This is a genomic window from Bacteroides sp. PHL 2737 (genome assembly GCF_004115325.2).
Taxonomy (GTDB): domain Bacteria; phylum Bacteroidota; class Bacteroidia; order Bacteroidales; family Bacteroidaceae; genus Bacteroides; species Bacteroides hominis.
The window spans coordinates 1,845,488-1,960,830 of the sequence record NZ_CP040630.1 but is presented as its reverse complement, the minus strand read 5'-3'; the positions used below and the strand labels follow the sequence as shown (position 1 = coordinate 1,960,830).

The following is a 115,343-nucleotide window of genomic DNA, read 5'->3' as shown; positions in this document are numbered from 1 at the left end:
CCTACAGTAGTAAGTATGTATAACTATGTGCAACCCATTGTTGCTTCCATAGCGGCGATCTTAATGGGAATCGGAAGCTTCGGCTGGGAAAAAGGAGTTGCGATTGCATTGGTATTTCTTGGAGTCTACTTTGTGACTCAAAGTAAATCGAAGGCAGATTTGGAAGGTGTGTCATAACTCACCACAGATTACACAGATTTACACAAAATGATTTTAATCTACTGACAACCAATAATAATTATCTGTGTAATCTGTGGTGAATACGAATTTTGACACCTCTTCATCGTTATTTCAGATCTTCGAAATAAGTATCGAGTAAGCTCTTGGCAGCAACAAAAGAGGTGAGATTTCCCTTGAGCACCTGTTGCTCCTTTTCTTGCAACATCGATTCAATCTTGGCATTGTGATAAAAGCTGTCACGTAACTGTTCATTGATGCTCTCATACATCCAGTATTTGCTTTGTTCGTTACGACGATATTCAAAATAGCCATTACCTTTCACAAAATCGATGTACTCGTACACCATATCCCATATTTCCTTTACTCCAAGATTATAGAATCCCGAATAAGTAAGTACACGCGGTGTCCATCCGGAATCCGGAGCCGGGAAAAGATGTAAAGCATTACGGAATTGCGCAGCCGCCAACTTGGCTTTGTCAATGTTATTGCCATCAGCTTTATTTATCACAATACCGTCAGCCATCTCCATAATCCCTCTTTTAATGCCCTGTAGTTCATCTCCCGTACCGGCCAACTGAATCAACAGGAAAAAATCGACCATTGAATGAACTGCCGTCTCACTTTGTCCCACTCCTACAGTCTCCACAAAGATCTTATCGAACCCTGCAGCTTCACATAGAATAATCGTTTCACGAGTCTTACGGGCCACTCCTCCCAACGAACCGGCAGAGGGACTGGGGCGTATAAATGATTTAGGATGTACAGAAAGCTGCTCCATACGGGTTTTATCACCCAAAATACTTCCTTTGCTGCGTTCACTACTCGGATCAATAGCTAAAACAGCTAACTTACCTCCTTTTTCAAGAACGTGTAATCCAAAGACATCAATCGAAGTACTTTTACCGGCTCCCGGCACACCACTGATACCTACACGAATCGAATTACCGGAATAAGGCAGACATCTTTCAATGACCTCCTGTGCGGTAGCCTGATGTTCGGGACGCACACTTTCCACTAAAGTTACAGCCTGGCTCAGAATCGTCACATCCCCTTTGACAATGCCCTCCACAAACTCATTAACCGACAACTGGCGTTTTTTTACTTTTCGCTTCAGATAGGGATTTACAGATGACGGTTGTTCAATGCCTGCATTCACAACCAAACCTTTATATGCTTCGTTATTTTCAGGATGTTCCATGGCAGATATTAATTATGTGATTCGTTACTCGTAGCTTTTACATCGATCTCCACTTTCGGCTGTACCGGATCATTGGTGATCATCAGAATTCGCAAGTGTCTCTTCTTCTTTCCAAGGTTCTTTTTCAAGACAGTCACTCTCAGGCGGGTACTTTCGCCCGGCTGCAGTATAGTTTTCTTCAAAGCAACACCTACCGCAGGATTGAATACTTGCAGTTTACTGATCTGCAAAGGAGACTTACCTGTGTTAGTGATAACAATGTCATGTCGGGCTTTGTTTTTCTTAACCAAAACCCGGCTTAAATCAATCTTGGATTCGGACAGACGAATAGCAGGAGCTAAAGCTTTATCTTGCTCGGTCATTCCTGAAAAGTCAGGAAGAAGTATTGCTGACACGGGGATTTCATTTTCCTCACTCACTTTATCACCGGCAAAGCGAGCCAGATAAACAGAAGACTGAGTCAAACCTAAATCCATCAGTTGTTTGGTATCAAGTATCAGGGTAATGGTTCCTTTCTTACCTTTCAAAAGGACGGTAGGATTAGTTTCCATTTTCAGATAAGGCGGAAGGTGCATCAATACAGGTTCGTATGGACGATCGGAAAGATTGACTACCCCCAACGTAATGACCGGTTTTTCTCCGCTGTGTACATCAGGAAAATCTATATCTGTACGGTCAATCCGGATTTGTCCGATTGCATAGGGATGGGTTTTAGTAAAATCCTTGATCTCCTGAACCACCTCTCCATCGAAGTTCAGATAAACCAAACCAGGCTGCGCATTGCTGTAAATGCCGATCGATTTATTGAAATGCCCCAACGCTTTTGCATCAAACGTAGCACTAACCGTTCCTTTTTCTCCGGGAGCAATCGGAGTTTTCGTCCAGTTAGCAACCGAACAGGCACAAGAGGTAGTAACATTAGTCAGTACCAAAGGTTTATCACCAGTATTGGTAATAGTATACTCTACAGAAACCGGACGCTTCCATTCAATCTGTCCGAAATGATGGGTCTCCTTATTAGAAGAGATACGAGGTTGAGCTACAGCCGATAAAGTAATAGTAAGTAAAGTAAATATGAAGAGTAAACTACGTTTCATTCGTTCCTATTTTATTATTGTTAGTTGTTTAAAGTACAAAAATAGGAGTTTTCGTCGAGAATCTGCCACTGATTACATATTTTTAAGCACAGGACATAGTGGCTTTACTCAAAAAAACAGGGGCTGCATCAAAACTCACCACAGAGGACACAGAGTAACACAGAGACGATTTTAGGTTGTTGATTATCAATAAAAAGACTCTATGATACTCTGTGTTACTCCGTGGTGAAAAAAATTGCGACACACCCTCCTGAAAATATTTAATTTTATTTATTGAAATATGTTACAGCGAAACGAAGCTGAGTGGGCTGCATATTCGGGTGCATATGCACTCTGAATAGTAGCAATTCCTGTTTCGTAACTTCCTGCACGATCGACACGGTAACTATACTCTAAAACATAAGTTCCTTTATTTAAGGTATCGAAAAAGAAATCAGTTGAAGCATCTTTTACTGCTACATAACAACCGACATCACCAACATTGCGATATCCCGACAGGACTTTAATTGGTTCGAGACAGGCAGCCCGCTGGTCTTTCAACTGTATAAAATCCATCGTACGATCAAGACGGACAGTCAGACGGACTACCACTTTATCACCAACCTTTAACTGAGTTTTACCAATAATCGGTTGCAACTGACGATTGTTATGAGCAATCGTTTCCACATATAATTTCTTATCTACATCCAGACCGCTCCCTTGGCGAACTACTTTATCAAGACTCTCTTCGAACTGTGCATATACTCCTCCCCAGGCAATACCCGGATCTCGTTTTTCAACAATAATCTCAGCGGCATCTACGGTCTTTCTGTCCGTAAAAGTCTTTTTGATATAACCTAACCCCGGAACAGTCGTCTTAGCAGGACTTATCGTTTCCAACACTTCATTGCCAAGAACAATACGGACATCTCCTTGATTATCCAGTAAATTAGTTCCATTGTAAAGCAGAGCATAAACAGCATCTGCAGTAGCCACCGGAGAATCCCATTGCTGGGTCTGTTTCTGCTTTAAAAGCCACATTTTCATTTCTTCAACAACCTGTGCATCCTCTCCCACTCGTTCAAAAGCTTCCATTACATCCACATGGGCAGGTACTTTCAGGTTATTCCAAGTATATGGACTGTCGGCTGTATCAAAAAACATTCCCTGGTCATCTGTCCGAGTGAGATATTCTTTAAGGGATGCCATAAACTCCTGAGCCTCTTTCACCTTGCCTACTTTCTGCAAGATAATGGCCGACCAAGCTTTTTCGGTTACAGACTGCTGAGACAATGACGGAGCTACTCTCGAAAGGAAATAGGTATATGCTTCTTTCATGGATGCCGGCACTTTTTCGTCAGAAATAGCAATCAGATAGAGATACTTTAATGCACTTCGTGAAATTCCTTGTGATTTACTGCCGTTTTTTTCGGCTTCACGAATAGAACGATATTCCTGTAAGGCCTCTTTATGAAGATAGTTGAAAGCCGACCGTTGCATATTCAAGGCTGCGCCTTCCAATGGTTTTCCTGTAAGCAGGGCTATACGTGCATTCTGCTCCACAATAAAATCGGTAACAAAAAGACTACCGTTCATTCCTTTATACCAACTCCACGAACCATCAGGTAATTGGAGTTCCTGTAGTTTCAGTAAGGCTGCTGCATTATTATTACGGATATTATTCAAATCGAATAGAGTGGCAATGCGTTCTTTTTGTTCGCTTTCCGAGGTAGCTTCCATCACCCAGGGAGATTCGGAAAGAAGGATATTCTTCACTTCCTGATTCTTTTGCAAATTACTCAGGAAAGTTTCTTTGGTGCCTCCCCCGAGTTTCCAACTGTCAAAAATAGCTCGAATACGTGGTTGGGCATTCATTATGTAAGAGGCCATTGTGTTGGCATACCAGGAAGTAGCCCATGAAATGGCATCATCATTTCTGGGTTGCGACAACGCTGGCAATGCTTGTACGGCATACCAAGCCGGATTGGCAGTAAACTCAACGGTTAAACGCCGGTTGGTTGCAGTCTTGCTATGATGATTGAAAAGGTCTGCTAAAGAGAAAGTACGCGTTTGTTCACCACGGACAGGCATAGGCAAGGTCTCTGTCAGATTCTCTTTATTGCTGAGAACCGGAAGCAGGTGTTGTTCACCATCGCTGAAATTGCCTCCTTCGGCTATCATCCGGCACCCCAGAACTTCATATTTATCAGTAACCGTAAACAGGAAATCCACCCCGACAGTCTGTCCGGGCCCGGCATTAAATTTCTTTTGCTGGGTAGATATCACCTGATCCGTCATAGGATTGAAAAGCACAAGTTTCACTGTACCCGACATGCTTTTACCTGTCAGATTGCTAACAGAAGCAGCGATGGAAGTATGGTCTCCCACCCGGACAAACCGCGGCAGATTTGGGGTAAGCATAAACTCTTTACTGGTAACAGCAGTAGCATTTATCTGACCCGTCATCATATTCTGTGTGTGGGCATAACCACGGAAATTCCAGGTCGTAAGGCTTTGCGGCATACGGAAAGAGAAGCTGACCTCACCCTGAGCATTGGTATGAAGTTGCGGATAGAAAAAAGCTGTTTCAGCAAAGTTGGTACGTAACTCTATATCTGCAGCCTCATTCACAGCCGGATGGTCTGCCTGATTTACAGCCCCCGCATCTTGTGAAACAGAAATCAACTCGGATTCAAAAAGGACATCGTCTGCGGCCTCGCTTTTCATTTGTTGTTTCATAGCTCCCATTCCACGCATACGAGCATAGCGGGTAACCGGAGCGGCGTCATTGGTTATCGACAACACTTCGGCAACAGCATATCCGACAGGAGGTAATACAAAATGATCGTAACTGAACGAAGGTACTTTCAAACTACGCTGACGGAAACCAAAATAAAAATAGTTCGAATCTGCATAGTCCCTCCTCCAATGGGAAACAGGAACGGAAAGATGATAATATAGCTGCAGAGACTGGTCAGCTTTCCAGATTTTATCCAGTGAAGCATCGTACATGGTAGCCAACATCTCGGCCAAAACCGGTGATCCTTGTGGATTCCGGATCGTCAGCTTCCATTCCTCTTCCTGTCCGGGACGTAATTTATCACGGAATACATCCCAGCGTATATTCAAAGTATAATCGGGCAAACGCTTTGTCAGACTTACTTCCTGTTCGTAAACTATTCCTTTACGAACAAATGCAAAAGTAATGCCCAAACCATTTCCATAAGCCTCCCGATAAGGGTACTCAAAACGGACAAGCGAATCGGACAAATGAAGAAGTTTGCTCTCCAGATGCTTGTTACCACTGAATACATCCATAAGTACATAAGCATCCTTTTCGGAAGTTCCAAAGTAGAATAGTGCAGGATGTTCTGCATCAAACCGGGTATTTACCTCATAATACCATAAAGGCATGGACACCGGTGGACGTTTATCATTCAAAGCGAAAAGGATCACAACCTTTTCCGTTTCTGATTTACGTCCCTGGGCATCCGTCACAGAAGCTACAAGTTTATAAGCACCGGAAGGTAGTGTTTTCCAGTCGGACAATAACGTCTCTTCATTGGATCTGAACGAACCTGAAAGGATTGCCTGAGCAGAAACCTTCTGATCTTTCACAGCTTTGGATTCCTCATAACCTGAAATAGAGAACAATTGGTAACTGCCTTCGACGGCAACCGGTTTACGTTCCAGATTATTTACCTGAAAAGTAGCTTTTATGGAATCGTCTTTACAGATAAGTCCGTTTATATCGGCAAATAGCAGCAAGGAAGTCTTTCCGGCCCGCAGGCTGATTTCCGAAGTCTGCGTTTCGCCCGCAACATTCGTGACCGAAACCTGTACTTTATAGTCATAATAGGAAGAAGTACCATCACCACCGTCAAGGTCGGAGCCTGAAGTATCGGGTTTCAGGTCAACAGGAAGCTCAAAATTTCCATCTGCCCCCAGACGCAAGGTATCAGAAGCCAGTATGACAGGATTCACTCCCCACATCCGCCAGGAACAAAGGGAGCGGGTTATGGTATAAGTAACCGGAATATCCTGTAAAGGCACACCGCTGAAAGTCTTGACATTCCCTTTCAATTCGACACGGTCCCCTAAACGATAACTTTCAGTCACCGGCTCAAATGTAATGTCAAATGTAGGACGTTTATAATCTTCCACCCTAATGGTACGGAAACCGTTTTGAGTATTCAGGCTGAAAATGCCGTTCAAACAAACGGATGGTAATACGAATTCAGCAGTAAAAGAACCGAAATCACCGGTACGCAGCTTCTTTGTACCCACTTCCTGCCCATTGGCATCTGTAAGTGTCAGTGTATATTCTCGCCCGGCAAGCACATGGGCAGAATCCGGGTATTGTTCATAGGCAATTCCTTTCACATAGACAGTCTGTCCCGGACGGTAAAGAGAACGATCGGTAAGCAAAGTTACGGCAGAAACCGGCTTTGTATCATCTGTAAAGTTATAATTCCCACCCCATAAATAGATTTGCGGCATAGCCGTATCGGCTCCTTTGGCAGCCGTCAGGTATCTGTACTCTCCTGATGAAGCAAACTGTGCTTTCCCTTCAGCATTAGTGGTAGCGGTCAGAAGCTGTTTGTTCTGTCGGTCGAAGACTGAAAGCAGAACCCCCTCTATAGGCTTCCCACTCATCTCATCGAGTACAGCTACCTCACTTAGCTTGGAAGGCAAAGAGCGGGTCAGCACTTTGAAGCGGGTGGAAGACAGAAACTTCGCAGAATTAGAACGAACATCAGCATCCGGAACAATACGGAGGGCATAGAGACCTGTTTCAGGAGCTTTCATATGAAATATAGAGTCTTGCATTTTATAGTCACCAGACGGGAAAAGGACATAATGCACCGACGAAAGCAAGCGCCCATGTTTCTTTAAGAATGTTTCATCAGGTACTTCCACTGCATTGGGGCGAACCGGCAAATTGATCGCATACAACTGAACTGCGAAACTCTTCAGATTCTTAAAACTGACTTTCAAGTCGAATTCCTCACCGGGATAAACCGCTGACGGCGTCTGCACTGTAAAATCCGGGCTCAGGATATCCTGCTTCAGCTCTCTCAAGGCATTAATACGGTGATAAGCCGGATAGCGGGAAATGGCCTCATCACACAATTGCAATCCGGAAGCAGGTACGCCGGCATTCACCGCCTCCTGGGCCTTAAGTAAATAAACCTCGGCACAAATGTCACGTGACTGGTTCTCAGCAATCAGTTTATTCAATGCTCCCAGATAAGGATCTTGCGTCAGCCCGATTCTACCCTCAGGAGCATGATAAGGACGAAAACCGGGATCGGTGCGCCTTTTCCACTGCAGATAATCCAAGTTAGTAAGCAACAGAGCGTCCGGATTATCGGTCCGGCGATATGAATCCATCATGTGTCGATAAATCCCTTCGATACGTGCATTTATCAGAGAATCACTGCCCAACCCGGATAAACTCTCTAATGAAGCAATGGCACGGGAAGCTAAGAGATGATACATATCATGATGATAATAATCACTTGTTACCCCCAGCTCGACAAAAGGAATGTAACTTCGGGATGAAGTATCGAGCAGTAACAAGGAATCCTGAAACGTTACGGCTGCCTCTGACATCACTTTCGTTACAAACTGATTTTTACTCCACTCCCGGATATCATTTGAGGGAGTCACTTCCTCCAAATCTGTACGGCGGTTTAGTTTCCAACGATTTTGAGAAGCATAATCGGCATACATACTGCCGATAAGCGAATGCAGAACCGCACGGTCCAGTGGCTTATCTGTAGTTTTCACCCACTGCTCTAATCCGTTCAACGACACATAGAAACTATCCGGAGTGATCTCTTCCCTGAATCTCATCTGCCAGACATAGGCTTTCAGCATTTGAGGAGAGTTCTTCTCAATTTCAGCTTTCTTATAAATTTCACCGGTCAACCGGACGATAGTATCGGGCAGGCTTTTCTGTTGGGCCTGCTCCACTTGCTTCCATAACTTATCGTATGATTGGGCATGTGTCCATGACATCATTCCCATAGAAAGTAACACGATAATACAAATTAGTCTAATCTTCATATCTTAAAAGTTTAAGTATCAATACATAATTAACAAAGTAACAAAATAAAGTTTAAAGATTTGTTCTTTTTCTTATAAAAAAAGAGAACAGATCGGGCATATTTCCATAACCAGCATGAGCAAAATTAAGGTCTTTTAACGCAAAACTGAAAACGACAAGACTTTTTCAGTTAACTTTGTAATCGCAACCATTAATCTAATCACAAACCAACACACAACATCTTATGAAAAACAGACATTACTTGAAGTATATGCTGGCGATTACCGCATTATTATTCAATGGAGAAGCAATCTACTCACAAACCCATCCGATAGAAAGTTATCTGAAAGCGGCAGGAGACCATGCAACCATTTATAATGGTGAAATAGAATTTACGTACAGTCTTGCTCAATACGAAAATCTCCCTTATTTTCAAAGTGACGAATTTACTTCCGGAGAGATCATCTTCAGAGGTAACCGGTATCCGGGTCTGGCCCTTCACCTGGATTTATACAAAGACCAACTTTCGGCTCTGAATCCCGGTAGCCGTCATAGCATTATTATTAATAACGAAGGAATCGAACAGGTAAAACTACACAATGCTACATTCATCTACTTCCGTCCAACGCCAAATACAAATCTGGACAAAGGATTTTACGAATTACTGCACAATGGAAAAGAATTGAGACTATTGGCACGCAAAAAATATTATATTGCTCATATCAGTGCGGAAAAAATAATAAAAACCGGCAAACACCAGACTGAATATTTCACGTACAAAGCAAAATATTATCTGGAGTACAACGGAGTATATTATTCCGTCAGTAACAAAAAGACGTTTGCCAGGATCTTTCCGGAACAGCGTAAACTGATAAACCGCTATGTACGAAAACAGAAGCTAAACTTCCGTCATGATACTGACGCCTCCCTGACAGCCCTTACAAACTATTGTGAAGAATTGATAGCCCCCAAACAGACACGATGAAAAAGAATACATACCTATGGATGCTGCCCCTGTTATTCTGGTGGCCGCAACAAGCAGTGGCACAACAGCCGCTCTCACTTCCGGCCGACAGTATAACCATTGATACCCTACTGGAGTCAATGGAGAAAAATACATCCTACAGAATTTATACTACCATTGACACCTCCTTCAAGGTATTGGTAAGAGGAAAGACTACGCCTTTACAGCAGTTGAAAGAAGCACTGGCACCGACACCCTATAAACTATCGGTATATGGGAACATTTTATTCGTGCTGAAAGAACAGGAGCTTATCACACTATTGCCTCCCACACTGACAGGCGAACCGGAAAAAGATGAAGGTTACTATGGGGATGTATATACTTATCTGAGAGACGAACCGGAAAAAGCATCTTCAGAAAACAAAGTATATAATGTAGGAGATGTACGGATCAAACAACGCCCCCGGAAAGCGACACTCAAAGGGCAAGTGACTAACTTTAAAACCGGTGAGCCCATGATCGGTATCAATCTGATTTTAAAGGACCCATGGATAGCGACAACAACAGACGCAAAGGGTAACTTTACCCTTGAGCTTCCTACCGGACATAAGCAATTGGACATAAAAGGACTGAATGTAAAAGATACGCGACGTCAAATCATGCTTTTCAGTGACGGAACACTCAATATAGAACTGGAAGAGAGTGCACATATGCTGGACGAAGTAACCATTACTTCCGGACGCATACAGAATGTAAAGAGCACACAGCTGGGAGCTGAGACTTTGCGCCCTACACAGCTGAAAAATATCCCAATGGCTTTGGGGGAAGTGGACATTCTGAAGATGGTACAAGCCTTGCCGGGAGTAAAAACAGTAGGTGAAGCTTCAAGCGGATTCAACGTACGTGGCGGAGCTACCGACCAAAACCTGATTTTACTTAATGACGGAACCATTTATAACCCCAACCACTTATTTGGCTTCTTCGCCGCTTTCAATTCGGACATGGTGAAAGAGGCCGAAATATATAAAAGCAGCATCCCCGCACAATATGGCGGACGTATCTCGTCTATTCTGGATATCACCGGCAAAGAGGCCAATAAAGAAAAGTTCACAGGTTCGGCGGGTATCGGACTGGTGACAAGCAAACTGAATCTGGAGATTCCGGTCATCAAAGACAGGACATCTGTCTTACTAAGCGGACGTACTACATATTCCGACTGGATTATGAAACAGCTTCCGGAAAAAAGCGGTTACAAAGACGGCACCGCCGGTTTTTATGACCTGGGCGCCATTGTGGCACATAAGTTCAACGATAAACACAGCCTTAATATTTACGGATATTATAGCCATGACCGCTTTGCTTTCAACTCAAACGAAAAATACGGTTACAACAACCTTAATGCCTCAGCACGATGGAGGGCTGTATTTAATGAGAGACTGGTGGGATATTTCTCGGCCGGATACGATCACTACGACTACAATAACCGGGAAACAGTCAATGCCTCAAGCGCATATAAGCTATCGTTTGACATTAATCAATATTTCGTTAAGGCAGACTTTACAAACAAGCTGACCGGCAATAATACATTAAACTTTGGTTTTAAATCAATGCTGTACAATATCAATTCGGGAACTTACGAACCTGAAGGAAGTGAATCACTGGTGAAAAAGGATGCTTTGCAAAAAGATAAAGCTCTGGAAACGGCGTTCTATTTGGGTGATGAATGGGAAATCACTCCAAAACTGTCTGTCAACGCAGGAATCCGCTATTCGCTATTCAATGCGTTAGGCCCACGTTCGTATTATAAATATGAACCGGGTACGCTCCCGCACGAATCGACTATAACAGATACTATCACTGCCGGAGCAGGAAAAGTGATGAAAACCTATCACGGACCCGAATTCCGGCTATCCGCACGATACTCCTTCACGGATGATTTTTCAATTAAAGCAGGATTTAACTCGATGCGGCAATATATACATAAACTGTCGAATACTGTCATCATGTCGCCAACCGACACATGGAAACTGAGTGATGTCAACATTAAACCCCAAAAAGGTTGGCAAGCCGCGGCAGGACTTTACCTGAATTCTCCGAACGGTATCTGGGAATACTCAGTGGAAGGTTATTATAAGCGGATGTCCGATTATCTGGACTATCGCGGAGGAGCCAAACTGCTAATGAACCACCATATTGAAACTGATGTTATCAACACGCAAGGACACGCCTACGGTGTGGAACTGCAGGTAAAAAAACAGGTTGGAAAACTGAACGGTTGGATGAGTTATACCTATTCGCGTACTTTCTTGAGACAGAATGACAAACGGATCGAAAAACCGGTAAACAACGGTGACTGGTATCCTACGGAATATGATAAGCCTCATGATTTCAAGTTTGTAGGTAACTATAAATTTACGCACCGCTACAGTATGTCGATCAATGTGGACTACAGCACAGGACGTCCGACAACCATTCCTGCCGGACAATATTATGATGAGTCGACACAATCGATGCGGGCTTATTACACGGAACGAAACTCATACCGTATACCGGACTACTTTCGTACAGACATCTCTTTCAATATAGAGCCCAGCCATCACCTGACGCTACTAACGCATAGTTCTATTTCTATCGGCATATACAACGTTACCGGAAGAAAAAATGTTTATTCCATTTATTATGTGTCGGAAGAAGGTCAGATAAAGGGGTACCAGATGTCTATCTTCGGAGTGCCGATTCCTTTCATTACATATAACATAAAATTCTAACACCATGTTGAAATCAAAATATATTATCTATCTATTGCTACTCTGCCTGACAGGTTGTGTCTCCGAATTTAACGCACAACTTCCCACTTCCGACGAAGAACTGTTGGTAGTGACCGGCGACATCATTGCCAATACGGAAGTCGTATTTTCATTAAGTAAAAGTGTCCCACTGTCCGAAGAATCCCCGGAAAACTATCGAGACATTGAGGCCAAAATCATTGTAACCGGCAGTGACGGCTATCGGAGTAATCCCGGTAAGGCTATCGGAGAAGGCAAATATCAAATCAGCATCGGGGAATTACAGAACAACGTATCTTATGGAGTAGAAATAGAATATAATGGAGAGATTTATATCTCTTCTCCCTCCGAACCGATGGAAACTCCTGAAATAGACAGTGTTTCATGGATACAGCCCGTAAAAGAACAGCCACTGACCATCCGGGTATCTACACATGGTGATCCCGGAAAAACCCAATATTACATGTGGAATTACAAAGAAGACTGGGAGATTAGAGCTAATTACATGACAACTTGTTACTTCGATCCGGAAACAAACCGCATTTACGAGGACAGCAGTTACCCTACCTTCTATTGCTGGAAAAAAGAATTATCCAGAAATATATTGATCAGTTCAACCCAATCACTGAAAGAAAACCGGATCATAAACAATAAGCTGTTTGAAGCACCGGTAAAAGGAGATAGATTTACAGTGTTATACAGTGTACTGGTACAACAACGGACACTGAGTAAAGCAGGGTATGAATATTATCTGAATGTACAACAGCAAAATGAAGACATGGGAGGAATCTTTACTCCACAACCTTCCGAAGTTCAGGGAAATCTCAGTTGTACCACTCAGCCTGAGCGAAGAGCCATCGGCTATGTCGGGGTTTACAAAAACATAGTCGAAAAGAGAATCTATATTCGCCCCAATGACATAGAACATCCTCCCCGATACACAGATTGCGAGGAACTGACGGACGATGATCTGAACGAAATGGGCTACAACACCTATCTGACAAGATATCTGGCTGGCTATCGTCCTGTTGGAACAGGTACACACATCGATAACTGGACGCTGCAAAGATGCACAGAATGTGAATATAACGGAGGAAATAAAAACAAACCTTCGTTCTGGCCCAACGATCACCAATAACTTAAAAAGAAAGGAGACAATCATGAAACGAATCTTCACACTATATTTCTTTGCATTGTTTTGTCTGATTTCACAGGCACAGGAAGAACTATACGAACGAGTGTATGTACATACGGACAAAACGTGTTATCTGGCCGGCGAAGAAGTTTGGATCAAGTTTTATACCACTGACACCCACTTCCAACCATCTTTTTTCAGCAAAGTGGGATATGTAGAAATATCAAATGCCGAACGCCCACAGGCCCAGTTAAAATTAGCACTTGACAATGGCAGCGGTTCGGGAAAAATAAAGATTCCGGCTGATGCTCCCTCAGGTATTTACGAGTTAAGCGGATATACCCAATATATGAGAGATGAAGGGGAAAAAATCTTTTTTCGAAAGCAGATTGCCATAATCAACACTTTCCGGATTGCGGAATCTGACCCGATAACATTAGCCGATTCTACGGAAACATACCCGAAAGAAGTACCGGCTATGAACGGAAACATTCGTATAAACACTTCCCGGCCGTCGTATAGTATGCGCCAACCTGTAGAATTGACCATCAATGGCCTGCCCGAAGAAGTATCCGACCTTATCGTTTCGGTAAGCCGCAATGATTCACTGGTCATACTTCCACATCATGAAGAATCTGTCTGGAGACAGCAAGTTACCAGTACGCCCGGCACATTCTCCGGTCAATGGGTACCGGAATATGAAGGACATATCATCCGCGGACAAATACAAACTCCCGAAGGAGAAACACTGAAACAGATGCAGAATAAACATGTGTCAGCAGACATCGCTTTTGTAGGTAAAGATATCCGGTATGTACAAGGACAAGTAGACGTTGAAGGGAATGCACGATTCTACACTAGCAATATATTTGGAATCAATGACATAGTGGCTGCCGCATGGGGAGCTAATGGAGAATCTTACCAAATGAATATTTTATCGCCTTTCTGTGAGAATCTGCCGAAAAATCTCCCCCAACTTAAACTCTATCGAAATAAAAAACGATTATTGGAAAGAAGCATAGGCATACAGCTACAACAAGTTGTCATGCTCGATTCTCTTGACCATGGTATCCCTCTGCAATCTTGTTACGGGCTCCAACCTTATCTGAACTACAATCTGGATGAATACACAAGATTCAGCACGATGACAGAAACCTTTGTAGAATTTGTACGTAGCGTGATAATACGCAAAGTGAATGGTAAACGCAGGCTAAAAGTACTCAAAGAGGGAGAAAAAAGATTCAATGTCGGAAATACATTAGTGTTATTGGATGGTGTTCCTATTCACGATCACGAAGATATTCTGAAGTATAACCCCAAATTGGTGAAAAAAATCGATATCTATAACAGCCGCTATGCTTTTAGCGGTGAAACATTCGAATGTATGATTTCCCTGACCACGCAAAAAGGAAACCTGCCTTCCATACAGTTAAGTGACGACTCGCAACTGACAGTATATGAATGTCCTCAATTGCCCGTTGCATTCAGCATGCCCGAGTACAAAAACGAGGTTGACAGAAAATCACGCAAACCGGATTTCCGGCATACATTATACTGGAACCCCTCCGTAAAAACAGAAAAGGGAAAAGCTACCACACTCCTTTTTTACACATCCGACCTTGAAGGAGAATTTAAAGTAGTGGTGGAAGGCTTTACGCACCAAGGAGAAGCAATCCGAGGTGAAACGAGTTTTCGTGTAGAAGAATGACCCTCGCAGTCCAATGGGTGAAGTAACTCCCCAATAAAAAAAGTGGGGAACACTTTTATTTAGTGTATCCCCACTTCATCATTTCATTTCTGCCGGCTTCTCTTAAACATCTTTCCAGCAGATGCATTACTACTTTTTTCATTGCTTCAAATACTAATAATAATTACCTTAATTAATAAACACACATCGAAAACCTAAAGGGGAGAATGCTTAAAGCGTTACATATCCCCAGATGTTAGGATTGGCATTTGCCAAATTCTTTAATAAACTTCTTACAATCTTCATAATCTTTTTACCTAAAAAAACTGTTACCTAAAAACTATGTTATCCTAATTCTTATGTTTTACAGCACAAAAATAAAGCCTAAATAGATACGTTGTACTCAAAAAGGGAAGAAAAATATGTTTTAAAACATATTTCTTGATATATATCAAGAAAATCGGTTTCTATTGGCAATCATATGACAAAACCGGACATAAATAAAGTCAGAAAGGCAGGTTGCCATTGACAATTCTGCATTTGGATGACAAGTCGGCATGAAACAGGAAAACAAAAAGAGATCCTTAAAAAAGAAGAGAGGCAAACGCTTGTAACGCTTGCCCCTCATTCGTATATTCGCTGATGAACCTTTATTTAATCGGTGTCTGTTCTAATGTAGCAACCAGAAAATCATAGAATTTCTGCACAGTCGGAATCAAGGCTCTTTCATCAGGAGAGTGCGGTGAACGCAGTGTAGGGCCAAATGAAATCATATCCAGTCCAGGAATAATAGCCCCAATGATACCGCATTCCAACCCGGCATGAATAACTTTCACTTCCGGCTCTGTACCAAACTGCTTTTTATAAGATTCTTTCATTGCATGCAGAATCGGAGAATCGATGTCGGGTTGCCATCCGGAATATCCTCCCGTCATCTCCACTTTCATACCCGCCATAGAAAAGCAACATTCAAGGCTGGTAGTCAGACATTCTTTCATGCTGTCGCTGGAACTACGTGCCAGAATCTTGAAAGAAGCTTTTCCACCACCAATATTAATGATTGCCAGATTTGAAGAGGTTTCTACTGTATCGGGAATTGTAGGAATCATTCGCATCACACCATTCTGACAAGCAAAAATAGCATCGATCAGATTATCCTGAATCTCTTCAGGTACTTCTCCTGCAGGCAGTTCTACCCGCTCGGCAGTGAAGCTGATAGGAGTTTCGATTGCTTTATACTCTTCATTGAAAATATCTTCGCAATACTTCACTAAACCCAATAGTTCTTCTTCATTTTCAGCGGGGATAGTTACTACTGCATGGGCTTCACGGGGAATGGCATTCCGCATATTTCCACCTTCCCAAGTTGCCAGGCGAGCTTCATAACTTGCTACAGCTTCACGCACAAAACGTACCAGTAATTTGTTGGCATTGGCACGTCCCTGATTGATTTCCAGTCCGGAATGACCGCCACGAAGACCTTTCAAACTTACCTTAATGGCAATATCACCACCTTCCGGAGCCACTTCCTTATACTCAAGAAATGCGGTAACGTCCATACCACCGGCACAGCCGATGTAAAGTTCACCTTCGTCTTCAGAATCGAGATTAAGCAGTATTTCTCCATTCACAGTACCCGGTTTCAGACCAAAAGCACCAAACATACCTGTTTCTTCATCCTTTGTAATCAAAGCTTCCAACGGTCCGTGTTTCAGATTCTGATCTTCAAGAACAGCCATGATAGCAGCTACTCCCAAACCATTATCGGCTCCAAGTGTAGTACCTTTAGCTTTCACCCATTCACCATCTATATAAGTTTCAATCGGATCTTTCTCAAAATCGTGAACAGTATCATTGTTTTTCTGTGGTACCATATCCATATGTGCCTGAAGGATTACTCCTTTTCTATTTTCCATCCCCGGAGTGGCAGGTTTACGGATAATCACATTGCCGGCTTCATCTACAAAGGTTTCCAAGCCGAGACCTTTACCGAAATTTACCAGAAACCCGGTAATTTTTTCCATATGTCCCGACGGACGCGGAATCTGCGTCAAAGAATAGAAGTGCTTCCATACATTTTGTGGAGCTAAATCAAGAATTGTGCTCATAAATGAATTATTTATAGGTTTTAAATCAATTTCTAAAGGTCAAAGCTACTAAAAAGAATGGAAAAGAAAGAATTACCGGAAGAAATTCAAATAAAAAAAGTTCAAAAACCGGATTTACAGATTAAATATGTATAGCAATAACACACATATTGTTTTAAGTTAGCAAAGCGCATTTCCTGAAACACAATTGTTATCAGCAAATATTATTTTCGTCGGAGGAAGGAAATAGCCGCCAACCCGTAAATGCCTAATAAAACGACCAATAAGGTTTGAATGCCATGAACGATCAATGCAAATATTCCGGCATCTGTCGCATTTACCCCATAAAGCATCATCATGGTGATCACTGCAAAATGCCACGGACCGGCCCCATTCGGAGTAGGAACAATTACGGCAAATGTTCCTCCGACAAACATGACCAATGCAGCAAGAAGTCCCAGATGTGCCGTAAAAGCAAAACAATAGAAAGTGAAATAAAAATGGAGAAAATAGCTGAGCCAAATCAAAAAGCTATAAAGCAGGAAAAGCGGAAGATTTTTCACATTCCGCAGTGACATAATGCCTTCACAAACATTCAGTACAACTCCTTTCACTTTCTCGAAAAAAGAAAGGGTACGAATCAAATAATAAAATAGCACAACAACTCCTATTCCACAAAACAGAATGATATAGAACCAAACAGACGTAAGTAAATGCATCAATGAAGGAATCTTCGTACCGGTTTGTTCAAGAAAGGTGACAAATACAGGCATTTGCAACAAAACCGTGACACCGGTAATCAAAAGAATAGTCAGTGTATCTACCAAACGTTCGGTTACCACAGTACCTAAAGATTTAGCAAAGGAAACATCATCGTATTTTGCAAGTATCCCACACCGGCTCACTTCTCCTACCCGCGGCACCACCAAACTGGCTGCATACGAAATGAAAATGGCATTGACGCAATCACTTCTTCGGGGAAACGCTCCCAAAGGTTCCAGCGTCTGACGCCAACGCCAACCACGAAACACTTGTGCCGATATGCCGAAAAGAAGTGAAAAAGCCATCCACCACCAGTTTGTGCCGTGTTGCAAAACCTCCGCGGCTTTTACAAAATCGAAGTCACGATAGACCCAATATAAGATAAAGCCTCCCAAAACCAATGGTAAGATAAGTTTCAGTGTCTTTTTTATTAGTTTCTTCATCCCTAATTCTTTATTCTTCATTTAAAAGAATTACCTTTGTCTGCTGCAAAAGTAGTTATTTAGTTGATAAATGAAATTAGTAAAGCCTAAAAAGTTTCTCGGACAACACTTCCTGAAAGACCTGAAAGTGGCACAGGACATTGCCAATACAGTAGATACATTCCCCGAACTGCCGATTCTGGAAGTTGGGCCGGGAATGGGTGTGCTCACTCAGTTCCTTGTCAAAAAAGAACGGTTGGTAAAAGTGGTGGAGGTCGATTATGAATCGGTAGCCTATCTGCGAGAAGCCTATCCGTCACTGGAAGACAACATCATCGAGGATGACTTCCTGAAAATGAACCTGCAACGTTTATTTGGCGGACATCCGTTCGCATTAACCGGAAACTATCCTTATAATATATCCAGCCAGATATTTTTCAAAATGTTGGATAACAAAGACCTGATTCCTTGCTGTACAGGAATGATCCAAAAGGAAGTAGCCGAACGCATTGCGGCCGGGCCGGGCAGTAAAACATATGGCATTCTCAGCGTTCTGATACAAGCCTGGTATCGGGTAGAGTATCTTTTCACTGTAAGCGAACATGTGTTCAACCCACCTCCAAAAGTGAAGAGTGCAGTCATACGAATGACACGTAACGAGGTACAAGACCTTGGTTGTGATCCGAAGCTATTCAAACAGGTAGTGAAAACTACTTTCAACCAGCGTCGAAAGACATTACGAAACTCCATCAAACCGATCTTGGGTAAAGATTGCCCGTTGACAGAAGACGCTCTATTCAACAAACGCCCTGAACAACTCTCGGTACAGGAGTTTATAGACCTGACAAACCGGGTGGAACAAGCGCTGAAGTCCCCGATAGAAGCAACTTCTCAAAAAGAAATTCCCAATGGGGAAGCCGGATTATCGGACTGAACAAACGTAGTATACTAAACGTGACTTCCTCGATTTACGGGAAGCAGGTAAGGATGTAATTATGAACGAAGAATACATTGACAACGTAAAAGAGCTTATCGGAGAAAAAGATGCCGATAAAGTAAAAGAGCTTCTTATCGATCTGCACCCTGCTGATATAGCGGAGTTGTGTAACGAATTGAATCCGGAAGAAGCCCGCTTCGTCTATCGATTACTTGATAATGAAACTGCCGCGGACGTACTTGTAGAAATGGACGAGGATGTTCGTAAAGAGTTTCTTGACATCCTGCCATCAGAAACCATTGCCAAACGTTTCGTTGACTATATGGATACGGACGATGCCGTAGATTTGATGCGCGAACTGGATGAAGACAAGCAGGAAGAGGTACTTTCGCACATTGAAGACATCGAACAGGCAGGAGACATTGTCGACCTGCTGAAATATGACGAAAATACCGCCGGTGGTTTGATGGGTACGGAAATGGTGACCGTCAACGAAAACTGGAGTATGCCCGAATGCCTGAAAGAAATGCGTCAACAGGCAGAAGAACTTGATGACATCTATTATGTATACGTGATAGACGATGACGAACGTCTTCGCGGAATATTTCCACTGAAAAAGATGATTACGTCACCCTCTGTATCCAAAGTAAAACATGTGATGCAGAAAGACCCTATCTCGGTGCACGTAGACACACCTATCGATGAAGTGGCACAAATTATCGAAAAGTATGACTTGGTTGCTATCCCGGTTCTCGACAGCATCGGCCGGTTAGTAGGACAGATTACCGTCGACGACGTCATGGACGAGGTTCGTGAACAATCGGAGCGCGACTACCAATTGGCATCCGGTCTCTCGCAGGATGTAGAAACGGACGACAATGTACTTCGTCAGACTACAGCCCGCTTGCCCTGGCTATTAATCGGTATGATTGGCGGCATAGGTAACTCTATGATATTAGGTAATTTTGATTCTACTTTCGCCGCACATCCCGAAATGGCTCTTTACATACCGTTAATTGGCGGTACAGGTGGAAATGTGGGAACCCAGTCATCGGCACTTGTCGTACAAGGCTTGGCAAACAGTTCTCTCGATGCTAAAAACACGTTCAAGCAAGTCAGCAAAGAAGCTGTAGTTGCATTGATTAATGCCACAATCATCTCTTTACTGGTATATACCTATAATTTCATTCGTTTCGGTGCAACGGCCACTGTTACTTATTCGGTATCCATCAGCCTGTTTTCAGTAGTGATGTTTGCCTCCATCTTCGGTACTCTGGTTCCAATGACACTGGAAAAGATGAAAATAGATCCTGCTATAGCTACAGGGCCGTTTATTGCCATTACAAATGACATCATTGGTATGATGATGTACATGGGAATTACGGTGTTATTATCGTAAAAAACAGCTATAATGAAAAAAAATAAAGGAAAATAGTATGAAGTAATCATTTTATTTCATTAATTTGTGACCTAATGGATTTAAGGACAAATCCTGTTTTCCTAAAAACGAATATACAATGATGGACTCTCATGACACTAACCAACCTTTGAAACAAGGGGAATTAGAAGAAGAAAAAAAAGCAGTTGAGGTTTCTGAAGAGATTACAGAAACTCCGGCTGAAGAAACGATTGCTGAAAAATCAACCGAATCAGGTTCAAGACTGAACACTAAAGAAGAAGTGCTGTCCCGATTAAAAGAAGTTGCCCAAGATGCTGAAAATGCAAGTAAACAGGAGCTGGATGGTTTAAAGCAGACTTTCTATAAAATTCATAATGCCGAACTCGAGGCTGCGAAAAAGTTATTCGTAGAAAATGGTGGTGCCGAAGATGAATTTATTGCACAGCCTAACGGTGTAGAAGAAGAATTCAAAAGTTTAATGGCAGCCATCAAAGAGAAGAGAAGTGCTTTGGCTGCTGAGATTGAAAAACAGAAAGAAGAGAATCTTCAGGTCAAGCTGTCGATTATCGAAGAATTAAAAGAACTGGTGGAATCACCCGATGACGCCAATAAATCCTACAATGAATTTAAAAAGCTACAGCAACAGTGGAATGAAGTAAAGCTGGTACCACAGGCTAAAGTAAACGAGTTGTGGAAGAATTATCAACTGTATGTTGAGAAGTTCTACGATATACTAAAACTGAATAATGAATTCAGGGAATATGATTTCAAGAAGAATCTGGAAATCAAGACACACCTTTGTGAAGCTGCAGAGAAACTGGCCGACGAACAAGATGTAGTCTCCGCTTTCCATCAATTACAGAAACTACATCAAGAGTTCCGCGATACCGGCCCGGTTGCCAAAGAATTGCGTGACGAAATATGGAACCGCTTCAAAACTGCCTCTACTGCTGTCAATCGTCGTCATCAGCAACATTTCGAAGCATTAAAAGAGAGCGAACAGCATAATCTGGATCAGAAAACAGTTATTTGCGAAATAGTAGAAGCAATCGAATTCGATCAACTGAAAACATTTGCTGCATGGGAAACCAAGACGCAAGAAGTAATCGCCCTGCAAAACAAATGGAAAACAATCGGTTTCGCTCCACAGAAAATGAACGTGAAAATCTTTGAGCGTTTCCGTAAAGCTTGCGACGAGTTCTTCAAGAAAAAAGGAGAATTCTTCAAGTCTCTGAAAGAGGGTATGAATGCCAATCTGGAAAAGAAAAAAGCATTATGTGAAAAGGCAGAAGCTCTGAAAGATAGTACCGACTGGAAAGAAACAGCCGAAGTCTTGACTAAACTACAAAAAGAATGGAAGACAATCGGCCCTGTTTCTAAAAAATATTCGGATGCAGTTTGGAAACGTTTTATCACTGCATGTGATTACTTCTTTGAACAAAAGGGCAAAGCCACCTCTTCCCAACGTTCTGTAGAACAAGAAAATCTGGAAAAGAAAAAAGCAATCATAGCCCAATTAACCTCAATTGACGAAACAACAGATGCTGATGAAGCAAGCAAAGAAGTTCGTGAATTGATGAAAGAATGGAATAATATCGGGCATGTTCCTTTCAAAGAGAAAGATAAGCTTTATAAGCAATATCACGGTTTGATTGACCAGCTTTTCGACCGATTCAATATCAGTGCATCGAACAAGAAACTGAGTAATTTCAAATCTTCTATCGGTAATATTCAAAGTGGAGGTTCGCAATCTATTTATCGTGAACGCGAAAAATTGGTTCGTACGTACGAGAACATGAAAAACGAACTCCAGACCTATGAAAACAACTTGGGCTTCCTCACTACCTCTTCCAAAAAGGGAAACAGCCTTTTGACCGAAATTAACCGTAAGGTAGAAAAGCTCAAAGCTGATCTGGAATTGGTATTGCAGAAGATAAAGGTAATTGATGAATCAATCAAAGAAGAATAAAGGAAAATAATTTTTAGTTCTATGTAAAGCGAATCAGAAGGCATAAGCCCCTTTGATTCGCTTTTTTTATATACGAAAATTATAAATAGGAAAGAATACCAACAAAGAGAGCGAAGTTTTATATAAAAACTTCGCTCTCTTTGTTGGGCTATCTGGACTCGAACCAGAAATGACAGGACCAGAATCTGTAGTGTTACCATTACACCATAGCCCAATGTCGCTTAACGATTCACATCCTTTGTTTCTCGTTTGCGGTTGCAAAGGTACAAAGTTTTTTTTAATCACAAATACTTTTCGCTCTTTTTTTGCAAAAAAATATCTAATACGCCGGATTCCAAAGAGATGCATCCCTAAAAAAAAACAAAAAATGAAATAGATTTAGCATATAACCTTCCTTGATACAATAAATCAGCGTATATTTGTAAAAAATATCACGTTTATGACAGGAAAACAAAGAATGCCCCTTCCTTGTTATAAACAGAAACTAAACATTGATTATTTAATTTCAACCTATAAATGAACGAAACGAAAGTATTAATAGAAAAGATAACCGAAGGTATACAAGAAAAAAAAGGTAAAAACATTGTCATAGCAGATCTGACAAACATTGACGACACGATATGCCAATACTTTGTAATCTGTCAGGGGAACTCCCCCAGCCAGGTCGTTGCCATCGTAGATTCCATAAAAGAATTTACCCGAAAAGGTGCCGGCACTAAACCCTCTGCCATCGATGGACAACGAAACGCAGAGTGGGTAGCTATGGACTTTTCTGACGTATTAGTACACGTATTCCTGCCGGAGGCCAGAAACTTTTATAATTTGGAGCACCTGTGGGCAGATGCCAAACTAATTACTATTCCCGACATTGATTAATCTATCAGTATGGACAATAACAGCAAGAAAACCAACAATAAAGTAAATATGCCCAAGTTCAATCTGAACTGGATGTATATGATTATCGCCCTGATGCTTTTAGGGCTGTATTTCGCTAACGGAAACAGTTCTGTTAACAAGAACATCTCTTATGATGAATTCCAACAATACGTACGTGACGGGTATGTCAGTAAAGTGATTGGCTATGATGACAACACAGTTGAAATTTATATTAAGCCACAGTACGTAGGAGCTGTATTCAAACAAGATTCTACACGTGTAGGCCGGAATCCGATGATTACCACCGAAGCTCCTTCACGCGAAAATCTGGATAACTTCCTGCAAAAGGAGAAAGAAGAAACACACTTCGACGGTTCTGTCAGCTATGATAAGAAGAAAGACTACTTCAGCGCAATACTTTGGAATGTGCTGCCTATTGTCTTTCTGATTGCCTTGTGGATATTCTTCATGCGCCGCATGGGCAGTGGTGCCAGTGGTGGAGCAGGTGGCGTATTCAATGTAGGAAAATCGAAAGCACAGCTCTTTGAGAAAGGTGGATCCATCAAAGTGACATTTAAAGATGTAGCCGGACTGGCAGAAGCCAAACAGGAAGTAGAAGAGATTGTCGAATTCCTGAAAGAACCCCAGAAATATACGGATTTGGGAGGTAAAATTCCTAAAGGCGCCTTGCTGGTAGGCCCTCCGGGAACAGGTAAAACATTGCTTGCAAAGGCTGTAGCCGGTGAAGCCAATGTACCTTTTTTCTCTTTGGCCGGTTCCGATTTCGTTGAAATGTTTGTCGGTGTAGGTGCATCCCGCGTACGCGACCTTTTCAAACAGGCTAAGGAAAAGGCTCCCTGTATTGTTTTCATCGATGAGATTGATGCCGTAGGACGTGCCCGCGGCAAGAATCCTGCGATGGGCGGCAATGACGAACGTGAGAACACGTTGAACCAGCTGCTAACTGAAATGGACGGTTTCGGCTCAAACAGCGGTGTTATTATTCTGGCAGCCACTAACCGTGTGGATGTACTCGATAAAGCATTACTCCGTGCCGGACGATTCGACCGGCAAATTCATGTAGATTTACCGGATCTCAACGAACGTAAAGAAGTATTTGGTGTGCATTTGCGCCCCATCAAGATAGACGATACAGTAGATGTAGATCTGCTTGCCCGCCAGACTCCCGGATTTTCGGGAGCTGATATTGCAAACGTATGCAACGAAGCAGCCCTGATAGCTGCACGACATGGAAAGAAATTCGTAGGCAAACAGGATTTTCTGGATGCTGTAGACCGTATCATCGGTGGACTTGAAAAGAAAACCAAAATCACCACGGAAGCCGAACGCCGCTCTATTGCTTTGCATGAAGCCGGACACGCAAGCATCTCTTGGTTATTGGAATATGCCAACCCATTGATTAAGGTAACCATCGTTCCTCGTGGACGCGCATTGGGAGCTGCATGGTATCTGCCGGAAGAAAGGCAAATTACCACCAAAGAGCAAATGCTCGATGAGATGTGTGCCACTCTGGGCGGACGCGCAGCAGAAGATCTCTTCATTGGCCGCGTATCCAGTGGAGCTGCCAATGACCTTGAACGTGTGACCAAACAGGCTTATGGCATGATCGCCTACCTGGGAATGAGTGAAAAGTTGCCGAACTTATGCTATTATAATAATGATGAGTATTCGTTCCAACGTCCGTATAGCGAAAAGACTGCCGAACTGATTGACGAAGAGGTGAAAAGAATGGTTAACGAACAATATGAACGTGCCAAACAAATCCTCTCGGAACACAAAGAGCAGCACAACGAATTGGCGCAGCTACTGATCGATAAAGAAGTGATCTTTGCCGAAGACGTAGAACGTATCTTCGGTAAACGTCCTTGGGCTTCCCGTTCGGAAGAGATCATGGCAGCCAATAGCAAACAAGAAAATACCGCCCACTCTACGGATGGAGAAGATACCGATACTCCACAAGCAACAGAGTCGCAAAAAGATAATACGCAACAAGAACCGGCGGCATCACAAAACTAAAAACGTAACAGCACCTTGAAGAACAACTTTTTACAACGCGCCATAACAGGAATATTATTTGTAGCCATCATAGTGGGTTGTATACTGTACGATCCACTGGCTTTCGGGACACTTTTCGTTATTGTCAGTGCTTTGACCATACGTGAGTTCGGCCATCTTGTCAATCAATCGGGGGAAGTAGCCATCAACCGGACCATCACCATGCTGGGAGGGGCTTATCTATTTCTTGCTCTCATGGGATTCTGTATCGATGCTGCCGATTCCAAAATATTCATTCCTTATCTGGTATTGCTCATTTACCTGATGGTAAGCGAATTATACCTTAAGAAAAAGAATCCGGTACTCAACTGGGCTTATTCCATGTTGAGCCAGATGTATATCGCTCTCCCTTTTGCTTTACTGAATGTACTCGCTTTCCAGAATGATCCGGAAACAACCAGCGTCTCTTATAATCCGATATTACCGCTTTCTATATTTGTATTTTTATGGCTGAATGATACGGGCGCCTACTGCTTCGGCTCTCTGTTTGGCAAGCATCGTTTATTCGAACGTATTTCTCCGAAGAAGTCATGGGAAGGTTCTATCGGCGGCGGTATCGTAGCCATTGCCGCTTCGTTTGCATTTGCCTATTTCTTTCCGGTCATGACTTGGGCTGAGTGGGCCGGGTTGGCACTGGTCGTTGTTATTTTCGGAACTTGGGGAGACTTAACGGAGTCACTTCTGAAACGTCAATTGCAAATTAAAGATTCTGGAAGCATTTTGCCGGGACACGGTGGTATGCTCGATCGCTTCGACAGTTCGCTTATGGCCATACCGGCAGGAGTTGTCTACTTATATGCACTGACCCTGTTCTAAAATCGATAAAAGAATAATAGCCGCAAATAAAAACGGGCTACAAACGTAAAGCATCCCGCAGAATATAGCGAAACTTCCGTTTGTAGCCCGTTATTTACAACTCACCCTTTTTACATTACCTGAACTTCGTTTGAAAGCTCTATATTCTTTGCACCCTCGGGTATCGGCTGTTCTTTTACATCAAAGACTACCTCAACTTCTCCGTTTTCAACAGAATTCAGTTTCACTTTAATGCCTTTCTTACCGGTCAGATCCAACGAATTCAAATTAAAAGATACCGCACCGTTTAAACAACGCTTAGTCACATCACCATACGTATTATAACGATATTCCAAATGGATATACCCGTCATCACCATCTTTAGCCATGTTTCGCGTATCGCGAACCAGACTGAAGCGATGTTTTTCTTTGGCCGGTAAGCACTGGCGAAAAATGATGTTCAGATATCCGCCTCCAATCCACATCATATCTTTATATACAAGAACAGGGTCATTGCCTATTTCCGCTTCATTGTCGGCAGTCAGGTCCTCTATTTGTTTGGTCAGGACGTCATAGTTACACTCTACTTTTACCCCATGATCGTATCCTTCATAATTATCATAAAGAGGATTGAAATAAGTAATCACACGCTGTCCGTCTATCGGCCTATAGCCCGGAATCGCGGTCGCAGCAGGCCAAAGACTTCCCCAATGGTCGGCATTCAGTGCATACGTATCACCACCGACTACCCGGACTGTAGCCCAGTCTCTTGCTATATCGCCCAATGAATAACCGTCACCGTCATCACACGACTGCAATGCCGGCAGTATCAGCGTCAACATTGCCACCCAAAGTAGTTTAACTCTTTTCATATCTATTCTTAATTTATTCCTTTTACCCTATAAATAAAAAAACCGGGCATTTACTGCACCGGTTTCTGTCCTATTATTGAATAAAAAACTATTTTTTAAGCAATTTCACCATTTCGCGGGCAGCATGCCTCGGGGCTCCTGCCGGTCCGAGCAACCGTGCCATTTCTTCATAACCATCCAACATTTTCCGTCGATAGTCTTCTTGAAACAACAAACGTTTCAGCTCGTTCCGCATATTCTCCACCGTCATCGTATCAGCCACCAATTCCCTGACTACTTCCCGTCCGGCAATCAAGTTGACCAACGAGATAAACTTCACCTTCAAGATATGTTTCCGGAGGAAAGACACCAGCTTCCCTACGGGAGTATGATAGCAAACCACTTGCGGTACGCGGAAAAGTGCCGTCTCAAGAGTGGCAGTTCCGGATGTCACCAAAGCGACATCCGCCTGTTGAAGCAAGCGGTAAGTCCGGCCAAAGATTACTTGCAGATTTGTCCCTTTTACGAATTCAGCATAGTATTCCGGAGAAATGCCGGGAGCGGCAGCCAGCACAAGCTGATAATCCGGAAAAGCCGAGGCTGCCCGGATCATATCGGGGAGATTATCCTTAATCTCCTGCTTCCGGCTTCCGGCAAGCAAAGCAATGATAGGCTTATCCGCTAACTCATTATCACTGATAAAATCGGCAAATGTTTCCGGATTTGCAGCCTTGAAAGCGGTAACTTCATCCACCGTCGGATTACCAACGTAATGAATCGGGTATTGATGCCCTTCAAAAAACTCAACCTCAAAAGGGAGAATGGAGAAAAGCTCATCTACATCTCTTCTTATATTTTTGATACGATATTCTTTCCATGCCCAAATCTTGGGAGAAATATAGTAGTAAACCGGAATCTTCGTTTTCGCATGCACAAACTTGGCAATATCGAGATTAAAGCCCGGATAATCCACCAAAATAACAACATCCGGCGCCCATGCCACGATGTCCTCCTTACATCTCTTCATGTTGGCAAAGATGGTTCGCAGATGCAGCAATACAGGAATAAAGCCCATGTAAGCCAGCTCCTTATAATGCTTCACCATCGTTCCTCCTACAGCGGCCATCATATCACCGCCAAAGAAACGGAATTCAGCCCGCGGATCCTCCTCTTTCAGTGCAGCCATCAAGTGAGAAGCGTGCAAATCGCCCGAGGCTTCGCCAACAATCAGATAGTATTTCATAATTCCCAGGATTTCAATTCGTCCATAAAATGATAAGCAGTCATATCCACTACCGTCGGTGTGATGGCTACATATCCGTTGGCCAACGCCCAATGATCGTTCTTCTCGTTCTCCGGTTCGTGATCGATAAACTCTCCGGTCAGCCAATAATAATTCGTATCGTCTCTCCGTGGACAGGCCTGCCACTCTCCGCTCCAGTGCCCTTTGGCCTGTTCGCAGATTTTCACTCCCTTCAGTTCCGGAGTATTGGGAAAATTCACATTGAGACAAGTCAGTGGCGGAAGTCCCTTCTCAAGAACCATTGCCGCTATTTTCCGCACATAAGGTCCTGCAGCATCAAAATCAGCTCCGGGGGCATGATCACAAATAGAAAACCCGATAGAAGGAATTCCGTTAAGGCAACCTTCGATTACAACCCCCATCGTGCCGGAGTAGTGTACATTGGTAGCAGAATTGTCACCATGATTAATCCCACCGACAACCAGATCGGGTTCACGGTCAAGTATCTGATTTCGTGCCAGTTTTATACAATCGGCCGGCGTACCGGAACACTTATAAACAGTCAACCCCACATCTTTTTTCAATAACTGATAATGCACCGGCTGTGTCACCGTCAGTGCACATCCACTGCCGGAACGGGGAGCGTCAGGAGCCATTACTACGATTTCGCCCAGCGGACGAAGAAATTTAATCAGTTCACTAATACCTTTTGCCATAATACCGTCGTCATTGGAAACGAGGATCAAAGGCCTTTTATTTTCCATACAATCTTACCTTATCTATTATTTTATGTTTTCGAAATGCACAAAAGTAGCAAAAAGAACTTGTATCGACAACAGAACCAAATAGGAAAGCGAAGGTCTATTAATATTGTATTCACAGCAGATAAGAAACAAGAGTATAAAACATCCGGATGTTATTGTGAAGAACATCCGGATGTTGTTAGATACAACATGGGGATCTTGTTATCAAAAACATGGGGATGTTTTATCAGCTAACTCTTAATGGAAGTCTTGAAACCATCTGATGGTTAGCCATGCAGACTACCCGTTTACAAATCTTAATCTTCTGCAAGTGAGTAAAAAAAGGAATTGATATTCAATTTTAATACGTATATTTGCGAGCTAAAAAGAGAAAAAATGCCCGTATCTCGCCTGGCAGTTATTAACAAAACAGGTGACTTATCAACAGATTAAGCAAAGTTTCTATTTTTTAGTAGGCGCTCTGAGGATTTATCACTTATTTCGCTGCCAATAAATTTAGATAATATGGGAAAAATAATTGCTTTGGCCAATCAAAAAGGTGGTGTAGGAAAAACAACGACTACGATTAACCTCGCAGCTTCGCTGGCTACGCTTGAAAAGAAAGTACTGGTTGTTGATGCAGACCCACAGGCAAATGCCTCTTCCGGATTGGGAGTCGACATCAAGCAATCCGAATGTACTATCTACGAATGCATTATCGACAGAGCCAACGTACAGGACGCTATTCATGACACTGAAATTGATTCGCTGAAAGTCATTTCATCGCACATCAATCTGGTAGGCGCCGAAATTGAAATGCTAAATCTCAAAAACCGCGAAAAGATACTGAAAGAAGTGCTGACTCCGTTAAAGGAAGAGTATGATTATATTTTGATAGACTGTTCTCCTTCGCTGGGATTGATCACAATCAACGCCCTGACGGCAGCAGACTCGGTGATTATCCCCGTACAGGCAGAATACTTTGCCCTCGAGGGAATCAGCAAACTGCTGAATACCATCAAGATTATCAAATCAAAACTGAACCCGGCACTCGAAATAGAAGGCTTCCTGCTGACGATGTACGACTCACGCCTGCGCCAAGCCAACCAGATCTATGACGAAGTGAAACGCCACTTTCAGGAACTGGTGTTCAAAACCGTCATCCAGCGCAACGTGAAGCTCAGTGAAGCACCCAGTTACGGACTGCCCACCATCTTATATGATGCAGAATCTACCGGAGCAAAAAATCACCTGGCACTGGCTAAGGAACTAATAAGCAGAAATAGTAAATAAACGAAGATATGGCAACACAAAGAAGAAATGCATTAGGCCGCGGGCTCGACGCCCTGCTCTCCATGGAGGAGGTGAAAACCGAAGGTTCTTCGTCTATTAACGAAATAGAACTGTCGAAAATCTCCGTCAACCCCAACCAGCCGCGTCGCGAATTTGATGAAACGGCACTGGAAGAGTTGGCCGATTCGATCAGGGAAATAGGAATTATCCAACCCATCACCCTGCGCAAAGTCTCGGACGACGAGTACCAGATCATTGCCGGGGAACGTCGCTACCGCGCTTCACAGAAAGCCGGACTGGACACGATTCCTGCATACATCCGCACAGCCGATGATGAAAACGTGATGGAGATGGCGCTGATAGAAAATATACAGCGCGAGGATCTTAATTCGGTAGAAATCGCACTGGCTTACCAACACTTGATAGAGCAATATGACCTGACACAGGAGCGGTTAAGTGAACGTGTCGGCAAGAAACGCACAACCATTGCCAACTATCTGCGTCTGCTCAAATTGCCTGCACCGATACAAATGGCACTGCAGAACAAACAGATAGACATGGGACATGCCCGGGCATTGATCACACTGGGCGACCCGAAACTACAAGTTAAAATTTTCGAAGAAATTCTGGAACACGGATACTCTGTCCGCAAAGTAGAAGAAATAGTAAAATCACTGAGCGAAGGAGAAGCCGTGAAGAGCGGAACCAAAAAGATTACCCCGAAGCGGGCCAAACTGCCCGAGGAGTTCAACATGCTGAAACAACATCTATCGGGATTTTTTAACACCAAGGTACAACTGACTTGCTCTGAAAAGGGCAAAGGGAAGATCAGTATTCCTTTTAGTAATGAAGAGGAACTGGAACGTATCATGGAAATCTTCGACTCACTGAAGAAATAAATGACGAAAAAAAGTAAAACATATCAGCTATACATTGCCCTGCTTCTCTGTTTCTTTCAGGTAGCAGGGATTGATGTGTATGCACAGGAGCCTGTAAAAACAGTCCAGGATTCCATCTCTCCGGTCCGCGAGGCCCCTAAAGCACGGGCACGCCGCCATCGTGAACCGGTAGTTTCTTCGCCGGTCGCCGACAGTGTAAAAGTGGATAAAGCGGTTATCCTCCCGCCGATAGACAGTTTGGAAAACCGGAAACCCGCCATTGTTACGGCAGACAGCCTCGAGGAAGTCAACCGGCAGAACCTGGAAAAGATAGAAACACCTGTCATTCCGTCAGTCGTAAAGACAGATAGCCTGCCGCCTCCCATCATGCCTAAAAAAATGTTCGTACCTAACCCGACGAAAGCAACCTGGTATGCCATCGTATTTCCGGGTGGCGGACAGATATATAACCGCAAATACTGGAAACTACCTATTATATATGGTGGATTCGCCGGATGCGCCTATGCATTAAGCTGGAACGGGAAAATGTATAAGGACTATGCTCAGGCTTATATGGATATTATGGACAATAATCCAAATACGAACAGCTATCAGGATTTACTTCCGCCGAATCACAATTACACCGATACCCAGCTGAAAGATATACTCCGCAAACGGAAAGATACGTATCGCCGCTATCGTGACCTCAGTATATTCGCTGTCATCGGCGTATATCTGATTTCCGTTATCGACGCCTATGTAGACGCGGAGTTATCCAATTTCGACATATCACCCGACCTAAGCATGAGGGTGGAACCTACTATTATAAATAATAACCCGTTACAACCCGGCAGTAAGTCGGTAGGCGTGCAATGCAGCCTCAGATTTTAACCCATGAAGATTGAACAAATAAGAATGAAGAAATTAGCAAACTATTGCCCCCTGATTTTATTGTTTTTGTTTGCCACCCCAAAGGTAAACGCACAGAGTGTAGACGTAGTGATTCGCGACAACGGCAAAGAACGCCAGGAAAGCATCGAGCTTCCGAAAAGTATGACTTATCCCCTCGATAGTCTGCTCAACGACTGGAAAGCCAAAAACTACATTGACTTAGGAAAAGATTGCAGTACGGCGGAAATCAATCCGTTGTTCAGTGACTCCGTATATATCGACCGCTTATCGCGCATGCCGACCGTAATGGAGATGCCATACAACGAAATCGTACGTAAGTTCATCGATATGTATGCCGGCCGCCTGCGAAATCAGGTATCTTTTATGCTGAGTGCCTGCAACTTCTACATGCCTATCTTCGAAGAAGCTCTCGATGCGTATAATCTGCCATTGGAGCTGAAGTATTTACCTATCATCGAATCGGCTCTGAACCCGTCGGCAGTATCACGCGCAGGTGCAGGAGGTTTGTGGCAGTTCATGATAGGAACCGGCAAAATGTACGGGCTGGAATCGAACAGCCTGGTGGACGACCGTCGTGACCCGATAAAGGCAACTTGGGCAGCAGCACGCTACCTGAAAGATCTATATGATATTTATCATGACTGGAATCTTGTGATCGCAGCATACAATTGCGGACCGGGCACCATCAACAAAGCCATCCGCCGTGCAGGAGGAGAAACCGATTATTGGAGCATCTATAACTACTTGCCCAAAGAAACAAGAGGATATGTACCGGCATTTATAGCAGCCAACTATGTAATGACCTATTACTGCGATCATAATATCTGTCCGATGGAAACCGATATTCCGGAAAGTACCGATACGATTCAGGTAAACAAAAACCTTCACTTCCAACAGATTGCCGACTTGTGCAATGTTCCGATGGATCAAATCAGAAGTCTCAATCCACAATACAAAAAAGAGATAATTCCGGGTGAAAGCAAATCTTATACTTTGCGCCTTCCACAAAACGCCGTAAGTTCGTTCATCGATCGCCAGGACACTATTTACGCCCACCGTGCCGACGAATTATTCAAAAACCGGCGTACAGTAGCCATTAAAAATGACAGTCCTGCTTCCAGAAGGAAAGGTAACTCTGCCAAAGCAGGCAATGGTACACCCACATATTATAAAATCAAAAATGGAGACACCTTGGGAGCTATTGCAGCAAAATATGGTGTACGCGTAAAAGATCTTCAAAGTTGGAACGGACTGCGGGGAACTAACATTTCCGCAGGAAAACGTTTGAAAATATACAAATAAATCCCCTTTCGCTTGCCTGATGTTTAAATTTGATTATTTTTGCAGAAAAGGAACGAAAGGACTAAATTATGGACACTGAGAACCAGAAAGAAATAGCTGAAGAGCAAATGATTGAACAAGCTTTTCAAGAATTGCTGAACGATTATCTTGCTACCAAGCACCGTAAACGTATTGAGATTATAACCAAGGCCTTTAATTTTGCCAATCAGGCACATAAAGGCATCAAACGACGCTCCGGGGAGCCTTATATCATGCACCCCATTGCCGTCGCAAAAATCGTATGCAACGAAATCGGGCTTGGTTCGACTTCCATTTGTGCTGCCCTTTTACACGATGTCGTAGAAGATACCGACTATACGGTAGAAGATATCGAAAACATTTTCGGAGCTAAAATCGCACAAATTGTCGACGGGCTAACTAAAATTTCCGGAGGTATCTTTGGTGACCGCGCTTCGGCACAGGCAGAGAACTTTAAAAAGCTCCTGCTCACGATGTCCGATGACATCCGGGTGATCTTAATCAAAATAGCCGACCGTCTGCACAACATGCGTACCCTCGGCTCTATGTTACCCAACAAACAGTATAAGATCGCAGGCGAAACATTGTATATTTATGCACCTCTTGCCAACCGCCTGGGACTGTATAAGATCAAAACAGAGCTGGAAAACCTCAGTTTCAAATATGAACATCCTGAAGAATATCAGGAAATTGAAGAAAAGCTGAACGCAACAGCGGCCGAACGTGACAAGGTATTTAATGAATTCACCGCCCCGATACGAGAGCAACTGGATAAGATGGGGCTAAAATACCGTATCCTGGCACGCGTGAAATCAATCTACTCCATCTGGAACAAAATGCAAACCAAGCATGTTCCCTTTGAAGAAATTTATGACCTGCTGGCTGTACGAATTATCTTCGAACCACGCAATATGGAGGAGGAACTGAATGATTGTTTTGACATCTATGTCTCAATCTCTAAAATCTATAAACCCCACCCCGACCGCCTGCGCGACTGGGTGAGCCACCCGAAAGCCAATGGATACCAGGCACTGCATGTCACCTTGATGGGAAACAACGGACAATGGATCGAGGTCCAGATACGTAGCGAACGGATGAACGATGTGGCCGAACAAGGATTTGCCGCCCACTGGAAATATAAAGAAGGAGGAGGCAGCGAAGATGAAGGTGAATTGGAAAAGTGGCTGCGTACCATTAAAGAAATACTCGACGATCCGCAACCGGACGCCATCGACTTCCTCGATACAATCAAATTGAATTTATTTGCTTCGGAGATTTTTGTCTTCACTCCGAAAGGAGAGCTTAAAACCATGCCACAGAACTCTACTGCGCTGGATTTTGCATTCTCCCTGCACACAGATATAGGAAGCCATTGCATCGGCGCCAAAGTCAATCATAAACTGGTGCCCCTAAGCCATAAATTACAAAGTGGAGATCAGGTGGAGATACTGACATCCAAGTCGCAACGTGTACAGCCACAATGGGAAGTATTTGCCACTACTGCAAGGGCAAGGGCAAAGATTGCAGCTATTCTGCGTAAAGAACGAAAAACCTTCCAGAAAGAAGGAGAAGAATTGTTGAACGAATTCTTTAAGAAAGAGGAGATCCGTCCGGAAGCAGCTGTCATCGAGAAGTTATGCAAACTGCATAACATGAAGAATGAAGAAGAATTACATGTAGCCATCGGCAACAAAACCATCGTATTGGGAGACGCCGACAAGAATGAACTGAAGGAGAAGCAAAGCAGTAACTGGATGAAGTATCTGACTTTCTCTTTTGGCAACAACAATAAAGACAAACAGCAGGAAGAAAAAGAACCGCAAGAAAAAGAGAAGATTAATACCAAACAGATTCTTAAACTGACGGAAGATGCGCTGCAAAAGAAATATATCATGGCCGAATGTTGTCATCCCATCCCCGGTGACGACGTACTGGGATATATGGATGAAAACGACCGCATCATCATCCATAAACGCCAATGTCCGGTAGCGGCTAAGTTAAAAAGCAGTTATGGCAACCGTATCATTGCCACAGAATGGGATACACACAAGAAACTTTCTTTCCTGGTATATATTTATGTAAAAGGCATAGATAATGTAGGATTACTGAACGAAATCACGCAGGTCATTTCACGCCAACTGAACGTTAATATCCGAAAGCTGGACATGGAGACCAATGACGGCATTTTTGAAGGAAAAGTACAGTTATACGTGCACGATGTGGAAGACGTAAAAGCCATTTGCAACAATTTGCGCAAGATTCCAAATATAAAGTCAGTGACACGCGTAGAAAACTAATGAACCATCAACGATGAACGATAACAGGAGTACCAACCTGCGTTCATCGTTCCTCTCCGTGCGTCGTTGAAAATCTATCAAGGGCATTCCTCATTCCAAGCAGTTCTTCTCTAATCTGCTTAAGACGATTGATAATCTCAAAGTTCCGGATTGTTGCCTCTCTATTATCTTTCAATTTTTGGCGGGCTCCGGGCAAAGTCATCCCCCGTTCCTTCACCAAGTGATAAATCAGACGGATGGTTTCTACATCCTCTTTCCGGTATTGGCGTACCCCACGGCTACCCTTTTTAGGGGCAATTTGCGGAAACTCCTTCTCCCAAAAACGAAGCAACGACTCATTGACATCGAACATCTGGGCAACTTCACTGATAGAGTAATATAATTTCAGATCCCTTTCTGTATTTTGCATAATTCTCTTTTTGTTTAGTCAAACACTTTACCGTGGTTGGCAGCTATCTGAATCATACGTTCATAATCTTCCGCACTTAAATCCATGAAGTAATAATTAACCGGATTCACCACTTGCCCCTTGACATGCACTTCGTAATGCAAATGCGGTCCGGTGCTCTTTCCGGTGCTTCCCACTCCGGCAATCACCTCACCGCGTACCACTTTTTTACCCAGTTTAGTACGAAACTCCTGCAAATGAGCATAACGGGTACGATACCCGAAGCCATGATCAATCTCAACAGTATTGCCATAACCGGTCTCCCACCCCATTTTCACCACTGTCCCGTCACCAGTGGCATACACATCCGTCCCGGGATGAGCAGAAAAGTCCATACCGGCATGAAACTTCGTCGTTCCGTAAATAGGGTCGATACGTGTACCATAACCGGAAGCTGTCTTCCGAAGATCTTTATTAGATATCGGCTGGATGGCAGGAATACACTTTAACATCTGGTCATGATTTTTACACATCGCCACCACGTCGTCAAACGACTTGGATTGTATATAAAGTTGCTTACTCAGCACGTCCATCTTCTGAGTCGTATTAACCACCAGTTTTGAGTTGGCCATGTCCATCAGTTCTTCATAACGGTTCGTACCGCCATAGCCCGCCTGACGAATGGCCGGTGAAACGGGATCGGCCATAAAAATGACCCTGTAAAGGTTATCATCACGTTGCTGAATGTCCTGAAGCACTCCCATTGCTTCGTCAAGACGACGAGAAAGAACATTATATTGCGCCAAAAGTTGGCTATTCTCTTTCCGCAACTCCTTCTCTGAAGGAGAGCCGAAAATCAGTAACAATATAATGAAACTGCCGGCCCCCAGCCCCATCCCGATAAAAAGACGGCGGAGAATGCTCAATGCCCGTTGTCGGACAGTCGGATAAATCCGGTCATAAGTCTGCGTTTGCGGATTATAGATATAGTAAACTTTGCGCATCTTATAAATATTTCGCTTGTTAATACGGCAAAAATAATAAAAACAAGCTATCTTTGCACTGCTTTTTTCAGAATATTAACCTCAACAATAGATATATAGAAGTATGTTGACTGCAAAAGAAACCAGAGATTCGTTTAAGAATTTCTTCGAGTCAAAAGGACATCAGATTGTTCCTTCGGCTCCGATGGTGATTAAAGATGACCCTACCCTGATGTTTACCAATGCAGGGATGAACCAGTTTAAAGATATTATTTTGGGTAACCACCCGGCGAAATACCACAGAGTCGCGGACTCGCAAAAATGTCTTCGCGTAAGCGGAAAGCACAATGACCTTGAAGAAGTGGGACACGATACGTATCATCACACCATGTTCGAAATGCTGGGTAACTGGTCATTCGGCGATTATTTCAAGAAAGAAGCCATCAGTTGGGCATGGGAATATCTAATAGATGTATTGAAGCTGAACCCGGAACACCTGTATGCCACGGTGTTCGAAGGAAGCCCCGAAGAAGGGCTGGAACGTGATAACGAAGCAGCTTCCATCTGGGAACAATTCCTTCCCAAAGACCATATCATCAACGGCAACAAGCATGATAACTTTTGGGAAATGGGTGATACAGGCCCCTGCGGTCCTTGCTCGGAGATCCACATCGACCTCCGCCCGGCTGAAGAACGTGCTAAGATTTCAGGACGCGATTTGGTGAACCATGATCATCCCCAGGTAATAGAAATCTGGAACCTCGTATTCATGCAATACAACCGCAAGGCCGACAGCAGCCTCGAACCGCTACCGGCAAAAGTTATCGATACCGGTATGGGATTCGAACGTCTTTGCATGGCTTTGCAAGGTAAAACATCCAATTACGACACTGACGTATTCCAGCCACTGATCAAATCAATCGCTCAAATGGCGGGAACAGAATATGGCAAGAATGAACAGAACGACATCGCTATGCGTGTGATTGCCGACCATATCCGTACTATCGCTTTCTCAATCACCGACGGACAATTGCCGTCGAATGCCAAAGCCGGTTATGTGATTCGTCGTATCCTCCGCCGTGCCGTTCGCTACGGATATACATTCCTTGGACAGAAACAAGCGTTTATGTACAAATTGCTTCCGGTTCTGATTGACAGCATGGGTGATGCTTATCCGGAACTGATTGCTCAAAAAGAGTTGATCGAAAAGGTTATCAAAGAAGAAGAAGAATCATTCCTACGCACTTTGGAAACCGGTATCCGCTTGCTCGACAAAACCATGGCGGACACAAAAGCCACCGGAAAAACAGAAATCAGTGGCAAAGACGCCTTTACGCTGTATGATACGTTTGGTTTCCCGCTCGATCTGACAGAACTGATTCTGCGTGAAAACGGCATGACAGTGAACACAGTGGAATTCGACGCCGAAATGCAACAGCAAAAACAACGTGCACGCAACGCCGCTGCCATTGAAACAGGCGACTGGATTATTTTGAAAGAAGGCACAACAGAATTCGTAGGGTATGACTATACAGAATATGAAACCTCTATTCTGCGTTATCGCCAGGTGAAACAGAAAAATCAGACTCTGTACCAAATCGTATTAGATTATACCCCGTTCTATGCAGAAAGCGGTGGTCAGGTAGGTGACATCGGTGTATTGGTAAGTGAGTTCGAAACTATTGAAGTGATCGACACTAAAAAAGAAAACAATCTTCCGATACACATAACAAAAAAACTTCCCGAACATCCGGAGGCTCCGATGATGGCTTGTGTAAACACCGACAAACGTGCAGCTTGTGCAGCCAATCACTCTGCCACTCACTTACTGGACGAAGCACTCCGTGAAGTATTGGGAGAGCATGTTGAACAGAAAGGCTCCTTGGTAACTCCGGATTCTCTGCGCTTCGACTTCTCTCACTTCCAGAAAGTAACGGATGAAGAAATCCGCAAAGTGGAGCATTTGGTAAATGCAAAGATACGTGCCAATGTTCCATTGCAGGAACATCGCAACATCCCTATCGAAGAAGCTAAAGAACTGGGGGCAATCGCCCTGTTCGGTGAGAAGTATGGTGACCACGTACGTGTTATCCAGTTCGGCTCATCCATTGAATTCTGTGGAGGTACTCACGTTGCTGCTACCGGAAACATCGGTATGGTAAAAATTATCTCTGAGAGTTCAGTAGCTGCCGGTGTACGCCGTATCGAAGCATATACCGGAGCCCGCGTAGAAGAAATGCTGGATACGATCCAGGATACTTTGAACGATTTGAAAGCTCTTTTCAACAATGCTCCCGACCTTGGCGTAGCCATTCGTAAGTATATCGATGAAAACGCAGGGCTGAAAAAACAGGTGGAAGACTTTATGAAAGAGAAAGAAGCCGCCGTCAAAGAACGCCTGCTGAAGAATGTACAAGAAATTAACGGCATAAAAGTCATTAAGTTCTGCCTGCCGATGCCCGCGGAAGTAGTGAAGAACATCGCTTTCCAACTCCGTGGCGAAATTACAGAGAACCTGTTCTTTGTGGCCGGAACAGTTGATGCCAACAAGCCAATGCTGACGGTCATGATCAGCGATAATCTGGTTGTAGGCGGATTGAAAGCAGGTAATCTGGTAAAAGAAGCTGCCAAACTGATTCAAGGTGGCGGTGGCGGTCAACCTCACTTTGCGACAGCCGGCGGTAAAAATCCGGACGGACTGAACGCTGCTGTTGAAAAGGTACTGGAACTGGCAGGTATCTAAAAGTCCCGACTCTCCACGAGAAGGGAACCACGCTGTCCGAAAGTTTCCATATAAAGCTGGAAGTCAGATCAAACATCATAGACTCTCCGAGTAAAGAGTCCGGTACTGCACCGGACTCTTTCTATTCATTCCCCTTCATCGAATGTCCATATCACAAACTCACTTTATCCCCCGGGAAAAGCAAGAATTATCTTTTTTATTCTACTCCCACTATTACAATAACGGAGAAGAGTGGGCAGACTCAGCCTCATCCGAGATTCTTTATCGCCCGAAATTCTTTTGGAGAGATACCTGTATTCTTCTTAAAGAAATGTGTCAAATAGGATTGATCCGGAAAATGCAGTTGCTCAGCTATCTCTGTTACAGATAGACGGGGTTCATTCAACAGTACCTTTATTTCAGCCACCAACTGTTCATCAATAAGCTGCTTGGGTTTCTTTCCATCTAAATGCCGAACTGTAATTTTATGCAGGTAACGAGACGATATACAAAGTTTTCCGGCATAAAAAGCGACCTGATGTTCATGCATACTATATTCGCGGATCAATTGCATAAACCGGTGGCAGAGTAATTGAGTACGGCTATATTGCTTGCTGACAGCCAACTTTTCCGGAATCGTATTAAACAGCCACATGAGCAAACTTTGCAAAAAATTGTGCTCTTGTTGTCCTCTGAACTGCGGCATCGGTTCGGTAAACAACATTTGTGCCATATCCATCCACAAATTGATCTGGCGCCAAGTCTTCTGACTTCGTTCGTCAGCAGTATGGCGGTAACAGGGATGTTCGTGAGTATAATTAAAGTAGGGTGTATCAATAGGTAACATGGCATTTAGAAATGCTTCTTTAGGAAACATCAACATTTTCACCTGCAAATCCTCGGAAGCTTCAAGCACTTGCAGCAGGCTACCGGTCAGGAAGATCAGTTCTGTCTGTTCATTAAATATATATTTCTGCACACCGGTAGAGACAATGGCTTCCCCCCGCGTACAAATCAGATAGATACCACACCGGAAATGATATGGAGTCGATATCAAAGAAGTCAGATCTGTCTCTTCATATCGGATCGTTTTCGTATCGGCAAGCAATTGGTCTGTTTTCATGAAAGTCTGTTTTAGGCAACAAATGTAGGTTTATTTTTTGTATTCGGACTATTTTGTTCTGAAAACAACATATTTTGTACAGATTAGCCTACGTCCGGTTCCTAACAAATGAAGTAATTTTGCGACTGTATTGATCAAAGAGAATAGCAATGACTGACAGACAGAATTCCAGACGGTTCTTATTATTATTTTTAGGTGTATTAAGTGCCTTCGGTCCTTTTATAATGGATATGTATTTGCCTACCCTGCCGGCTATGGCAGATTTTTTCCAGACTTCATCTTCCATGGTACAATTAGGACTCACAACCAGTATGATTGGTTTGGCTGCCGGACAATTAATCTTCGGTCCCCTGAGTGACAAGTACGGACGGCGTTCTCCATTACTTCTGGCTATGATTCTGTTCCTGCTCGCTACGCTGGGATGTATCTTTTCACACACCATTTCACTATTTGTGGTATCCCGATTCTTACAAGGCATTGCCGGAGCAGGTGGTGTCGTGATTTCCCGCTCCATAGCTACCGACGAGTATTCGGGACACCAACTGGCCGGTATGCTCGCCATTATCGGGGGAATAAACGGAATTGCTACAGTCGTTGCCCCCATCGGAGGAGGTATTCTGGCCCAGATAACAGGCTGGCAAGGCATCTTTATCTGCTTATTCCTTATGGGAGTGGCTCTCCTATCCGGAAGTCTGCACCTGAATGAGTCGCTTCCGACAGAACACAGACAGGTTGTGAGTTGGCAAGCCCTATACCATCGTTTTGGGGAAGTCCTACGCAACCGCCGTTATGTAGGCTACGTCCTGCAATATGGCTTTACCATGGGAATATTGTTTGCCAATATCTCTTCTGCACCATTCATCATGCAGCAACACTACGGACTCTCTCCCCTATCGTTCAGCCTCTGCTTTGGAATCAATGCGATAGCAATGGTTATCTCTTCAGCAATATCGATAAAATTGCCTACTATGGAACGGGCTTTATATATAGGAAGCCGGGGCATGTTGTTAGTATCTGCGCTGTCAATGGTGCTCTTGCCTCTGGGTTGTGATTTTTGGATCTACGAGTTATTGATCTTCGCTCTACTCTCCATGATTGGCATGACTTTTACGGCATCCAACACGTTAGCCATGGAGTGTGAGCGACGGAATGCAGGCATTGCTTCGGCACTTTTGGGAGCCACCGGGTTTGCATTCGGAGGTATCGTATCGCCCCTGGTAAGCTTAGGAGATATGATGACCTCTACCGGAATATTGTTTTTAGCAGGTTCTGTTTGTACCTATGCGTGCACGCGATATGTATTGTCACGATCCGCTCAGCCCTCCGGACTGCTATATCATTGAAAGCTTTCACATTCAAATATCTTTTCCTGACAAACGTCAAAAGGAAGTTCCAAATCCAATACGACTTACAGAAGATAAAGTCGAAGCGTAGCATAAATTACAATTCACCTATAAACAGACCTTTAACTGCCCAAACATTAGTTTAAAAGCAAAAGGTCCTTCCTTTAAAACCAATGCCCCTTCGGTTTTAAACCAATGATTCCCTTCCTTTAAACCACCTATAGGAACTCTGCACAAATCACACTTATACATTCGATCGCCCAGGGGGAAGAAGTACTTTATCTATACATATCTATTTTCAAAACACAAAGAAGAGATAACCGAAACGGAAAATGTATTGTCTACACTCAGCAGTTTAGAATAGCAGTCCTCCTACCCCGTAATAACGAGCCGAAAAACAAAAAGACGAATCAATCCACACACAAGTTCTTTCGTTTTACATTTATATTCTCTACCTTTGTACACTGAATCAATCAATTACTAAAATTCTAACCCAAGCCGCATGAAAGCATTTTTTCATTTATCATTTATTCTTTTATTCGTATTTACAGCCTGTACGTCTGCCCCCAAGCAGACAACCACTGATTACACACAATATGTAAACCCATTTATCGGAACAGACTTCACCGGTAACACATATCCCGGAGCGCAAGCACCTTTCGGCATGGTTCAGCTTAGTCCGGACAACGGACTGCCCGGCTGGGACCGCATTTCAGGATATTTCTATCCCGACAGCACAATTGCCGGGTTCAGCCATACTCACCTTTCGGGTACGGGAGCCGGAGACTTATATGACATTTCGTTTATGCCTGTCACCTTGCCCTACAAAGAAGCAGAAGCTCCGTTGGGCGTCTACTCCAAATTTTCCCATCAGGACGAAAGCGCCACGGCAGGATATTATCAGGTACTGCTGAAAGATTATGGAATCAATGTAGAATTGACAGCCACCGAACGGTGTGGCATTCAGCGTTACACTTTTCCCGAAGCGAAAGCCGCTATCTTCCTCAACCTGAAAAAGGCTATGAACTGGGACTTCACCAACGACTCTCACATAGAAGTAATAGATTCGGTGACTATTCAGGGATATCGCTTTTCCGACGGATGGGCACGAAATCAACACGTATACTTCCGCACCCGCTTCTCCAAGCCTTTTGCTGCCGTACAGATGGATACTACCGCCATTATGAAAGACGGTAAACGAATAGGTACCGCTACTGTAGCCCGTTTCGACTTTGACACGGAAGACGGTGAACAGATTCTTGTCAATACAGCACTGTCAGGCGTAAGCATGGAAGGTGCCGCCAAGAACCTGACAGCTGAAGTGCCTGAAAATGATTTTGAAAAATACCGTGAGGCTGCCCGTGACAACTGGAACAGGCAGCTCTCTAAAATAGAAATCAAAGGTGACAACAAAGACGACCGGGTAAACTTCTACACTGCGATGTACCACAGTATGCTTGCCCCCACCATCTACAGCGATGTGGACGGTGCTTACTACGGACCGGATAAAAAGATACATCAAGCAAACGGATGGGTGAACTACAGCACTTTCTCACTGTGGGATACATATCGTGCCGCACATCCTCTGTTCACATATACCGAACCGGAACGAGTGAACGACATGGTGAAATCATTTCTTGCATTCTACGAACAGAACGGGCGTTTACCGGTCTGGAACTTTTATGGAAGTGAAACCGACATGATGATCGGTTATCATGCCGTTCCCGTAATTGTGGATGCTTATTTAAAAGGTATAGGCAATTTCGATCCCGAAAAAGCATTGGAAGCCTGTGTAGTTACCGCCAATCTGGACAACTATCGCGGAATAGGCGCTTACAAAAAACTGGGCTATGTCCCCTTCAATGAAAAAGACAGTTATAATGCCGAAAACTGGTCATTGTCTAAAACACTGGAATATGCCTACGATGATCACTGCATAGCCCGTATGGCAGAAAAACTGGGAAAGAAAGAGATTGCGGACGAATTTTATAAGCGGTCGCAGAATTATCGTAATGTGTATAACCCTGCCACCTCGTTTATGCAGCCACGTGATGACAAAGGAGAATTCCAGAAAGGCTTTGAAGCAGACGCTTATACTCCTCACATCTGTGAAAGCAACGGCTGGCAATACTTCTGGTCAGTACAACACGATGTAGACGGACTGATCAGCCTGGTCGGAGGAAAAGAACGCTTTACCCAAAAGCTGGACAGCATGTTCACCTTCCATCCCTCGGCTGATGACGAACTTCCTCTGTTCAGCACCGGAATGATCGGACAATACGCACACGGCAATGAACCCAGCCACCACGTCATCTACTTATACAATGCAGTAGGTCAGCCTTGGAAGACTCAGGAGTATGTAGCCAAAGTGATGAACGAACTTTACCAGAACACTCCTGCCGGACTTTGTGGTAATGAAGACTGCGGACAAATGTCTGCCTGGTATGTATTCAGCGCTATGGGATTCTATCCCGTCGATCCGATAAGCGGTAAATATGAGATAGGCACTCCCCTTTTCCCGGAAATACAAATGCACCTCGGCAACGGAAAAACATTCACTGTCAAAGCTCCCGCAGTCAACAAGGAAAACATTTATATCCTGTCAACCAAGTTGAATGGGAAGCCCTATGATAAGAGTTATATTACACATGAACAGATCATGAGTGGTGCAATCCTTGAATTTGAGATGGGAAAAAAGAGGTAATATGTAGCTAAAAAGATGGACGATACATTTGACATAACCTACAAAGCACTGTTTCGCAAATACTATCCGAACCTGATATTCTACGCCACCCGCCTGGTGGGTGACGAAGAAGCAGAAGACGTGGTTCAAGACGTATTTGTGGAACTGTGGAGACGAAAAGACTCCATGGTGATAGGTGACCAAATCCAGGCCTTCCTTTACCGGGCGGTATATACCCGGGCGCTGAATGTGCTGAAACATCGCAGTATAGAGGATGGATACTGCGCCGCTGTGGAAGAAATCAACCAGAAACGGGCTGAATTCTACCAACCGGACAACAACGAAGTTATCCGGCGAATAGAAGACCGTGAATTGCGGAACGAAATCTACGAAGCCATCAATGAACTGCCGGACAAATGTAAGGAGGTATTCAAACTGAGCTACCTGCACGAAATGAAAAATAAAGAGATAGCTGACGTAATGGGAGTATCTTTACGCACGGTAGAAGCCCACATGTACAAGGCGCTGAAGTTCTTACGCAGCCGTCTTAGCCATTTATGGCTTTTATTCCTATTATTTTTTATCAAATAGATAAGTGTTTTTAAAGAATTAGTTGTTTCTATTATATAATGAAAAAGAAAAGATGAATAATCTGAGCGAAGAAATATTGATGAGATATCTGACGGGCGAATGTTCTGACGAAGATTTTGCCAGAGTAAACGCTTGGATCAAGGAATCAGATGACAATGCCCGCCGACTTTTCCGGATGGAGGAGATATATCATTTGGGCAGACACGACAGCTTCCCGGATCAGAAAAGAACAGCCCGGGCAGAAGCACGACTATGCAAAAAGCTGGCTCAGGAGGAGGCACATAGCCGCAAGGTTATCAGAATGCACCAATGGATGCGATATGCAGCCATCATCGTACTGGCTTTGATGGTCGGTGCCGGAGGCGGATATTTATATTACCAGGCTGACCCCACCCGGGATATGATAACAGCTTCATCTACGGACGGAAAAGTGAAGGAAATAGTACTGCCCGATGGCAGTAAGGTATGGCTGAATCAGTCGGCAACACTGAGGTATCCACGAGAGTTCTCCAATACCGAAAGAGATGTATTCCTTGACGGAGAAGCCTACTTTGAGGTCACTAAAAACCGCCAATGTCCTTTCATCGTAAAAAGTGAAGCGATGCGCATCAAAGTATTGGGCACGACTTTCAACTTCAAGTGTGACAAAAGCCACAAACTGGCGGAAGCGACATTAATCGAAGGAGAAATAGAGGTTAAAGGCAACAATGAGGAAGGAATGATCATCCTTTCGCCGGGACAAAAAGCCGAACTGAATAAAACAACCCGCCGACTGGTAGTGAAGCAGGTAGATGCCAAACTGGATGCCGTATGGCACAATGACCTGATTCCGTTTGAACAAGCCGACATCTTTGCCATCACCCGGACACTGGAACGTTTTTATGATGTGAAGATCATTCTCTCACCCGACATAAAGTCAGACAAAACTTATTCGGGTGTACTGAAAAAGAAAGATAATATAGAGTCTGTACTCCAATCACTGGACAACTCTATACCAATCAGTTATAAGATCGTGGGAGATAATATTTTTATTTCTTCACGTAACAAGTAAACAACTAATTAAAATAAACATATAGTACCATGAGATTTAGAACATTCCTGGCGGGATGTTTAGGAGGCTTATTGTCTCTGAACTCCTGCACAAACTCGCCGGACATAACTGATTATGCAGCCTATGTCAACCCATTTATCGGTACCGGCGGACACGGCCACACTTTTCCGGGCGCTATCCTGCCCCATGGCATGATTTCACCCAGCCCGGACACCCGTATAGATGGGTGGGACGCTTGTTCGGGCTATTACTATGCAGACTCTACCATCAACGGATTTTCACACACCCACCTGAGCGGAACCGGTTGTTGTGACTATGGGGATGTGCTACTGATGCCTACGGTAGGCGAACAGAAATATCTCCCAACAGGTTCACAGAGCCAGAAGATGGCTTATGCTTCCAGCTTTTCACACCAGAACGAGACTGCCGAACCGGGCTATTACTCCGTTTTCCTGGACACCTATCAGGTAAAGGCCGAACTAACTGCAACCAAACGGGCAGCCATCCACAGATACACTTTCCCGGAAAGTAGAGAAGCCGGATTCATCCTCGATTTTGACTATAGCCTGCAACGACAGACCAATAAAGAGATGGAGATAGAAGTCATCAGCCCTACCGAAATTTGTGGACGAAAGAAAACAATGTACTGGGCCTTCGACCAATACATCAACTTTTATGCAAAATTCTCAAAACCTTTCACTTACACACTGGTAACCGACTCGATGGCGCTTGACGAAGGAGGTAAATTACTGCCGACCTGCAAAGTACTGCTACACTTTAACACGGCAAAAGACGAACAAGTATTTGTAAAAGTCGGAATATCCGCCGTAGATATAGAAGGCGCACGCAAAAATGTGGAAGCAGAAATACCCGATTGGGACTTTGACGGAGTACGTAAGGAAGCACGCAAAGCATGGAACAAAACTTTGTCGAAGATAGATATCACCACGAATGACAAGGATGATAAGACCATTTTCTACACCGCACTTTATCACACTGCCGTCAGCCCAAACCTGTTTACAGATGTAGACGGACGCTATCTGGGCATGGACCTACAAGTACATCAAGGTGACACGCTTAATCCGATGTATACCATCTTCTCACTGTGGGACACTTTCCGTGCACTTCATCCGTTGATGACCATTATCGATCCGGACCTGAACAATGACTTTATACGTTCTCTGATCAAAAAGCAACAGGAAGGTGGGATTTTCCCGATGTGGGATATGGCTTCCAATTATACCGGTACAATGATTGGCTACCATGCTGTTCCTGTTATTGTAGATGCGTATATGAAAGGTGACCGCAACTTCGATATTCAGGAGGCTTATCGTGCGTGTGTGCGTGCGGCTGAATATGATACGACAGGAATCAAATGTCCTGCCCTGGTGCTGCCTCACTTGATGCCGAAAGCAAAATATTATAAAAACTCGATCGGTTACGTGCCATGCGACCGCGAAAATGAATCGGTTGCCAAAGCATTGGAATATGCTTATGATGACTGGTGCATTTCAATCTTTGCCGATGCACTGAATGACTATGACACCCGGGATAAATATGCCCGCTTTGCGAAAGCTTATGAATTCTACTTCGACCCGGAAACCCGTTTTATGCGGGGACTGGACAGTAAGGGGGAATGGCGCACTCCGTTCAACCCACGTTCATCTACTCACCGCAACGACGACTATTGCGAAGGAACTGCCTGGCAGTGGACCTGGTTTGTCCCCCACGATATCGAAGGTTTGGTGAAACTGATGGGAGGTGAAGATGCCTTTGTCGGCAAACTGGATTCTCTGTTTACCGCCGACTCCTCACTGGAGGGCGAAACGATCTCTTCGGATATCAGCGGACTGATCGGCCAATATGCACATGGAAATGAACCAAGCCATCACGTGATTCACATGTACAACTACGTGAACCGCCCATGGCGAACTCAGGAATTGGTAGACAGTGTATACCGCAGTCAATATGCCAATACCGTAGACGGACTATCGGGTAATGAAGATTGCGGCCAAATGTCCGCTTGGTATGTACTGAACTCCATGGGATTCTATCAGGTATGTCCCGGTAAACCGGTTTATTCCATAGGACGCCCTGCATTTGACAAAGCTGTGGTCAATCTGCCTGATGGAAAGAAATTTATAGTAATAGCCAAGAATAACTCTAAAAAGAATAAGTATATCAAAAGCATGAAGCTGAACGGGGAACCGCTGGAAAAGCCTTTCTTCACACATGATGACATTGTGGCGGGAAGTACACTGGAAATTGAGATGACAGATCGGCGACCGCAACCCTAATCTCTCTCAGGAAGAGGGAACAGAGAGGGTGTGTCAAAACTCACCACAGAGGACACAGAGTAGCACAGAGGTGATTTAAGTTACTGATTATTAGCAAAAAGCTCTGCGATACTCTGTGTTACTCCGTGGTAAAAAGAGTTTTAACATAGCCCCATGTAATCATAGTAGATAGAAATTACATAATATTCATTTAATAAAAAAGGTCCGGAGCTATATCAAAAGCCTTTTCACCACAGGGTCGCACGGAGTGTTCATATGAATCATCCATGACTTTGCTTTTGCTCTGTGTCTTCTGTGGCAAGATTTGACACGTCTCCGAGACCTCTTATTCACACCATGAAAAAAATTCTTTTGACCGCTTGCCTTGTAGCTTGCTCATTGATGGCTAAGGCCAAAGACTGGACCCAATATGTTAACCCCTTGATGGGAACACAGTCCTCTTTCGAGTTATCAACCGGGAACACCTATCCCGCCATTGCCCGCCCGTGGGGAATGAATTTCTGGACACCACAAACCGGTAAGATGGGAGACGGATGGCAATATACGTACACAGCCAACAAAATCAAGGGATTCAAACAAACCCATCAACCCAGTCCTTGGATCAACGATTACGGACAGTTCTCCATCATGCCCATAACAGGCAAACCGGAGTTTGACGAAGAAAAACGTGCCAGTTGGTTCAGTCACAAAGGCGAGGTTGCCACTCCGGCCTATTATAAAGTATACTTGGCCGAACATGATGTCGTGACCGAAATGACCCCGACGGAGCGTGCAGTCCTGTTCCGCTTCACTTTTCCCGAAAACGAGCATTCGTACGTTGTTGTAGATGCTTTCGACAAGGGTTCTTACGTAAAAGTAATTCCGGAAGAAAATAAAATCATCGGCTATACCACCCGTAACAGTGGCGGAGTACCCGAGAACTTCAAAAATTACTTTGTCATCGAGTTCGATAAGCCTTTCTCTTACAAAGGCACTTTCGCTGATAAAAAACTGGAAGAAGGCAGTCTGGAACAGAAAGCCGATCATACCGGAGCTGTCATCGGTTTCCGCACCCGGAAAGGCGAAATCGTACATGCCCGCATAGCCTCTTCGTTCATCAGTTTCGAACAAGCGACTCAGAATCTGCAAGAGTTAGGCAACGACTCCTTTGAACAACTGGTACAGAAAGGGAATGATGCCTGGAATCATGTATTGGGCAAAATAGAAGTAGAAGGCGGCAATCTGGATCAGTACCGTACATTCTACTCCTGTCTTTACCGTTCTCTCCTGTTTCCCCGTAAATTCTATGAACTGACAGCGGACGGTCAACCGATTCATTATAGTCCCTACAACGGTCAGGTGCTTCCCGGATATATGTACACCGATACCGGATTTTGGGATACATTCCGTTGCTTGTTCCCATTCCTGAACCTGATGTATCCTTCGGTAAACAAAGAGATACAGGAGGGACTCATCAACACGTACAAAGAAAGCGGCTTCTTCCCGGAATGGGCAAGTCCCGGACATAGAGGCTGCATGGTTGGCAATAATTCGGCATCAGTACTGGCAGATGCTTATCTGAAAGGAGTGAAGGTAGATGATGTGAAGACCCTGTATGAGGGATTGATTCACGGTACGAAAAACGTGCATCCGGAGGTTTCTTCTACCGGACGTCTGGGCTATCAATATTACAACAAACTGGGGTATGTCCCTTATGATGTGAAAATCAATGAGAACACCGCCCGTACATTGGAGTATGCCTATGATGACTGGTGTATCTATCAATTGGGTAAAGCACTGAACCGCCCCCAAAAAGAAATCGAACAGTTTGCCAAACGTGCCATGAATTACCGGAATGTATTTGACAAAGAAAGCAAACTGATGCGTGGCCGCAATGAAAACGGACAGTTCCAGTCACCGTTCTCTCCGCTGAAATGGGGTGATGCTTTTACAGAAGGCAACAGTTGGCATTATTCCTGGTCGGTATTTCATGACCCGCAAGGCCTGATCGATCTGATGGGAGGTAAAAAGATGTTTATCACAATGCTCGATTCCGTATTTGCCGTTCCGCCGGTGTTCGATGACAGTTATTACGGACAGGTGATTCATGAGATTCGTGAAATGACAGTAATGAATATGGGCAACTATGCGCATGGCAACCAACCGATACAACACATGATTTACCTGTATAACTATGCCGGACAACCTTGGAAAGCACAATACTGGCTTCGTCAGGTGATGGACCGCATGTATACTCCGGGACCTGACGGCTATTGTGGTGACGAGGACAACGGACAGACGTCTGCCTGGTACGTATTCTCCGCACTCGGATTTTATCCCGTATGTCCGGGTACAGACGAGTATGTCTTAGGAGCTCCCCTTTTTAAAAAGGCAACTCTGCATTTTGAGAACGGCAATAACCTCGTGATAGATGCACCGGATAACAGTAAAGAAAACCTGTACATTGAATCGCTCCGTATGAATGGAAAGGAATCATCACGGAACTATTTGAAGCACGACGATTTGCTGAAAGGTGGAATCCTCAAGTTCAAGATGGGATCACAGCCTAATCTCAACAGAGGTATTAGCGAAGAAGACGCTCCGTATTCATTCTCAAAAGAGAAATAAGCAACTCCACTTGTCTTAGAGGCAGTCGATCCACCTCCATTTAAATGGTGGATCGACTCAACCCAATGGGAATGCCCCTACTCATTAGGCTGAATATCCTCCTACTCATTAAACTGAGTCGCCCCATCCCATAATAAAGGAGAGAAAAGCACCCTTCGAAAGTCCCTCCTAAATAAATCTCAAAAAAGTCAGCAACTGAAGTAAGTGTTTCTTTCGGGATACTTGTTTTATTAACATCAAGGGCACAAAAGCCACTTGATTTATATTATAAATACCATGCTTAAACCTTGTATGTTTTTAAAGTTAACTAATTAATTTAATTATAGTCAATGAAAAACAAAACTCTGTTTCAAAGACCCAAGCTGCTCAAAGCATCGCTGGTTATTCTTTTGGCTGCTGCTCCTATTCAGTGGTCATTCGCACAATTCACATTTTCGACTCCCCGCACTACATTGGGGCAAGTGATCAAGACAGTGCAATCCCAATCTAAGTATCAATTCTTTTATGACGATCAATCGTCGAACATGCCGATTGAGAATCTGGAAGTAAAGAATGTAAGTCTGGAACAACTGCTGAACACTGCACTTAAAGGCAAAAACCTGACATACAAAATCGAAGATAACATTGTTTATCTGTCTCAGGCTGCCAAACAGCAGGATCCGGCACAAACCCCGATCAAACGGCAGGTCAGCGGTACGGTTGTAGATGCCAACGGCGAAGCACTGATCGGTGTAAACGTATCCGTAAAAGGTACCAGCACAGGAGCCATTACCGATTTGGAAGGTAAATACACCCTGACGGTCAACGATCCGAAAGCTGAAATCGTATTCTCCTATATCGGATACAAACAACAAGTACTGCCTGCAAAGGAAAGCATCCTGAACGTAACCATGAGTGAAGATACCCAGATGATCAGTGAAGTGGTTGTGACAGCTTTAGGTATCAAACGTGAAAAGAAAATGTTGGGATACGCCGTACAGGAAATCAAAGGTGACCAACTGAACCAGACCGGAGACCCTTCGGTTACCAGTGCATTGCAAGGTAAAGTAGCCGGTCTGCAAATGAACACGGCCGGTACAGGTCTTGGCGGTTCTACCAAGATCACGATTCGTGGTAACTCTTCTCTGGCTGACAACAACCAACCACTCTGGATTGTAGACGGTGTGCCGTTTAGCGATAACAATAACTCGGATGCTACTTACTACGGCGGTGTTGACCGCGGTGGTTCTTCCGTCGATATCAACCCCGAAGACATCGAATCGATTTCTGTACTGAAAGGTCCGAATGCCGCCGCTCTTTACGGTTCACGTGCCGGTAACGGTGTTATCTTAGTTACTACTAAGAAAGGCAGCAAGAAAGACGGTTTCGGAGTGCGCTATAGCGGTAACTTCACTTGGAGTCAAGTAGCCGAAACCCTCGAGATGCAGGATCGCTATGGACAGGGACACATTGTGACCCAGGATGAGAACAAGAATCCGCTGTCTCAATATTACGCGAAATATGATCCGACAGACTCCTCAAGCTGGGGACCGGTATTGGACGGAAGCATGCAGAAAGCCTGGAACGGCGACACATATGCTTTCTCCAAATACGGAAACAAACTGAAAGATTATTTCGATACCGGCTTCGCACAGAACCACAATGTATCTGTAAGTAACGTTACAGACAAATCACATTTCCGCGCTTCTTTTGGTAGTTCAAACAACAAAGGCGTATTCCCGAACGAAAAACTGAACCGAATCAACCTTGACCTGAATGCCGGAATGGAAATGAACAAGTATCTTTCTATGGATGGAAAGATTTCACTTTCACGCACCAAAGCAGAAGACCGCCCCTATTTCGGTACATACGGAGCCATCGCTCAATTGATGGGTATTCCTAACAATATCCGTCTGGACGATCTGAAACAATACTCCACAGCCGACAATGCACACGTGAACTGGACAGGTCCTACTGCCGGTATCCGCAATCCTTATTACGTTCTGAACCAACGCCACAACTCTGACGAACGTTGGAGAGCCTTCGGTTACTATGGAATGAAAATCAACTTTACCGACTGGTTGCACCTATCCGCCAAGTATGCATTCGACTATTATCGTACCCGAATCGAAGAAACTAATGCGGGTGACGGTATCAACGGCGAAAGCAGTATCAAAGATATCACAGACGATGAAATGAACCGTGAAGAACAGAACTTCTTCGAATCGAACGCGGAAATTGTATTGATGGGTGACAAACAATTGACGGACAATTTCCGTCTGGGCTTCACTGTAGGCGGTAACTTCATGTACCAGAACTACGAGTCACTGAATGCCGGTGTACGCAATATGCTTGATAAAGGACAGTGGATTTTCAATGCAGCCAATATGCTGAACACAGCGGGAGAAACGGGCCATGAACGTGCTACTAACTCTGTTTTCGGATCTCTGCAACTCTCCTGGAAAGAGTATCTGTCACTGGACCTGACTGCCCGCAACGACTGGTCGTCCACACTGCCAAAGAAGAACAACTCTTTCTTCTATCCGTCTGCCAATTTGAGTTTCGTCGTGTCTGATTTTGTTCGTTCACTGGACAAGACATTACCAAACTGGTTAACTTTTGCCAAAGTACGTCTGTCCGCAGCACAAGTAGGTAAGGATACAGATCCGTATCAACTGTATAACACCTACGGATTCAAGTTCGAAAAGGGTGAACTGATCCCAAGCAAATCGAACGTGAAGATGAACGACCAACTGAAACCGGAAATCTCTTCATCCTACGAAGCAGGTCTGGATATGAAGTTCCTCAACAACCGTCTGGGATTTGACTTTACCTATTATTACAGCCGTACGAAAAACCAGATCATGAAAGTGCCTGCCGCAGCTCCTTGGAGTGGCGGGAAATGGGTAAATGCAGGTTTAATTACCAACAAAGGTTTCGAAATGATGATTTACTCGACACCGGTACAACTGAAAGACTTCTCTTTCGACTTAAATGTCAATCTGGCCAAAAACGTATCGAACGTAGAGAAACTGGCTGAAGGTGTAGATTACATCTACTTCAACGGTGACTCAAACTTCCCGATCAACGTAGGTGCACGTCCGGGTCATAAACTGGGTGAAATTTATGCTAAGACCCTTTACAAACGTGACGAACAGGGCAACATCATCATCAACAAAGAAAACGGTCTGCCTATGACTACTACTGACGCTGACGAACGCCTGGCAAAACCCATCGGAAATATCCAACCCAACTTGCTGATGTCCGTATCTCCGTCATTCACCTACAAAGGCTTTACACTATCGGCCATGTTCGATATGAAGTTCGGCGGTGATATCATCTCTATTTCTGAAATGAACGCTACAGGCTCAGGTATGGCCAAACGTACCATGAATCGTGGTGAAAGCGACAACTTCATGATGATATTCCCCGGAGTATATGAAGACGGAACGCCGAATACCCAAAAGATTTCAGCTTCCAACTATTACGGTGCTTTGAACGCGGAAGACTTTATCTATGACGCTTCTTTCATCAAACTGAAAGAATTGGCTATCGGCTATACATTCCCTAAAAGCATGTTGAAAAAGACACCGATCAACTCGCTGAATGTATCATTCGTGGCACGCAACCTGGCTTATCTGTTGAAACACACTCCGGGAACAAGTCCTGAAGGTGGTTACGATACGACCATGTTCTCACAGGCCATCGACTTCATGGCCGTACCTTATACCCGTACATTCGGATTCTCAGTTAACCTTGGTTTCTAATTTTATAAATAAAGATATAGTATGAAATTCAAAATATATAAATCACTTGCCATGTGCACCCTCCTCTTAGGACTGGCTGCATGTAATGATTTCGAAGAAATGAATACCGACCCCTATGCGCCGGTATACGATCCGGAAATAATCGGTGCCACCCCCGACGGAATCGATATTGACTACGAACTGACACCAAGCGCGCTGAAGAGCCTTCAAGGGACGGAAAGTGCCATCGGTTCAGTATTTGCCAACCTGACTTACGAAGGAGTATATAACGACTATCAGATTACTACCAATCTAACCCATGACATCTACGCCGCTTACTTTGCAAACAATGTCAGCGGATTCGTAACCAACTCACCTACCTACGGATATAACGACGGATGGTCCAAAAAACGTTGGGAACACTTCTACGATAATCGTACAGTAGAAGAGTACAGCCAGTTGATCAAAACATTCTGGTTCTGTGGAAAGGAACGCTATCATAACGCATTCTATATCACTCGCATCTACTACGCATTCCTGATCTCTATGCAGACAGACACTTATGGAGCTATTCCATTGGAATACTACGTAAAGGGTGCAATGCCTACAGACGAAAAAGTGAAGTATATGGATCAGAAAGATGTATATGACGTCATCTTTAAGATACTCGACCAAGCCATCACTGCACTCCATAACACCCCATCTGCCGCACAATACAGCTTGGGTGAAAACGATAAGTGCTTTGGAGGTGACAAAGACAAATGGCTTCGTTTTGCCAATACCCTTCGCTTACGATTGGCACTGCGTGTATCGAATGTAGATCCTCAACTGGCTAAAGAACAGGGTGAGAAAGCAATGACTGATCCTGCCGGATTGATGCAAAACGATGACGACAACATGAAGCAGACTCCCAAGTATTCATACATAACGGGTGGTAACGAAAACATCTACACACTTCTGTACAACTGGAGTGCCAACGTAGTGTTATCCAAAGAAATGGAAAGAGCTTACAAAGAACAATCCACCATTCTCGACCCGCGTTGCGAAATCTTGTGGTGGAGGCCGACTGCCCTTGAAAATCTTAATCTAACCGAACCCAAAGAGGATATGACGAAAGATTTCAATGGTTGTGAAAATGGTGAAACTTCATTGGGAGGTAGCTATACAACCACTTATTCTCCGAGTCGCGTATTCATCAAGCAAGACCAGAAGAAACTCGACCGTAAACATTGGTGGTGCTACGCACGTGAAATTGTATGGCTGGGTTACTCCGAGAGTTTATTCCTTCGGGCAGAAGCCGCTCTCCGCGGATGGGCAGGTGCAAATGGAACAGCTGAACAATTATATAAGGAAGGCATCGAAGCTTCCTTCAACTACTATCAGATTGGCGCTGACGAAGAAGGTCAGGAGAAGATCAACAAGTATATGGAAGGACTGAAAGGATTACAAGCTTTCAAGAGTGGTGACAGAGAAGCACAACTGGAGCAGATCATCACCCAGAAATGGATTGCCGTATATCCGAATGGTAATGAAGGGTGGGCAGAGTTCCGCCGTACAGACTATCCCCGCTACATGAAAACACCTAAAGGAGGCAACAACTCAGGGGGTGAAGTCGCAAACGGCAAGTTCATCAAACGCCTGAGATACCCGGACAGTGAAGTGTCCAACCCGAACCGTCCGAAAGATGTAGATACACAAGGAACTCGTTTATGGTGGGACGTAGCCGACACCAATGATGATGGAGGCAATTACGTTACTCCAAACAATTTCCGCTAAACAACGAGATTAATATTCATGCACTGACAATAGATTAGGTTACACAAGAGAAACAGGGAGCCCGAGATGGGTTCCCTGTTTTTATGTATACTCCTGTCACTCTATTTGTTCTTTCGGATAATTCACCAAATAGAGTGTCTTCGATGCACGTGTGAAAGCTGTATATAGCCAGCGGAAATAATCCGGCGTCAGATATTCATCCGACATATACCCCTGATCGAGAAAAACATTCTGCCACTGCCCGCCCTGTGCCTTATGGCAAGTCACTGCATAAGCATACTTTACCTGCAAAGCATTGTAATGCGGATCTGCTTTCATCTTTTTCATTCGCTCCCGCTTGACAGTAATATCCGCATAGTCCTCAAGTACGGAATAAAAAAGCCGGTCATTTTCTGTTTTGGGCAAGGCAGGGGCATCCGAATGGAGTGTATCCAGCAACAAGTTTGCTTCAATTTCAAAATCATTATAATCCGGGAATGAAAGAACCACTTCGGCAAACCGAAAACCATACAGTTCACGAGTACGTCTCACCCGGCGAACCACGGCAATCTCTCCGTTCGCTATGAAATCCATTTCTTTATACCTCTCAGTCCAGTAATAATTATTCTTCGCTATCATTAGCAAATCACCCGTATTCAGTTCATCTTCCCGGTAAAGAATCTGGGCACGTATACCTTTATTATATATATTGGCCCGCTTATTGGAACGACATACCACAATCGTCTCGTCCATGCCATCTTTTTCGTAACATCCGGTCAGGGTCTCAATCAGCTCGTCACCGGGTACTACCTTTATATCCGGAAATCCACTCACTTTTATCTTAGGCAACGAGTAACACTCCTCTTCAGCAATTAACCGGCGTATTTGAGTCGCATTCCATAATATACCAGATGCCTGTACCTGACGCACCACTTGTGTCAGATCGACCTCTGTCACATTCAGTCCGTATCCTTTCAATGCCTCTGTAACAAGTGCAGGACTTTGCTCTTCCCCTACCGGAGGCAGCTGGGCTGTATCTCCCATCAACAGCAAACGGCATCCTGCACCGGAATAAACAAACTCGACCAGATCATCCAAAAGCCGCCCCGTACCAAACATAGATCCCGACAAACCTTCATTCGAAATCATGGAAGCTTCATCTACAATATATAATGTATGGGTGGTAAGATTATCATTGATTGAAAAATTACTTACTTCATTCGAAAATGACTGCTGCCTGTATATCTTTTTATGAATGGTAAAAGCAGGATGTCCCGCGTAAGCAGAAAATACCTTAGCTGCCCTCCCCGTAGGCGCCAGCAATACTGATTTCTGTTGTAACTTATCCATCGCTTTCACCAAGGCTCCGACAAGAGAAGTCTTTCCGGTTCCTGCATATCCACGAAGCACAAAAACCGTCTCATTAGCCGTAGAAAGTAGAAACTCTGAAAGAGATTTTACAGCTATTTCTTGCTCAAAAGTTGGCTGATAAGAAAAATTTTCCTTAATTTGCCGCTCTAAATAGTTATTTATCATTTTTGTACGAGAAAAAAGTTACAAGAACTATCGTTAATTAGATTTATTTATTTTATTTTTGCGCTACGAATATAAACTAAAAAAAACATATTTATCATGAAAACAGTATTTAATATCGTACTAGGTCTATGCGTAATTGCTTTGGTTTACATTTGCTATGCCAGCATCATGGGTCCTATCAACTTCGAAAATGCTAAAAAGCACAGAGACAAAGCAGTTGTTGCCCGCTTGATCGATATTCGTAAAGCTCAGGCAGAATATCGTAATATCTACAAGCAGTACACTGCAAGCTTTGACACACTGATCGATTTCGTTAAGACACAAAAGATTCCTTTCGTATCTAAAGAAGGCGTATTGAGCGACAAGCAGCTGGAAGACGGTATGACTGAAAAGAAAGCTATGGCTATGATCAACAAGGCTAAAAAGACTAACAACTGGAAAGAAGTTGAAGCTGCCGGCTTGATGGGCTTCAAACGTGATACAATATGGGTTGCCGTAACAGATACTATCTACGATAAGTCATTCAATGCAGACTCTTTGAGATACGTTCCGTTCGGTGGCGGTGCACAGTTTGAAATGTACACCAGAAACGATACAACTAAATCAGGAGCTCCTATCTTCCTGTTCCAGGCTAATACTCCGTATGATGTATACTTGAACGGACTTGACAAGCAAGAAATCGCAAACTTGAAAGATGTTCAAACCAAACTGGGTAAATATCCAGGCTTGATGGTAGGTTCTATTGACACTCCGAACAACGGCGCAGGTAACTGGGAATAATCCGAATATGCCCGATAGAGCAATTGCAGAAACGATTGACTTTAGTAAATCGGAACAATATACATTGTCCATCCGTCTTAGTACGGATGGATTTTCTTTTTCTATCTACAATCCGATTCACGATAGTTCGCTCTCTTTCTTTGAGAAAGAGGTCGAGCCTTCATTATCTCTTACAGCCAACCTCAAAAAGGCTTTTCGTGAATTGAACTTTCTGAATCATACTTACAAACGGGTAAACATCCTGATGGCGGACAAACGTTTCACACTAATCCCCCTTGAACTGTTTGAGGATGATCAGTCCGAAATGGTATTCTACCACAACCACACTCCCAAAGAAAATGAAACGGTAAAATACAATATTTTAAAAAAGAATAATGCCGTAGTCATCTTCGGTATGGACAAAAGCACTTATCAATTCTTGTCCGATCACTACCCTGAGGCAAGATTTTATTCACAGGCAGCCCCATTAGCAGAATATTTTTCAGCAAAAAGCAGATTAGGCAACAGTAAAAAGATATATGCCTCTATCCGCCACAATGCCATCGACTTTTTCTGTTACGAACGCGGACATCTGCTTCTTGCCAATTCATTTGAATGTCGCAAAACAGATGACCGAATCTACTATCTCCTCTATCTTTGGAAACAACTGAATTTCGACCAGGAGCGAGACGAACTTCACCTGACAGGTGTATTTGACGATAAAGAAAAACTGATGCAGGAGTTACGTAAATACATTCAACAAGTATTCATAATGAACCCTGCAAGCAATATTGACATGCAAGCCTTATTAACATGCGAGTAATCAGCGGAATATATAAAAGAAGAAGATTTGATGTGCCCAGAACATTCAAAGCACGTCCCACAACAGATTTTGCCAAAGAAAATCTGTTTAACGTTTTATCCAACTACATGGACTTCGAAGACGGCATTGTTGCCCTTGACCTCTTTGCCGGTACAGGCAGCATCAGCATTGAACTGGTGTCGCGCGGTTGCGACCGTGTCATCAGTGTAGAGAAAGATGGTGCCCATCATGCTTTTATCAGTAAAATAATGAAGGAAGTGCAGACGGATAAATGCCTGCCTATACGTGGAGATGTATTCAAATTCATTAATGGCAGTCATGAGCAATTCGACTTTATTTTTGCCGACCCTCCTTATGAACTGAAAGAACTGGGAACAATCCCGGATCTGGTTTTCGAAAACAATATGTTGAAGGAAAACGGACTTTTTGTCCTGGAGCATGGCAAAAAGAATAACTTTGAGGATAATCCCCATTTCATTGAAAGAAGAGTATACGGTAGTGTAAACTTCTCTTTTTTCAGATAAACTGCAGAAGATACACTTTACAGCAAAGGAGCGAGCAAACGGACTACGGACTCCATCGCTTTCTGCCTCCAGGAACGCTTCTCCCAGTTCTTCAAGAAGATCTGGGTACTTTCCCGTTGATCCTGTAAAAAGATCTCCCGCATCTGTAGGGCAGTCTCCATATCGTACATAAAGGCATTTACTTCGAAATTGTGTTCGAAACTGCGAAAATCGAGATTGGTAGACCCCACGGTTGAAAGCATATCATCTGAAACCATCAATTTGGAATGCAGGAATCCCTTTTTATAAAAATAGACCTTGACTCCTGCCCGCAAAGCATCTGCCAGATAAGAACAGGAACCTAAGTGCGTCACTCGGTTGTCTGCATGTTCAGGCAACATCAACCTGACATCTACCCCGGCTAATGCCGCAGTCTGCATAGCAACCAGTATCTGTTCGGTAGGCAGGAAGTAAGGAGTCTGCATATAGAAATATTTCTTGGCACCGGATATGGCAACCGTCAATCCCTGCATGATTTCTTTCCAAGGTCCAATCGGTTCACTCGTTACAATCTGTACCAAAGAGTTGCCACAGGCCTCTATCTTAGGAAAATAACGTGAAGCCGTAATCAAGGTACGATCTACAAAATACCAATCCAGCAAAAAGGCAGTCTGCAGACCATGTACGGCCTTTCCTTCAAGCATTATATGCGTATCCCGCCAAATTCCCCAAGAGAAACCGCGCATATAACGTTCGGCAAGATTCATTCCTCCTACAAATCCGATACGACCGTCTATCACTACAATCTTTCGGTGATTACGATAGTTGACCTTACTCGTAAATAGGGGAAAACGTACTTTCAGAAAACTCCGCACCTCAATTCCGGCATCACGCATCTCTTCAAAGAATCTATGAGGAACGTGCCAGCACCCTACATCATCATAAATCACACGTACCTCAACTCCCTCGCGTGCCTTCTCTATCAATACATCACGCACCAAACGCCCCACCGGATCATCTTCAAAGATATAATATTCCATATGAATATGGAATCTGGCCTTTTGCAGCTCTCGCAATAAAGCCTGAAGTTTAGAATATCCGCCGGTATAAATATCCACCCGGTTTCCTTCGAACGGAAAGGCTTGGTTCGTGTTCTGAAACAGTTGTATCAGACGGGCATATTCTTTCGGCGTTTCACAGCAGTTCTGTGCCAGATACTCTGCCATCGGCTTTTTGAGCAATCGATTGTAACTTTTCTTACCGATAATCTTCTCACGCCGCTGGCTACGCCCGAAAAAGAAATAGAAAACCAACCCTACAACCGGAAGGAACATAAGGATCAGAATCCATGCCATTGTCTTTACCGGATTACGATTGTCGAGAATCACGATGACAATCGTACCGATAATAGCCCCGAAATAAATAATATCAAAGGCAACGGTAGCTATTACGCTTGCTATGTAGTTCCAATCTATCATATTCACCCTCCGCGTATTATACAAACAACAAATGTATGGAAAATATCGGATACGGACAACAACTGTCCCGATTCAAAACGACAATCCCTCCGAACAGATGCAAAATTAAAGAGATTTTGCAATCTATCCGGAGGGAGTTATCAGGTTAGTCTTTTATTAAAAATGAGGACGTCCGCCTCCAAAACCGCCGGGACCTCTGCCGGGTCCGCCAAATCCTCTACGTCCGCCGCTATTCATCATCTTTTCACGGGCCGCTTTACTACCAAAGATATTCAGGCGATAAATGAAGTGTACCATACAGTAACTATTGATACCATTATATTCGGATACCGAACGCATATCGGCTGTCAACGAACGGCTGATGTTGCTCTGCTGCCTAAGGATATCATATACTTCAAAACTGATAGTACCTGCACCTTTCAGCAACGACTGCGCAAGTTGTGCATTCCAGATCAGTTCATTACGATTCATACTCGAATCACGATAACCACGACGGCTTTGATTAGTGATGTTAGTAGCCAAGGTCATCTTCCAGGGCATCGTTATATTGGTACTTGCCCCATAAGAATATGTATAAGGTTCCTGATTATTCTCCGGACGGAGTTTATTACGTTCTGCTGTATAATTGATTGAACCATTCAACGAAAACTCGAACCAGTCATTACGATAAGAGCCTGTAACCCTCTCGCCCAACATCAAACCGGTACTTGTATTTCTATCATTGTTTTTCGTATCCTGATTGTAGAGGAACGCTACATTATTCTGATAGTTGATGTTAGTAAAAGTATTAATCGTATACTTCTTATTCCTCAAAGCTGTATTGAAACCGAACAAACCAAAAGCATTCCAGTTACCGTTAATATTTTCCGGACGCGTAATCAAACCACCGGTTTCTTCATTATAACGAGTACTATTGCTGATACTGTTCTGTGTAGCAGTAAAGCTGAAATGGGTCATAATTCCACGCTGTTTCTCTGCATTGTATGTATTGTAGAATAAACGCATCGTATGTGCAAAAGAAGGTTTCAACCCGGGATTACCCATACGGATATTCAATGGGTTTGAGTTGTCGGTTATAGGTAACAGATTCTCCATAGTAGGTTGACTGCTACGTCCCCGGTAGGTAAAGCGCAACTGACTCACCTTTGAGAAACGGAAGCGTAAATCCATATTCGGTGCAAAGTTAAACACAGTACGTGTCGTATCGATCATATAGTCTCCCTTTTTATAGGACAAAGTGGAATTCTGCGGCTGGAAAGACATACCTACATTCAACTGATACTTCTGACGAATGAAGCGTAAACCCACTGAAGCATCATGGTTATAGTAACGATATTCGGCATTCTTACTCAAGCTGTCCACTGCATGAGCTTCGTATCCGGAAGGAAGGGTCCCCCCGATAGTCCAATCGGGATAATCCAGTAAATCGAATGTGGTCTTGTCACTTTTACTGTATTTGTACTGGAACTGGTAGCTGAATTGTAAGAAAGTAGCCTTTGCAATCGGTTCGCTATAAGTCACTTGTGCCGTATAGTTATAATTGTGTGTAGGAGTTGTAATATACTGATTACGATACAAGATGGAGTCACCCCCCAAATGATTCAACAATTGGTAATAACGTGTTTCGGATTGCGTATATTGGTCGTTATCATTATCACCATAACCGAAAACCCCACGGAAAGTCAGGTTACGTCCTTTATTATTCAATTTCCGGTTAACCTGCAAAGTGGCATTTCCCGACAGACTATTCCCCTTGGACAGCGAAGCACTGTTGGTAGCATTTACACGGATATCTTTCAGCGGATCATCGGAAAGATTGTCAAAATTCAGATAATCATTCGGATTTGCCACCAGATTGAAAGGATCTTCATTAAAGGTTCCCGACTCCGAAAGAGAAGCATTGTTGGTTCTTCCATAAGAAAAATTCGGGCGAAAAATAATATTTGTCAGCGTATCTGGTTTCCACTCCATACGGAAGTCGGCATTCACATTTGTCCCCTTATTCCGATTCTTATTATTCGAATTAGAATATGAATTACCATTCTGAAGGAAGCGTTCGGAAGAGTTGATACTCGAAATATCTCCATCCTGGAAATTATAACGTACACTACCTCCCAGTTCAATCTTGTTGGTCTGAGTGGCAAAGGTAGCTCCTAACATTTTAGTGGCATTCAAGCCATTGTTGCTCCGCCAGCGCGGCCCTCCACCTCCACCGGAGAAACCCTGATCGTTTACATTGTTTGCCGAACCAATAATCGAAAACTGAGTATTATCAATAAAGCGATTCAACATCATTCGTCCGGTATAACGGTCCTTAGTACCGGCTCCCAGATCTGCATTGCCAAACCATCCTTGATTCATTCCTTTCTTCACGGTCAGGTCAAGCACCGTTTCCTCTTCGCCATCGTCAATACCCGTCACACGTGCCAAATCTGATTTTTTATCATAAGTTTTCAGCTTATCGACCATGTCTACAGGAAGATTCTTTAAACCGGTTTTTACGTCTCCACCAAAGAATTCCTTACCGTCGACCATAATTTTTTTCAGTTCTTTCCCATTGATTTTGACATTACCATCATCATCTATTTCAGCACCCGGAAGCTTCTTAACCAACTCCTCCAACATAGCACCCTCAGGCGTACGATAAGCACTGGAATTATACATCAACGTATCTTCTACTACCGTCACTTGCGGAGCTTCGGCCACCACAACTGCTTCTTTAAGCATAACAGCATCGGTTGCCAATTCGATATTTCCCATCTTTTTGGCAGGAACATTAGCCGTCAACTGAACGGGGATAACTTTTGTGATGTATCCGATAAAAGATACTTTAAGCAGATATTTTCCCGGTTTCTGCTTGGATAAAGAGAAGTAGCCTTGTGCTGAAGTGGTCATACCCACTACCTGAGCACTGTCGGGGAGAGATAATAACTGCACGGCAGCGAGTTCGACCGGTTCTTTCGTACCGGCCTCTATTACACGTCCCGATACGGTTACAATTTTGTTTTGCGCATAAGTGGATAGGGTAACTGTCAGCAGCAACACCATCCAGATCAATAGTTTCTTCATTTGCCTGTAGGTTGAATAATAACAATCGTTTGTTTGACAACCTTTAAGGCAAAAGGTTTAATTTAAACACGATTATCTTTTAAAGATTTTATCGACTTGTGCCTTTTTCATACCAAACTCAAGACAGAGCACATTGATAATGAGGAAAATAAGAAAGGAAGAAGTATCAACTGTCATGATATCTCCCGTTGCCACCCGATAAAGCATCCCCCCAAATAAAAAAAGTACTGTCAAAAAGATGGCGTTACGAGTCGCCTTGTTCCGTATAATCTCCGTTTCACGCCCTTCATTACGCGATAAAGCAAAGAGAATCATCACTGCTCCCAACATCATCAGCAGCTTGGTGCATTCCTTATAGAATAACAAGTTACTGTCTGTCACCATTCCTTGCATCACTAACAGGAACGGAATGAATAACGATACAAAAAGAATCACATATCCTAACGGACGGCAGAATACAGGTAATAATGCTTTCATTTTATCTAAAATTAATGTCACAAAGATAGCTTTTTCTCATAAACGAAACTCTATGTTTTACATTTTTAAGTGCTAAGTTTCACTATTTATCTCCGAACCCCTATCTTTGCAGTATATAAAAAAACATCGAACCATTATGAGTAAACAAGAAGTCATTCTTTGCGAGAATCTGGAAAGCAGTATAGGACGTGCCGTCGAAAACTGCCCACACGACCGCCTGTTCATTCTCACCGACGATCATACTCACCGTCTCTGTCTGTCACAACTGATGAATCTGCCGTTCCTGAAGGATGCGGTTGAAATCACTATCGGAGCCGAAGACGTTCATAAAACACTTGAAACACTGGCCTCCGTTTGGCAAGTGTTAAGTGAAAAAGGTGCTACCCGCCACTCACTCCTTATCAATCTCGGAGGTGGAATGGTGACTGACTTAGGCGGATTTGCCGCTGCCACATTCAAACGCGGCATCGCTTACATCAATATTCCCACTACCCTGCTGGCGATGGTAGACGCTTCTGTAGGCGGAAAGACCGGAATCAATTTTAACGGGTTGAAAAACGAGATAGGTGCCTTTGCACCGGCATCCAGTGTATTAATCGAAACAGAGTTCCTCCGTACACTCGATGCACACAATTTCTTTTCCGGCTATGCCGAAATGCTGAAACACGGACTGATCAGTAACACTGCTCACTGGGCGGAACTACTCGCATTCGATACGGAAAAAATGGACTATGGATACCTGAAAGAGTTGGTGGGACGTTCCGTACAAGTAAAAGAAGATATAGTAGAGCAAGACCCGTTTGAACACGGTATCCGCAAAGCGTTGAATTTGGGACATACCGTAGGACATGCTTTTGAAAGCCTGGCTCTTGCCGAGAACCGTCCGGTCCTCCACGGGTACGCCGTAGCCTGGGGAATTGTTTGCGAACTCTATCTGTCACATTTAAAAACCGGTTTTCCGAAAGACAAGATGCGTCAGACCATCCAATTCATAAAAGATAATTATGGCGCTTTCACGTTCGACTGCAAACAGTACGAACGCCTATACGGATTCATGCAGCATGATAAGAAAAACAATGCAGGTGTCATAAACTTCACGCTTCTGAAAGAAATCGGCGATATCAGTATCAACCAGACAACGGACAAAGATACTATTTTCGAAATGTTCGACTTCTACCGGGAGTGCATGGGTATGTAAAGCAGGCATCGTGACAGAGGTATCTACTTCCGATCATGAATAAATGAAGTACCACATAAGAAGCATAAGACGAATCGGCAGGTTGCGAAAATCACAACTAATACGAATGACCACCCGCCTTTACAATCCCAAGGGGTATCAGGAAATATTAGCATAATGCATTATTAACTAATCATTTAAATGGATAGTGATCTGTTCCCCAAACCTTTGTTTTAACACAATGTTAAAACAAAGGTTTGGGGAATAAAAGACTTGTTCTCTAACGTCAAGAAACAAATCTTTTGCAAAGAAGAGTTTTATTATCTCATATTCAGATTAACAATGTTAATGGATCGTTTCACCCAAAGACTCTACTCTCTGAGCATGAAAAATGCTATAAAGGAGAAATAAATCATCCGAATATTTTGCTTATTAAAAATAAAATTCTACTTTTGCACTCGCAATTCGGGATGTAGCTCAGCCCGGTAGAGTACGCGTCTGGGGGGCGTGTGGTCGCAAGTTCGAATCTTGTCATCCCGACGAATTGAATGAAATAAGGAGTTAAGAATCAAACTTAACTCCTTTTCTTTTTATCTGATAGTTTGATTCCCATTTTCACCGTTACAACACCTACACTGCAAATAGAGAAAAAGCAGAACGTTGAATATTCAATGCAATTCCCCTGATTATTTCCACATATTACTCAGTATCTCAAGTTTTTTTCTATCTTTGCCCCAAATAAAACAGCATCCGGAAAATAAACGGGGTATGTCCACTATAAATGGATACTTCGCATAAAAACACAAAATAAAAATCGTCTTATTAACAAGAAAACTCAAACAAAAATGAAACGCATTGTTTTTTTAGATTATGTACGCGTATTCGCGTGCTTCCTCGTTATGATCGTACACGCCAGTGAAAATTTCTACGGTGCCGCCGGATCCACAGATATGGCCGGACCACAGTCTTATCTACCCAGTGAAGCAGACCGGCTATGGGTAGCTGTCTACGATGGCTTTTCACGCATGGCCGTGCCGCTGTTCATGATTGTCTCAGCCTTTCTTCTTGCGCCGATGAAAGAAGGACAGACCACATGGCAATTCTACCGCCAACGCTTCATCCGCATCGTACCACCATTTTTCATCTTCATGATACTATACAGTACCCTGCCAATGTTATGGGGGCAGCTAAATGAAGAAACCTCCTTAAAAGATCTGTCACGGATATTCCTGAACTTCCCGACACTGGCCGGACACCTGTGGTTCATATACCCTCTGATCAGCCTTTACTTATTCATACCCATAATATCGCCATGGCTGAAAAAAGCCACGGCAAAAGAAGAACGTTTCTTCATCGGATTGTTCTTATTATCAACATGTATACCCTATCTAAACCGTTGGTGCGGTGAAGTATGGGGACAATGTTTTTGGAACGAATACCACATGTTGTGGTACTTCTCAGGTTACTTGGGATATCTTGTACTGGCACATTACATACATGTCCATCTCACTTGGAACCGTTCCAAACGTCTCACTGTAGGAATTATTTCAATGTTCGCCGGAGCAATATTAACCATCTACTCTTTCTATGTCCAAGCCATACCCGGAGAAATTCTCCCTACACCCGAAATAGAAATAGGATGGGCTTTCTGCACAATCAACTGTGTGCTTCTCACAGCGGGTACATTCCTTCTTTTTACATGTATAAACAGTCAAAAAGCTCCACGGCTCATTACAGAAATATCGAAACTCAGCTATGGCATGTATCTTATGCACATATTCTGGCTCGGGTTATGGGCTACAGTGTTCAAACATACACTGGCACTTCCTACTGTCGCTGCCATACCATGTATCGCTGTCAGTACATTCATCTGCTGCTTCGTAACTGCAAAGATCATCTCATTCATCCCGGGCAGTAAATGGATAATAGGATAAATATCCGCTATGGGAACTGTTATAAAATGGAATATTGCAAATACCATAGGATACTGAATCAGACAACTAATAATCAGAGACATACGATCCTCTGAATCAGATCAGATTTTTAATATAGAAACAAATAACAGTGAGCCCCTGTCCAGTATATTCCGGACAGGGGCTCAACTCTGAATATATAAAGATAAAAAGTATAAATGCCCCTATCGTTTAACAGCCCTCAATTCGTGCTTGATATAACGACGTATCACCCGGTATCTGGGATGCAAGGCATGGAGTGGACGAACAGAATTATGACTGATCCAGAACAGCATCAGGCAAAACAGACTGATCAGCGTAAGCCATCCGTACAGCTCTTTCATGGAAACCATCAGGGCCTGTTGTTGTAAGATGCCGGATAGTTGCCCTAAAGGGATGTGGCTTGCCTGTGGATGAACTGCATCCAGTGCACTGCCCAGCAACATCGTATTCTTCTTCATCACCACACTCAAGGCTCGCTCGAGAACGGCCGCACCGAGTGCTCCACCAAAACTGGCACTGACAAACGCCTGGACAGACACCGCTTCAAAAAAGTTCTGAAACGGCACACGTGAAAGTGCTGTAATAAAACAAATGGCAATGATCACATATCCGAAACTACGCAAAAAAAGAGGAAGCATCAAAACCTCCTTGGACAAGCCGTAGTCGATAGTAAAATAAAACATCATCAAATAACCGGTGATAGCAAGAAATGCAATGACGGTCATCGTCCGATAACACCATTTACGGCGGGAAAAGGTATAAAACGTAAAAACACTGCCTACAACCGTTCCCAATAATAACATCCAATTGAGCGAAATCACATTCAAAGAATCATAACCAAGCACAGCTTCCATATAGATATGTTCAAACAAATGCGAAGGTGCCAATAAGATATCGACGACAATGTAAAGCAGAAATGTGAGATAAACCGCTTTAAACCGCCAGGTAGCCAACGCAATGAACGGGTGACGAATGAAAGAAGCCCGCCACAGGTTCAATAACAGGACTGTTATTCCTCCCACGGTTGCCACCCGAATGTAGACTGACTCATACCAATCGTAATGTTCGCCATACACACAGACAAAGATTATGCATAAAATCACAATCCCCCACATCAAAGCGCCCAGCCAGTCAATGCCGAAGAGTGGTAACTTTGGCATCGAACGGTAATTGCGGAACAGAATCATAGTCGCTATCATCACAAGCAGCAATAAAGCAATAATCAACCAATGCATATATTCCCATTTAATCCAGAAAGCAGTATAAACGGTTATCAGTCCTGACAGTTGAAGACAGCCCTGCACCAACAGATAGATATAACAGAAGAAGACAGAAAGATCTCTCTGAGGGGTAAGCCAAAGCTGGATGGTAGAGTTACATTCAAAGGTAGCCCACATCCTGAAAATTCCACCAAAGAAACAAACCGTCACCAATAGCGGCACACTGCGGGTATACATACATATCAGATTACACAAAATAATGGCAATACCACATGTCAGGAAAGTGGTTTTCGAAGGAAAACGGAACTTCAGACGGAACATAATGGCAAACGTCAGCGACATCCCTACCAGAGAAGCATAACCCGCCATCATAATATCTTCCTGCATCAATGCCGTCGAGCCGACCATCTCACTGACTGCGGCCAGATAGACACCTCCGGAGAACTGGAAGATGATAACAAAGAGGATTACAATCCACGGCCTCAGCTTCTCCGGTACAAAATCACGCATTGCCGGAATGGCAAAAGGAGTTATTTCATGCATACTTTAATAGTTTACCACACATTCCACATTCATTCCGGCACGCAGACGCTTCATGTCTTCGGGTTTGTTTCCGTCCGAAAACTCGATACGTACGGGAATACGCTGCTCTACCTTCACAAAATTGCCTGCAGAATTATCCTGCGGAAGAAGAGAGAAACTTGCTCCCGTTGCCTGCGAAACAGATTTTACCACCCCTTTAAACACTACTCCGGGAATAGCATCTACTTCAATATCGACCGGATAACCTTCACCAATATGGGTTGTTTGGGTTTCCTTATAATTAGCAACCACCCATTTATCGTTTTCGTCTACCAGATTGACCAATGTTTGTCCGGGCTGTACCAATACACCTTCCTGGATCTCTTTTCGTCCGGTAGTTCCGTCGCAAGGAGCCGTAATCACTGTATACGAAAGGTTTAACCTGGCTATTTCCAGAGCTGCTTCTGCCAGTTTTATACCGGCTTCGGTCTGTTCCAAGCGTTCCGTCTGCTCCTGCTTGACGAGTGCTGTCGACTTTTTCTGACGAAGTAACAGTTCGTAACGTGCTTTCGATGCTTCAAAATTTGTTTTCACCGCATCGTATTGCTGACGGGTAACGGCATCCCGTTCCAACAAGTTCTGATAACGTTTATATTCGCGTCCGGCATTATCCATACGTATTTTAGCCTCCTGAATGCTGGCATCGGATACGGAAATATTGTTCTGGATGGTATGGATGGACGAAGTCATCACGGTCTTACCCGATAAGGCATTCTGATAATCAGCCTCTGCCTGTGCCAGTCTGAAACGGAACTCGGCATCTTCTATCAAGGCCAGTGTATCACCTTTATGCACCGTCTGATACTCCGTAAAATAGATTTTCCTGATAAAACCCTGTACCCGGCAGTTGACGGGTACGATGTGTTGACGCACCTGCGCATTGTCCGTAAACTCCACATTTCCCCAATGGATAAAACGGGAGCAGACCCAACCGAGGGCCAGAAGCAACACGATAATAACAGAGATATTAAACGCCAGTTTTTTAGTTTTCTTATTCATAACGATTGATTTTAGATAGTTCCGGAGATATACAGAAGTTTATAATAATTAAATACAATATTGATCTGTGCATTTACCAGTTGCACCTCGGCAGCAAGTTTTGAGTTACTGGCATCCAGCATATCGGTGATCAGTGCCATATCATTTTTATAACGGTCACGGATAACGGCATAGTTCAGATTGGCGAGTTCCACACTTTTCCGCTGGGTATTCAGTTCCACATAAGTTTCCAGATATTTCACCTGTCCTGCATTGACGGCCAGTTCGGTTTGCTCTTTGGCATCTTCATACTGCTCTGTACTCCGCCGGATGGCAAACTTATCCCTGGCAACGGCCTTGTCAGCCTTAAACAGAGAAGAGAAATTATACTTCAACCCCACTCCTACATACCAATAGTTAAGGTTCTTATTGATGGGAGGAACTTCGATGGTAATAGGTCCATCCAGTTTGCTACCGGCAAACAGAGCCACCTTCGGGATCCGCTCCGATCGGGTAATCTTCTGCTGATGTCTGCTCATTTGGACTGCAAGCGACATCTGTTTCAATACGGGAGAGTTCGCGTAAGCGGCAGTAGTCCAGTTCTCTTTAGCTTCAACAGGCAGAGCTTTCGAAAGAATGGTAGTGTCCGGCTGTATACTGACATTTTCCGGCAGCCCCAGGCTGGTGGTCAAATTGTTATTCAGGATGGAGATTGTATTTTCAATCTGTGTACGGGTCAATTCCAGATTGGCCAACAACAACTCGTATCGGGTGATGTCGTTTTTCAGAACGACTCCTTCAGCCTCCTTCGCGTGGAGTTCCCCGATGACCTGTTTAGTCTGTTCAATATTCTTCTCATATACCTGTAACATGTTCTGTTGTTTGAACAGGTCGAGATAATACCCAATCAGCAGAAAGCGCACCTTATCGCGGCTTGTATCCAGATTCAGACGGGCCATCTCTTCCTGCAAACGGGCAATGGCAATACTATTCGTGATGGCTCCTCCCGCATATACCACTTGCGTGGCTTCTATTGCAAAATTATTGCCATAATGCGGCATTGACGCATTGGACCCATTCGAAAAATTACGGTCTGTCAGCAATGCATCTCCCAGATAGCTGAATGACAAAGAGGCCTCAATCTCGGGCAGACGGGCATTTTTAGCAACCCTCACGCCTTCGTGTGCTTCACTGATACCGGTTGCGCACGGACGCAACGATTTACTGTTCTGGTCGGCAAGCGAAAACATCTCTTCAATGGACATGGTTTGTCGTGCCGCTTCCTGAGCATACACGCTCAAGGGACATAATGACGCATAGAGCATCATTATGAACAAAGTGAATTTGTTCATACGTTGTTACTTATGAATTTTAAGAAATAATAAAATGTAAAGAGGAAAAATCAGGTAAAGGGACTTACCTAATCCGAATTTTCTCTTCCCCACTGATGGAAGAGTGCAAGTTTGGTTAGTATACCTTGAAAGGACTCAAAACGGGGCTTTCTGTGTTTCTGTTTCATTCGTCTCGTGGAACTTTATGCTCCATCCGGGGGACAAAGTTACAAAAAAACAAGATTCAGGTGGCAACGGAAGAGGTTATTTTTTTCATACAGCCTCTCCGAAAACCAAGAGAGGGAGCCAGGCACGCAGCCAAACTCCCTCTCTTTATTCAGATTAATGTCTTATTTCTTATAGACTTTCAGATTCGTAATCTTGCTATCAAACTTCCCGGCTTTCTCTAATGGGAAAACCAAAGTACGGACATAATTCATAGAATCCTTTCCGGCATTATAGTAAAGTTTCTGAGTATTCATTTCCTCTACCACCTGACCGTTGATAAGTAAACGGGTCGACTTATTATCACCACTGATACCGATGGTTGCTTTCTCACCTTTGTGGATACGGTGACTAAATGTATTCAAATAACCGTCGCGGGCAAAACCTAACATACCACGAATCGGATCGGAGAGATAGAATACGGCATCGGGCGAACGGAACAGTTCTGTACCCTTTGCTTCGTCGGCTCCGTCAATATCGAATGTCACCAGATAGTCGTATCCGATTTCGCGATGGGGTGTCTTGCTGCCCGGGGCAACAGAGGCCTGCTCGTATACCAACCCCGGTGCTGTACCGATACGCCCGAGTTGGTTCACACCCGGAGCCTCACTGATGGCATTACGTTGTTTGTCGAAGTCGGCATAAGGAACAGACGTATCTTTTCCTGTCCACATCTTCACAGCCAAAGTCTGCAAAGCCGGATAAACGCGGTGGTGAATATCTTTTGTCGAGATACCGTTGCCTACATGGTCGTTCCATACGGCAAACATACCACCCAGGACAGAAGGATCTTTCTCCGGGAAAACTGCTTTGCCGATGTGTACAGGAGTCCAGTTCTCATACAGATACTTCGTGTTCAGGTAGTCATAATAGTATCCGGCAGCCGGAACGATGTATACCAGCCCATCAGGAATACTGATCAACTTATATCCCTGTTCGATCATATCTTTCGGATTGGCATAGCCATTGTACCAGGCACTCATGATCACATTCTCCGATTTCACCGGTGTATCACCTTTGGCATGTGTCAGCGCTCCCCATACGCAAGCCTGCTTGCCAAAACTCTCTACATAACGGATATAGTGGTCGGTGAAAGCACGGAACTTCTCTACCACATCTTTCTTTTTATTAGAATATTCGTCAGTACCGATATGCACTTTCTTTCCACGGAATACCGGTTCGTCTCCTTCCAGATACTCCTTAAAGAGACCATCCATAAACTTATAAGTTTCAGGATTGAACAAGTCGAGGTGATCCATGCCATATTCTTTGCTGCCGATCTCCGGTTTATAATGTGTAAAGGCAAGAGTATGTGCCGGAGCATCGATCTCGGGAATGATCTCTACATAAAGATTCTCGGCCAGCTTTTGCAAGTCGATAAATTCACGTTTAGTGTAATATCCGTCTTCTGCAGTCAGTCCGGGATACGTATCCGACTCCAGACGGAACGCAGCATAAGTCTTCGACCAATCATGTTCAAAGTACTGTTTAAAGCCATTATCATTCAGGTGAATCTGCAAAGTATTCATCTTGTAATAAGCCATGATCTTCACATAGTCCTGAAGGAAAGCAAGAGGAATAAACTTACGTCCGCAGTCTATCATGAAGCCACGCACGGCGTAGTCGGGAAAATCGCGCAAAGTTCCTTTCGGGAACTGGTGGTTTTCACTTTGTTCCGCAATCTGGAGCAAAGTACGGGTTCCCCAATATACGCCTATACTTTCGGGAGCAGTCAGCAAGATACGGTCGGTTACTTTTACCGTATAACCTTCTTTACCCAACTTTTTATCTGCGCGGATAGCAAGGATCACATCGCCGGCTCCGCCTTTGCCCTGTACCACTTCGGGTTTATAGCCGAACATTGTTTCACAATCATCGGCCAGCATACGGGCTATGCGCAACAGTTCCGGCTGATTGGCGGGACAGACAATCTTTGTAGCTTCGGTAGGCACAAACGCTCCTTCGGCACCTTTCCACTCTTTCAGTTCGGGAATCACAAAAGGTTTGGGATTAACAACTGCACTGATGCCGGGACAAACCAGGCATAATGCCACAAGAATCATAAAGAATCGGTTAACAAGTTTCATATCGTGTCGTTATAAAAGGGTTAATTCAACCGGACATCCGATTGCGGAACCAAAAGTAATGTAAATCTATCGATTGTACAACATTCTGTTCAAAATAAAAGAAAGTTGGCACCCCGGCAGACAAAATTACATATCCGCTGAAGTGCCAACGCGGGGTCTTTGTTTCCGCTGAAACGGTGACCTCATCACAAACAAAACAAACATCAAGCTGATGGCAAACACCAACTTGCTACAGAAGTCCTTTTCAGGGAACCTCACGGCCTCTCATCCGTAGATCTTAAATAAGTTTACCGGACAAATCGGGGAGAGTAAACCAGAAAGTCGATCCTTCTCCTACCTTTGAATCTACCCCAATTGTTCCGTGCAATCGGTCGACAATGATTTTGCAAAGGGGCAATCCGAGTCCCAGCCCCTGCACAAAGTCGTCAAGTTTCACAAAACGTTCAAATATAAGTTCCTTTTTCTCTTCGGGAATACCACATCCGGTATCCGTCACGTAAAACCAGATCCGGCCTTCCTCTTTCTTCCGATAACCTAAACGGACCGTTCCTTTCAACGTGAACTTTATGGCGTTACACAGCAAATGCTCCAATATCTGTATCAACCGGCCCCGGTCTGTGTAAATATGCGCCCCAAGTTGCTCTCCGTCCCAAGCCAGGACGAGGCTACGTGATTCCGCCTTGGGCCTGTATATCTGTTCAATCTCCTCCATCAACGGGTCAAGGAGAACATCCGAACCGGCCATATCCATCACACCCGACTCAATGTTAGAGAGGTCGATCACATCGTTCATCAGCCGCAAAAGATGTTCCGTATTGCTTTGTATCAAGCCGATATATTCCTGCTGCTCCTTCTCATCGTCCACAATGGAAAGAAGGGATGCAAAACCGACAATCGCATTCAAGGGGGTACGTATCTCGTGGTTCATGTTGGCAATCAATGCCGACTTCAGCCGGTTTGCTTCTTCCGCCCTTTCCTTGGCGGCTGTCAGCTCTTCTTCCAAGGCCTTCCGTTTGGAAATCGACATCAGCGAACCTTCTACCGTCAACAACTTGCCATTCCCGTCGTACTTACCGGGGATGGCATGCATCTCCAACCACTCCAACACCAGTCCTTCTTTCTTTTTGGCCCAGAAACGAAGTTCGATAACTACTTTCTTGACTTTGCCATTCAGCAATTCGCGACAGGCCCTGACCACACGGAAGCGATCTTCCTTGTATATGCCCTCGTAAACACGCGTAATAGAAACCGGGAACAAGTCATTATGAATAATCTCCCACCCTTCGGGATCGTCCGACGGACGGGCATCAAACCAGACCATACGTTCCGCCAGTTCCCATTTCCATGGGAAAACCTCTGCAACCCCAAGTGTCATCAGCAGCTTGCGGTTCACTTCATTCAGCATCTGCTGAGTCCGCAACAGTTCGGTTTGTTCTTTTTGTTTCATTTATGCGTTATTTATTGATACATACGATATTCTGTGAGTGTCATCCCGGTATGCTTCCTGAAAAAACGTCCCAATGACGACTGATTCGCAAAATTTGTCTTGATGGATATCTCCTGTATATTCATGGTAGAGTTCTTCAACATGGCTTTGATCTCTAAAATGGTATACTCTACAATCCAGTCTTTCGCCGTCTTTCCGCTTGCTTCTTTTATCACCATCGACAGATATTTGGAGGTGATACACAATTTGTCGGCATAAAAGGCGACATCTTTATGTTCTCTGTAATGCTGCATTATCAAACAAAAAAAATCATGCGCCAACTTGCTCTTACCCAAGTCCGACTCTCCCTTTGCCAGATGAGATTTGCCATAATAATCATTGTAGATATCCAGATAAAAAATCCTTAATAATAGAAGCACGGACTCTCTCCTGAAAAAGTGGGTAGGATCTTTGGCCCGTTCTGAAAGCGATTCATAAAAACGCTTGAACCGTCCGGCCTCTTCTCCGGTCAGTTCGTACCAGTAATGGCTCCTCATATAAACATAGAAAAGAGGAGAAAAGCGACTGAACCCACTCAACGTATCATCAAAGAGTGCACGGGAGAGCACGACTATATCACAAAGAAAATCACTGCTCAACTCGGTTATCGAAACCAATTGCCCGGGCAGAATAACTGCCAGCTCGTTCTTCGTAAGAATGTGGATATTGTCAAAGATACAAACCTTGGCGGTCCCTCTCAAACATAAAATAATCATTCCGGCTTCAGTGTAGGAAGGAGCAGAAGTCACACGAATGTGCTTCATATTCTCACAAACCATAAGTTCATCCCCCAATAAAGTCGTGGCATAACTATCTGTTATCAATTTCTCACTATCCCTGTTTGGCATCAGAATTCTTTCATTGTTGATACAAAAGTAAAATAACTATGCTAACCCCGTTACCGCACAAGACTTTTGGTATCATAATACGGAAATATGGGGGCTCTTCTTGACATTTTTTTATAAACAAAATGTCTATAAGCCTATAAACAACCTATTCCGCATCTGTTTGTTCGCCCTGTTAATGTATATTGGATTCCGTTCATATCTTTAATATTTTAAGAAAGGGATAGGGACGGAAAAGAATAGATTTCCTATTTTTGCAACCAAATATAACTATAGCAACAAAGATCATGCGTTATCTACTCTCAGCGCCTTCGCACATAAAGGCCACCATCCAGCTTCCGGCGTCAAAAAGTATCAGCAACCGTACGCTTATCATCCATGCACTGTCGAAGGGCAATGACGTGCTTTCGAACTTGTCCGACTGTGACGACACGAAAGTCATGGTCAAGGCTCTGACAGAGGGCGGGGAAGTAATCGACATCCTTGCCGCCGGAACGGCCATGCGCTTCCTGACAGCCTATCTGAGCAGTACGCCGGGCACTCACATCATCACCGGGACGGAACGGATGCAGCAGCGTCCCATACAGATATTGGTGAACGCCTTACGGGAACTGGGAGCCAATATCGAATATACCCGCAACGAGGGTTTCCCGCCCCTGCGGATTGAAGGGGCACCGCTGGCCGGCAACGAAATTACATTGAAGGGCAACGTGAGTTCACAATACATTTCGGCCTTGCTGATGATCGGGCCGATCCTGAAAAACGGTTTGCAGCTCCGGCTGACGGGTGAGGTCATCTCGCGCCCGTATATCAACCTGACCCTGCAACTGATGAAGGACTTCGGTGCATCGGCCCGGTGGACATCGGACCAAAGCATCTCGGTCGAGCCACAGCCTTACCGCTGCGTCCCGTTTACTGTAGAGAGCGACTGGAGCGCGGCCTCTTACTGGTATCAGATGGCTGTCTTGTCTTCCGAAGCGGATATTGAACTGACCGGACTGTTCCGCCACAGCTATCAGGGGGACAGCCGGGGAGCGGAGGTATTTGCCCGGCTGGGAATAGAAACCGAATATACGGAAGAAGGCATACGGCTGAGGAAAAACGGCAGCTGTGTCAAACGGCTGGATGAAGATTTCGTCGACATCCCGGATCTGGCGCAGACGTTTGTCGTGACTTGTGCATTACTGGATGTCCCTTTCCGGTTCACCGGGCTGCAAAGCCTCAAAATCAAAGAGACAGACCGCATCGAAGCTCTTAAAGCGGAAATGAAGAAACTGGGGTATGTGTTATACGACGAGGACGACAGCATTCTGTACTGGAACGGCGAACGCATAGAGCCGCAGGTATGTCCCGTCATAAAGACGTATGAAGATCACCGCATGGCCATGGCTTTTGCCCCGGCAGCGATTCATTATCCGACAATACAGATCGATGAGCCGCAGGTCGTATCCAAGTCATATCCCGGATATTGGGACGATTTGCGCAAAGCCGGTTTTGTGATCGAGGCGCATGCCACAGAAACAATCAGCAGACAGTAAGGTTTAGATTATCTTATAAAAACAGATCATCCAATCCCGTTTCTCCTACCCTCCGGACGGCAGACACAGAAAGCTGAATACGGAGACATCTCCAGCCCCATCACAGAACACCTCCCAAGGTCGATTCCGGAAAAAAGCAAACCCTGCCTCCGCAAAGTTCCGACTTCGGGAGGCAGGGTGCAATAACTTTAAGAATAATCAACATCAGGAGCTGCAGAGCGGTTTCCTTTGCAGCCGGACCGATGTTCATCATCTCAACGGCTCCATCCGGAAGGAATAGCTGTAGACCGTATCTTTCCGTATCTCATAATGGGGACGGGGTCCGGGTCCGCAACTGGCGTTGCCCAATCCCCGCTGAATGCAGTCCAGATTGAGAACAACCTCCGCACGGCGAATGTCCGGCAAATCGTGCCCATACTTCACTTGCCACAGATCTTTGTCCGTATAGTGCTGGACACTGAAGTCAACCGTATCCGTTGCGGTGATTTTGAGTCCTTTGCCCCGGTCGTCGGTCAGTGACAACCAACGGGTATCCGTGCGTCCGCCCATTGTCTGCGCACGCGCATAATGTTCCGCCATATCCGTGACAGTCGTTTGGTAACGCCCGACATAGGCGGCATTCTTCCGGTCACGGTAATTCTCCATCGGGCCGCGGCCATACCACTCGACTTGTTCCAACGAGGGGTTGAGGAACATCTGCAAAGCCAGACGGGGAAGGTCAAAGTTACTACCTGTTGTAAAGTCGGCCGCCACATCGACTACACCGTTACTATGAACCTGATATCTGACGGTATAAGGAACGGTTACTTTCCCTACTTTCACTTCTATTTCCGAAAGGATGGATGCCGACTTTCCGTCCTCTGCCATCTTCCAGTCAAAACCACGCAGCGCGATCACCGGCTGAATCCATTCACGAGGATCATTGTTAATAGAACGATACCAGTTCAGTGACGGTCCTTGCTGCCGATGTATCAGGTTCTGCCCGTCATATCGGAGAGCAATCATCATGCCGGTCTTCGAATCAAACGACACTTCGGTTCCCGGAGCACGGAAACGGATATACTGCCGCTCTTCTATGACCTGCAAAGGCTCTGAAGGTTCCGGCATTTCGGATTTGCGTTTCCTCTCCTTCAGCAAGAACTGTTCCGTTGCCACTACATGTCCGGCTTTAGCCCATACACAGTCACTCTTCAGCTTCACTTCCAGGTTAATGTGATAATCGGCATCTTCCGTCAGATGGCGGAGGAAAGGGATATGAATCGTGCGGTGCTCGCCCGGCTTGCCGTCAGGCAACCCGAACTCCTCTTCTGCCACAGGCACCCCGTCTTTGAGGATGACATAACGCAGGTTGAAATGACGCATATTCAGGAATGAATAATGATTGCGCAACCCCACATTGTTCTCTCCCACTTCTTCAAAAGTCATATATTGGTATACCTTTTTCACTTCCCATAACTTAGGAGTAACCCTACGGTCGGGTGTCACCAGTCCGTTACAACAAAAGTCATTGTCGTTGGGACGATCACCGAAGCTGCCCCCGAAATAATAACGGTCCGGCGCTTCTCCGGGTTTGTTGATGCCCTGGTCCACCCAGTCCCAGATGCAACCTCCGATCATGCGTTTAGACTGATTGGCAATGTAGTCCCAATATTCTTCCAGGTTACCGACGGCATTTCCCATGGCATGTGCATACTCACATAGAAAGAAAGGTTTATTGCGCGGCTCGTTGTCCTGAGCTATCATACTTTCGATGGATGGATACATCCGTGAGTCCATATCGGCAACGTCATTCATTCCTTCATAATGGATGAACCGTGCGTCAATCTCTTTGGCAGCCTGATAAGCAGCCTCGAAATTGGGTCCGCCACCCGATTCATTCCCCATCGACCAGAAGATAACGGAAGGATGATTCTTATCCCGTTCCACCATACGTACCACCCGATCGACAAAGGCACCTTTCCAACTTTCCCGCTTGGTCAGCATCATGTTGCCATGACATTCCAGATCGGCTTCGTCCATCACGTAAAGTCCATAGTAGTCAAACAGAGCATACATCTTCGGATCATTCGGATAATGACTGGTACGAATGGTGTTCAGGTTGAAACGCTTAAAGAGAAGAATATCCTCTATCATGCTTTCTACAGGCACCGCTTTACCGAAACGGGGATGAATATCGTGACGATTGGCACCCTTGAACAACACCAATGCATCATTGATATACACTTTATTGTCACGTATTTCAATTTTGCGGAAACCATATTGTTGGGTAGTTGCCTCGAGCACCTTGCCGGAAGCATCCAGCAATTCCAGATTCACAGTATACAGATAAGGTGTTTCGGCGCTCCAGAGTTGGGGATCACGAATACTTGCTTTTGCAGGCAGACAGATCTCTTTTCCGGCAGCCAGATTACCGACCGCAGTTGTAAACGTACGCAAAGTTTTGCCATCGGCATCCAGCAGTCCTATGCGTACGGAGGCATTCACAGCAGACTTGCCATAGTTCTTCACGTCTGCTTTGACACATAAGTCGGCCTTGTCGAAACGGTCACTGATGACAGAAGTAAGATGCACGTCGCGCAGGCGAAGTTTCGGAGTCGCCACCAGATAGACATCCCGGTGGATACCGCTCAGGCGGAACATATCCTGGTCCTCCAAATAACTGCCGTCACTCCAACGATACACTTCGACCGCCAATATGTTTTTACCCGGCTTCACATACTGTGTGATGTTGAACTCGGCATCATTGTTGGCACCCTGGCTATACCCGACTTTCTTACCATTGATCCACAGATACATAGCACTGTACACTCCATCGAAGTGGATAAACACTTCTTTATTCTTCCAGTCGGCCGGCAGAGAGAATTCCCTCCGATAGGAACCTACCGCATTAGGCTCTTTCTCTACCGTATATCCTCTCTGTCCCTGTATAAAGGGTGGATTGTTGCGTATCGGATAGGTGATATTGGTATAGATGGGGGTGCCGTATCCCAGCATCTCCCAATTGGAAGGAACCGGAATCTCTTTCCAGGCAGACACGTCATAGCCCGGTTTATAGAAATCCACCGGACGTTCGGAAGGTTGCTTTACCCAATGAAACTTCCAGTCACCATTGAGCAACAGATAACGGGAAGAGTGATTGCGTATCCAAGGACGGGTGTACGAAGGATCGCCCTTCATCTCTTCCGTATCGGCAAAGGGGACAAACGTGGAACGCCCTTCTTCTTTGTTAACGGCAAATATCCGTTCATTCTCCCAGTCATTATCACTCCGGGTTTTAAAAGCCTCAGCCACCACTTTCAGATTCGATTTCACGATTTTCCATTGCTGGCTTATTTTCTGCGCATCTGGTTTGAGCTGGTAAACCGGCTCGGCCACAAGGCCGGCATCCGGGAAGCCCAGATTATAACCACTCGCTACACTGGTGAACAAATAATTCCCATTGGGTAAAGCCGTGATACGCCATTGCTGATTGGGATTTTCTTTATTTGGGTCCCATTGGATAACCGGACACTCCTTGCTCCCATTGCCGCTATTGTCGATTCCCAGTTCAGTGAGCGGACTGACAATGGAATAGCAGCCGTTACCGCAAGGAATCAGATTCCAGACCTGCGACTCTTTATGGGGTTCCTTTTTAGAAATAAATATCTTACCACCTAAATCCAGACTCTCCTGATTGTCCAGGACAAGCCCGTTCTGGGTATGGATCTCGTAGCTTTGCTTCGGATCGAACTCCTGGGCACGAACCATTCCTACTGTCGACCACAGAGCAACGCTTACCAGAAACAGATGTTTAAAATTTAGCATACTATTGATATTAAGAAAAGGCAGGGAAGAAAACCAAGGGCTGTATCCGCCAACAAAACGTATGTCTGCCTGTGTGATACAGCCCAAACCTATATTCAACCCAACTACCTATTGTTTTTACTGAAATAAAGCCGATTGTTTGTACACTCCGAATGTATGGATAGCAGGACAAGCAAATCCGTCGAGGATACGAAGACGTACCTGTTTGGCTTTTACCGGTTCGAAACGCACGATCCATTTATACCCCACCGTCTGCTTATCGGTTGCTTCCGGTATCGGGGTCCAGTTACGGCCATCATTGGAGTACTCCACACTCCACTTCGTCGTGCGGTGTCCCAGTTCGATCACTTCCTGAATCATCAGGCAGTCAAACTCCGTCTGCCGGGGAAGGGTGAAAACGATGTCTGAGGTCTTGGCTCCGTCCCTTCCGGCAAAATAAGTTTCCTTATTGTTGTCCGTCAGGAATTCCGGACGGAATTTACCTCCGCGTCCGTTCGTTGCTTTCACCTTGGCCTTAGCCAGCAGATTGTTCCCGAAGGTTTCGTCCAGCCCCTGCTTCAGCAATGCAGCATGAAGTGAATCGGTGGGGTGAATCAGTCCGCGACGATCAGGTGGGAAGTTGAGCAACAGCACGCTGTTATGCCCTACAGAGGTACAATAGATGTCCCAAAGCTCTTTGACACTCTTCACACGGCTGTCTTCTTCGGCATGATAAAACCAACTGGGACGAATGGATACATCAGTCTCGGCCGGGATATAAGCGTCGCCGCCTTTTACTCCCTCGTTCAGTCCTTCGTAATTTTTCCACTCATCTTTGATGCAGACAGAGTCGGTAGTCGCCCAGCAAGGATCACCGGCTTTACCCGATTCGTTCCCCATCCAGCGCACATCTGCAAAAGGATACGAGTTCTTGGTTCCGAAAATGACACAGTCCGGCTGCTTCTCACGCACAATCTTATACCAATGCGTATAGACGGGAGTGGTCAGCTCGTCTGCTCCGGCACCGTCCCACCAGGTTTCCCAGACTTTTCCATAGTCACCCATCAGTTCTTCCAACTGGTGGCCATAATACTGCTTGTACTTCTCCGTAGTATAAAGCGGAGAAAGATGCTCATGCCGGTCGTGCGGTCCCAAATAGATTCCTGCTTTGATGCCATACTCTTCGCAGGCATCTACAAATTCACGTACAACGTCTCCCTTTCCGTTTTTCCAGGCGGAGTTCTTCACACCATAGTCCGTATATTTACTGGGCCAAAGGCAGAAGCCGTCGGCATGTTTGGCGGTGATGATGGCACTGGGAATGCCCGCCGACCGGAGGGTACGCATCCACTGTCCGCAATCGAGAGCCGTAGGGTTGAAGATAGCTGCCGGAGCACGTCCGTCACCTTCGTTTACATACTCCTCGAATGTGTTGATTCCGAAATGGAAGAAAGCGATCATCTCACGGTTGTACCACTCCACCTGGCGTGCGCTGGGAGTTAGTCCGTAAGGTTCCGGAGCCTTCTGTGCCGATACGGGTACCGCCACGGCAGCGATTCCCGCTGCTAAAAATAAATTTCTTAGATTCATGTATTCGTCTGTTTTAGATGTTCGTTATCAAAATAAATTAAGTTCGCTGACCGTCACATGCGGTCCACCGTTCACGGCCGTAATGGTCACCTTCAGATAGCGTCCGTCTACGGCATTGGGCAGGAAGGACCGGAACTCACCCTGTGCCGGGATATCTTTAAACTTGGCGGCGACTGTCCAGGTAGCGTTGTCTTCGCTTACTTCCACGGTCACCTCTTTCGGACCGTCATAGCCCTCTTCGCGTGCCTGGCAGGCAAATCCCTGAATATGGGTGGTTTTCTTCAGATCAATGACAATCCAGTGAGGCGGTTGGGGGTGCTGGTTGCTCCAGTCGGTTCCCCAGAAAGTATTCAGATCGCCATCCAGACAAGCCTCTTTCAGCCCGCTGTGCCCCCAGTCTCCTTCTTTCGGCTCTTCGGACGAAGCGCTCAGGGCTTCCCATCCGGTGCGGTCGAGCAACTCCATATTGCTGGCATCCATCGATCCTCTGAAGATGAAGTAGATGGTCTGGCAACAGTCATCGGCAACAGCTCCCTCTACCGAAGTAATGCTCACGGGCAACAGATACTCTTTGAATGCCTCGATATTACCTTTCGCATGGACTGTGATTACGGCTTCTTCGGACTTCGATGTCCCGGCCTTGACCAGTACTTCTCCGGTCAGGTCATACGCAGCTTCAGGCAGCAGTTCATACTCGGTTCCGTTCTTCGTATTGTATTCGTTCACTTTGTCCGGATCGGCTTGCAGGTGCACCACAGCATCATTGGGTAACCCATACTCCGTCAGTTGCGGATAAGTTTCAGGAGTAACGGCAACATTGAAGGTCTGTACGTAAGGCTCGTCTTCAATGTAAAAATTGGCTTTCACGGCAGTTCCCGCGTCCGGAATATAAATGGTCAGGTCACTGTCATTGTCACTGCATCCCACTGTGCAGCAGAATCCGGCAGCCAGAATGGCTGCCTTCAATATATTCTGTTTCATGATTCGTTTCGTTTTAAGTAGTTATTCCCAGCCGGGATTATTGGGTAACAGGTTCGGATTCATCGTTGTCTCGTCGATAGGCAACGGATGAAGATAGAGCTTATCGTCCCATTTACGGGTCGATCTGTCCGGATAAACAATCAGCAGGTTGTCCTCGGTCAGTTCCCGGGAAAAAGAATCGTACTGCTCTTTCAGCTTGTCCGATACTTTCATTCCGAGCATACTCTTGGGTGCTTCCAGCAACTTACCCGCTTTCCAACGTACAATATCATCCCAACGGAAACCCTCACCGATCAGCTCGACCGCACGTTCGCGGCGGATCTCGTAAAGCAATGGAGAAAGTTCATAGCCATAATCCGGCCAGTTCGGGTCGGTAAAGCCGACATTCACTTTCAGGTGCGGCATCTCTACACGATCTCTGAGTTCGTTGATGGTCAGGTCCAATACATCTTGAGTACATTCGCCCAGTTCGGCCTTTGCTTCGGCATAGTTCAGCAACACTTCGGCATAACGGAAAATAAACACATCCAGTGTAGACTGTCCGATGTTCCACTGTTCCGGATCCGTCGAGTGATACTTCATTACATAATATCCGGTGGTACAATATTTGGTATCTATGACCGGAAGAGCATTAAACTGGCGGGTGCCGTCACTCAGCACCTTGAAAGGAAGCTCCGGATTATCAATAGTCTGGCGCAAACGCGGATCGCGCTGCATCAGTTCGTCCATCGGCATATCTGCCTCTTCGTATTCCGGACTGACAGCAGTGGGCAGACCGTCGGCACACAGGTATTGCTCAAACATGGCACGGCTCAAACCTGTATACGACTCTTCCATCTGGCGGGTATTGTTGTGCATCAACAGCTTGGTAATATAAACCCTCGGCATGATGCACTCACTATTGGAAGATAAATCTTCCTGTACAAACAGGTTATAATAGTCCAGAGTGGGGTTGTCGGTCTTATAAATCGCGTAGCCGCCTTCTTCAATCACTTGTTCCGCAGCCTCGGCAGCTTCACGGTATAACTCTTCATAATCGCCCAGCCCATGATATTTGCGGAAAGACGCCTCGTACAGACAAGCTCTCGATTTGAAAGCCAGCGCGGCATACTTGTGCATGTTACCGATCTTCGTTTCATTGGGTTTGGGAAGGTGTTCGATGGCAAAATCGAGATCTTCCAGGATGTGTGTAAACACGACTTTCCGCGAATCGCGCCCCTTATACAGTTGCTCGGAATCCATCTGTAATTCTGTTTCATACCAAGGTACATCGCCGAAACGCTTCACTTTGTATACATACTCCCAGGCACGGAAGAAACGAACCACAGCCACCGAACGGTTTATCTGTTCCTCGTCACCTTGCACACGTTTGTAGCGGTCCATAAAATAGTTGCAGGAACGGATATTTCCCCAGTCTCCGCTTCCCCATCCGCCACCGGAAGTAGGAATCGTTTCAAGGTTGAAAATCCAGGTCTTCGGTTTCTCGTTCACGTAACAGTCCGATTCGTCATCGGCACCGGGGCCTTGCGCTCCCGGCAGGATTCCGTAAAAGCCATTGGCATAAAGTTCGAGGTCCTGCACACTTGTCCAGAATTTAGGGTCGGAGAGAGAATCCTCAGGATACAGGTCCAGCAGGTCAGAGCAAGAGGTGAACATAAAAGTACATGCCACTGACGCCATCAGTAATATCTTATTCTTTTTCATAATTGTTATCGTATTAGAGGGTAATGTTTAATCCGAATGAAACAGACTTGGTCAGCGGATAGGTGCTGAGGCTCACTGTTTCGGGGTCGTATATGTCAAACAAGTGATCGAACGTCAGCAGGTTTTGTCCGCTTACGTAGAAACGTACATGGTCTATCTTCCATTTGCCCAGCAGTGCTTTCGGCAGCGAATATCCCAATGTAATGGACTTCAGGCGCAGATAAGCGGCATTCTGAAGGTAGCGGGTCTGCGTTTCGCGGTTACCGGTCACGTTGTCATAAGTAGAGCGGGGGAAGTAAGCATTGCGGTTATCTTCCGTCCATGAATCGAGTGCATGCTTGAAAGGTACGTGCCACTCGTTGCCGAAGCCCCAGAACTGGTTACCTCCCAACACTACATCCTTTTTACCGATACCCTGGAAGAATACATCAAAGTCAAAATCACGCCATTGCAATCCACCCTTAATACCATAGCTGTAACGCGGTTCACTGTTACCGATTATCCTTTGGTCACCCGGATCATCAAGCGTATTCTTTCCTTTATTTATCTTGCCGTCACCGTTCAGGTCTTTGTACTTCACATCGCCCGGATACCAACCGCCGCCGTAGATTTCCGACTGGTCGGCATGGGCATTTACTTCTTCTTGTGACTGGAAAATACCTTCGGTAACCAGCCCCCAGATTTCGCCCCACTTCTTGCCAACATAGTGGGTTGAAAGCAGATTCTGCGGATTGTTGAACTTCGTGATCTCTGCCTGATAATCGGACAGTACGAAGCTTACATCATAAGAGAAATCCTTGTTTACGCGGTCTCTCCATCCCATTGAAAGTTCCCACCCGGTTGTTCTCAGATCGGCCGTATTGGCTTGCGGCGCGCCTGTACCCAGCACTGCGGGAAGGGGTGTACCGTTAGTCACCATATCGAGTGTCTTACGCATGTACCAGTCGAAGGTTCCGTAAAGACGGTTGTTCAGCAATGCCCAGTCCACACCTAAGTCTATCTGGCGCACGGTTTCCCATGTCAGGTACGGACTGACGATGCCGCCGGGACTCACACTGGCTATTTTCTTTCCGTCTACCAGATATCCCATCTCGCCATTGGTACCCATTGTGGCTATATAAGGATAGTCGCCGCCAACCGACTGATTACCCAACGAACCATAAGAAGCTCTGAGCTTGAGTTCGTCCACAATCTTCTTGGCCGGTTCGAAGAAAGCTTCGTTCGAGATTCTCCAGGCTGCCGAAACGGACGGGAAGAATACGAACCGCTTGTCTTTAGGGAATTTGGAGGAACCGTCATAACGTCCGTTCAACTCCAAAAGATAACGTTCGGCATAATTGTAGTTGATGCGGGCAAAATATCCCATAGTAGCCCAGGAGTGCTGGCCGCTTCCATTGTACTTCTCTCCGTAAGCCTGTCCCAGACCGGGGAGGTCATTACTGATAAGGTTTTCACGCTCGGCATTGAACCAGCGGTAACTTTTGGTTTCATAATTATATCCCAGCAACAGTTTTATGTTGTGTTTGCCCAAGGACTTGGTGTAGTCGGTATAGGCATTAAACGTCTGATAATAGTTATCGTCGGTGGTAAACTTCACACGGCTCGGAGTGGTATGCGGAAATACGGTTACGATATCCGGATTGGCGGTATGTTCCAATATCTCCTTGCCATGCTGTTTCTTTGAGAGGATATACATGTTATAGGTATAATCCACATTGATGGTCCAGTCTTTCAGGGGAGTGATTTTCAGACCTCCGGTCAGCCAAAGGTCATTCTCTTTGTTCTTACGCTCGCCGGAGATGGACTGAGTGGCTACCATATTGGTCCAACTGCCCTGTCCGGAGAAGTTTCCGTCCGGATGGTAAACCGGCATCATCGGACGAAGGTCGGCACCGTAGAAAGCACTGTTGATCTGTGCCGTCTCGTCACTGTTATTGCTTCCGTAGGGAGCATCCCGGAAAGTATTGTTATAGACGGTTTTTAACCGAACCTGCAACCAATTGGTGATGTCCGAAGTCAGATTCAGGTTGACATTGAAACGGCGGTACTTGTCGTCGTAATGTTTCAGCGTTCCTCCCTGATCGAGGAAGCCTACCGATCCATAATAGGTGGTCTTGCCCGATCCTCCGTTGAGTGACAGCGTGTATTGCTGCATCAAAGTATGATCCTTGATGGTTTCGTCTATCCAGTCGGTGTTACCGCAATACAGATACTTGTTGGGATTGGACGGGTCGATGAATACCGGCAGATTATGCTTCGGGTCGGTATAATAAGCATAGATATGATCCATGTAGTTCTTATCATAATAGTCGCCTCCGCCGGAGTTACGATTGGTCAGATTATGGAAATTGGCAAATGTCCACGAATCCATGTACTCCGGTTTGCGTGTGGGGGAATTGACTGACCAGTTGGACGAGAACGAGATCTTCGCTTTCTCGTCTTTACCCTTCTTTGTCGTAATCAGCACTACGCCATAGGCTGCCTGTGTTCCGTAGATAGAGGCGGAAGCCGCATCTTTCAATACCGAAACACTTTCCACATCGGCCGGGTTAATCATATTGGGATCCATCTGCACACCGTCGACCAACACCAAGGGGCCCGAAGAGTTGATGGAGGTAGTACCACGGACATTGAATCCGTATCCTTTGCCCGGTGCACCGTTATCGGCAGAAATATTCAGGTTACCGATCATACCCTGCAATCCCTGGCTGAGGTTCGTGATAGGACGGCTTTCGAGTGTCTCCGCCGAAACACTGGCTACGGCTCCGGTCAGATTCGCTTTCTTTTGCGTGCCATAACCCACCACCACTACTTCGTCCAGTGTTTTGGTATCTTCTTTGAGGGTGATCTCCAGATGGGTCTTTCCGGTAACGGTTACAACCTGTGTTTCCATCCCGATAAAGGAGATTTCAAACTGTTCACCCTGATCTGCGTCAATCGAGAAGTTACCTTCGATGTCGGTAATAGTTCCCCGACCGGGAGCACCTTTGATCTGCACAGAAGCTCCGGGCAGGGGGAAACCTGTGTCATCGAGAACACGGCCGGTTATTTTCTGTTTCTGTTGTGCTGCCTGCACCACTTCGGCAGGTTCTGCATTGTAGTTTTGAGAAGCAAGGCAAGGTTGAAGTCCCATACCCGAAAGAAGGACAAACATCCCCGAGGCCCTTACGGCTCTTTCTACTAATTTTCGTTTTCTCATAATAATAACAAGTTAAAATTAACATTAGGAATCAAGCAAGGCGTTGCTGACTCTTTTTATTTAAAGACGAAAGCAAATGTATCTCTATGGTCTTAAGAGAGGGATTAAATAAGGGTTAACGAAGCAATTAACCTCGTGTATTTCTTGTTAACCCCGCGCCACAGTGCTCCAGACACAGAATCCTCTAAGTTAAAATATGCACAAAGGTAGCATAAAGAGACACCAAGCTATCAGAAAGACAGTAAAAAGCCTTTTTCACTGACTGTACCCTTTACAGAAAAGGAGCAACCGGAAGAAACATGCAGGCAAAACCGGGCAAATGGAGGTGAAAAGCCGGGCTTTTTCTCCTCGATAGCCTTGATTGGGAGTGAAAAGAGCCGGGCTTTTCCGAAAAAGAAGTAAGCATTTGGTCGAAAAGAAGTAAGCATTCCCGGAAAATGCTTACTTCTTTTTCAAATATCTCTATATGTTTTGGTCGATAACATATATTGTTACGGAGACAGAGGGTCTGCGGGAACTATTTTACTTCTGGTTGGATGACCGGGAGAAGGCTTCACGAAGTATCGAAAGGACAGGTATTCCACCATTAAGCGGACAGGAGGCACGGGAGGGCATCGCTTACGTTTCTCCACTGATTGAAAACAGGCAGAATTACTGCCGGAAAGATAAACAGATAAACGAAATGGCGGCGTTTTTTCGCCCCCGCCTTGTCCAATGGCCGAAATAACGAAAACCGGGAGGCTTTCGTTAGCATTTTGACAAACTGGCAACGGGACAATACTTAAACTTTGATGTCGGCGAAAGCAATGCTGTATTCCTCGTTCATCATCCGCTTATAATCCTTTGTAAACGCGGCATAACGCCTGATGGCCTCTTCCGGATTATTCTGTTTCCGAAGGGCGCAAACCGTGTAGGCAAGTGCCATATCCGACAAAGGATCGGCTATGAAAAGGATGTTACAAAGACGGATGACGATACTGAACCGGGCATCTTTGTAAGCAAGTTCCAGCTGTTCGGGCAGCAGAGAATGAATCAGAGATTCCACCTTCTGTTTATAATAATCGAAGAGATCGGATTCGACAGTAGATATGAACTTGCCCCGCAGAAGTATTTCCAACCATTCGGCACGGATGGCACCGGGACTCTCCTTCTTTTTCTTTTCGGGAGAAGTAAGAGCAATCAGACGGATATAATCGCAATAGAACTCTTCGCCAAACACCAGGCAGAAGTATCCGTTGCGGAATACAAGCTCGATACCGTCTACATCCTGCAATATCTTTCTCAGATGATTCATGGCTACTCCCTTCAGGTTCTTCACGTTACTATCGGGTTTGTCCGGCCAGAATATCTTATTCATATCCGATGAAAGCACCCCTCTCTTCCCCACACTGTTCAACAGAATATATAAAAAGAGAACACGCAGCTTAGGACTGAGCATATAAGTTATATCACGCCCGGCATTGTCAAGTATGGTAAACATACCAAAAAGAAAAATCGCATTCTTATCGGGCGGCAATACAGCCGGCAACTCATCCCACTCAGAAGGTTCTTTTCCAAGTTCGGATTCCTCGATCTCAGGCAGCTCCATAACCGAAAGTTTCGGGGCACTCTGCCCTCTTTCGGGAAGAACCCCGGCAGATGTTTCCTCCGGGGATGCCGCATTCCGTTTCCGCCTGTAACGTACGATTCCCCATACACAGGCCATCAAGAACAATACCCCGCCAACGATTCCCCCGGTCAGCCTGTTGTTCAGAGTGGTCCGCATCCGGCTGTAATATTCCACATCGGCCAGAGTCACCGGCGGAGCAGCCAGAGAATAGAGGCGGGTAGTCACCTGACCGTGCTTCTCGAACTCCTGAACAGAGCAGTAGAACTCGCCGAGTTCTTCATTGAAATAAAGATTGGCATTGGTGGCAATCTCTTCCGAAACAATGGGAATGCTGTCTCCCACCACTTCACACTCTCCGTCACGGACGGACAAACGGTATAGTTGCAAAGTGGAATTGGGCAGATATTCCGGATACCCCAACAGGAACAGGTATTTTTCATCGGCAGAGAGTATCATATTGCGGGGGACCACCCGGTTGACCGCCGGTGCTTTCACTTCCCAGAGTTTCCGTACCGAACGGGTGTCCATATCCACCCGGTACAGATCGTACAGATAGTTGCGTCCCACATTCTGATCACCGGCTTCATTGCCCATGCCTCCATAAAGGTAAACCCGTTTGTAATCGCGGCTGACGGCCATACCGGAAAAATAGCGGGGAGTTACCCGGTCGCCCGAGAAAGTCAGTGTATCCCAGCGGCAAGTTTTCAGGTCGTATGCAAGAAACGTATTGCTATACCTGCGGCTTCCGTAACCGCCAAACAGAAAGAATTTCTTTTCGGCCGGATGAAAGAATCCGCTATGATGATGGAGTTGCTGACAAAGATAATCGGTACTGGCTGAACGCCACTCGTTGGTGGAAAGATCGAGTGCCGCCACCATGGCATCACCGTGCGAGTCGGCTACTTCGTAGGTATACAGTTCGCGGGAAGCCTCATCCAGGAAGTTCATACCCAGACGAAGCTGAACCGGCAAAGGATTCTTATAAGGCACCTGCAACAATTCGTGGGTATAGAGGTTGAACGTAGACAGAGAGTCCTGATTAAAGAAAAGAATCTCCTGATGTGTTTTGTCAAAGTTCAGACCGGAGGGTGTGGAAGAGTAATCCGTAAAAAGCTCTTTCCAATAGTAGGACTGATTGATAAGCCACATGGGGTTGGTAACCCGTCCCACAACATGTCCCCGGCTGTCGTGTACATCTTCTCCGCTACTCTCGTTCAAAGGGAATATCATGATCTCTTCTCCGTCGGTAAGCGACAGGTTACGGATGGCATACGAAGCCACGTCCAGAATGTATTCACATTTACCGAAATAAATATGCGGAGAGAAGCCGCCTTTCTCCAATCCCAGATTAGAGATCTCTTTGCTTTGGCTGCCAACGGTTATCCGGGCCTGGTCTTTGTGTATGTCCAGCGCAATGGAGACGGGCAACCAACGATGGTCATAATCTTCTTTATTCAGTTCAAAAGTACAAAAGATACGTTTGCCGTCTTCGTTAAAAGAAAAAGAACAGCGGTCACCGGGTTTATGAAGATAGGTGAAGCTATAGGTCTTTCCGGCATCCCGGTCTTCCAGATAAAGGATATAACCGGGACTCTCCACATTCCGTACCAGATAGTCAAAAGAGATGCAGAAGGTGTTGGTAAAGGTACGCTGATGTTCCTCGCGCAGGACAGAATAAGTGGCACGCTCACTGATCCGCTTCTCATTTCCATAGAAAAGAAGTCCCTGCGGGAAACAATCGGCTATACAAAGCCATATCATTCCGATAGCAAACAAACATCTCAACCTTCTCATATACTGTTCTTCGATAAATGCGTCATCCGTTCCATAGTGCAACAAAAATACGAAAAATAATAGAAATGGCAAAAGTATATACAGAAAAGGTAATCATTAGCAATAAAACGTAAAGCGCAGATAATCATGTATGTTTGTCGCTTGTAGTCGTTAGCTGTCCACCCTTGAAAAAGAAAAAAAGAGCGTATTCAAGTAGTAGTTCCGTTGCTTATCCGTTACCCTTTTTATTGGTCGGCAACAGGCAGAAAAACAAGGAAATAGGACGGACTTCTGCAAATCTGCTCGTTTCTCTCTTTTCGCTGTCCTTATTAGACCTTTGAACGGTTTGTTTGTCAGTGGCTTGCATCATTTCAAATAACTCTGTTGAATGTAATTTTATCAACTTAAAAAAAACAGAGATATGAAAACAGAATTGAAAGTACATTTCTACCTAAGAAAGACCGATGAAAAGAAAAACGGCGAGTGTCCCGTTATAGGAAAAATCACTATTGGAAAAGACGTTGTACAATTCAGCGCAAAACTTACCGCCAAAGCATCCCTTTGGGATATTGTTTCAGGCAGGGTAACGGGTAAGAGTAAACACGCCACCGAAATAAACGCCACACTGGATAAAATCAATGTAGCGGTAAACACCAGTTACCGCAAATTACAAGAAATAAAAAATACTATCACCGCAAGCGAGGTAAAGAACGCATTTCAAGGCATCGCATCCGGGCAGGAAACACTAATCAGCTACTTTGCACGCCACAATGAAGATTTTAAGAAACGTGTAGGCGTGAACCGTGAGTTATCCACACAGGTACAGTATGAAAACTCCCTGAACCATCTTAAACGGTTTATGTCGTTGAAATGTAAGTTATCGGATATTCCATTTACACAGCTTGATTTCTCTTTCATCGAGAAATACGATTTTTATCTGCGTGTGGAATTGAAATTAAAACCCAACACGATATTAGGCATCATGCGCCATTTGCGTAAAATGATAAAACTTGCCACTGGTGAGGGGATTATAACCCGTGACCCTTTTGACAGTTATTCACCTGAAAGACCCAAAGCCGAACAGAAATATCTGACACGTGATGAATTACAGAAGATAATAACCACGCCCTTAGACCATCCATGCAGGTACTTAACCCGTGATATGTTTCTATTCTCTGTTTTCACCGGATTGGCGTACAGGGATATTTGCAACCTTACAGAAAAGAATATTGTCAGGGCTTCCGATGGCGTGCTATGGATAGAAACCACCCGGCAGAAAACCGGAACGCCTTGTGAAATTCCCCTGATGGAAATACCCTTGCAAATTCTTGACAAATACAAAGGTTTAGCCCCTGACGGGAAACTGTTGCCAATGCAGAGTTGCGGCAGGTTGAACAAGAACCTGAAAGTTATCGCCCAACTTTGCGGACTGAAAAGAAAGCTCATCTTTCATGCCGGAAGGCACACATACGCATCCGAAATTTGCTTATCTCAAGGCGTACCGATAGAAACAGTAAGCCGCATGTTAGGGCATAGAGATTTACGTTCCACGCAGATATACGCAAAAATCAGCAATAATAAAATATCAGAGGACACCGATAAACTGGAAGAACGGATAAAAGATAAATTCTGGTTGGTTGGCACAGAGCAATAAACAAATCATTCTAAATAACTATCAATATGGAAAAGAATACAAAAGCCCAAAGAAGCACCTTTGCTGTCTTGTTTTATCTCAATACGTCCAAACGTAAAAAAGACGGTACTTGTCCGATTGTCGGACGTATAACGGTAGATGCGAACTCCGTACAGTTCAGCACGAAAATAAATCTTTCTTCCTCTGATTGGGACGCAAAGAAAGGACGGGCGAAAAAAGAACTCACGGAGATAAACCGGACACTTGACCGTTTGGAGAAGCAGGTAAAAGTCCACTATTCCCGGATAGTGGAAATCGAAGGGTATGTAACAGCCGAAAGGGTGAAAAATGCCTTAAACGGTATCGGGGAAAAAGCGAGTAACCTGTTACAACTGTTTCAGGAACATAACACGGAGTATGAAAAATGTGTAGGTGTAAATCGTGTTTACGATAGTTACTATTGCTATCTATTGACGTACAGGCATCTCTCCAACTTTATCCGCATGAAATACAATTCGGAAGATGTGCCCTTAATCAGCCTGACACATAAGTTTATTAATGATTTTGATTTCTATTTGAGAGTAGATAAGCGGATGCAGGCAAGTACCGTTTTGGGACACATGATTTTATTAAAGAAAATAGTTACAAGTGCCATCAATCAGGGAACACTAAGACGTAACCCGTTTATGAATTATGTAGCGGAACAGCCTTTGAAAAAGTACAGGTACTTGACGAAAGAAGAATTTCAAAAAATACTCACCACTCCGATAGTGACTAAAAGATATTACCGTACAAGGGACTGGTTTGTTTTTTCGTCTTTTACGGGTTTGTCGTATGCGGATATGTGCGCCTTGTCGGTTGATAACCTGATAACGGAACAGGACGGCAGCACATGGATAAAGATACCACGCCAAAAGACAGGGACGGTATGCAGCATCAAACTATTAAGTATTCCTTTGATGATTATTGAAAAGTACAAGGACGAACGGAAAACAGATAAGGTTTTTAACATGATAAGCCTTTCCAATATCTGTATTAACCTGAAAGAAATAGCCAAATTATGTGGCATAGAACGAAATTTAACCTATCACATGGCACGTCATACCTATGCAACCCAAACGTGTATCTCACAGGGAGTTCCGATAGAAACGCTTAGTAAACTCATGGGACACCGTTCCATTCAGACGACACAGATATACGCCAAAATCACCAATCAGAAAGTAAACGAGGATATGAAAAAACTCTTTACCAAAGTAAGCGGTAAATACCAAGTGCTTGAAAGTGACATTACTTCGGACATAGCACACAAGAAATTCTCTCAATGGCTGAAAGTGAAACTGATATTTCCCGAAAAAGACTAACTAAATATTATGCGAACTTCACTATTCAACAGACGGAATGTTACTATACTTTCCGTCTGTTCTATTTGACAATATTTATTGCGTGTTCAATAGTTCTATCAACAAGCTCATAGGTGTTTTTTATTATGCTTTCTTGATATTCAAGGCTAAGCTCTTTTCTTTCCATTTCTTCTGTTTGATTAAGGTCTATTCCTTCTCTTATTTTTTTATCTATATAAACAACAGGTACTAACAAAGGCATTACTCCATCCTTAACTGTAAGTTTTCCCATAGGTGTGAAATTTTGATTATGCTTCAAATTATTATCATGTTCAGTAACTTTTCTTATCCATGTATCATATGATTTTATTAAATAATCCATATACAAATTAGATTTTTGCTTTTGCAATGCAATTCTTATCAATCCCTTGCCTTCAGGAACTTTGATATTGTAAAATCCAAATCCTTCTTTTTCTTTAATTTCGGAATACACTCGACTTAAAAGTATAGGTATTCTCTCTATTAGTACCCGTATTGAATGAAATGTTGTTTCAAAATTAATCTGATTAATTAACTCAAAAGGACTAAGCCGTGAATTTATAGTTAAATCACCTATATATGAATGATATATCGGTGCTAAATAAATTGGACGCATATTATTTAAGACGGCATAAAGTGCAAATTGTTGTTCACATTTATTATATGATAAATTTTGCTTTATTTGTTCCAAATATAGTTCAAATGTCTGATTAGTCTTTTCAATATTTTCTTTTGCTTCCGCTTCCGCTTTTTTTTGCATTTCTTGTATAAAGCTCTTATAGTCATCCATATGATATTATTTTTTTGAATTACGAAGATAGGAAAAATTACACAGATTTACTATCCGGCTTTCGTACTTTTTCCAAAGCTGAATAAAACATTAACAAAGGTAAGCTCCGTATTCCGTCCGTTCAAGTCCAAGCCCTACGGGTTTGAAAGAAAATCTCCACACCTCACGATGTTCGGGTAGTATTTTCTTCCAAAGACTTGCACAGACGGAATACTACACTAATAAAGTTAATGTTCTTAGTCAGTTTCGGAAAAAAATGTGTTGTTTCTGAGAAGTGGGCTATTCCTGCCGTTCCTTGTTGTAGTAGGTCTGTAAAAGCCTTTCTATATCACTTTGACGGTAGATGATTTTACCTTTTATCTGAATATAAGGGATAACGCCCGTATCTCTCCACTCTTGCAGCGTGCGGATGCTTACTTTCAAACATTTGGCTGCTTCCCTGTTGCTTAGAAACTTTTCACCGTTCAAATGTGGTTTGTTTTCCTTTGCCAGTCGGCTGATACCGTCTAACATTCTTTCCATAGACTGAAAGAAGTCTTTAATTATCTCACTATTGCCGTTTATCAGTTCCATATTATTACATCGTTATATTGATTTATAATTCGTTTGTATGATTGACAGACATACGCCTGTCAGTTACGCAGATATTCGCCATAGTAGGATATGGAAATACTATCTTTTACCACATCATAACTGATATAAAGCCGTTTAAAGGCTTCAATGATGAAGTAACGGTTATCTCCTTTCTGTATCTCGTAAACGGCTGGTTTCGCTTGTCCGTTATCCGATACATGGAGCATCGAAAGGAAATACTTTTTCTTGCTTTGGTATATCATCACCGTAGGATGAAGATTTAAACTTTCCCATATTCCGACAATAGCAGATAATTTGAATGATTTGTTTATTTCCGTATTATATTCTTCTTTATTTTCCATATGGCAATCTTTATTTATTGTTTGATGTATAATTCGTTTTCTTGTTTTCCGTACATTCTACAATCAGTCTTTCAATATCGGCAGATTTATAGTACAGTTTGTTACCTATTTGGGAGTAGCCCAGTTTACCGCAATCCCGGTAGTTCTGTAAACTTCGGATGCTGATACCGAGCAGGGCACACACTTCACGACCTGACAGCCATTTATCCGGCTGACAGGTATTCTCTTTACAAATCCTTTCCACCTGACTGGCGAAGCCGGAAAACCGACCGCACACCTGTTTAAAGGTCTGTTCCTCAATAGTTACGATGTTCATACCTTTTTCTCTTTTGACTGGTTAAATATTCCTTTCTGCATTTCTTCCCGATAGAGAGCCGAAAGAACATCATTGTGTGTGTTTAGATGCTGTTCCAGTACATTGTCTATGAAGTTACCGACACTTACCTGTTTGCCTGTAATCACGCCTACAATCTGCATGATACGTTTCTGTATCTCTCCGCTTATGTACACGCTTTGACGGTTGCAGATTGTTCGCTTTTGGAGATACGCCGCTTTGTAGCTCTCCTGCTTTTGCTGTAATGATTGTTTTACTTCTTCCATACTTTCAATTTTTAATGATTTATAAATAAGTTGATTGATTTCTGATACTGATTGAAAGAAAGTAAGCCAGTTTTATAGCTATATCGCTTTATCTTTAAATAGCTTTCAGGCATAGTTTAAAGCCATTTCTAAAGATTGTTTGGCAGTCTTATATATTGCTTTCATTCAATCAATTTTCAGCAAAGAAAAGGGTAAAAACAGATGCTTTTTAAAAAGGTATTACTTTGTCCGTCTGTGTCATTATTTGGCGTAGTAGGCTATATTTCAAAGATAAATAGCTGTCTGTAATTTTGTAACTGAAAAAACAGACATAGGAAGAAGCCGAACCGCTTGCTTTGGTAATCCGACGAAAGGAGGATTTTTGCTTTCAAACGAAAGCAGCAAGTTGTGTTTTGAGGCACGCACTTCGTTTTTTGTGCCTCAAAACCTTGCCACCTTAGCAGGTTGTTAGTTTTACTCCGAAGTCGTAAAACCAGTAAATAATTATGGAACAGAAAAAGAAGTCATTTGCCAAAGGTGGGCGCAAGCCTAAACTTGACCCACGAACACACCGTTATTCTCTCAATCTGGATGATGTGGAGAACGCTAAGTTCTTAGCTTTTTACGACCAGTCAGGCTATAGGATGAAAGCACATTTCATCAAGAACTGTATATTTGGGAAGTCGTTTAAGGTGCTTAAGATTGATAAAAGCAAGGTGGATTATTACATTCAACTCTCGCAGTTATTCGCCCAATTCAGGAATATAGGCAATAACTATAATCAGGTAGTGAAAGAACTTCATTCTAATTTTGCGGAAAAGAAAGCACTTGCTTTGCTTTACAAACTGGAACAATGTACTATTGAATTGGTGAAAACGAACCAGCAGATTATTGCACTCACCAAGCAGTTTGAAGCATCTTATCAGGAGGAGGAAATAATATCAGCGGAGAAGTAAATACCTAACTTGCCAAAAGAAAAACATCCCGAAGCTGCCACGTGTACAACTTCGGGATGAATTTCACTCTTACTTATTCGCTCCGTGTTCTTTCTCGAACTTACGGAGCGTACCCACATCAAACCGTTCCTTTATGAACTCACGCACATCGGAAGCCCGATAGTAGGCTTTTCCGCTAATCATCATAAAGGATAGCATCTTTTTACTTCGCAATCTCTGTAATGTTCGGGTACTTACTTTAAACAACAGACATAAGTCCTGATTATCCAAAAGTTTATCACCCGGCATCACTTCGGGGTTGGTCTGCAAACACTTTACGTCTTTGCCTACTTCATCCAGTTTATCAAGTAGTTTTTGCATCCAGTCTTTGAACTCGTAATTATCTACATACATATTACTTCATTTTTTTGATTATACACTAAGATTGTCAATCGATTGATGAAGCAAAGTTCGGCAAAGGCAAGCAAACAAATTACAGGGCAGCATACGCTACCCTGTATAAATTGACACTAAGTGCTTGATTATCTATATCCTTTATTTTCGTGTTCTTTCCGGATAAGGACAGCCAATTCACCAAGGAACTCCGTTAGTTTGGCTGGCTTTCTTTTAATGACATCCATGTGCTTTTGATGATAATCACCTAACTTGATGTTGAAAAGCCATTCAAAGGCTTTGCCTAAGTCCGTCAAGTGAGCGGGTTTACCATTCTGATATATTATACGTTGGGAGAGAAATAGACCGCTGACAATTTCCATAATATTGATAAAGTTTGTTTTGTCAGCTAAATGGAGAGGGGAAAGAAAGAGTTTATTTGCGTGTTGCTGAAACTGTTCAGGATATTTTATGCGCAATTTGATAATACGCATTTCATTGTTCAATAATCCTATTGCTTCATCAATTAAATGCAAATAGAGCATTTTTTTCTTGCTCAAATCGTACACGATACGATTTAAGACGATGCAAACCAAAGGAGAAATAACGAAGTAAAACGCTATAATCCTGTTCGTTGAAACTGAAATCAGCTAAATGCGTAGCCAATTCTTCAATAGCTTCTGTAAACTCTGTTACAGAAACTTCACGCTGCGAGCATTCCAATAATAATCGGAAAAATCTCTCTTGTAATATATCTTTCATATACTTATATTTAATGGCTATCAAATTGATAGCCTTATTCAGTTACTTTTATTAGCTTGATTAGAAGATATATAACTTTTTAAATGTGTCAGATTAGGAGTTGCAACAGCATATTTTGCACCACTATCTATTATATCATATATCATTTGCTTTATTTCAGCAGGAGAATGATTTATATGTCCTTCAAACATAAGTTGCAGGGCATCATTACTATAAATTTTCTTTGCTATTGGCACACTGATAAATAGAGGTAAAAGATATAATCTGTTTGCTTTTTCTGTTTTAGGATTGATACCCATTCTTTTACAAATAGCTAAGCCTTCCCGAATAGCTTTCATTGTAGTTTTAATAATAGCTGTATTCTCTATAAAATTAGAGGCACTTCCGGCACTCATTATTCCCGCTGAAAGACCGGCAGCGACAGCATAATGTGTGATTAACCATACTAATATTTGATTAGAAATAGCAGGTTTTAAGTTTGCTTTATCCAGTACTATAGAAAGTTTTTCCACTCGTGGAGTTATCTGCCCGTCTTTTTCTCCTAACGGGGTATTGGAATATTTTAGACCTGAAATGGCACAATGTATGCTTTTATCTTCTTTGCCACCTCCGACCATAAAGGGAAAGGCAAAAAAGTATTGTTCAGGTTTTAGATATTTATCTATTTCAGTAAAAACATCCCAGTTATTTTGGAAGAATACTATATTTGCTTTTCCTGCTGACTTTGAAAGAGTTGGCAATATATTTGATAATTGCAATTTATTGGTGGAGACAATAATATATTCAAAATCATTGTTTGATAAAAGTTCATCTATTACTGTAGGCTTAAAGATTATATCTGTATCTTTTTTTGTATTCTCTCTAAAATCAGAACAGATAATGTGAATACCATCTTTTTGTACAAGTTCTTTTTGCCCTTTACGCACCAATACAGTAACGTCACATCCTGCTTTGGATAATTGCCAGCCATAAGTGCAACCCACTACGCCAGCACCATATATCAATATTTTCATAAAGCGATATTATTAAGTTTTTTATTTTCGTTGATAAATACAGAATTGAATACAGATAGATTTTCGGTATAAGTATCACAAATATCAAGTAGCTGTTTGGGGGTATAGCCTGTGAACATTTTGAACTCCTTTATTAAATGTGATTTATCATAATATCCACAATCATAGGCAACTTTACTTATACTGATTTGTGGAGTTGATTGCAAAATATTGAATGTCTTTCTAAATCGTGTGATTTGGATAAAATCTTTTGGATTTAGTCCTACATATTCGGCGAATATCCGTTTGAATTGCTTATATCCTAAACAAGCCGTTTGAGATAAAACGGATATATTTCCTTCTCCTTCATTGATATTTTGAACAGTAGTCATAATCCTATTGCCGTTGCATGGAATATTTTTGCATAGTCTATTTAATAAATATTCTTCTATCAATTTGACCGTTTGATAAGTATCAGACGCTTCATTTATTTTCTCTTCCAATTCTACTAAACAGGTATTATCTAACAAATCAATACCTATGTTTTGATTAGTAAATTCTTCCATAGGATGTGGAAAGAACATCCTGCATCCGATAGGATGAAATAGGACAATGACCATATCTAAGAAAGAAAATTCTATGTCTGAATAAGTACTGATTTGCCCGCTTATATAGGATTGAGGTTGTGTTCCCTTATGAAAAGAAGAAATAATTTTGTTTCCTTTATGAAAAACAAGTGCTACACAACCTGCTGGGATAGAACGTTGAAAGCCTTGCTTTACATCATCTATCCTTAAAAACCAATATTGCTTTATATAAGGAGCGAGCAATTTGGTGGGTTGTATTACTTGAATTTTCTCCATTTTACCTTAACTATCAGGCAAAAGTAAGATTTCTTAGATTGATATTAGGTGTAAAAAAGGGACATTCTAACAGTAAAGCAAAAAAACTGATATAAAAATATGATAGAATTAAGATTTAATCTATCTTTGCCATAGAGTTATTGAAGAAATATAAAGTAAATAGAGAGAAATGACACGTTGCTAACTCGTTACCCTTTTTTAAAGCACTTTCCGTAAAAGGTTATATTACAGCATAATAAACTAAAACATAATAGTAGTTGCGAACGTATACCGGGATTAGTGCCCCCGGGAGTAAGAGTAAGGCAGATCCGTCTTCAGGGTGCCACGGCGGAGATCGGGCACACTATCCATGGATAATACCAGTTCTCCTCCGGAAATAAGTTCACGGTGAGTCAGGAAATTACGGGTAAACTCGCTGCCATTGAGCAAGGCTTTTCCGATATAGCAGTTTGCGGGACTGTTTCCCTCTGCCTTCACAATGAAATTTTTTCCATGGGGCAAGTGCAGCGTCAGTTTCGGGAAAAGCGGACTCCCCATCGCATATTCCGGCACACCGGGACAAACAGGATAGAATCCCATGGCCGAGAAGACATACCAGGCAGAAGTCTGTCCGTTATCCTCATCACCACAGTAGCCTTTGCTGCCGGAGTTATAGAGTTTCCCCATCACTTCTCGAACATGTTGCTGGGTCTTCCAGGGCCTGCCGATATAATCGTATAAATAGATGGCATGTTGCACCGGCTGGTTGCCATGTGCATATTGTCCCATATCAAGGGCTACCATCTCGGCTATCTCGTGGATAACAAAACCATAGGTGCCGTAATTGTAGGTGTTGGGAGCTGTAAACATGGAATCGAGACGGGCTGCCATCGATGCGTGCCCTCCCATCAGTTGCGACAGCCCTTCGGGATCGTGAAGAACGCTCCAGGTCCAGTGCCAGGAACTTCCTTCTGTGAAGGGACCTCCCCATTCTGTTGCATCAAAGCGGTCCCTCCACCGCCCTTGGGCATCTTTCGCCCACATAAAGCCATGTTCGGGATAATAAAGATTCCGGTAATTCAAGGACTTGCGATAATAACTGTCGGCAATCTCCTTCTTCCCGATGGAAGCGGCAAAGCGCGCTACACACCAGTCGGCATACGCATATTCAAGGGTTTTAGCGGTAGCCTCATGCACTTCGGGATAAGGAACATAGCCTAAACGATCATAATATTCAAATCCGTCACGGCCCACCGAACTGATCTCCGGATGCACGGCTCCAGTCTGATGGATCATCGCTTCAAGAGCTTTCTCCGGATTAATGGTACGAATCCCTTTTGCCCAAGCGTCTGTCAACAAAGAGATGGAGTTATTGCCAATCATACATCCACGGTGGCCGGGACTTGCCCACTCGGGCATAAAGCCACTTTCATCGTAAGCATTGAGAATGGACTGGGTAACCCTTTCGGAAACCTCCGGATATAATAAGGTGAACAAGGGATGGACTGCACGGAACGTATCCCAAAAGCCATTGTCGGTATACATGTAGCCATCGTGTATTTTTCCGTTATAAGGACTGTAATAAACCGGTTTCCCCTGAGCATCGAACTCATAGAACTCACGGGGGAAGAGCAATGTCCGGTAAAGACAGGAATAGAAGGTGCGTAGCTGCTCTTCACTGCCGCCTTCCGCTTCAATTCGTCCCAGATAGCTGTTCCACTGTTTTCGTGCTTCTTCCTTCACCTGGGCAAGGCTCTTTCCTCCCACTTCCCGGCTGAAGTTGATAAGTGCCTGTGAGGGACTTATAAAAGAAGATGCCGTACGGACGGTCAGCCTTTCCCCCGCCGGAACGTTAAACTTGAGGTAAGCACAGGTATAATCACCCTCTACCGTCTGTTGGTGATGCATCAGCGTATCCCCGTCGTATACTCCTTCTTCTGTAATGGGATGGCTGAACTCTATCCGGAAATAGTTGGCAAAATTATCGGGTACTCCGCCATTATGATTACGTGCCACACCGGTTACACACCGATTCTCCTTGTCAATCGCCAGAGCACTTCCACCATCATAAGCATCTACCACAATATATTGGTCGGACTTCTCCGGGAAAGAAACTTCAAATACCGCTCCGCGCGAAGTCGCGGAAAGTTCCGTCCGGGTACCATCCGCAAACGTGACACCATAACTATAAGGAGTCGCTTTCTCCTGAGTGTGTGAGAAAGGCACGGCCCGTTCTTTATGATTCAGCTTCAGTTCGCCGGACAACGGCATGATAGAGAAAGTTCCGTAATCGTTTATCCACGGACTGGGTTGGTGGGTCTGGCGGAATCCCCGTATCAGGCTGTCGGTGTACATATACATCCAGCCACTTCGATTCTCCCCGGTTTGCGGACTCCAGAAATTCATTCCCCAGGGAACTGCTACGGCAGGATAGGTGTTCCCATGCGAAAAGGCATAAGTAGACTCTGTCCCCATCAGGGGATTTACATAATCGACAGGGCTGAAAGGTACTTTTTGTTGTGTACACGAAGCCAGCAAAAGGGCTGCACTAACGATAAGGGTAATCGAAATATTCTTCCTCATAGCTCAGAAATTGAATTTTAAACAGGGTAAAGGCTTATTTACCCTTTGCATTTAATTTATGCTGCGAAGCTAATGAGGAAGGGTTAGAAGGAGGGTTAATTCCCGGTTAACCCTCCGGAGAAAAGTCATTAACCGGGATTATTTTCTTCTTACAACCTGCAAATTGGATTGTCGTGCATAACCGATCCGGAAATTCAGGGGCTTGGGATCGCCCAACTGATAAGCATCTCGCAACTCCGGCTGAGAATATTGCGAGAAAGCTGAAATGGGTTTATAAAAGGTACCGTACAAAGTAACCGTCCACATCTCCGGGTCGAAACAGGACAACGGGATGGAAGAGTCGTCTTGTATTACGGCAGATGATTTCCTGAGAATCGTTTCACGTATACGGGAAAAAGAAGGCTCATGCATCAGGTACGAAGCCGACTTGACGAATGTTGCGGTAGCCTCCGTATCAAAACGGTCCATAAATGCCTGTAAAGGCTTATTGGCTTGCAACCCCTCGTTACTGATATCGGTACAGAAATAATAAAGAGTCTGTAACCGGGAAGTGCCCGGACGGAAAAAACAAACTTCCATTCCCGTACAATCTCCATTCCGGATGGTATCTCCTTTCCCGACTTCAATAAGATCTCCGGCTTCTGATAACCGGACCTCCTTAATACTGACTATCTTCCTGTTTCCCCTGGCCATCAACAACGAATAGATGGGAACTACCCCGTCAATGGTATCATTGGCCAACTCTTTGTCCATATCATTAAAAAAACTCAGGTTGAGTACATCCGACACAGCGTTTTGATACAAACGGTAGGTTTCGGCAGAAGGGTGTTTCACCTTCGGCGCACTACCGGCGGGTTCCAACCCGATCAGCACATAAGTATCCATTTCAGGAAAGAATGCATTGGCAAACAGAAAGTCAGGCCCCCCAAACGGATAGAACAGTGTATGGCAACGGGCGTTGATATCTTCCAGTTCCGTCTGTGAGAAAGCTACCACGCGGGGAGCCGTCTGCTGAAAAACGTTCCATATCTGATCCATGTAACGGGCATGGTTCTTCCATTCTTTCGTCTGGGTCAGGGCATAAAGCTTCCCGCTTTCTTTATCAACCGGCAAGCCGGCAAGCACACAAGACGCGTCATTCAAGACTTTATCGGGAATCAACTTCACTGAGTCATTGGACGCAATAGCCGTTCTGGAAGTTTTTTTACCTGTATTGCCGGAAGGAGCCGTTCCTTGGCAACAAGTAAGCAAACACCCCAACATAAAAGAGAGCAATCCGATTCTTACACAATTAGTTAGTTTAGTTTTCATTTCATTCTTAATAATCCTTTTCGTTTGCCAGATTCCAGACATTAAGGAAAGAGGCTTTAGATATTTCAACCACTTTATCCCAATTCAAGCGGTCGGCATGATCGGAAGGTTGATGGTAATCGGGATGTCCATCCGTATGATACCAGATGATGGGAATACCGACTTTGGCAAACGATCCGTTGTCACTTCCTCCCACCGGTTTGTCCCAAGGACGATAATTGGGTTCCAATTGTAAACCGTACTTTTTAATGTCTTCCTTCAACCAGCGGCCGAAAGAAGGATTGGCCTCGGTATAGAAATAAACCACATGCTTAGGCTGTTGGGGATTATTGTTACGACCAATCATATCAAAATTCAGATATCCTTTTATCTGCTTGATGAACGGACACTCCTGCACAAAGTATTTCGATCCGAGGAGTCCCTTCTCCTCTCCGTCCCAAAAGGCAAAGATCACATTCCGTTCCGGCTGCTGGCCACTTGCCACAAAAGCCTTGGCTATTTGCAGTACGGCCGATACTCCGGAAGCGTTATCATCGGCACCATTGTAAATCTGGTCACCGTCCAGGGCAGGATCAATACCCAAATGGTCAAAATGCGCACCGACAATCACATACTCATCCGTCTTCTTTCCGGGAATCATACCCAATACATTATTCATTGACAGTTTCTGATGTACCACTTGTTTCAGTTTGGCTATCGAGTCCGGATGCACTTCCAGACGTCCCTTCTGCTGGCGTTCCTTGCGATAAGCATCGAACGGCTGATAGTAGCTTTCACCCAACGGGCGGACTCCCATCTCTTTCAGTAGGGAAACGATGTACCGGGCAGCCACACGCGAACCGTGGAATCCGGCTTCACGTCCCTGTAATTCATCATCGGCCAAAAAGCCGATATAAGCCTCGGCAGCCTGACGGTTAATACTTTTAAGCCCCTTTTCGACCGGGGTCTGGGCACACAAAGTAGTGGCGACACACCACATAAAGACAGTAATCAGGTGTTTTCTTTTCATGATCGGGATGTTTCTGTTTTAGTTCATTTAGCACATTGCAAGGACAAATATACGGAATAATACAAATTAATAAGTACCTTTGCGAAAATTTGATTCGTAATTATGTGGATACTTATAGTTGGTCTGGTGTTGCTCGCCATCGTGGCAATGATTGCCGGGTATATCCGCAACAAAAGGCTGCAAAAGAAAATAGATAACGGGGAACTGGACAGCTTCCCGGAAGTAAAGGAAGTCGACGTAGAGTGTTGCGGACAGCATGAAGTTTGTGAACGGGACAGTTTGCTGGCTGCCGTCAGTAAGCAAATAGAGTATTACGACGACGAAGAACTGGATACATTTATCGGCAGGGCCCCCGAAGAATATACACCGGAAGAAGCTGATAAATTCCGTGATGTCTTTTATACCATGCAAGACACCGATGTAGCCGGATGGGTACGCAGCCTGCAACTGAGAGGAATCAGCCTTCCCGATGAAATAAAAGATGAAGTCTTTCTGGTAGTAGGCGAACGGAGGATACATCCTTAACCCGCCCGTCTGCCTCACGTTCCTAACAGCTGAACCGTATGGATTTACTACAATATACCTTTTTTCAACACGCTCTCCTGGGAAGTCTTCTGGCAAGCATTGCCTGTGGCATTATCGGTACGTATATCGTCACTCGCCGCCTGGTATTTATCAGCGGAGGTATCACCCATGCCTCATTCGGCGGCATTGGACTGGGACTGTATACCGGCCTCTCTCCCATTCTTTCGGCAGCCGTCTTTTCCGTCTTATCGGCTTTCGGAGTAGAGTGGCTCAGCAAACGAAAAGACATGCGTGAAGATTCGGCCATTGCCATGTTCTGGACACTGGGTATGGCATTGGGAATCATGTTCAGTTTTCTGTCCCCGGGTTTCGCTCCCGATCTTTCGGCCTACCTGTTTGGCAATATCCTCACCATTACACAGACCGACTTGCTGATGCTGGGTATTCTTGCCATCCTGCTAATCCTGTTCTTCACCTTGTTCATCCACCCGATTATATACATCGCTTTCGACCGTGAGTTTGCCCGTTCACAAGGAATCCCGGTAGTAGTATTGGAATATATCCTGATGATGTTCATCGCCCTTACCATCGTTTCCTGTCTGCGCATGGTGGGGATTGTACTGGCTATTTCGTTGCTGACCATCCCACAGATGACGGCCAATCTGTTTACCAACAAGTTTAAACGCATCATCTGGCTGTCGATTGCCATCGGTTACCTGAGTTGCCTGGGAGGTCTGCTGATCTCTTACCGCCTGAATGTGCCTTCGGGAGCATCCATCATTTTCTTCTCTATTCTTATATACATTGCATGTAAAATAGGAAAGAGCCTTTTCAGAAAGAAACAATAAAAACAACATATAAGTATGGAAATCAAGATTCAATCACTGGAACAGATTCACGAAGCTGCCCGCGAGTTCATCTCTGCCATGGGCGATAACACAGTCTTTGCACTCTATGGAAAGATGGGGGCAGGTAAAACGACTTTCGTCAAGGCACTTTGCGAAGAGCTTGGAGTGTCGGATGTTATCACTTCCCCAACTTTTGCCATTGTTAACGAATACCGTTCGGACGAAGGCGGAGAACTGATTTATCACTTCGACTTCTATCGGATCAAAAAGTTGAGCGAAGTATATGACATGGGGTATGAAGATTACTTCTACAGTGGTGCACTTTGTTTCATCGAATGGCCGGAACTGGTAGAAGAACTGTTGCCGGGAGACGCCGTAAAGGTTACCATCGAGGAACTTGAGGATGGAACAAGAAAAATAGTGATTAACGACTAATCATCCGAGCAATGGCCCCTCAATATTTTGTTCAGGGAATATTTGCCATCGCAGGGCTTACCGCCCTGCTGGCATCTATACTCAACTGGAACTGGTTTTTCACTGCCCAAAATGCACAACTGATTGTACGGAATGTAGGCAGAAAACGCGCCCGGCTGTTTTACGGACTGCTGGGAATCATCATGATAGGTATGGCTGTCTTCTTCTTCCTCAATACGCAACCTGTATCAGAGTAACTGACGGGATTTCATTTCCAGATATTTGTTGATCACATCAATTGACAGTTTATCAGGAGTTGTAAGCAGCGAATAAATGCCATGCTGCTTCAAAGTAGACACAATCAGTCGCTTCTCAAACGCAAACTTCTCCGCGATAACATGTTGGTAATATCCTTCGGTTGTATCCGGTTTCCCGGCAATATATTCTTTCAGGTCGGCATCCTCAAAGAATACGACCAACACTCTGTGTTGTCTGGCCAGTTGTTGCAGGTAAACCAGTTGCCGGTTCAGGCTGGTCATGTTACTGAAATTGGTATAGAGCATCAGAAAGCTGCGTTTATTCACATGCTTCCCTAAATGCACACAAAGGGCGGAAAAGTCCGTTTCACCAAACGTTGTTTCCTGTTTATAGAGATTCTCAAGAAGAGTCTGCATTTGTCCGACTTGCTTGGAAGCAGGGACGAACGTATCAAAATGCTCGTTGAACGTCACCAACCCGGCTTTATCGTCTTTTCGCATGGCTACATACGAAAGCACCAAAGAGGCGTTGATGGCATAGTCCAGCAACGTCATACCACGAAAAGCCTGCTGCATCACACGCCCTTTATCAATCACGCTGTATATCTGCTGACTGCGCTCGTCCTGATAAACATTGACCATCAACTGATGGCGGCGTGCACTGGCCTTCCAGTTTATAGTACGGTAATCATCTCCTTTTACGTATTCTTTGATCTGTTCGAATTCCGTCTGATGTCCTGCCCGACGAATACGCTTGATGCCTAATTCGGTCAGATTATCACTTATCGCCAGCAATTCATATTGATGAAGCATCAGGTAAGAGGGGTATACTTTGACGGTTTCGGACTTACCACACGTAAACCTTCGGGATATTAATCCGATCCGGGTGGTTGAGAAGACACGAATAGATCCGAAACCGTATTCTCCCCTATGGGTCGGACGTAGTTGATATGTCACTGTCTTCCCTTCGTTAGGCTGAAGAGACAGTTCAAAATGAACGTCTCTCTGTTGAAAAATGACGGGCACTTCATCGATCACTACCAGATTCACGGGATAGGGATAACGGCTTTCGATACGTAAACTGACATCATTATCATCTCCGTTAGAGAAACGCCCGGCGCATTGACGGAAGGCCCGGATACCGTTGGTACGATACAACAGATACCCGTCGAAGGCCAGGGCGAGCAATAGCGCAACCAACCCTAACTGCCCGATGATGAACATAGAGCCGAACAGATATCCGCCACCTGACAACAGGATGACGACAAGGACGAATATGTAAAAACGTTTGGTCAGGAACATAATTATTTAGGTACTTCCACTTTATCAATCAAGCGCTGGGTTACCTTGACTGGCGAATATCCTTCCATTTCGGCTTCTGCCGTCAGAATCAAGCGATGCTGCAAAACGTAGGGAGCCACAAACTTAATGTCTTCCGGAGTCACAAAATCACGTCCCTGCAAAAGTGCATAAGCTTTGGCAGACTGCAACATAGCTACTGAAGCACGGGGAGAGGCTCCCAAATAAACAGCTTTACTGGTACGGGTCTGTTGGGCAATCAAAGCAATGTACTGAAGCAGAGTCTGATCCACGAATACCTTTCCCATCAGCCGGCGAAGAGAAAGCAGCTCCTCACTGGTAATCACCGGCTTTATCTCCTCTAATTTCACCAATGCAGCATTGGTATGGTGGCGTTCCAGAATGCTGACTTCTTCTTCAAGCGACGGATAATCCATGGTAATCTTCATCAGGAAACGGTCCAGCTGGGCCTCGGGTAACTTATAGGTTCCTTCCTGCTCCACAGGATTCTGTGTAGCCAGAATGGTATAAAGTTCTCCCATCCGGTAAGTCGTTCCGTCAATGCTGGCTTGACGTTCTTCCATTACTTCAAAAAGGGCAGACTGGGTTTTGGCAGGAGCACGATTGATTTCATCCACTAATATAACATTAGCAAAGACAGGTCCCCGATGAAAATCAAATTCATTGGTTTTCATATTGAAGACGGTCGTACCCAGAACATCACTCGGCATCAGGTCGGGAGTAAACTGTACACGGCTGAAATCAGCATCTATCAGGCGCGCAGTAAGACGGGCAAGTAAGGTCTTGGCTACTCCCGGCACTCCTTCTATCAAAACGTGACCGTTAGCAAGAATAGCCGTCAACACCAGGTCGACAGTACGTTCCTGCCCCACAATAACGGAAGCAATCTGACTTTTCAATTCCTGTATCTTCTCTGAAAAAAGAGTCAAATCGGTACGCAGAGCTTCTTCTCCATGCATATCATTCATATTTTCTTCCATATTCTTTTTATTTATCAAATTCATATTTCTTTTCTTTCCAGCTATTTTTCCTCCGCCAAAGGATCAAGATCGAGGCTTTTCTATCTCATTCATTCCATCAATCAGGTCTTTCATCAATGTCTCTCCGGCCTCCTGTTCCCCACGTACCACAGGACGAAGTTTACGGAAAAGATTTCGGACTTTCACTTCTTCATCTCCCGTCTTCCGCGCAATCCGACTGCACAAGACATCATCATTACTGTCATCTTCTACATCCACCTGTATGTTCCGCCGCAAGCTCTCGGCAAAATAAGTGAACTTTTTACGTACAAGATCTGCATGATTCTTTTTTTGATAATAAAGTATGCCAATCAACTCCGTAAACTCAAGGTTACGGTTGGCCGGCTCACGAATCACCGGAATGGCCCTTTGCCTCCTACGGGCAGTAAACACCATGAACAGCACCAATACCGACATTGTCAGATAGAGTGCCCACTTCAGAGGACGTTGGGAAAGAAAGTAGCGGAAAGGAGATTCTTCAATCTGCGCACCGGCACCATAAGCCTCGGTACGAATTACGGGCAACCCTTTCAGATGTGAAAGCAAACGGAAAAGATAGGCTGCATTATCGCCATCGAGCATCCCATAGTTAGTGAACAGCAAAGGCGTAGTGACCAAGACAATCTCTCCCCTCCCGAACGGACGGCTGATAGCCACAGGTGGAAAGCAATCCGGTAAACTGTCATTGAACATCTGCATGGAATCGATCTGGCTCGTAGCCAACGGCAGAGACAACGAATCATACTTCGTGAAATAAATACCGCATAAATGTGGATAAAAACGGAAAGTACGCTTATCATATACCGCCGAATCACCAATCCAGAACACACTGTCACGTTCCAACAGATCGGCTGCATATTCTTTTAACCGCCTCGGATTGAAATAAGCATACGAATTATTGAATCCCAATGTATCAGCCAGTAACGGACTAAAAGAGGAACTGGCTATCAATATCTTGTTCCCCCTACGGGCCAGATCGAGTAAAGCACTGACATCCGCCTTCACCAAATCCAGATGCTGGGTAACGACAAGAATACTTTTCCGGGGGCTGCTGTCAGCAGCAAACTGATAGAATGTCTTGCGCGAAAGTGAATATCCATCCGGAAGCGAAGACTTTAAAACATCATCAAATACAGCCCCTCCCAATGGCTGGTGATCATGTTGCCCGAAAGTCGGGTTCCAGACAAATTTCTTCGGCAGGTGATACTCAACCACAAACATGATCAGCAAAAAGAGAACTATCCCAATGATAAACCAGCGGCTACCTCTCATTCGATACCTCCTTTCCGTATCTCGGTTTGCAAGGACAACAATTCCTCAAACAATGGCTCGGATGCAGCAAAATTGCCATAACGCACCCTCAGGAAACCATTTGTCAAACGCCTGAAAGAGCTGCGAAGTGCTTCCTGTTTTACCTCATAAATATATTCTGTAGGAGTTTTATAGGGCTGCCAGTCTATCCGCCCCTCATCACTCAATAGTTTCAAGGTTTGCAAATAAAGCAAACGAATGGATTCCCGGTAATCTTTACGTTCCATGGCACGCTTTATCTCAGAGTCAAAATCAACCCCGTAAATAGTATCTTCATGGACACTGTAGTTCACAGGCCCCCTGCGTGAACGCATAAAAAGCTCGGGACGTTTTTTATAAACAAACCAAAGGATCAACAACAAGATCAGAATGGCAATGACAACCAGAATAATACCGGAATATTCCTCCGCAAAACGACTTCCGAAAATGGCGCGCAGTAACTTAGAAAGCTGCATACTGAGCCAGCCGAAGACATCGATCTCAGGTGTTATCAGTTCCCGGTTGTAGTCATAAGCCGGATTGGACTGCCAAAAGGCAACTCTTACGGTATCACAGACCAGAGTATCAGCTTGCAAAGTCATCCAAAGAGTTTAATCAAAGTTGCTCAAATTTATCTATCTCGCTTTCTACCGAAATACTGTCTACCACTTCACTGGCATGCCCATATTGATATACTATACCAATTAAAGAAAATATCATAGAAAGATAGGCTCCAAAAGTTTGGATAATGGCCAGCAGATAGACCATAAAACTATATCCGGCGGAAATAGTTAACTCATTCTGTGTATCGCTCAACATAAAGAAGTATTTCACAATAGTAGCAATGTACCACGGAGTCGTAGTAACGCCCTGCAATACACTGGAGATCAATCCCATGACCAAGGAAACGCCAAAAACACCTCCCCATGTGGCAAACCCCAGACGGAAAGTTTTCTGGAAAGCAGCAAAGATGCCGATCTCCTCAAATAAGTAAATTGGAGTAAACAAGGCCAAAGGCACTGCACAGGCAATCAGCAGCGGAATAGTAAGCAAAAGTGTAAATGGAGAAGCTGCAACCAGAATCCCTATAACAATACTCACTGCTATAATCAGAACTATATAAAACAGTACCATAACCAGCAGGCGTTTTATATTCTTGAACAGAAAAGGCTTCAGATCGGCAAAAGTGACACCTGCCAAACGTTCTTCACGCTGATTATAAATCTGCATCAATCCGTAAACAATGGAAGTCAGTAAAATAGATCCTACCAAATAACAAAGAAACATCAATCCGTAATTGACCCAAAATTGTGCACCTATCGCTTCCAGAGGATTGGCTCCGGTCTCTTTGGCAGCTGCAAAGCCCATTGTTCCCCCCATGATTCCATTCATGCTGATAGCCTGAATCAGACATAATGGCAGAATCAAATAGGTACTGAACTTCAACATCGGCTTCCAGTTCTCTTTTATAAAGTCCATGGTGGCATTGAGTTTGTCACCAAAAGGACGCTTCACATATAAAGCAATTTTAGGTTTTTGTGATTCCATGATTTTTTCTATTTGGTAAATAAATATAGTAATAGATAATAAATGCCAGTGATAAAAGAATAATG

The 115,343-nt window shown here is 44.2% G+C and carries 85 protein-coding genes and 2 tRNA genes (2 of these 87 running past the window's edge); 40 read left to right on the top strand and 47 right to left on the bottom strand.

Annotated features, from left to right (window positions below; genetic code table 11):
- Positions 1 to 177: the 3' end of a DMT family transporter gene (locus tag DBK98_RS08065; protein ID WP_005775500.1), read on the top strand. It extends 732 nt beyond the left edge of the window; the window shows 177 of its 909 coding nt (coding positions 733–909); its start codon lies off the left edge, out of view; its stop codon occupies positions 175 to 177.
- Positions 178 to 286: 109 nt separating this feature from the next.
- Here the strand turns inward: DBK98_RS08065 and meaB are convergent, their stop codons facing one another.
- The 3 genes from meaB to DBK98_RS08050 all read right to left on the bottom strand — a co-directional run bounded on the left by meaB (position 287) and on the right by DBK98_RS08050 (position 8,526).
- A complete protein-coding gene (gene meaB / locus DBK98_RS08060) occupies positions 287 to 1,378 on the bottom strand; it encodes a methylmalonyl Co-A mutase-associated GTPase MeaB (RefSeq protein WP_005775499.1) in 1,092 nt (363 codons plus the stop codon).
- 8 nt (positions 1,379 to 1,386) lie between these two features.
- Positions 1,387 to 2,475, bottom strand: a complete 1,089-nt coding sequence (locus DBK98_RS08055; protein ID WP_005818352.1) for a DUF1573 domain-containing protein — start codon at positions 2,473 to 2,475, stop codon at positions 1,387 to 1,389.
- Between the two features lie 270 nt (positions 2,476 to 2,745).
- Positions 2,746 to 8,526: an alpha-2-macroglobulin family protein gene (locus DBK98_RS08050; protein ID WP_032537215.1), complete on the bottom strand. Its 5,781-nt coding sequence runs from the start codon at positions 8,524 to 8,526 to the stop codon at positions 2,746 to 2,748.
- 224 nt (positions 8,527 to 8,750) lie between these two features.
- On the opposite strand from DBK98_RS08050, the gene DBK98_RS08045 reads away from it, so the two are divergent.
- The 4 genes from DBK98_RS08045 to DBK98_RS08030 are packed head-to-tail and all read left to right on the top strand — an operon-like array spanning position 8,751 to position 15,099.
- Entirely contained in the window at positions 8,751 to 9,491 is a 741-nt protein-coding gene (locus DBK98_RS08045) for a hypothetical protein (RefSeq protein ID WP_005818350.1), read from the top strand.
- Positions 9,488 to 12,238, top strand: coding sequence for a TonB-dependent receptor domain-containing protein (locus tag DBK98_RS08040; protein WP_032537216.1), 2,751 nt, complete (start codon positions 9,488 to 9,490; stop codon positions 12,236 to 12,238). Before DBK98_RS08045 ends, DBK98_RS08040 begins: the two co-directional genes overlap by 4 nt.
- A 4-nt stretch (positions 12,239 to 12,242) precedes the next feature.
- Positions 12,243 to 13,394 carry a DUF4249 domain-containing protein gene (locus DBK98_RS08035; RefSeq protein ID WP_005810414.1) on the top strand — a complete coding sequence of 384 codons (1,152 nt, stop codon included), beginning with the start codon at positions 12,243 to 12,245 and terminating at the stop codon, positions 13,392 to 13,394.
- A gap of 22 nt (positions 13,395 to 13,416) precedes the next feature.
- The gene (locus DBK98_RS08030; RefSeq protein ID WP_005810416.1) at positions 13,417 to 15,099 is read left to right on the top strand and encodes a hypothetical protein; all 1,683 of its coding nucleotides are present in this window, start codon (positions 13,417 to 13,419) and stop codon (positions 15,097 to 15,099) included.
- Positions 15,100 to 15,728: 629 nt separating this feature from the next.
- On the opposite strand, the gene DBK98_RS08025 is transcribed toward DBK98_RS08030, so the two are convergent.
- Together DBK98_RS08025 and DBK98_RS08020 are read right to left on the bottom strand one after the other, a co-directional pair.
- Entirely contained in the window at positions 15,729 to 17,186 is a 1,458-nt protein-coding gene (locus tag DBK98_RS08025; RefSeq protein WP_005818342.1) for an aminoacyl-histidine dipeptidase, read from the bottom strand.
- A 203-nt stretch (positions 17,187 to 17,389) separates the two neighbouring features.
- The gene (locus tag DBK98_RS08020) at positions 17,390 to 18,391 is read right to left on the bottom strand and encodes a lysylphosphatidylglycerol synthase transmembrane domain-containing protein (RefSeq protein ID WP_005818341.1); all 1,002 of its coding nucleotides are present in this window, start codon (positions 18,389 to 18,391) and stop codon (positions 17,390 to 17,392) included.
- Between the two features lie 49 nt (positions 18,392 to 18,440).
- On the opposite strand from DBK98_RS08020, the gene rsmA reads away from it, so the two are divergent.
- The 3 genes from rsmA (at position 18,441) to DBK98_RS08005 (ending at position 22,654) form a co-directional block, all read left to right on the top strand.
- Positions 18,441 to 19,283 carry a 16S rRNA (adenine(1518)-N(6)/adenine(1519)-N(6))-dimethyltransferase RsmA gene (rsmA, locus tag DBK98_RS08015; RefSeq protein ID WP_005818340.1) on the top strand — a complete coding sequence of 281 codons (843 nt, stop codon included), beginning with the start codon at positions 18,441 to 18,443 and terminating at the stop codon, positions 19,281 to 19,283.
- A 61-nt stretch (positions 19,284 to 19,344) separates the two neighbouring features.
- Entirely contained in the window at positions 19,345 to 20,685 is a 1,341-nt protein-coding gene (mgtE, locus tag DBK98_RS08010) for a magnesium transporter (RefSeq protein ID WP_005775486.1), read from the top strand.
- 118 nt (positions 20,686 to 20,803) lie between these two features.
- Complete coding sequence (locus DBK98_RS08005) at positions 20,804 to 22,654, top strand: DUF349 domain-containing protein (RefSeq protein WP_032537217.1); 1,851 nt, start codon at positions 20,804 to 20,806, stop codon at positions 22,652 to 22,654.
- 143 nt (positions 22,655 to 22,797) lie between these two features.
- On the opposite strand, the gene DBK98_RS08000 is transcribed toward DBK98_RS08005, so the two are convergent.
- Positions 22,798 to 22,868: transfer RNA gene (locus DBK98_RS08000), tRNA-Gln, on the bottom strand.
- Positions 22,869 to 23,170: 302 nt separating this feature from the next.
- Between DBK98_RS08000 and rsfS the strand changes: the two genes are divergently transcribed.
- Genes rsfS through DBK98_RS07985 form a run of 3 tightly spaced genes read left to right on the top strand, consistent with a single transcriptional unit; the run spans position 23,171 to position 26,422 of the window.
- Positions 23,171 to 23,530, top strand: coding sequence for a ribosome silencing factor (rsfS, locus tag DBK98_RS07995; RefSeq protein ID WP_005775484.1), 360 nt, complete (start codon positions 23,171 to 23,173; stop codon positions 23,528 to 23,530).
- A 48-nt stretch (positions 23,531 to 23,578) separates the two neighbouring features.
- Entirely contained in the window at positions 23,579 to 25,567 is a 1,989-nt protein-coding gene (gene ftsH / locus DBK98_RS07990; RefSeq protein ID WP_080714628.1) for an ATP-dependent zinc metalloprotease FtsH, read from the top strand.
- A 15-nt stretch (positions 25,568 to 25,582) separates the two neighbouring features.
- On the top strand, positions 25,583 to 26,422 hold the full coding sequence (locus DBK98_RS07985; protein ID WP_005775482.1) for a phosphatidate cytidylyltransferase: 840 nt from the start codon (positions 25,583 to 25,585) through the stop codon (positions 26,420 to 26,422).
- 110 nt (positions 26,423 to 26,532) lie between these two features.
- Here the strand turns inward: DBK98_RS07985 and DBK98_RS07980 are convergent, their stop codons facing one another.
- The 3 genes from DBK98_RS07980 to surE all read right to left on the bottom strand — a co-directional run bounded on the left by DBK98_RS07980 (position 26,533) and on the right by surE (position 29,259).
- Positions 26,533 to 27,273: a NigD-like protein gene (locus DBK98_RS07980; RefSeq protein ID WP_032537219.1), complete on the bottom strand. Its 741-nt coding sequence runs from the start codon at positions 27,271 to 27,273 to the stop codon at positions 26,533 to 26,535.
- Between the two features lie 88 nt (positions 27,274 to 27,361).
- Positions 27,362 to 28,495 (bottom strand): lipid-A-disaccharide synthase, encoded by a 1,134-nt coding sequence (gene lpxB, locus DBK98_RS07975; RefSeq protein ID WP_032537220.1) that lies wholly within the window; start codon positions 28,493 to 28,495, stop codon positions 27,362 to 27,364.
- Positions 28,492 to 29,259, bottom strand: coding sequence for a 5'/3'-nucleotidase SurE (gene surE / locus DBK98_RS07970; RefSeq protein WP_005775478.1), 768 nt, complete (start codon positions 29,257 to 29,259; stop codon positions 28,492 to 28,494). Before surE ends, lpxB begins: the two co-directional genes overlap by 4 nt.
- 504 nt (positions 29,260 to 29,763) lie before the next feature.
- Here surE and DBK98_RS07965 point away from each other — a divergent pair.
- From DBK98_RS07965 to DBK98_RS07945, 5 genes are all read left to right on the top strand, one after another.
- Positions 29,764 to 30,531: a ParA family protein gene (locus DBK98_RS07965; protein WP_005784850.1), complete on the top strand. Its 768-nt coding sequence runs from the start codon at positions 29,764 to 29,766 to the stop codon at positions 30,529 to 30,531.
- An 8-nt stretch (positions 30,532 to 30,539) separates the two neighbouring features.
- The gene (locus DBK98_RS07960; RefSeq protein ID WP_005775476.1) at positions 30,540 to 31,430 is read left to right on the top strand and encodes a ParB/RepB/Spo0J family partition protein; all 891 of its coding nucleotides are present in this window, start codon (positions 30,540 to 30,542) and stop codon (positions 31,428 to 31,430) included.
- Positions 31,431 to 32,300 (top strand): DUF5683 domain-containing protein, encoded by an 870-nt coding sequence (locus tag DBK98_RS07955; RefSeq protein WP_032537221.1) that lies wholly within the window; start codon positions 31,431 to 31,433, stop codon positions 32,298 to 32,300.
- 24 nt (positions 32,301 to 32,324) lie between these two features.
- On the top strand, positions 32,325 to 33,623 hold the full coding sequence (locus DBK98_RS07950; RefSeq protein WP_032537222.1) for a lytic transglycosylase domain-containing protein: 1,299 nt from the start codon (positions 32,325 to 32,327) through the stop codon (positions 33,621 to 33,623).
- A gap of 68 nt (positions 33,624 to 33,691) precedes the next feature.
- Entirely contained in the window at positions 33,692 to 35,938 is a 2,247-nt protein-coding gene (locus DBK98_RS07945; protein WP_005810438.1) for a bifunctional (p)ppGpp synthetase/guanosine-3',5'-bis(diphosphate) 3'-pyrophosphohydrolase, read from the top strand.
- A gap of 43 nt (positions 35,939 to 35,981) precedes the next feature.
- On the opposite strand, the gene DBK98_RS07940 is transcribed toward DBK98_RS07945, so the two are convergent.
- Positions 35,982 to 36,347 carry a MerR family transcriptional regulator gene (locus DBK98_RS07940; protein WP_032537223.1) on the bottom strand — a complete coding sequence of 122 codons (366 nt, stop codon included), beginning with the start codon at positions 36,345 to 36,347 and terminating at the stop codon, positions 35,982 to 35,984.
- Between the two features lie 14 nt (positions 36,348 to 36,361).
- On the bottom strand, positions 36,362 to 37,330 hold the full coding sequence (locus DBK98_RS07935; RefSeq protein ID WP_005775469.1) for a M23 family metallopeptidase: 969 nt from the start codon (positions 37,328 to 37,330) through the stop codon (positions 36,362 to 36,364).
- A 103-nt stretch (positions 37,331 to 37,433) separates the two neighbouring features.
- Between DBK98_RS07935 and alaS the strand changes: the two genes are divergently transcribed.
- The gene (gene alaS, locus DBK98_RS07930; RefSeq protein ID WP_032537224.1) at positions 37,434 to 40,052 is read left to right on the top strand and encodes an alanine--tRNA ligase; all 2,619 of its coding nucleotides are present in this window, start codon (positions 37,434 to 37,436) and stop codon (positions 40,050 to 40,052) included.
- Positions 40,053 to 40,299: 247 nt separating this feature from the next.
- Here the strand turns inward: alaS and DBK98_RS07925 are convergent, their stop codons facing one another.
- Positions 40,300 to 41,154: an AraC family transcriptional regulator gene (locus DBK98_RS07925; RefSeq protein WP_005810447.1), complete on the bottom strand. Its 855-nt coding sequence runs from the start codon at positions 41,152 to 41,154 to the stop codon at positions 40,300 to 40,302.
- A gap of 149 nt (positions 41,155 to 41,303) precedes the next feature.
- On the opposite strand from DBK98_RS07925, the gene DBK98_RS07920 reads away from it, so the two are divergent.
- The 8 genes from DBK98_RS07920 to DBK98_RS07885 all read left to right on the top strand — a co-directional run bounded on the left by DBK98_RS07920 (position 41,304) and on the right by DBK98_RS07885 (position 57,227).
- A complete protein-coding gene (locus DBK98_RS07920) occupies positions 41,304 to 42,497 on the top strand; it encodes a multidrug effflux MFS transporter (protein WP_032537225.1) in 1,194 nt (397 codons plus the stop codon).
- A 502-nt stretch (positions 42,498 to 42,999) separates the two neighbouring features.
- Positions 43,000 to 45,201 carry a GH92 family glycosyl hydrolase gene (locus DBK98_RS07915; RefSeq protein WP_032537226.1) on the top strand — a complete coding sequence of 734 codons (2,202 nt, stop codon included), beginning with the start codon at positions 43,000 to 43,002 and terminating at the stop codon, positions 45,199 to 45,201.
- A gap of 15 nt (positions 45,202 to 45,216) precedes the next feature.
- Positions 45,217 to 45,771, top strand: a complete 555-nt coding sequence (locus DBK98_RS07910; protein ID WP_005775460.1) for an RNA polymerase sigma-70 factor — start codon at positions 45,217 to 45,219, stop codon at positions 45,769 to 45,771.
- Positions 45,772 to 45,823: 52 nt separating this feature from the next.
- Positions 45,824 to 46,822, top strand: a complete 999-nt coding sequence (locus DBK98_RS07905; protein ID WP_022011427.1) for a FecR family protein — start codon at positions 45,824 to 45,826, stop codon at positions 46,820 to 46,822.
- A 29-nt stretch (positions 46,823 to 46,851) separates the two neighbouring features.
- Entirely contained in the window at positions 46,852 to 49,119 is a 2,268-nt protein-coding gene (locus tag DBK98_RS07900; RefSeq protein ID WP_032537228.1) for a GH92 family glycosyl hydrolase, read from the top strand.
- Between the two features lie 336 nt (positions 49,120 to 49,455).
- A complete protein-coding gene (locus DBK98_RS07895; protein WP_032537229.1) occupies positions 49,456 to 51,726 on the top strand; it encodes a GH92 family glycosyl hydrolase in 2,271 nt (756 codons plus the stop codon).
- Between the two features lie 329 nt (positions 51,727 to 52,055).
- Positions 52,056 to 55,472, top strand: a complete 3,417-nt coding sequence (locus DBK98_RS07890; RefSeq protein ID WP_005810462.1) for a SusC/RagA family TonB-linked outer membrane protein — start codon at positions 52,056 to 52,058, stop codon at positions 55,470 to 55,472.
- Positions 55,473 to 55,493: 21 nt separating this feature from the next.
- Positions 55,494 to 57,227, top strand: a complete 1,734-nt coding sequence (locus DBK98_RS07885) for a SusD/RagB family nutrient-binding outer membrane lipoprotein (protein ID WP_032537230.1) — start codon at positions 55,494 to 55,496, stop codon at positions 57,225 to 57,227.
- 96 nt (positions 57,228 to 57,323) lie between these two features.
- Here DBK98_RS07885 and DBK98_RS07880 read toward each other — a convergent pair whose 3' ends face one another.
- Positions 57,324 to 58,742: an ATP-dependent RecD-like DNA helicase gene (locus DBK98_RS07880; RefSeq protein ID WP_032537231.1), complete on the bottom strand. Its 1,419-nt coding sequence runs from the start codon at positions 58,740 to 58,742 to the stop codon at positions 57,324 to 57,326.
- 96 nt (positions 58,743 to 58,838) lie between these two features.
- Between DBK98_RS07880 and DBK98_RS07875 the strand changes: the two genes are divergently transcribed.
- Genes DBK98_RS07875 through DBK98_RS07865 form a run of 3 tightly spaced genes read left to right on the top strand, consistent with a single transcriptional unit; the run spans position 58,839 to position 60,848 of the window.
- A complete protein-coding gene (locus tag DBK98_RS07875) occupies positions 58,839 to 59,522 on the top strand; it encodes a hypothetical protein (protein ID WP_005810469.1) in 684 nt (227 codons plus the stop codon).
- Positions 59,523 to 59,529: 7 nt separating this feature from the next.
- Complete coding sequence (locus DBK98_RS07870) at positions 59,530 to 60,324, top strand: DUF3822 family protein (RefSeq protein ID WP_032529913.1); 795 nt, start codon at positions 59,530 to 59,532, stop codon at positions 60,322 to 60,324.
- Entirely contained in the window at positions 60,315 to 60,848 is a 534-nt protein-coding gene (locus tag DBK98_RS07865; protein WP_032537232.1) for an RsmD family RNA methyltransferase, read from the top strand. The genes DBK98_RS07870 and DBK98_RS07865 overlap by 10 nt, the downstream gene beginning before the upstream one ends.
- Positions 60,849 to 60,865: 17 nt before the next feature.
- Here DBK98_RS07865 and cls read toward each other — a convergent pair whose 3' ends face one another.
- The 3 genes from cls to DBK98_RS07850 form a co-directional block, all read right to left on the bottom strand.
- A complete protein-coding gene (gene cls / locus DBK98_RS07860) occupies positions 60,866 to 62,305 on the bottom strand; it encodes a cardiolipin synthase (protein ID WP_005810475.1) in 1,440 nt (479 codons plus the stop codon).
- A 156-nt stretch (positions 62,306 to 62,461) separates the two neighbouring features.
- Positions 62,462 to 65,374, bottom strand: a complete 2,913-nt coding sequence (locus DBK98_RS07855; RefSeq protein WP_032537233.1) for a TonB-dependent receptor — start codon at positions 65,372 to 65,374, stop codon at positions 62,462 to 62,464.
- 72 nt (positions 65,375 to 65,446) lie between these two features.
- Positions 65,447 to 65,851, bottom strand: coding sequence for a hypothetical protein (locus DBK98_RS07850; RefSeq protein ID WP_005810481.1), 405 nt, complete (start codon positions 65,849 to 65,851; stop codon positions 65,447 to 65,449).
- A gap of 136 nt (positions 65,852 to 65,987) precedes the next feature.
- Here DBK98_RS07850 and aroB point away from each other — a divergent pair, with 136 nt between their 5' ends.
- The 3 genes from aroB to DBK98_RS07835 all read left to right on the top strand — a co-directional run bounded on the left by aroB (position 65,988) and on the right by DBK98_RS07835 (position 68,962).
- Complete coding sequence (gene aroB / locus DBK98_RS07845) at positions 65,988 to 67,049, top strand: 3-dehydroquinate synthase (RefSeq protein WP_032537234.1); 1,062 nt, start codon at positions 65,988 to 65,990, stop codon at positions 67,047 to 67,049.
- Positions 67,050 to 67,494: 445 nt separating this feature from the next.
- A tRNA-Pro gene (locus DBK98_RS07840) sits at positions 67,495 to 67,568 on the top strand.
- 305 nt (positions 67,569 to 67,873) lie between these two features.
- Entirely contained in the window at positions 67,874 to 68,962 is a 1,089-nt protein-coding gene (locus DBK98_RS07835) for an acyltransferase (protein WP_032537235.1), read from the top strand.
- Positions 68,963 to 69,165: 203 nt separating this feature from the next.
- Here DBK98_RS07835 and DBK98_RS07830 read toward each other — a convergent pair whose 3' ends face one another.
- The 6 genes from DBK98_RS07830 to DBK98_RS07805 all read right to left on the bottom strand — a co-directional run bounded on the left by DBK98_RS07830 (position 69,166) and on the right by DBK98_RS07805 (position 77,740).
- Positions 69,166 to 70,746: a hypothetical protein gene (locus DBK98_RS07830; protein ID WP_005810494.1), complete on the bottom strand. Its 1,581-nt coding sequence runs from the start codon at positions 70,744 to 70,746 to the stop codon at positions 69,166 to 69,168.
- Positions 70,747 to 70,749: 3 nt separating this feature from the next.
- Entirely contained in the window at positions 70,750 to 71,784 is a 1,035-nt protein-coding gene (locus DBK98_RS07825) for an HlyD family secretion protein (RefSeq protein WP_005810496.1), read from the bottom strand.
- 11 nt (positions 71,785 to 71,795) lie between these two features.
- Positions 71,796 to 73,115, bottom strand: coding sequence for a TolC family protein (locus DBK98_RS07820; protein ID WP_022011420.1), 1,320 nt, complete (start codon positions 73,113 to 73,115; stop codon positions 71,796 to 71,798).
- Between the two features lie 329 nt (positions 73,116 to 73,444).
- A complete protein-coding gene (locus DBK98_RS07815) occupies positions 73,445 to 75,406 on the bottom strand; it encodes a family 20 glycosylhydrolase (protein ID WP_005810500.1) in 1,962 nt (653 codons plus the stop codon).
- Positions 75,407 to 75,683: 277 nt separating this feature from the next.
- The gene (locus DBK98_RS07810) at positions 75,684 to 76,853 is read right to left on the bottom strand and encodes a HAMP domain-containing sensor histidine kinase (RefSeq protein WP_005810502.1); all 1,170 of its coding nucleotides are present in this window, start codon (positions 76,851 to 76,853) and stop codon (positions 75,684 to 75,686) included.
- Positions 76,854 to 76,864: 11 nt separating this feature from the next.
- Positions 76,865 to 77,740 (bottom strand): AraC family transcriptional regulator, encoded by an 876-nt coding sequence (locus tag DBK98_RS07805; RefSeq protein WP_005810504.1) that lies wholly within the window; start codon positions 77,738 to 77,740, stop codon positions 76,865 to 76,867.
- Between the two features lie 284 nt (positions 77,741 to 78,024).
- On the opposite strand from DBK98_RS07805, the gene aroA reads away from it, so the two are divergent.
- Positions 78,025 to 79,275, top strand: coding sequence for a 3-phosphoshikimate 1-carboxyvinyltransferase (gene aroA / locus DBK98_RS07800; RefSeq protein ID WP_032537236.1), 1,251 nt, complete (start codon positions 78,025 to 78,027; stop codon positions 79,273 to 79,275).
- A 249-nt stretch (positions 79,276 to 79,524) separates the two neighbouring features.
- On the opposite strand, the gene DBK98_RS07795 is transcribed toward aroA, so the two are convergent.
- The 5 genes from DBK98_RS07795 to DBK98_RS07775 are packed head-to-tail and all read right to left on the bottom strand — an operon-like array spanning position 79,525 to position 90,532.
- On the bottom strand, positions 79,525 to 83,178 hold the full coding sequence (locus tag DBK98_RS07795; protein ID WP_032537238.1) for a glycoside hydrolase family 2 TIM barrel-domain containing protein: 3,654 nt from the start codon (positions 83,176 to 83,178) through the stop codon (positions 79,525 to 79,527).
- A gap of 18 nt (positions 83,179 to 83,196) precedes the next feature.
- On the bottom strand, positions 83,197 to 84,648 hold the full coding sequence (locus tag DBK98_RS07790) for an alpha-L-fucosidase (RefSeq protein ID WP_005810512.1): 1,452 nt from the start codon (positions 84,646 to 84,648) through the stop codon (positions 83,197 to 83,199).
- A gap of 27 nt (positions 84,649 to 84,675) precedes the next feature.
- Positions 84,676 to 85,629, bottom strand: coding sequence for a discoidin domain-containing protein (locus DBK98_RS07785; RefSeq protein ID WP_032529905.1), 954 nt, complete (start codon positions 85,627 to 85,629; stop codon positions 84,676 to 84,678).
- 21 nt (positions 85,630 to 85,650) lie between these two features.
- The gene (locus DBK98_RS07780; RefSeq protein WP_005775431.1) at positions 85,651 to 87,333 is read right to left on the bottom strand and encodes a RagB/SusD family nutrient uptake outer membrane protein; all 1,683 of its coding nucleotides are present in this window, start codon (positions 87,331 to 87,333) and stop codon (positions 85,651 to 85,653) included.
- Between the two features lie 13 nt (positions 87,334 to 87,346).
- A complete protein-coding gene (locus DBK98_RS07775; protein WP_005775430.1) occupies positions 87,347 to 90,532 on the bottom strand; it encodes a TonB-dependent receptor in 3,186 nt (1,061 codons plus the stop codon).
- Between the two features lie 466 nt (positions 90,533 to 90,998).
- Between DBK98_RS07775 and DBK98_RS07770 the strand changes: the two genes are divergently transcribed.
- Positions 90,999 to 91,259 carry a hypothetical protein gene (locus DBK98_RS07770; RefSeq protein WP_032537240.1) on the top strand — a complete coding sequence of 87 codons (261 nt, stop codon included), beginning with the start codon at positions 90,999 to 91,001 and terminating at the stop codon, positions 91,257 to 91,259.
- Between the two features lie 54 nt (positions 91,260 to 91,313).
- On the opposite strand, the gene DBK98_RS07765 is transcribed toward DBK98_RS07770, so the two are convergent.
- Positions 91,314 to 93,980, bottom strand: coding sequence for a kelch repeat-containing protein (locus tag DBK98_RS07765; RefSeq protein WP_032537241.1), 2,667 nt, complete (start codon positions 93,978 to 93,980; stop codon positions 91,314 to 91,316).
- 355 nt (positions 93,981 to 94,335) lie between these two features.
- Here DBK98_RS07765 and DBK98_RS07760 point away from each other — a divergent pair, with 355 nt between their 5' ends.
- Positions 94,336 to 95,568: a site-specific integrase gene (locus tag DBK98_RS07760; protein ID WP_032537243.1), complete on the top strand. Its 1,233-nt coding sequence runs from the start codon at positions 94,336 to 94,338 to the stop codon at positions 95,566 to 95,568.
- A 26-nt stretch (positions 95,569 to 95,594) separates the two neighbouring features.
- Positions 95,595 to 96,908 (top strand): site-specific integrase, encoded by a 1,314-nt coding sequence (locus DBK98_RS07755; protein ID WP_032537245.1) that lies wholly within the window; start codon positions 95,595 to 95,597, stop codon positions 96,906 to 96,908.
- A gap of 61 nt (positions 96,909 to 96,969) precedes the next feature.
- Here DBK98_RS07755 and DBK98_RS07750 read toward each other — a convergent pair whose 3' ends face one another.
- The 5 genes from DBK98_RS07750 to DBK98_RS07730 form a co-directional block, all read right to left on the bottom strand.
- Positions 96,970 to 97,716, bottom strand: a complete 747-nt coding sequence (locus DBK98_RS07750) for a hypothetical protein (RefSeq protein WP_032537246.1) — start codon at positions 97,714 to 97,716, stop codon at positions 96,970 to 96,972.
- Positions 97,717 to 97,995: 279 nt separating this feature from the next.
- On the bottom strand, positions 97,996 to 98,289 hold the full coding sequence (locus tag DBK98_RS07745) for a helix-turn-helix domain-containing protein (protein WP_032537247.1): 294 nt from the start codon (positions 98,287 to 98,289) through the stop codon (positions 97,996 to 97,998).
- Positions 98,290 to 98,348: 59 nt separating this feature from the next.
- Positions 98,349 to 98,651 (bottom strand): DUF3876 domain-containing protein, encoded by a 303-nt coding sequence (locus DBK98_RS07740; RefSeq protein ID WP_032537248.1) that lies wholly within the window; start codon positions 98,649 to 98,651, stop codon positions 98,349 to 98,351.
- A gap of 10 nt (positions 98,652 to 98,661) precedes the next feature.
- Positions 98,662 to 98,967: a helix-turn-helix domain-containing protein gene (locus tag DBK98_RS07735; RefSeq protein WP_032537249.1), complete on the bottom strand. Its 306-nt coding sequence runs from the start codon at positions 98,965 to 98,967 to the stop codon at positions 98,662 to 98,664.
- Positions 98,964 to 99,251, bottom strand: a complete 288-nt coding sequence (locus DBK98_RS07730) for a DUF3408 domain-containing protein (RefSeq protein ID WP_032537250.1) — start codon at positions 99,249 to 99,251, stop codon at positions 98,964 to 98,966. Before DBK98_RS07730 ends, DBK98_RS07735 begins: the two co-directional genes overlap by 4 nt.
- Positions 99,252 to 99,736: 485 nt before the next feature.
- On the opposite strand from DBK98_RS07730, the gene mobA reads away from it, so the two are divergent.
- Positions 99,737 to 100,186 carry a conjugal transfer protein MobA gene (mobA, locus tag DBK98_RS07725; RefSeq protein WP_032537251.1) on the top strand — a complete coding sequence of 150 codons (450 nt, stop codon included), beginning with the start codon at positions 99,737 to 99,739 and terminating at the stop codon, positions 100,184 to 100,186.
- Between the two features lie 69 nt (positions 100,187 to 100,255).
- Here mobA and DBK98_RS07720 read toward each other — a convergent pair whose 3' ends face one another.
- The 8 genes from DBK98_RS07720 to DBK98_RS07685 all read right to left on the bottom strand — a co-directional run bounded on the left by DBK98_RS07720 (position 100,256) and on the right by DBK98_RS07685 (position 108,057).
- The gene (locus DBK98_RS07720) at positions 100,256 to 100,579 is read right to left on the bottom strand and encodes a helix-turn-helix domain-containing protein (RefSeq protein ID WP_032537252.1); all 324 of its coding nucleotides are present in this window, start codon (positions 100,577 to 100,579) and stop codon (positions 100,256 to 100,258) included.
- Positions 100,580 to 100,707: 128 nt separating this feature from the next.
- The gene (locus DBK98_RS07715; RefSeq protein WP_032537261.1) at positions 100,708 to 101,127 is read right to left on the bottom strand and encodes an RteC domain-containing protein; all 420 of its coding nucleotides are present in this window, start codon (positions 101,125 to 101,127) and stop codon (positions 100,708 to 100,710) included.
- Positions 101,081 to 101,320: a hypothetical protein gene (locus tag DBK98_RS07710; RefSeq protein WP_033572563.1), complete on the bottom strand. Its 240-nt coding sequence runs from the start codon at positions 101,318 to 101,320 to the stop codon at positions 101,081 to 101,083. Before DBK98_RS07710 ends, DBK98_RS07715 begins: the two co-directional genes overlap by 47 nt.
- 38 nt (positions 101,321 to 101,358) lie before the next feature.
- Entirely contained in the window at positions 101,359 to 102,333 is a 975-nt protein-coding gene (locus DBK98_RS07705; RefSeq protein ID WP_032536930.1) for a ketopantoate reductase family protein, read from the bottom strand.
- On the bottom strand, positions 102,330 to 103,175 hold the full coding sequence (locus DBK98_RS07700) for a helix-turn-helix domain-containing protein (protein ID WP_032536929.1): 846 nt from the start codon (positions 103,173 to 103,175) through the stop codon (positions 102,330 to 102,332). Before DBK98_RS07700 ends, DBK98_RS07705 begins: the two co-directional genes overlap by 4 nt.
- Positions 103,176 to 103,451: 276 nt before the next feature.
- Positions 103,452 to 105,737 (bottom strand): GH92 family glycosyl hydrolase, encoded by a 2,286-nt coding sequence (locus DBK98_RS07695; RefSeq protein ID WP_005810519.1) that lies wholly within the window; start codon positions 105,735 to 105,737, stop codon positions 103,452 to 103,454.
- 138 nt (positions 105,738 to 105,875) lie between these two features.
- A complete protein-coding gene (locus DBK98_RS07690; protein WP_032536928.1) occupies positions 105,876 to 107,048 on the bottom strand; it encodes a hypothetical protein in 1,173 nt (390 codons plus the stop codon).
- A 7-nt stretch (positions 107,049 to 107,055) separates the two neighbouring features.
- Positions 107,056 to 108,057 (bottom strand): M28 family metallopeptidase, encoded by a 1,002-nt coding sequence (locus tag DBK98_RS07685; protein WP_005775424.1) that lies wholly within the window; start codon positions 108,055 to 108,057, stop codon positions 107,056 to 107,058.
- A gap of 102 nt (positions 108,058 to 108,159) precedes the next feature.
- Between DBK98_RS07685 and DBK98_RS07680 the strand changes: the two genes are divergently transcribed.
- The 4 genes from DBK98_RS07680 to DBK98_RS07665 are packed head-to-tail and all read left to right on the top strand — an operon-like array spanning position 108,160 to position 110,101.
- Positions 108,160 to 108,582: a hypothetical protein gene (locus tag DBK98_RS07680; RefSeq protein WP_005775423.1), complete on the top strand. Its 423-nt coding sequence runs from the start codon at positions 108,160 to 108,162 to the stop codon at positions 108,580 to 108,582.
- A gap of 38 nt (positions 108,583 to 108,620) precedes the next feature.
- Complete coding sequence (locus DBK98_RS07675; protein WP_005810522.1) at positions 108,621 to 109,430, top strand: metal ABC transporter permease; 810 nt, start codon at positions 108,621 to 108,623, stop codon at positions 109,428 to 109,430.
- Between the two features lie 15 nt (positions 109,431 to 109,445).
- A complete protein-coding gene (gene tsaE / locus DBK98_RS07670; protein ID WP_005775421.1) occupies positions 109,446 to 109,865 on the top strand; it encodes a tRNA (adenosine(37)-N6)-threonylcarbamoyltransferase complex ATPase subunit type 1 TsaE in 420 nt (139 codons plus the stop codon).
- A gap of 11 nt (positions 109,866 to 109,876) precedes the next feature.
- Positions 109,877 to 110,101, top strand: coding sequence for an immunity 17 family protein (locus DBK98_RS07665; protein WP_005775420.1), 225 nt, complete (start codon positions 109,877 to 109,879; stop codon positions 110,099 to 110,101).
- On the opposite strand, the gene DBK98_RS07660 is transcribed toward DBK98_RS07665, so the two are convergent.
- From DBK98_RS07660 to DBK98_RS07635, 6 genes are all read right to left on the bottom strand, one after another.
- Entirely contained in the window at positions 110,093 to 111,403 is a 1,311-nt protein-coding gene (locus tag DBK98_RS07660) for a DUF58 domain-containing protein (protein ID WP_032536927.1), read from the bottom strand. The two genes, DBK98_RS07665 and DBK98_RS07660, sit on opposite strands and share 9 nt — an antisense overlap.
- 2 nt (positions 111,404 to 111,405) lie before the next feature.
- The gene (locus DBK98_RS07655; RefSeq protein WP_005810528.1) at positions 111,406 to 112,401 is read right to left on the bottom strand and encodes a MoxR family ATPase; all 996 of its coding nucleotides are present in this window, start codon (positions 112,399 to 112,401) and stop codon (positions 111,406 to 111,408) included.
- A gap of 63 nt (positions 112,402 to 112,464) precedes the next feature.
- Positions 112,465 to 113,712, bottom strand: a complete 1,248-nt coding sequence (locus tag DBK98_RS07650; protein WP_032536926.1) for a DUF4350 domain-containing protein — start codon at positions 113,710 to 113,712, stop codon at positions 112,465 to 112,467.
- Positions 113,709 to 114,332, bottom strand: a complete 624-nt coding sequence (locus tag DBK98_RS07645; RefSeq protein ID WP_005810531.1) for a DUF4129 domain-containing protein — start codon at positions 114,330 to 114,332, stop codon at positions 113,709 to 113,711. The genes DBK98_RS07650 and DBK98_RS07645 overlap by 4 nt, the downstream gene beginning before the upstream one ends.
- Positions 114,333 to 114,345: 13 nt before the next feature.
- Positions 114,346 to 115,278, bottom strand: a complete 933-nt coding sequence (locus DBK98_RS07640) for a hypothetical protein (protein ID WP_005775414.1) — start codon at positions 115,276 to 115,278, stop codon at positions 114,346 to 114,348.
- Positions 115,259 to 115,343, bottom strand: partial view of a stage II sporulation protein M gene (locus DBK98_RS07635; RefSeq protein WP_032529899.1) — the final stretch only. Its footprint extends 878 nt past the window's final position; only the last 85 of its 963 coding nucleotides appear in the window; its start codon lies beyond the right edge, outside the window; its stop codon occupies positions 115,259 to 115,261. Before DBK98_RS07635 ends, DBK98_RS07640 begins: the two co-directional genes overlap by 20 nt.

Excerpts from the sequence above, each read along its gene's own strand:
- meaB (WP_005775499.1), bottom strand. The coding sequence starts at position 1,378 with ATGGAACATCCTGAAAATAACGAAGCATATAAAGGTTTGGTTGTGAAT.
- DBK98_RS08055 (WP_005818352.1), bottom strand. The coding sequence starts at position 2,475 with ATGAAACGTAGTTTACTCTTCATATTTACTTTACTTACTATTACTTTA.
- DBK98_RS08050 (WP_032537215.1), bottom strand. The coding sequence starts at position 8,526 with ATGAAGATTAGACTAATTTGTATTATCGTGTTACTTTCTATGGGAATG.
- DBK98_RS08045 (WP_005818350.1), top strand. The coding sequence starts at position 8,751 with ATGAAAAACAGACATTACTTGAAGTATATGCTGGCGATTACCGCATTA.
- DBK98_RS08040 (WP_032537216.1), top strand. The coding sequence starts at position 9,488 with ATGAAAAAGAATACATACCTATGGATGCTGCCCCTGTTATTCTGGTGG.
- DBK98_RS08035 (WP_005810414.1), top strand. The coding sequence starts at position 12,243 with ATGTTGAAATCAAAATATATTATCTATCTATTGCTACTCTGCCTGACA.
- DBK98_RS08030 (WP_005810416.1), top strand. The coding sequence starts at position 13,417 with ATGAAACGAATCTTCACACTATATTTCTTTGCATTGTTTTGTCTGATT.
- DBK98_RS08025 (WP_005818342.1), bottom strand. The coding sequence starts at position 17,186 with ATGAGCACAATTCTTGATTTAGCTCCACAAAATGTATGGAAGCACTTC.
- DBK98_RS08020 (WP_005818341.1), bottom strand. The coding sequence starts at position 18,391 with ATGAAGAATAAAGAATTAGGGATGAAGAAACTAATAAAAAAGACACTG.
- rsmA (WP_005818340.1), top strand. The coding sequence starts at position 18,441 with ATGAAATTAGTAAAGCCTAAAAAGTTTCTCGGACAACACTTCCTGAAA.
- mgtE (WP_005775486.1), top strand. The coding sequence starts at position 19,345 with ATGAACGAAGAATACATTGACAACGTAAAAGAGCTTATCGGAGAAAAA.
- DBK98_RS08005 (WP_032537217.1), top strand. The coding sequence starts at position 20,804 with ATGATGGACTCTCATGACACTAACCAACCTTTGAAACAAGGGGAATTA.
- rsfS (WP_005775484.1), top strand. The coding sequence starts at position 23,171 with ATGAACGAAACGAAAGTATTAATAGAAAAGATAACCGAAGGTATACAA.
- ftsH (WP_080714628.1), top strand. The coding sequence starts at position 23,579 with ATGCCCAAGTTCAATCTGAACTGGATGTATATGATTATCGCCCTGATG.
- DBK98_RS07980 (WP_032537219.1), bottom strand. The coding sequence starts at position 27,273 with ATGAAAAGAGTTAAACTACTTTGGGTGGCAATGTTGACGCTGATACTG.
- lpxB (WP_032537220.1), bottom strand. The coding sequence starts at position 28,495 with ATGAAATACTATCTGATTGTTGGCGAAGCCTCGGGCGATTTGCACGCT.
- surE (WP_005775478.1), bottom strand. The coding sequence starts at position 29,259 with ATGGAAAATAAAAGGCCTTTGATCCTCGTTTCCAATGACGACGGTATT.
- DBK98_RS07965 (WP_005784850.1), top strand. The coding sequence starts at position 29,764 with ATGGGAAAAATAATTGCTTTGGCCAATCAAAAAGGTGGTGTAGGAAAA.
- DBK98_RS07960 (WP_005775476.1), top strand. The coding sequence starts at position 30,540 with ATGGCAACACAAAGAAGAAATGCATTAGGCCGCGGGCTCGACGCCCTG.
- DBK98_RS07955 (WP_032537221.1), top strand. The coding sequence starts at position 31,431 with ATGACGAAAAAAAGTAAAACATATCAGCTATACATTGCCCTGCTTCTC.
- DBK98_RS07950 (WP_032537222.1), top strand. The coding sequence starts at position 32,325 with ATGAAGAAATTAGCAAACTATTGCCCCCTGATTTTATTGTTTTTGTTT.
- DBK98_RS07945 (WP_005810438.1), top strand. The coding sequence starts at position 33,692 with ATGGACACTGAGAACCAGAAAGAAATAGCTGAAGAGCAAATGATTGAA.
- DBK98_RS07940 (WP_032537223.1), bottom strand. The coding sequence starts at position 36,347 with ATGCAAAATACAGAAAGGGATCTGAAATTATATTACTCTATCAGTGAA.
- DBK98_RS07935 (WP_005775469.1), bottom strand. The coding sequence starts at position 37,330 with ATGCGCAAAGTTTACTATATCTATAATCCGCAAACGCAGACTTATGAC.
- alaS (WP_032537224.1), top strand. The coding sequence starts at position 37,434 with ATGTTGACTGCAAAAGAAACCAGAGATTCGTTTAAGAATTTCTTCGAG.
- DBK98_RS07925 (WP_005810447.1), bottom strand. The coding sequence starts at position 41,154 with ATGAAAACAGACCAATTGCTTGCCGATACGAAAACGATCCGATATGAA.
- DBK98_RS07920 (WP_032537225.1), top strand. The coding sequence starts at position 41,304 with ATGACTGACAGACAGAATTCCAGACGGTTCTTATTATTATTTTTAGGT.
- DBK98_RS07915 (WP_032537226.1), top strand. The coding sequence starts at position 43,000 with ATGAAAGCATTTTTTCATTTATCATTTATTCTTTTATTCGTATTTACA.
- DBK98_RS07910 (WP_005775460.1), top strand. The coding sequence starts at position 45,217 with ATGGACGATACATTTGACATAACCTACAAAGCACTGTTTCGCAAATAC.
- DBK98_RS07905 (WP_022011427.1), top strand. The coding sequence starts at position 45,824 with ATGAATAATCTGAGCGAAGAAATATTGATGAGATATCTGACGGGCGAA.
- DBK98_RS07900 (WP_032537228.1), top strand. The coding sequence starts at position 46,852 with ATGAGATTTAGAACATTCCTGGCGGGATGTTTAGGAGGCTTATTGTCT.
- DBK98_RS07895 (WP_032537229.1), top strand. The coding sequence starts at position 49,456 with ATGAAAAAAATTCTTTTGACCGCTTGCCTTGTAGCTTGCTCATTGATG.
- DBK98_RS07890 (WP_005810462.1), top strand. The coding sequence starts at position 52,056 with ATGAAAAACAAAACTCTGTTTCAAAGACCCAAGCTGCTCAAAGCATCG.
- DBK98_RS07885 (WP_032537230.1), top strand. The coding sequence starts at position 55,494 with ATGAAATTCAAAATATATAAATCACTTGCCATGTGCACCCTCCTCTTA.
- DBK98_RS07880 (WP_032537231.1), bottom strand. The coding sequence starts at position 58,742 with ATGATAAATAACTATTTAGAGCGGCAAATTAAGGAAAATTTTTCTTAT.
- DBK98_RS07875 (WP_005810469.1), top strand. The coding sequence starts at position 58,839 with ATGAAAACAGTATTTAATATCGTACTAGGTCTATGCGTAATTGCTTTG.
- DBK98_RS07870 (WP_032529913.1), top strand. The coding sequence starts at position 59,530 with ATGCCCGATAGAGCAATTGCAGAAACGATTGACTTTAGTAAATCGGAA.
- DBK98_RS07865 (WP_032537232.1), top strand. The coding sequence starts at position 60,315 with ATGCGAGTAATCAGCGGAATATATAAAAGAAGAAGATTTGATGTGCCC.
- cls (WP_005810475.1), bottom strand. The coding sequence starts at position 62,305 with ATGATAGATTGGAACTACATAGCAAGCGTAATAGCTACCGTTGCCTTT.
- DBK98_RS07855 (WP_032537233.1), bottom strand. The coding sequence starts at position 65,374 with ATGAAGAAACTATTGATCTGGATGGTGTTGCTGCTGACAGTTACCCTA.
- DBK98_RS07850 (WP_005810481.1), bottom strand. The coding sequence starts at position 65,851 with ATGAAAGCATTATTACCTGTATTCTGCCGTCCGTTAGGATATGTGATT.
- aroB (WP_032537234.1), top strand. The coding sequence starts at position 65,988 with ATGAGTAAACAAGAAGTCATTCTTTGCGAGAATCTGGAAAGCAGTATA.
- DBK98_RS07835 (WP_032537235.1), top strand. The coding sequence starts at position 67,874 with ATGAAACGCATTGTTTTTTTAGATTATGTACGCGTATTCGCGTGCTTC.
- DBK98_RS07830 (WP_005810494.1), bottom strand. The coding sequence starts at position 70,746 with ATGCATGAAATAACTCCTTTTGCCATTCCGGCAATGCGTGATTTTGTA.
- DBK98_RS07825 (WP_005810496.1), bottom strand. The coding sequence starts at position 71,784 with ATGAATAAGAAAACTAAAAAACTGGCGTTTAATATCTCTGTTATTATC.
- DBK98_RS07820 (WP_022011420.1), bottom strand. The coding sequence starts at position 73,115 with ATGAACAAATTCACTTTGTTCATAATGATGCTCTATGCGTCATTATGT.
- DBK98_RS07815 (WP_005810500.1), bottom strand. The coding sequence starts at position 75,406 with ATGAAACTTGTTAACCGATTCTTTATGATTCTTGTGGCATTATGCCTG.
- DBK98_RS07810 (WP_005810502.1), bottom strand. The coding sequence starts at position 76,853 with ATGAAACAAAAAGAACAAACCGAACTGTTGCGGACTCAGCAGATGCTG.
- DBK98_RS07805 (WP_005810504.1), bottom strand. The coding sequence starts at position 77,740 with ATGCCAAACAGGGATAGTGAGAAATTGATAACAGATAGTTATGCCACG.
- aroA (WP_032537236.1), top strand. The coding sequence starts at position 78,025 with ATGCGTTATCTACTCTCAGCGCCTTCGCACATAAAGGCCACCATCCAG.
- DBK98_RS07790 (WP_005810512.1), bottom strand. The coding sequence starts at position 84,648 with ATGAATCTAAGAAATTTATTTTTAGCAGCGGGAATCGCTGCCGTGGCG.
- DBK98_RS07785 (WP_032529905.1), bottom strand. The coding sequence starts at position 85,629 with ATGAAACAGAATATATTGAAGGCAGCCATTCTGGCTGCCGGATTCTGC.
- DBK98_RS07780 (WP_005775431.1), bottom strand. The coding sequence starts at position 87,333 with ATGAAAAAGAATAAGATATTACTGATGGCGTCAGTGGCATGTACTTTT.
- DBK98_RS07775 (WP_005775430.1), bottom strand. The coding sequence starts at position 90,532 with ATGAGAAAACGAAAATTAGTAGAAAGAGCCGTAAGGGCCTCGGGGATG.
- DBK98_RS07770 (WP_032537240.1), top strand. The coding sequence starts at position 90,999 with ATGTTTTGGTCGATAACATATATTGTTACGGAGACAGAGGGTCTGCGG.
- DBK98_RS07760 (WP_032537243.1), top strand. The coding sequence starts at position 94,336 with ATGAAAACAGAATTGAAAGTACATTTCTACCTAAGAAAGACCGATGAA.
- DBK98_RS07755 (WP_032537245.1), top strand. The coding sequence starts at position 95,595 with ATGGAAAAGAATACAAAAGCCCAAAGAAGCACCTTTGCTGTCTTGTTT.
- DBK98_RS07750 (WP_032537246.1), bottom strand. The coding sequence starts at position 97,716 with ATGGATGACTATAAGAGCTTTATACAAGAAATGCAAAAAAAAGCGGAA.
- DBK98_RS07745 (WP_032537247.1), bottom strand. The coding sequence starts at position 98,289 with ATGGAACTGATAAACGGCAATAGTGAGATAATTAAAGACTTCTTTCAG.
- DBK98_RS07740 (WP_032537248.1), bottom strand. The coding sequence starts at position 98,651 with ATGGAAAATAAAGAAGAATATAATACGGAAATAAACAAATCATTCAAA.
- DBK98_RS07735 (WP_032537249.1), bottom strand. The coding sequence starts at position 98,967 with ATGAACATCGTAACTATTGAGGAACAGACCTTTAAACAGGTGTGCGGT.
- DBK98_RS07730 (WP_032537250.1), bottom strand. The coding sequence starts at position 99,251 with ATGGAAGAAGTAAAACAATCATTACAGCAAAAGCAGGAGAGCTACAAA.
- mobA (WP_032537251.1), top strand. The coding sequence starts at position 99,737 with ATGGAACAGAAAAAGAAGTCATTTGCCAAAGGTGGGCGCAAGCCTAAA.
- DBK98_RS07720 (WP_032537252.1), bottom strand. The coding sequence starts at position 100,579 with ATGTATGTAGATAATTACGAGTTCAAAGACTGGATGCAAAAACTACTT.
- DBK98_RS07710 (WP_033572563.1), bottom strand. The coding sequence starts at position 101,320 with ATGAAAGATATATTACAAGAGAGATTTTTCCGATTATTATTGGAATGC.
- DBK98_RS07705 (WP_032536930.1), bottom strand. The coding sequence starts at position 102,333 with ATGAAAATATTGATATATGGTGCTGGCGTAGTGGGTTGCACTTATGGC.
- DBK98_RS07700 (WP_032536929.1), bottom strand. The coding sequence starts at position 103,175 with ATGGAGAAAATTCAAGTAATACAACCCACCAAATTGCTCGCTCCTTAT.
- DBK98_RS07695 (WP_005810519.1), bottom strand. The coding sequence starts at position 105,737 with ATGAGGAAGAATATTTCGATTACCCTTATCGTTAGTGCAGCCCTTTTG.
- DBK98_RS07690 (WP_032536928.1), bottom strand. The coding sequence starts at position 107,048 with ATGAAAACTAAACTAACTAATTGTGTAAGAATCGGATTGCTCTCTTTT.
- DBK98_RS07685 (WP_005775424.1), bottom strand. The coding sequence starts at position 108,057 with ATGAAAAGAAAACACCTGATTACTGTCTTTATGTGGTGTGTCGCCACT.
- DBK98_RS07680 (WP_005775423.1), top strand. The coding sequence starts at position 108,160 with ATGTGGATACTTATAGTTGGTCTGGTGTTGCTCGCCATCGTGGCAATG.
- DBK98_RS07675 (WP_005810522.1), top strand. The coding sequence starts at position 108,621 with ATGGATTTACTACAATATACCTTTTTTCAACACGCTCTCCTGGGAAGT.
- tsaE (WP_005775421.1), top strand. The coding sequence starts at position 109,446 with ATGGAAATCAAGATTCAATCACTGGAACAGATTCACGAAGCTGCCCGC.
- DBK98_RS07665 (WP_005775420.1), top strand. The coding sequence starts at position 109,877 with ATGGCCCCTCAATATTTTGTTCAGGGAATATTTGCCATCGCAGGGCTT.
- DBK98_RS07660 (WP_032536927.1), bottom strand. The coding sequence starts at position 111,403 with ATGTTCCTGACCAAACGTTTTTACATATTCGTCCTTGTCGTCATCCTG.
- DBK98_RS07655 (WP_005810528.1), bottom strand. The coding sequence starts at position 112,401 with ATGGAAGAAAATATGAATGATATGCATGGAGAAGAAGCTCTGCGTACC.
- DBK98_RS07650 (WP_032536926.1), bottom strand. The coding sequence starts at position 113,712 with ATGAGAGGTAGCCGCTGGTTTATCATTGGGATAGTTCTCTTTTTGCTG.
- DBK98_RS07645 (WP_005810531.1), bottom strand. The coding sequence starts at position 114,332 with ATGACTTTGCAAGCTGATACTCTGGTCTGTGATACCGTAAGAGTTGCC.
- DBK98_RS07640 (WP_005775414.1), bottom strand. The coding sequence starts at position 115,278 with ATGGAATCACAAAAACCTAAAATTGCTTTATATGTGAAGCGTCCTTTT.